General features: G+C 40.9%; 126 protein-coding genes, 1 tRNA gene, 1 pseudogene, 2 riboswitches and 1 other annotated feature (1 of these 131 running past the window's edge). Of the genes and pseudogenes, 36 read left to right on the top strand and 92 right to left on the bottom strand.

Features of this window, described 5'->3' with window-relative positions:
* Positions 1–921, bottom strand: partial view of a ring-cleaving dioxygenase gene (locus NSQ34_RS06080; protein WP_268456763.1) — the 5' portion only. It extends 36 nt beyond the left edge of the window; 921 of the gene's 957 nt are visible here — the first part of the coding sequence; the start codon lies at positions 919–921; its stop codon lies beyond the left edge, outside the window.
* Positions 922–1,249: 328 nt separating this feature from the next.
* Here NSQ34_RS06080 and NSQ34_RS06075 point away from each other — a divergent pair, with 328 nt between their 5' ends.
* Positions 1,250–2,575 carry an amino acid permease gene (locus NSQ34_RS06075; RefSeq protein ID WP_268456765.1) on the top strand — a complete coding sequence of 442 codons (1,326 nt, stop codon included), beginning with the start codon at positions 1,250–1,252 and terminating at the stop codon, positions 2,573–2,575.
* A 126-nt stretch (positions 2,576–2,701) separates the two neighbouring features.
* Here NSQ34_RS06075 and NSQ34_RS06070 read toward each other — a convergent pair whose 3' ends face one another.
* The 18 genes from NSQ34_RS06070 to ggt form a co-directional block, all read right to left on the bottom strand.
* Positions 2,702–3,031, bottom strand: a complete 330-nt coding sequence (locus NSQ34_RS06070; protein ID WP_034281483.1) for a bh protein — start codon at positions 3,029–3,031, stop codon at positions 2,702–2,704.
* 63 nt (positions 3,032–3,094) lie between these two features.
* Entirely contained in the window at positions 3,095–4,051 is a 957-nt protein-coding gene (locus NSQ34_RS06065; protein WP_024424944.1) for a sugar-binding transcriptional regulator, read from the bottom strand.
* A gap of 93 nt (positions 4,052–4,144) precedes the next feature.
* A complete protein-coding gene (locus NSQ34_RS06060; RefSeq protein ID WP_120207203.1) occupies positions 4,145–4,930 on the bottom strand; it encodes an SDR family oxidoreductase in 786 nt (261 codons plus the stop codon).
* Complete coding sequence (locus NSQ34_RS06055) at positions 4,908–5,609, bottom strand: SDR family NAD(P)-dependent oxidoreductase (protein WP_235362203.1); 702 nt, start codon at positions 5,607–5,609, stop codon at positions 4,908–4,910. The genes NSQ34_RS06060 and NSQ34_RS06055 overlap by 23 nt, the downstream gene beginning before the upstream one ends.
* Positions 5,610–5,634: 25 nt before the next feature.
* Positions 5,635–7,017, bottom strand: coding sequence for a dihydrolipoyl dehydrogenase (lpdA, locus tag NSQ34_RS06050; RefSeq protein WP_176967504.1), 1,383 nt, complete (start codon positions 7,015–7,017; stop codon positions 5,635–5,637).
* A 12-nt stretch (positions 7,018–7,029) separates the two neighbouring features.
* Positions 7,030–8,355, bottom strand: coding sequence for a dihydrolipoamide acetyltransferase family protein (locus NSQ34_RS06045; RefSeq protein WP_268456767.1), 1,326 nt, complete (start codon positions 8,353–8,355; stop codon positions 7,030–7,032).
* 17 nt (positions 8,356–8,372) lie between these two features.
* Positions 8,373–9,353, bottom strand: coding sequence for an alpha-ketoacid dehydrogenase subunit beta (locus NSQ34_RS06040; protein WP_034281944.1), 981 nt, complete (start codon positions 9,351–9,353; stop codon positions 8,373–8,375).
* A 31-nt stretch (positions 9,354–9,384) separates the two neighbouring features.
* Positions 9,385–10,368: a pyruvate dehydrogenase (acetyl-transferring) E1 component subunit alpha gene (gene pdhA, locus NSQ34_RS06035; protein ID WP_024424949.1), complete on the bottom strand. Its 984-nt coding sequence runs from the start codon at positions 10,366–10,368 to the stop codon at positions 9,385–9,387.
* A gap of 180 nt (positions 10,369–10,548) precedes the next feature.
* Positions 10,549–11,580 carry an alcohol dehydrogenase catalytic domain-containing protein gene (locus NSQ34_RS06030; protein WP_120207210.1) on the bottom strand — a complete coding sequence of 344 codons (1,032 nt, stop codon included), beginning with the start codon at positions 11,578–11,580 and terminating at the stop codon, positions 10,549–10,551.
* The gene (locus NSQ34_RS06025; RefSeq protein ID WP_268456769.1) at positions 11,577–12,023 is read right to left on the bottom strand and encodes a hypothetical protein; all 447 of its coding nucleotides are present in this window, start codon (positions 12,021–12,023) and stop codon (positions 11,577–11,579) included. The genes NSQ34_RS06030 and NSQ34_RS06025 overlap by 4 nt, the downstream gene beginning before the upstream one ends.
* 61 nt (positions 12,024–12,084) lie before the next feature.
* Positions 12,085–12,363 carry a PTS sugar transporter subunit IIB gene (locus NSQ34_RS06020; RefSeq protein WP_003212259.1) on the bottom strand — a complete coding sequence of 93 codons (279 nt, stop codon included), beginning with the start codon at positions 12,361–12,363 and terminating at the stop codon, positions 12,085–12,087.
* 19 nt (positions 12,364–12,382) lie between these two features.
* Positions 12,383–13,756: a PTS transporter subunit IIC gene (locus NSQ34_RS06015; protein ID WP_025093457.1), complete on the bottom strand. Its 1,374-nt coding sequence runs from the start codon at positions 13,754–13,756 to the stop codon at positions 12,383–12,385.
* Positions 13,757–13,809: 53 nt separating this feature from the next.
* A complete protein-coding gene (locus NSQ34_RS06010; RefSeq protein ID WP_041105930.1) occupies positions 13,810–14,277 on the bottom strand; it encodes a PTS sugar transporter subunit IIA in 468 nt (155 codons plus the stop codon).
* A gap of 240 nt (positions 14,278–14,517) precedes the next feature.
* On the bottom strand, positions 14,518–15,249 hold the full coding sequence (gene cysA / locus NSQ34_RS06005) for a sulfate ABC transporter ATP-binding protein (protein ID WP_070325740.1): 732 nt from the start codon (positions 15,247–15,249) through the stop codon (positions 14,518–14,520).
* Positions 15,250–15,264: 15 nt separating this feature from the next.
* A complete protein-coding gene (gene cysW / locus NSQ34_RS06000; protein WP_120207218.1) occupies positions 15,265–16,134 on the bottom strand; it encodes a sulfate ABC transporter permease subunit CysW in 870 nt (289 codons plus the stop codon).
* A gap of 5 nt (positions 16,135–16,139) precedes the next feature.
* The gene (gene cysT / locus NSQ34_RS05995; RefSeq protein ID WP_041116359.1) at positions 16,140–16,985 is read right to left on the bottom strand and encodes a sulfate ABC transporter permease subunit CysT; all 846 of its coding nucleotides are present in this window, start codon (positions 16,983–16,985) and stop codon (positions 16,140–16,142) included.
* A gap of 11 nt (positions 16,986–16,996) precedes the next feature.
* On the bottom strand, positions 16,997–18,031 hold the full coding sequence (locus tag NSQ34_RS05990) for a sulfate ABC transporter substrate-binding protein (RefSeq protein WP_254001654.1): 1,035 nt from the start codon (positions 18,029–18,031) through the stop codon (positions 16,997–16,999).
* A 260-nt stretch (positions 18,032–18,291) separates the two neighbouring features.
* Positions 18,292–20,040, bottom strand: coding sequence for a gamma-glutamyltransferase (gene ggt / locus NSQ34_RS05985; protein ID WP_342501052.1), 1,749 nt, complete (start codon positions 20,038–20,040; stop codon positions 18,292–18,294).
* Between the two features lie 227 nt (positions 20,041–20,267).
* Between ggt and NSQ34_RS05980 the strand changes: the two genes are divergently transcribed.
* From NSQ34_RS05980 to NSQ34_RS05955, 6 genes are all read left to right on the top strand, one after another.
* Positions 20,268–20,726: an ASCH domain-containing protein gene (locus NSQ34_RS05980; RefSeq protein ID WP_176967508.1), complete on the top strand. Its 459-nt coding sequence runs from the start codon at positions 20,268–20,270 to the stop codon at positions 20,724–20,726.
* A gap of 206 nt (positions 20,727–20,932) precedes the next feature.
* Positions 20,933–21,550 (top strand): DUF47 domain-containing protein, encoded by a 618-nt coding sequence (locus tag NSQ34_RS05975; RefSeq protein WP_024426775.1) that lies wholly within the window; start codon positions 20,933–20,935, stop codon positions 21,548–21,550.
* A gap of 15 nt (positions 21,551–21,565) precedes the next feature.
* A complete protein-coding gene (locus NSQ34_RS05970) occupies positions 21,566–22,564 on the top strand; it encodes an inorganic phosphate transporter (protein ID WP_017359158.1) in 999 nt (332 codons plus the stop codon).
* Positions 22,565–22,709: 145 nt separating this feature from the next.
* Entirely contained in the window at positions 22,710–23,480 is a 771-nt protein-coding gene (locus NSQ34_RS05965; RefSeq protein ID WP_024424960.1) for a type II toxin-antitoxin system SpoIISA family toxin, read from the top strand.
* Complete coding sequence (locus NSQ34_RS05960; protein WP_080652934.1) at positions 23,449–23,625, top strand: type II toxin-antitoxin system SpoIISB family antitoxin; 177 nt, start codon at positions 23,449–23,451, stop codon at positions 23,623–23,625. The genes NSQ34_RS05965 and NSQ34_RS05960 overlap by 32 nt, the downstream gene beginning before the upstream one ends.
* 59 nt (positions 23,626–23,684) lie before the next feature.
* A complete protein-coding gene (locus NSQ34_RS05955) occupies positions 23,685–23,855 on the top strand; it encodes a type II toxin-antitoxin system SpoIISB family antitoxin (protein ID WP_319025955.1) in 171 nt (56 codons plus the stop codon).
* On the opposite strand, the gene NSQ34_RS05950 is transcribed toward NSQ34_RS05955, so the two are convergent.
* Positions 23,844–24,743 (bottom strand): N-acetylmuramoyl-L-alanine amidase, encoded by a 900-nt coding sequence (locus NSQ34_RS05950; RefSeq protein WP_342501051.1) that lies wholly within the window; start codon positions 24,741–24,743, stop codon positions 23,844–23,846. The two genes, NSQ34_RS05955 and NSQ34_RS05950, sit on opposite strands and share 12 nt — an antisense overlap.
* A 310-nt stretch (positions 24,744–25,053) precedes the next feature.
* Here NSQ34_RS05950 and NSQ34_RS05945 point away from each other — a divergent pair, with 310 nt between their 5' ends.
* Positions 25,054–25,602, top strand: a complete 549-nt coding sequence (locus NSQ34_RS05945; RefSeq protein ID WP_024424963.1) for an ImmA/IrrE family metallo-endopeptidase — start codon at positions 25,054–25,056, stop codon at positions 25,600–25,602.
* 26 nt (positions 25,603–25,628) lie between these two features.
* Here NSQ34_RS05945 and NSQ34_RS05940 read toward each other — a convergent pair whose 3' ends face one another.
* Positions 25,629–26,252: a poly-gamma-glutamate hydrolase family protein gene (locus NSQ34_RS05940; RefSeq protein WP_120207236.1), complete on the bottom strand. Its 624-nt coding sequence runs from the start codon at positions 26,250–26,252 to the stop codon at positions 25,629–25,631.
* A gap of 242 nt (positions 26,253–26,494) precedes the next feature.
* Between NSQ34_RS05940 and NSQ34_RS05935 the strand changes: the two genes are divergently transcribed.
* Complete coding sequence (locus NSQ34_RS05935; RefSeq protein WP_024426772.1) at positions 26,495–26,866, top strand: DUF5412 domain-containing protein; 372 nt, start codon at positions 26,495–26,497, stop codon at positions 26,864–26,866.
* Positions 26,867–26,902: 36 nt separating this feature from the next.
* Here the strand turns inward: NSQ34_RS05935 and NSQ34_RS05930 are convergent, their stop codons facing one another.
* On the bottom strand, positions 26,903–27,727 hold the full coding sequence (locus NSQ34_RS05930) for a methyl-accepting chemotaxis protein (protein WP_034281469.1): 825 nt from the start codon (positions 27,725–27,727) through the stop codon (positions 26,903–26,905).
* A 217-nt stretch (positions 27,728–27,944) separates the two neighbouring features.
* Between NSQ34_RS05930 and NSQ34_RS05925 the strand changes: the two genes are divergently transcribed.
* A complete protein-coding gene (locus NSQ34_RS05925; protein ID WP_176967509.1) occupies positions 27,945–29,417 on the top strand; it encodes an FAD-dependent monooxygenase in 1,473 nt (490 codons plus the stop codon).
* A gap of 34 nt (positions 29,418–29,451) precedes the next feature.
* Here NSQ34_RS05925 and hag (NSQ34_RS05920) read toward each other — a convergent pair whose 3' ends face one another.
* The 6 genes from hag (NSQ34_RS05920) to NSQ34_RS05895 form a co-directional block, all read right to left on the bottom strand.
* Positions 29,452–30,273: a flagellin Hag gene (hag, locus tag NSQ34_RS05920; protein ID WP_025093449.1), complete on the bottom strand. Its 822-nt coding sequence runs from the start codon at positions 30,271–30,273 to the stop codon at positions 29,452–29,454.
* A gap of 286 nt (positions 30,274–30,559) precedes the next feature.
* Positions 30,560–31,471 (bottom strand): flagellin Hag, encoded by a 912-nt coding sequence (gene hag / locus NSQ34_RS05915; protein WP_041116353.1) that lies wholly within the window; start codon positions 31,469–31,471, stop codon positions 30,560–30,562.
* Positions 31,472–31,735: 264 nt separating this feature from the next.
* Complete coding sequence (hag, locus tag NSQ34_RS05910; RefSeq protein ID WP_046310661.1) at positions 31,736–32,641, bottom strand: flagellin Hag; 906 nt, start codon at positions 32,639–32,641, stop codon at positions 31,736–31,738.
* Positions 32,642–32,871: 230 nt separating this feature from the next.
* On the bottom strand, positions 32,872–34,353 hold the full coding sequence (locus NSQ34_RS05905) for a kelch repeat-containing protein (protein WP_024426767.1): 1,482 nt from the start codon (positions 34,351–34,353) through the stop codon (positions 32,872–32,874).
* A 118-nt stretch (positions 34,354–34,471) separates the two neighbouring features.
* Positions 34,472–35,653: an alanine racemase gene (gene alr, locus NSQ34_RS05900; RefSeq protein ID WP_176967510.1), complete on the bottom strand. Its 1,182-nt coding sequence runs from the start codon at positions 35,651–35,653 to the stop codon at positions 34,472–34,474.
* A gap of 172 nt (positions 35,654–35,825) precedes the next feature.
* Positions 35,826–36,437: a GlsB/YeaQ/YmgE family stress response membrane protein gene (locus tag NSQ34_RS05895; RefSeq protein WP_024426765.1), complete on the bottom strand. Its 612-nt coding sequence runs from the start codon at positions 36,435–36,437 to the stop codon at positions 35,826–35,828.
* Between the two features lie 141 nt (positions 36,438–36,578).
* Here NSQ34_RS05895 and NSQ34_RS05890 point away from each other — a divergent pair, with 141 nt between their 5' ends.
* Positions 36,579–36,926: a hypothetical protein gene (locus NSQ34_RS05890; RefSeq protein ID WP_098677366.1), complete on the top strand. Its 348-nt coding sequence runs from the start codon at positions 36,579–36,581 to the stop codon at positions 36,924–36,926.
* Positions 36,927–36,981: 55 nt separating this feature from the next.
* Here NSQ34_RS05890 and NSQ34_RS05885 read toward each other — a convergent pair whose 3' ends face one another.
* From NSQ34_RS05885 to NSQ34_RS05865, 5 genes are all read right to left on the bottom strand, one after another.
* On the bottom strand, positions 36,982–37,437 hold the full coding sequence (locus tag NSQ34_RS05885) for a GyrI-like domain-containing protein (RefSeq protein ID WP_024426763.1): 456 nt from the start codon (positions 37,435–37,437) through the stop codon (positions 36,982–36,984).
* Between the two features lie 556 nt (positions 37,438–37,993).
* A complete protein-coding gene (locus tag NSQ34_RS05880) occupies positions 37,994–38,131 on the bottom strand; it encodes an aspartate phosphatase (RefSeq protein ID WP_095408252.1) in 138 nt (45 codons plus the stop codon).
* Positions 38,121–39,254 carry a Rap family tetratricopeptide repeat protein gene (locus NSQ34_RS05875; RefSeq protein WP_176967511.1) on the bottom strand — a complete coding sequence of 378 codons (1,134 nt, stop codon included), beginning with the start codon at positions 39,252–39,254 and terminating at the stop codon, positions 38,121–38,123. The genes NSQ34_RS05880 and NSQ34_RS05875 overlap by 11 nt, the downstream gene beginning before the upstream one ends.
* 129 nt (positions 39,255–39,383) lie before the next feature.
* Positions 39,384–39,803, bottom strand: coding sequence for a GNAT family N-acetyltransferase (locus tag NSQ34_RS05870; protein ID WP_034284289.1), 420 nt, complete (start codon positions 39,801–39,803; stop codon positions 39,384–39,386).
* Positions 39,804–39,844: 41 nt separating this feature from the next.
* Positions 39,845–40,999 carry an MFS transporter gene (locus tag NSQ34_RS05865; RefSeq protein WP_268456778.1) on the bottom strand — a complete coding sequence of 385 codons (1,155 nt, stop codon included), beginning with the start codon at positions 40,997–40,999 and terminating at the stop codon, positions 39,845–39,847.
* A 112-nt stretch (positions 41,000–41,111) separates the two neighbouring features.
* On the opposite strand from NSQ34_RS05865, the gene NSQ34_RS05860 reads away from it, so the two are divergent.
* Complete coding sequence (locus NSQ34_RS05860) at positions 41,112–42,017, top strand: LysR family transcriptional regulator (protein ID WP_098677325.1); 906 nt, start codon at positions 41,112–41,114, stop codon at positions 42,015–42,017.
* A gap of 16 nt (positions 42,018–42,033) precedes the next feature.
* Complete coding sequence (locus NSQ34_RS05855) at positions 42,034–42,597, top strand: GNAT family protein (protein WP_098677324.1); 564 nt, start codon at positions 42,034–42,036, stop codon at positions 42,595–42,597.
* Positions 42,598–42,601: 4 nt separating this feature from the next.
* Here NSQ34_RS05855 and NSQ34_RS05850 read toward each other — a convergent pair whose 3' ends face one another.
* Complete coding sequence (locus NSQ34_RS05850) at positions 42,602–43,126, bottom strand: DinB family protein (protein WP_176967512.1); 525 nt, start codon at positions 43,124–43,126, stop codon at positions 42,602–42,604.
* 179 nt (positions 43,127–43,305) lie between these two features.
* Here NSQ34_RS05850 and NSQ34_RS05845 point away from each other — a divergent pair, with 179 nt between their 5' ends.
* Both NSQ34_RS05845 and NSQ34_RS05840 read left to right on the top strand, forming a co-directional pair.
* Positions 43,306–44,004, top strand: coding sequence for an amino acid racemase (locus tag NSQ34_RS05845; RefSeq protein WP_070325725.1), 699 nt, complete (start codon positions 43,306–43,308; stop codon positions 44,002–44,004).
* Positions 44,005–44,027: 23 nt separating this feature from the next.
* Entirely contained in the window at positions 44,028–44,903 is an 876-nt protein-coding gene (locus tag NSQ34_RS05840; protein ID WP_034284281.1) for a LysR family transcriptional regulator, read from the top strand.
* A 43-nt stretch (positions 44,904–44,946) separates the two neighbouring features.
* Here the strand turns inward: NSQ34_RS05840 and NSQ34_RS05835 are convergent, their stop codons facing one another.
* From NSQ34_RS05835 to NSQ34_RS05805, 7 genes and pseudogenes are all read right to left on the bottom strand, one after another.
* Positions 44,947–45,843 (bottom strand): macrolide 2'-phosphotransferase, encoded by an 897-nt coding sequence (locus NSQ34_RS05835; RefSeq protein ID WP_176967513.1) that lies wholly within the window; start codon positions 45,841–45,843, stop codon positions 44,947–44,949.
* A gap of 426 nt (positions 45,844–46,269) precedes the next feature.
* Positions 46,270–47,101, bottom strand: a pseudogene (locus NSQ34_RS05830) (SMI1/KNR4 family protein).
* Positions 47,102–47,446: 345 nt separating this feature from the next.
* Positions 47,447–47,746 (bottom strand): contact-dependent growth inhibition system immunity protein, encoded by a 300-nt coding sequence (locus tag NSQ34_RS05825; RefSeq protein ID WP_070325722.1) that lies wholly within the window; start codon positions 47,744–47,746, stop codon positions 47,447–47,449.
* Between the two features lie 16 nt (positions 47,747–47,762).
* Positions 47,763–49,406, bottom strand: coding sequence for a T7SS effector LXG polymorphic toxin (locus tag NSQ34_RS05820; RefSeq protein WP_342501082.1), 1,644 nt, complete (start codon positions 49,404–49,406; stop codon positions 47,763–47,765).
* Positions 49,407–50,020: 614 nt separating this feature from the next.
* Positions 50,021–51,133: a Rap family tetratricopeptide repeat protein gene (locus NSQ34_RS05815; RefSeq protein WP_046310613.1), complete on the bottom strand. Its 1,113-nt coding sequence runs from the start codon at positions 51,131–51,133 to the stop codon at positions 50,021–50,023.
* A 192-nt stretch (positions 51,134–51,325) separates the two neighbouring features.
* Complete coding sequence (gene catA, locus NSQ34_RS05810; RefSeq protein ID WP_098676834.1) at positions 51,326–51,985, bottom strand: type A chloramphenicol O-acetyltransferase; 660 nt, start codon at positions 51,983–51,985, stop codon at positions 51,326–51,328.
* Between the two features lie 422 nt (positions 51,986–52,407).
* Positions 52,408–52,791: a RidA family protein gene (locus NSQ34_RS05805; RefSeq protein ID WP_041117191.1), complete on the bottom strand. Its 384-nt coding sequence runs from the start codon at positions 52,789–52,791 to the stop codon at positions 52,408–52,410.
* Positions 52,792–52,896: 105 nt separating this feature from the next.
* Between NSQ34_RS05805 and NSQ34_RS05800 the strand changes: the two genes are divergently transcribed.
* Positions 52,897–53,235, top strand: a complete 339-nt coding sequence (locus NSQ34_RS05800) for a helix-turn-helix domain-containing protein (protein WP_025093428.1) — start codon at positions 52,897–52,899, stop codon at positions 53,233–53,235.
* A 249-nt stretch (positions 53,236–53,484) separates the two neighbouring features.
* On the opposite strand, the gene NSQ34_RS05795 is transcribed toward NSQ34_RS05800, so the two are convergent.
* On the bottom strand, positions 53,485–54,321 hold the full coding sequence (locus tag NSQ34_RS05795) for an SMI1/KNR4 family protein (protein ID WP_176967514.1): 837 nt from the start codon (positions 54,319–54,321) through the stop codon (positions 53,485–53,487).
* Between the two features lie 80 nt (positions 54,322–54,401).
* Here NSQ34_RS05795 and NSQ34_RS05790 point away from each other — a divergent pair, with 80 nt between their 5' ends.
* Positions 54,402–54,662, top strand: a complete 261-nt coding sequence (locus NSQ34_RS05790; protein ID WP_235183608.1) for a hypothetical protein — start codon at positions 54,402–54,404, stop codon at positions 54,660–54,662.
* Here the strand turns inward: NSQ34_RS05790 and NSQ34_RS05785 are convergent.
* From NSQ34_RS05785 to NSQ34_RS05775, 3 genes are all read right to left on the bottom strand, one after another.
* Positions 54,660–54,732: transfer RNA gene (locus NSQ34_RS05785), tRNA-Val, on the bottom strand. The genes NSQ34_RS05790 and NSQ34_RS05785 overlap by 3 nt on opposite strands.
* A gap of 132 nt (positions 54,733–54,864) precedes the next feature.
* A complete protein-coding gene (metC, locus tag NSQ34_RS05780) occupies positions 54,865–56,043 on the bottom strand; it encodes a cystathionine beta-lyase (protein WP_268436414.1) in 1,179 nt (392 codons plus the stop codon).
* Positions 56,040–57,158, bottom strand: coding sequence for a methionine biosynthesis PLP-dependent protein (locus NSQ34_RS05775; RefSeq protein WP_024426452.1), 1,119 nt, complete (start codon positions 57,156–57,158; stop codon positions 56,040–56,042). The genes metC and NSQ34_RS05775 overlap by 4 nt, the downstream gene beginning before the upstream one ends.
* A 78-nt stretch (positions 57,159–57,236) precedes the next feature.
* Positions 57,237–57,358: riboswitch (SAM riboswitch) on the bottom strand.
* Positions 57,359–57,579: 221 nt separating this feature from the next.
* On the opposite strand from NSQ34_RS05775, the gene NSQ34_RS05770 reads away from it, so the two are divergent.
* Genes NSQ34_RS05770 through NSQ34_RS05760 form a run of 3 tightly spaced genes read left to right on the top strand, consistent with a single transcriptional unit; the run spans position 57,580 to position 59,329 of the window.
* The gene (locus NSQ34_RS05770) at positions 57,580–58,320 is read left to right on the top strand and encodes an esterase family protein (protein WP_268421374.1); all 741 of its coding nucleotides are present in this window, start codon (positions 57,580–57,582) and stop codon (positions 58,318–58,320) included.
* A gap of 52 nt (positions 58,321–58,372) precedes the next feature.
* Positions 58,373–58,888, top strand: a complete 516-nt coding sequence (locus NSQ34_RS05765) for a YjcG family protein (RefSeq protein ID WP_039177859.1) — start codon at positions 58,373–58,375, stop codon at positions 58,886–58,888.
* A gap of 6 nt (positions 58,889–58,894) precedes the next feature.
* Positions 58,895–59,329 (top strand): GNAT family N-acetyltransferase, encoded by a 435-nt coding sequence (locus NSQ34_RS05760; protein ID WP_024426455.1) that lies wholly within the window; start codon positions 58,895–58,897, stop codon positions 59,327–59,329.
* An 82-nt stretch (positions 59,330–59,411) separates the two neighbouring features.
* Here the strand turns inward: NSQ34_RS05760 and NSQ34_RS05755 are convergent, their stop codons facing one another.
* Entirely contained in the window at positions 59,412–59,669 is a 258-nt protein-coding gene (locus NSQ34_RS05755; protein WP_024425007.1) for a hypothetical protein, read from the bottom strand.
* 126 nt (positions 59,670–59,795) lie between these two features.
* Between NSQ34_RS05755 and NSQ34_RS05750 the strand changes: the two genes are divergently transcribed.
* Positions 59,796–62,108, top strand: coding sequence for an ATP-dependent helicase (locus NSQ34_RS05750; RefSeq protein WP_342501050.1), 2,313 nt, complete (start codon positions 59,796–59,798; stop codon positions 62,106–62,108).
* Positions 62,109–62,124: 16 nt separating this feature from the next.
* On the opposite strand, the gene NSQ34_RS05745 is transcribed toward NSQ34_RS05750, so the two are convergent.
* The 5 genes from NSQ34_RS05745 to NSQ34_RS05725 form a co-directional block, all read right to left on the bottom strand.
* Positions 62,125–62,382 (bottom strand): stage VI sporulation protein F, encoded by a 258-nt coding sequence (locus NSQ34_RS05745; RefSeq protein ID WP_034282022.1) that lies wholly within the window; start codon positions 62,380–62,382, stop codon positions 62,125–62,127.
* 138 nt (positions 62,383–62,520) lie between these two features.
* Complete coding sequence (locus tag NSQ34_RS05740; RefSeq protein ID WP_034282023.1) at positions 62,521–62,655, bottom strand: YjcZ family sporulation protein; 135 nt, start codon at positions 62,653–62,655, stop codon at positions 62,521–62,523.
* Positions 62,656–62,739: 84 nt separating this feature from the next.
* On the bottom strand, positions 62,740–62,961 hold the full coding sequence (locus NSQ34_RS05735; protein ID WP_034282024.1) for a hypothetical protein: 222 nt from the start codon (positions 62,959–62,961) through the stop codon (positions 62,740–62,742).
* Positions 62,962–63,048: 87 nt separating this feature from the next.
* Entirely contained in the window at positions 63,049–63,177 is a 129-nt protein-coding gene (locus tag NSQ34_RS05730; RefSeq protein WP_255290946.1) for a hypothetical protein, read from the bottom strand.
* 71 nt (positions 63,178–63,248) lie between these two features.
* A complete protein-coding gene (locus NSQ34_RS05725) occupies positions 63,249–63,632 on the bottom strand; it encodes a DUF1360 domain-containing protein (protein WP_254001648.1) in 384 nt (127 codons plus the stop codon).
* A 134-nt stretch (positions 63,633–63,766) separates the two neighbouring features.
* Here NSQ34_RS05725 and NSQ34_RS05720 point away from each other — a divergent pair, with 134 nt between their 5' ends.
* The 5 genes from NSQ34_RS05720 (at position 63,767) to NSQ34_RS05700 (ending at position 66,419) form a co-directional block, all read left to right on the top strand.
* The gene (locus NSQ34_RS05720; RefSeq protein WP_223250954.1) at positions 63,767–64,162 is read left to right on the top strand and encodes a spore coat protein; all 396 of its coding nucleotides are present in this window, start codon (positions 63,767–63,769) and stop codon (positions 64,160–64,162) included.
* Positions 64,163–64,206: 44 nt separating this feature from the next.
* Positions 64,207–64,542 (top strand): hypothetical protein, encoded by a 336-nt coding sequence (locus NSQ34_RS05715; RefSeq protein ID WP_034282321.1) that lies wholly within the window; start codon positions 64,207–64,209, stop codon positions 64,540–64,542.
* A gap of 88 nt (positions 64,543–64,630) precedes the next feature.
* Positions 64,631–65,134 carry a spore coat protein gene (locus tag NSQ34_RS05710; RefSeq protein ID WP_034282028.1) on the top strand — a complete coding sequence of 168 codons (504 nt, stop codon included), beginning with the start codon at positions 64,631–64,633 and terminating at the stop codon, positions 65,132–65,134.
* Positions 65,135–65,280: 146 nt separating this feature from the next.
* Positions 65,281–65,772, top strand: coding sequence for a CotY/CotZ family spore coat protein (locus NSQ34_RS05705; RefSeq protein WP_003211658.1), 492 nt, complete (start codon positions 65,281–65,283; stop codon positions 65,770–65,772).
* A 203-nt stretch (positions 65,773–65,975) separates the two neighbouring features.
* A complete protein-coding gene (locus NSQ34_RS05700) occupies positions 65,976–66,419 on the top strand; it encodes a CotY/CotZ family spore coat protein (protein ID WP_041110159.1) in 444 nt (147 codons plus the stop codon).
* A 35-nt stretch (positions 66,420–66,454) separates the two neighbouring features.
* Here the strand turns inward: NSQ34_RS05700 and NSQ34_RS05695 are convergent, their stop codons facing one another.
* From NSQ34_RS05695 to NSQ34_RS05650, 10 genes are all read right to left on the bottom strand, one after another.
* Positions 66,455–67,144 (bottom strand): CotO family spore coat protein, encoded by a 690-nt coding sequence (locus tag NSQ34_RS05695; RefSeq protein ID WP_268456267.1) that lies wholly within the window; start codon positions 67,142–67,144, stop codon positions 66,455–66,457.
* A 114-nt stretch (positions 67,145–67,258) separates the two neighbouring features.
* Entirely contained in the window at positions 67,259–68,035 is a 777-nt protein-coding gene (gene fabI / locus NSQ34_RS05690; RefSeq protein ID WP_254001646.1) for an enoyl-ACP reductase FabI, read from the bottom strand.
* A 150-nt stretch (positions 68,036–68,185) separates the two neighbouring features.
* A complete protein-coding gene (thiD, locus tag NSQ34_RS05685) occupies positions 68,186–68,989 on the bottom strand; it encodes a bifunctional hydroxymethylpyrimidine kinase/phosphomethylpyrimidine kinase (protein ID WP_254001645.1) in 804 nt (267 codons plus the stop codon).
* Positions 68,990–69,005: 16 nt separating this feature from the next.
* On the bottom strand, positions 69,006–70,019 hold the full coding sequence (locus NSQ34_RS05680) for a thiazole biosynthesis adenylyltransferase ThiF (RefSeq protein ID WP_176967518.1): 1,014 nt from the start codon (positions 70,017–70,019) through the stop codon (positions 69,006–69,008).
* Positions 70,016–70,783 carry a thiazole synthase gene (locus NSQ34_RS05675; RefSeq protein WP_176967519.1) on the bottom strand — a complete coding sequence of 256 codons (768 nt, stop codon included), beginning with the start codon at positions 70,781–70,783 and terminating at the stop codon, positions 70,016–70,018. Before NSQ34_RS05675 ends, NSQ34_RS05680 begins: the two co-directional genes overlap by 4 nt.
* 4 nt (positions 70,784–70,787) lie before the next feature.
* The gene (thiS, locus tag NSQ34_RS05670) at positions 70,788–70,991 is read right to left on the bottom strand and encodes a sulfur carrier protein ThiS (protein WP_024426466.1); all 204 of its coding nucleotides are present in this window, start codon (positions 70,989–70,991) and stop codon (positions 70,788–70,790) included.
* The gene (gene thiO / locus NSQ34_RS05665; protein WP_041117143.1) at positions 70,988–72,100 is read right to left on the bottom strand and encodes a glycine oxidase ThiO; all 1,113 of its coding nucleotides are present in this window, start codon (positions 72,098–72,100) and stop codon (positions 70,988–70,990) included. Before thiO ends, thiS begins: the two co-directional genes overlap by 4 nt.
* A complete protein-coding gene (tenI, locus tag NSQ34_RS05660; RefSeq protein ID WP_081124264.1) occupies positions 72,084–72,701 on the bottom strand; it encodes a thiazole tautomerase TenI in 618 nt (205 codons plus the stop codon). The genes thiO and tenI overlap by 17 nt, the downstream gene beginning before the upstream one ends.
* The gene (gene tenA, locus NSQ34_RS05655) at positions 72,676–73,386 is read right to left on the bottom strand and encodes a thiaminase II (protein WP_081124263.1); all 711 of its coding nucleotides are present in this window, start codon (positions 73,384–73,386) and stop codon (positions 72,676–72,678) included. The genes tenI and tenA overlap by 26 nt, the downstream gene beginning before the upstream one ends.
* Before the next feature lie 78 nt (positions 73,387–73,464).
* Positions 73,465–73,574, bottom strand: a riboswitch (TPP riboswitch).
* A gap of 59 nt (positions 73,575–73,633) precedes the next feature.
* The gene (locus NSQ34_RS05650; protein ID WP_176967520.1) at positions 73,634–75,475 is read right to left on the bottom strand and encodes a monovalent cation:proton antiporter family protein; all 1,842 of its coding nucleotides are present in this window, start codon (positions 75,473–75,475) and stop codon (positions 73,634–73,636) included.
* A gap of 162 nt (positions 75,476–75,637) precedes the next feature.
* Here NSQ34_RS05650 and prpE point away from each other — a divergent pair, with 162 nt between their 5' ends.
* A complete protein-coding gene (prpE, locus tag NSQ34_RS05645) occupies positions 75,638–76,381 on the top strand; it encodes a bis(5'-nucleosyl)-tetraphosphatase PrpE (protein WP_034282041.1) in 744 nt (247 codons plus the stop codon).
* 41 nt (positions 76,382–76,422) lie between these two features.
* Here the strand turns inward: prpE and NSQ34_RS05640 are convergent, their stop codons facing one another.
* The 4 genes from NSQ34_RS05640 to NSQ34_RS05625 all read right to left on the bottom strand — a co-directional run bounded on the left by NSQ34_RS05640 (position 76,423) and on the right by NSQ34_RS05625 (position 79,226).
* The gene (locus NSQ34_RS05640) at positions 76,423–77,316 is read right to left on the bottom strand and encodes an RluA family pseudouridine synthase (protein ID WP_061109965.1); all 894 of its coding nucleotides are present in this window, start codon (positions 77,314–77,316) and stop codon (positions 76,423–76,425) included.
* Between the two features lie 17 nt (positions 77,317–77,333).
* On the bottom strand, positions 77,334–78,134 hold the full coding sequence (locus NSQ34_RS05635; RefSeq protein ID WP_003211364.1) for an NAD kinase: 801 nt from the start codon (positions 78,132–78,134) through the stop codon (positions 77,334–77,336).
* Between the two features lie 63 nt (positions 78,135–78,197).
* Positions 78,198–78,827: a GTP pyrophosphokinase family protein gene (locus NSQ34_RS05630; protein WP_024425028.1), complete on the bottom strand. Its 630-nt coding sequence runs from the start codon at positions 78,825–78,827 to the stop codon at positions 78,198–78,200.
* A 33-nt stretch (positions 78,828–78,860) separates the two neighbouring features.
* A complete protein-coding gene (locus tag NSQ34_RS05625; protein WP_034282045.1) occupies positions 78,861–79,226 on the bottom strand; it encodes a hypothetical protein in 366 nt (121 codons plus the stop codon).
* A gap of 235 nt (positions 79,227–79,461) precedes the next feature.
* On the opposite strand from NSQ34_RS05625, the gene NSQ34_RS05620 reads away from it, so the two are divergent.
* From NSQ34_RS05620 to NSQ34_RS05600, 5 genes are all read left to right on the top strand, one after another.
* Positions 79,462–80,040 carry a CYTH domain-containing protein gene (locus tag NSQ34_RS05620; RefSeq protein WP_081124259.1) on the top strand — a complete coding sequence of 193 codons (579 nt, stop codon included), beginning with the start codon at positions 79,462–79,464 and terminating at the stop codon, positions 80,038–80,040.
* Positions 80,041–80,061: 21 nt separating this feature from the next.
* Positions 80,062–80,829, top strand: coding sequence for a lytic transglycosylase domain-containing protein (locus NSQ34_RS05615; RefSeq protein ID WP_081124258.1), 768 nt, complete (start codon positions 80,062–80,064; stop codon positions 80,827–80,829).
* A gap of 275 nt (positions 80,830–81,104) precedes the next feature.
* Complete coding sequence (locus NSQ34_RS05610; protein WP_008355333.1) at positions 81,105–81,503, top strand: thiol management oxidoreductase; 399 nt, start codon at positions 81,105–81,107, stop codon at positions 81,501–81,503.
* On the top strand, positions 81,500–82,411 hold the full coding sequence (locus NSQ34_RS05605; RefSeq protein WP_024425033.1) for a ClpXP adapter SpxH family protein: 912 nt from the start codon (positions 81,500–81,502) through the stop codon (positions 82,409–82,411). The genes NSQ34_RS05610 and NSQ34_RS05605 overlap by 4 nt, the downstream gene beginning before the upstream one ends.
* Before the next feature lie 295 nt (positions 82,412–82,706).
* Positions 82,707–82,880 (top strand): hypothetical protein, encoded by a 174-nt coding sequence (locus tag NSQ34_RS05600; protein WP_024425034.1) that lies wholly within the window; start codon positions 82,707–82,709, stop codon positions 82,878–82,880.
* Between the two features lie 107 nt (positions 82,881–82,987).
* Here NSQ34_RS05600 and pepF read toward each other — a convergent pair whose 3' ends face one another.
* From pepF to mecA, 4 genes are all read right to left on the bottom strand, one after another.
* Positions 82,988–84,814: an oligoendopeptidase F gene (pepF, locus tag NSQ34_RS05595; protein WP_282707040.1), complete on the bottom strand. Its 1,827-nt coding sequence runs from the start codon at positions 84,812–84,814 to the stop codon at positions 82,988–82,990.
* Positions 84,815–85,028: 214 nt separating this feature from the next.
* Entirely contained in the window at positions 85,029–86,189 is a 1,161-nt protein-coding gene (locus tag NSQ34_RS05590; RefSeq protein ID WP_070325704.1) for a competence protein CoiA family protein, read from the bottom strand.
* 162 nt (positions 86,190–86,351) lie between these two features.
* The gene (gene cls / locus NSQ34_RS05585; protein ID WP_034282056.1) at positions 86,352–87,872 is read right to left on the bottom strand and encodes a cardiolipin synthase; all 1,521 of its coding nucleotides are present in this window, start codon (positions 87,870–87,872) and stop codon (positions 86,352–86,354) included.
* An 87-nt stretch (positions 87,873–87,959) separates the two neighbouring features.
* Entirely contained in the window at positions 87,960–88,625 is a 666-nt protein-coding gene (gene mecA, locus NSQ34_RS05580) for an adaptor protein MecA (RefSeq protein ID WP_024425038.1), read from the bottom strand.
* A gap of 264 nt (positions 88,626–88,889) precedes the next feature.
* On the opposite strand from mecA, the gene NSQ34_RS05575 reads away from it, so the two are divergent.
* Positions 88,890–89,555 carry a TerC family protein gene (locus NSQ34_RS05575; protein ID WP_034282060.1) on the top strand — a complete coding sequence of 222 codons (666 nt, stop codon included), beginning with the start codon at positions 88,890–88,892 and terminating at the stop codon, positions 89,553–89,555.
* A gap of 39 nt (positions 89,556–89,594) precedes the next feature.
* Here the strand turns inward: NSQ34_RS05575 and spxA are convergent, their stop codons facing one another.
* The 8 genes from spxA to NSQ34_RS05535 all read right to left on the bottom strand — a co-directional run bounded on the left by spxA (position 89,595) and on the right by NSQ34_RS05535 (position 96,925).
* Positions 89,595–89,990 carry a transcriptional regulator SpxA gene (gene spxA, locus NSQ34_RS05570; protein ID WP_003211421.1) on the bottom strand — a complete coding sequence of 132 codons (396 nt, stop codon included), beginning with the start codon at positions 89,988–89,990 and terminating at the stop codon, positions 89,595–89,597.
* 193 nt (positions 89,991–90,183) lie between these two features.
* On the bottom strand, positions 90,184–90,762 hold the full coding sequence (locus tag NSQ34_RS05565; RefSeq protein ID WP_024425040.1) for a GNAT family N-acetyltransferase: 579 nt from the start codon (positions 90,760–90,762) through the stop codon (positions 90,184–90,186).
* A gap of 137 nt (positions 90,763–90,899) precedes the next feature.
* Positions 90,900–91,187, bottom strand: coding sequence for a hypothetical protein (locus NSQ34_RS05560; protein ID WP_176967521.1), 288 nt, complete (start codon positions 91,185–91,187; stop codon positions 90,900–90,902).
* A gap of 104 nt (positions 91,188–91,291) precedes the next feature.
* Positions 91,292–92,212, bottom strand: a complete 921-nt coding sequence (locus tag NSQ34_RS05555; RefSeq protein WP_024425041.1) for an ATP-binding cassette domain-containing protein — start codon at positions 92,210–92,212, stop codon at positions 91,292–91,294.
* Between the two features lies 1 nt (position 92,213).
* Complete coding sequence (locus tag NSQ34_RS05550; RefSeq protein WP_087975602.1) at positions 92,214–93,302, bottom strand: ABC transporter ATP-binding protein; 1,089 nt, start codon at positions 93,300–93,302, stop codon at positions 92,214–92,216.
* 3 nt (positions 93,303–93,305) lie between these two features.
* Positions 93,306–94,223: an ABC transporter permease gene (locus NSQ34_RS05545; RefSeq protein WP_024425043.1), complete on the bottom strand. Its 918-nt coding sequence runs from the start codon at positions 94,221–94,223 to the stop codon at positions 93,306–93,308.
* A gap of 3 nt (positions 94,224–94,226) precedes the next feature.
* The gene (locus tag NSQ34_RS05540; RefSeq protein WP_024425044.1) at positions 94,227–95,171 is read right to left on the bottom strand and encodes an ABC transporter permease; all 945 of its coding nucleotides are present in this window, start codon (positions 95,169–95,171) and stop codon (positions 94,227–94,229) included.
* A gap of 116 nt (positions 95,172–95,287) precedes the next feature.
* Complete coding sequence (locus tag NSQ34_RS05535; RefSeq protein ID WP_034282068.1) at positions 95,288–96,925, bottom strand: peptide ABC transporter substrate-binding protein; 1,638 nt, start codon at positions 96,923–96,925, stop codon at positions 95,288–95,290.
* Between the two features lie 482 nt (positions 96,926–97,407).
* Positions 97,408–97,628, top strand: a binding site (T-box leader).
* Between the two features lie 53 nt (positions 97,629–97,681).
* Here NSQ34_RS05535 and trpS point away from each other — a divergent pair.
* Positions 97,682–98,677, top strand: a complete 996-nt coding sequence (gene trpS, locus NSQ34_RS05530; RefSeq protein WP_065214229.1) for a tryptophan--tRNA ligase — start codon at positions 97,682–97,684, stop codon at positions 98,675–98,677.
* Between the two features lie 34 nt (positions 98,678–98,711).
* Here trpS and NSQ34_RS05525 read toward each other — a convergent pair whose 3' ends face one another.
* The 9 genes from NSQ34_RS05525 to NSQ34_RS05485 all read right to left on the bottom strand — a co-directional run bounded on the left by NSQ34_RS05525 (position 98,712) and on the right by NSQ34_RS05485 (position 108,660).
* Complete coding sequence (locus NSQ34_RS05525; protein ID WP_024426484.1) at positions 98,712–99,464, bottom strand: YjbA family protein; 753 nt, start codon at positions 99,462–99,464, stop codon at positions 98,712–98,714.
* A 145-nt stretch (positions 99,465–99,609) separates the two neighbouring features.
* Positions 99,610–100,509 carry an oligopeptide ABC transporter permease gene (opp4C, locus tag NSQ34_RS05520; RefSeq protein ID WP_111927227.1) on the bottom strand — a complete coding sequence of 300 codons (900 nt, stop codon included), beginning with the start codon at positions 100,507–100,509 and terminating at the stop codon, positions 99,610–99,612.
* 33 nt (positions 100,510–100,542) lie between these two features.
* Positions 100,543–101,493 carry an ABC transporter permease gene (locus NSQ34_RS05515; protein ID WP_111927225.1) on the bottom strand — a complete coding sequence of 317 codons (951 nt, stop codon included), beginning with the start codon at positions 101,491–101,493 and terminating at the stop codon, positions 100,543–100,545.
* A 215-nt stretch (positions 101,494–101,708) separates the two neighbouring features.
* The gene (locus NSQ34_RS05510; RefSeq protein ID WP_176967523.1) at positions 101,709–103,343 is read right to left on the bottom strand and encodes a peptide-binding protein; all 1,635 of its coding nucleotides are present in this window, start codon (positions 103,341–103,343) and stop codon (positions 101,709–101,711) included.
* Positions 103,344–103,428: 85 nt separating this feature from the next.
* Positions 103,429–104,451: a dipeptide ABC transporter ATP-binding protein gene (locus NSQ34_RS05505; RefSeq protein WP_075622802.1), complete on the bottom strand. Its 1,023-nt coding sequence runs from the start codon at positions 104,449–104,451 to the stop codon at positions 103,429–103,431.
* Entirely contained in the window at positions 104,448–105,428 is a 981-nt protein-coding gene (locus tag NSQ34_RS05500; protein ID WP_076840858.1) for an ABC transporter ATP-binding protein, read from the bottom strand. The genes NSQ34_RS05505 and NSQ34_RS05500 overlap by 4 nt, the downstream gene beginning before the upstream one ends.
* A gap of 149 nt (positions 105,429–105,577) precedes the next feature.
* Complete coding sequence (locus NSQ34_RS05495) at positions 105,578–106,381, bottom strand: DUF2268 domain-containing protein (protein WP_176967524.1); 804 nt, start codon at positions 106,379–106,381, stop codon at positions 105,578–105,580.
* Positions 106,382–106,458: 77 nt separating this feature from the next.
* On the bottom strand, positions 106,459–107,700 hold the full coding sequence (gene fabF, locus NSQ34_RS05490) for a beta-ketoacyl-ACP synthase II (RefSeq protein WP_034282078.1): 1,242 nt from the start codon (positions 107,698–107,700) through the stop codon (positions 106,459–106,461).
* Between the two features lie 21 nt (positions 107,701–107,721).
* Positions 107,722–108,660, bottom strand: coding sequence for a beta-ketoacyl-ACP synthase III (locus NSQ34_RS05485; protein ID WP_034282079.1), 939 nt, complete (start codon positions 108,658–108,660; stop codon positions 107,722–107,724).
* Positions 108,661–108,831: 171 nt separating this feature from the next.
* On the opposite strand from NSQ34_RS05485, the gene NSQ34_RS05480 reads away from it, so the two are divergent.
* Entirely contained in the window at positions 108,832–109,065 is a 234-nt protein-coding gene (locus tag NSQ34_RS05480) for a hypothetical protein (RefSeq protein WP_034282082.1), read from the top strand.
* A gap of 8 nt (positions 109,066–109,073) precedes the next feature.
* Here NSQ34_RS05480 and NSQ34_RS05475 read toward each other — a convergent pair whose 3' ends face one another.
* The 4 genes from NSQ34_RS05475 to NSQ34_RS05460 all read right to left on the bottom strand — a co-directional run bounded on the left by NSQ34_RS05475 (position 109,074) and on the right by NSQ34_RS05460 (position 111,727).
* Positions 109,074–109,271 (bottom strand): ComZ family protein, encoded by a 198-nt coding sequence (locus NSQ34_RS05475; RefSeq protein WP_034282083.1) that lies wholly within the window; start codon positions 109,269–109,271, stop codon positions 109,074–109,076.
* A 12-nt stretch (positions 109,272–109,283) separates the two neighbouring features.
* Positions 109,284–110,246, bottom strand: a complete 963-nt coding sequence (locus NSQ34_RS05470; protein WP_176967568.1) for a BMP family ABC transporter substrate-binding protein — start codon at positions 110,244–110,246, stop codon at positions 109,284–109,286.
* Between the two features lie 91 nt (positions 110,247–110,337).
* Positions 110,338–110,913 (bottom strand): nad binding enzyme, encoded by a 576-nt coding sequence (locus NSQ34_RS05465; RefSeq protein ID WP_176967525.1) that lies wholly within the window; start codon positions 110,911–110,913, stop codon positions 110,338–110,340.
* A gap of 73 nt (positions 110,914–110,986) precedes the next feature.
* Positions 110,987–111,727 (bottom strand): hypothetical protein, encoded by a 741-nt coding sequence (locus NSQ34_RS05460; protein WP_176967526.1) that lies wholly within the window; start codon positions 111,725–111,727, stop codon positions 110,987–110,989.
* A gap of 212 nt (positions 111,728–111,939) precedes the next feature.
* On the opposite strand from NSQ34_RS05460, the gene NSQ34_RS05455 reads away from it, so the two are divergent.
* Positions 111,940–112,134 (top strand): YjzD family protein, encoded by a 195-nt coding sequence (locus NSQ34_RS05455; protein WP_003211779.1) that lies wholly within the window; start codon positions 111,940–111,942, stop codon positions 112,132–112,134.
* A 112-nt stretch (positions 112,135–112,246) separates the two neighbouring features.
* Here NSQ34_RS05455 and NSQ34_RS05450 read toward each other — a convergent pair whose 3' ends face one another.
* Together NSQ34_RS05450 and NSQ34_RS05445 are read right to left on the bottom strand one after the other, a co-directional pair.
* The gene (locus NSQ34_RS05450; protein WP_041117120.1) at positions 112,247–113,512 is read right to left on the bottom strand and encodes an MFS transporter; all 1,266 of its coding nucleotides are present in this window, start codon (positions 113,510–113,512) and stop codon (positions 112,247–112,249) included.
* 163 nt (positions 113,513–113,675) lie between these two features.
* Positions 113,676–113,855 carry a YjzC family protein gene (locus NSQ34_RS05445; RefSeq protein WP_008348517.1) on the bottom strand — a complete coding sequence of 60 codons (180 nt, stop codon included), beginning with the start codon at positions 113,853–113,855 and terminating at the stop codon, positions 113,676–113,678.
* Between the last annotated feature and the right edge of the window lie 92 nt (positions 113,856–113,947).

The following is a 113,947-nucleotide window of genomic DNA, read 5'->3' as shown; positions in this document are numbered from 1 at the left end:
TTCTGCTCGTTTATGCTCTAGGAACGGCGGAAGGGCTAATTGATCGCCAAGCTCATCCACCCCTTCATCGACTGTAAATCCAGGGCCATCTGTTGAAATTTCAAATAAAATACCATTTGGCTCTCTAAAGTAAAGAGCTTTAAAGTAAAAACGTTCTACAACACCAGAGTTCGTGAAGCCTGCTTTTGAGATTTTTTCATACCATTTTTCAAGCTCCTCTGCGTCTTTCACACGAAATGCGACGTGATGCACACTTCCTCTGCCGGAACGTTCAGAAGGCCCTTCTGTTTTTTCGATCACATGAATTTCTGTTCCAGCACCTCCATTTCCTGACTCAAAAATGGTCACGATCTCACCATCATTTGATTGTTCACGTGCTCTTTCGGTGAAGCCAAGGATGTCTGTTAAAACACGGATCGTATTGTCAGCTTCTGCAACGGTTAATTCAACTGGACCTAAACCTCTAATCGCAAACTCTGCCGGAATATCGTCATGCACTGGCGGTGAGCCTGCCTCTTGCGTATTCGGTTCTACTGTTAAAAACAACTGCTGCCCTTCTGGGTCTTTAAAACGCAAAGCAGGTCTTCCGCCTCTCAAGGAAGCTGTTTCTTGCTGCACGCCTTTATCTTCAAACCGCTTTTCCCAAAACGTGAGTGCCTCTTCAGAAGAAACGAGAAGGCCAGTGCTTGTGATCGCATTTGTCCCTTCCAAACGGCGGGCAAGCATTGGAATTTCAAAGAATGTTAGCTCCGTTCCTGGTGAAGCGACCTCATCTCCATAAAACAAGTGATACATAGACGGGTCATCCTGATTGACTGTTTTCTTTACAAGTTTCAAGCCAAGGATTTGGCGGTAGAAATCAACATTTTTCTGAGCATTGGCTGTTAACGCAGATACGTGGTGAATCCCATTGATTTTCATTATTTTCACTCCTATTTTAAATTATCTCGAATTCGAGATAATATCCTTATGAATAAAATAGTTCATTTTTCAAGAAAAGTCAACCATTTGGCTGCACGTTTACTGGATGTTCGGTTTCCGGCCATTAAATTAACATTAAATCAAAAATAACTTTCATTGTTCGTTTTTAACGCAACATTCACCCTAATATCTCCAATAAACGAACACTTTCAAATACAAATACGAAAATCAGAAAATTTTTTTAATTCTTGTTTTCCTAAAATCGTATTACAATGAACAAAATACATGTCACAGTAACGTACGAAAGTGATGCAGGAGGTCGTGTGTAATGAACAAAGAACAACCAGCGTTAAAACAAGACATCGGCTTATTTTTCGCCCTATCTCTTGTCATCGGGACCATTATCGGGTCAGGCGTCTTTATGAAGCCAGGCAACGTCCTTTCCTATTCAGGAAGCTCAGACATCGCCTTATTCGCTTGGCTGCTAGGTGGCATCTTAACCCTTGCAGGCGGACTGACTGTCGCTGAAATTGGTACACAAATCCCGAGAACCGGCGGGTTGTACGCCTATCTTGAAGAAGTGTATGGTGAATTTTGGGGCTACTTATGCGGCTGGGTGCAGATTATTATTTACGGACCCGCCATCATTGGTGCACTTGGTCTTTATTTTGGTTCATTATTAGCCAATCTATTTTCTCTTTCGACTTTATGGTCTACAACGATCGGCATTATCACCGTTTTATTTTTATGTATCATCAACATCATGGGAACAAAATACGGCGGATTTGTTCAGGGGCTGACCACTATCGGAAAGCTTGTCCCAATTGCTGCGATTATTGTGTTTGGCATATGGAAAGGTAACGAAAACATCTTGATGGCCGTCAACGATAGTATCGTTCAAATGAACTTCGGAGCAGCGATTTTGGCTACGCTGTTTGCTTATGATGGCTGGATTTTACTTGCGGCGCTTGGGGGTGAAATGAAAAACCCTGAGAAACTGCTGCCTCGCGCGATGGCAGGCGGAATTTTAATCGTGACGGCTTGTTATCTCTTTATTAATGTCGCACTTTTGCACGTGCTGCCAGCTGATCAAATCGTCCAGTTAGGTGAAAATGCGACAAGCACAGCTGCTACCATGCTCTTTGGGCCAATTGGCGGGAAAATCATTAGTATTGGGATCATCATCAGCATCTTTGGCTGTTTGAACGGAAAGGTTCTTTCATTCCCACGTGTGATTTTTGCGATGGCAGAACGAAAGCAGATTCCTTTCGCCAACGCGATTTCGCGGATTCACCCAACATTTAAAACACCTTGGATCGCTGTATTTGTGCAAATTTTGATCGCCATTGTGTTTATGATCGTCAGTAATCCGGAGAAGCTGTCTGAGGTCTCGATTTTCATGATCTACATCTTTTATGTGATGGCCTTTTTCGCCGTCTTTAAGCTGAGAAAACAAAACAGCGGAATGAAGCGTGCGTACAGTGTACCACTTTACCCGCTGACACCGATCATTGCGATTATCGGTTCATTATTCGTTTTAATCAGCACCATGATCACCGATTGGAAAAGCTGCCTGATCTCCATGCTGATCGGGATGGCTGGACTGCCTATTTATTATTATATGAAAAAAACACAAAATAAAGCAGAGCACTAAACAGTGCTCTGCTTTTTTTCCTTCTTCTCAGCGTAATAGAAACCTTTGCAGTCTAGGAAAGACGAGTATCGGAGCGGAGGACTGACATGTCTACAGGCTGAAGCAGAGTGCTAAACGGTCTCTGCTTCATTTTTTATATTGTTTGATCACTTTGTATGATTCGTTTAAATATCTCATGAGCCGGTATGGCTTACTAAGCACACGGATTGGGAGTCTTGAGATAAATCCATTCAGGTTCGACTTATATTCCTGCGTGATCCGCTTTGGCTTTGTCGCTATTTTCTCGTATACTTCCTTGTAAAATTCCTTCATGATGTCGACTTGCACACTGATCTTTTGATGACACTCTGTACACTCAACGCTTTTCATCTGATCATTCACATAAACGATGCTGTGGAGGGTCTCTTCTTGGCACCGAGTACAGTGTAGGTTTGCTTCCATTTCGGTTTGCTTCAAGATACACAGCTCCTTTCTCGTTTGATGTTGCTCTTGTTATACCATTCGAACGCTGCCAGCCTTTTATTGGACGGATGCTTCCTTTAAAATGGCTGCCGCCGTTAGTTCGTCTGTCACCAGTACTTGAATGAAGCCGCCATTTAAAGCCCCTAAAATGCTCTCAGCTTTATGGGTTCCTTCTACAACAGCGATGACCGTTTTGACGCTCTTTAATTGTTCCAGCGATAAGCCAATGACCTTTTGATTCAGTTCATCTTGGACAGGTTTTCCTTCTCCATCAAAGAAACGAAAGCCAATATCACCGACAGCCCCTGATTGCCTTAAACCAGATAAGTCCTCTTCTTTTAAATAACCGACTGTTTTTAAAGTTGACCCTTTATGCGGGTTGCCAATACCGATGAGAGCAATATCCACATTTCTGCCTTCTTCAAGCACTGCTTCTATGTCCTGCATCGCCATAAGCCGTTCTTTTAATTCTTCTGTTTCTAAAATCGCAGGGGCATATAAATAGGAACACGTGCCGTTCATTTTCTTTGCCAGCTCATATGCCAGCTGATTGGCATGAATGTCGACCGCCTGCCTGCCCATTCCGCCCTCTAAAGGAATGACCTTCACATCGTTTCTTCGTTCAAACGGATATTCTTTTACAAGCTCCGCAAGCGTCGTCCCCCATGAAATGCCGATTTTCTCCGCATTTTTCATGTTTTTAGACAAATAATAGGCGCCTGCTTGACCGACTGCCCGCTTCACCATCTCAGACATTGTCCCGACACTTGGGACAACGACCGCATCTGTTAATTGAAAGGTTGTTTCTAGCTGCTTTTCAAGTTCCACCGTATGAATGCTTTCGTCTTTAATGTACACTTCAACAATTCCCACATCTTTTGCTTTTTGTAAGAGCTTTGAGATGACTGGTCTTGAGACATTGAGCTTTTTTGCAATTTCCTGCTGCGTCCACCCGTCTGTATAATAAAGATGAGCAACTTTGACGAGCTGTCGTCTTTCTTCCCAATTCAGCATGTGACATCATCCTTTTAATATACTATGATTACCAGTATACCAAACATTCGTTTCCAATTGGAACAATTGTTATGAAAATGACAAAAAGAGCGATTAACTCTCCGCTCTTTTTCCCTCAGTATATTTGGGCTGATACGTTCTCCCTCCGTCTAACAGGATCATTTGTCCGTGCAAATAGCTCCCCTCGCGACGTGTGAGAAATAAAGTGAGCCCTGCGATATCCTCAGGCTTTCCTAATCTTCCGATGGGAATGAGTGATTGCAGCTGCCGTTTCTCCTCTACAGTAGGATAGAGCGTATCAAGCATTTGAGATTCAATGACGCGGGGGGCAATCACATTGATGCGTATTTGATGCGAGCCTAGTTCCTTTACGAGCGAACGCATCAATCCAAAAGCACCTGCTTTTGATGCATAATATTGAATACCGCCGCCTGAGCCGGTGATTGCAGATCCCGATCCAATAATGACAACACTGCCTTCCTGCCGCTCACACATATAGGGTGCCAACGCTTTGATGCAATAGTAAAGACCATATAAGTTCACAGCCAGTGTCTTTTTCCAAAGTGAAAAATCGACTTCTAAAAAAGGCAGTGATTTTGTCATTCCTGCTGAATACACAAGGTGAGCAATACCGCCCAGCTCCCTTTCAGCTGCTGATATCATTTGCTGAACACTTTCCCACGATGAAACGTCAGCTTGAAATGTCAGCAGCTGAGGATACTGTGTCTTTAAGAGCGAAAGTCCCTTTTCATCTATATCTGACACGGCGACTTGGTGCCCTTCTTTTAAAAATCGTTCAGCAATTTCTTTTCCGATCCCTTGGGCTCCGCCAACGATGAGAACTGGTTTTTGAACATTAGCCAGCACTCTCACCCCCATCAAGCATAATCGCCACGCCATCTGTAAATGCACCATAGGATGTACTGAGAAACACCGTCATATGGGCCACAGTCTCCTTGATTTGCTCTGTATCAGGAACCAAATGGAGAGGAGGCGGCAGCAGCGCAAGCACCCGGATGCCTTTGTCTTTAAATTCTCTCGCTAACCCTTTTGTCATGGCATTCAGCATAGAATTCGAAGTAGCATGCGAGATCCCGCCATCACCTGTAATACTGCCTGATGACGATATATTAATGATGCAGCCTTGTCTCTGATCAACCATATGCCATACAGCAGCCTGACTGGAAAGAAAGACGGTATTCACAGCCGATTCCACTTCATCCACCCACTCATCAGGGTCCACGTCATCAAGCTTCGCGTCCGCTCCTTGCTCTGCTTGATTGACCAAAATATCCAGTTTACCGCATGTATCAATCACTTGCCTCAGCATTCGCGCGGCATCACGCGGTGTTTCCAGCGGGTTCTGAATGATACTCGCTTGACCGCCCATTTTTTGAATGTCTTCACGAATGGTTTTAGCCTTCGATTCATCATGAAACGTGTGTAAAAAAACATGTGCACCTGCCCGGGCTAAAGCCAGGCAGATGGCTTCTCCAAATCCATCTGTGCTACCTGTCACAAGTGCCGCTTTCTGATGAAGCTGGACGTGCACATGCATCTCCTCCCTATCCCTTGTTTGGCCATTATTTTCTCAGCTTACTCACGATATCAAGTGCTGCTTCATAAAAACCTTCTGAGATGGTCGGATGCGGATGAATCATTTTCGCCATCTCTTCTGCTGTTCCTTCTAAATACATAAAGGAGGAAGCTTCTGAAATCATCTCTGTGACGTGCGGGCCAACCATCGTCGCGCCAATCACTTCACCATAGGCTGTATCGTATACCAATTTAATAAAGCCTGTTTGATCACCTGCCGCTAGTGCTTTACCGCTTGCCGCTAAATCAAATCGTTCTGCCCGCACGTTAAGTCCTTTGGCTTTTGCCTCTTTCTCAGTCAGACCAACACTCGCTACCTCTGGTAATGTATAAATACATCTAGGCATGATATCAGCATTCATTTTTTCAGACACACCGCAAATATTACTGACCGCAACAGCGGCCTCCGCCATCGCTGCGTGAGCAAGCTGATAGCCGCCAGCGACATCCCCAACTGCATAGACACCTTCCACGCTTGTCTGCATCTTGTCGTTCACCTTGATAAAAGGACCATCCAGCTGAAGGTCAAGCTGGCTGACAGCAGAAACGCTAGGTCTTCTTCCTACACAAACAAGCAGTCTTTCAGCCGTAAAGATATGCGTCTCTCCTTTATCGTCTGATGCATGAACCGCTTTGACTCCTTCGCTTTCCGTCACCTCTGTCACAGTGGTTTTTTTCGCGATATGGATGCCTTTTTTCTTTAATTCTCTTTCTAGCAGCTTAGATGCTTCCTCATCCTCTTGTGGAATAATAGACGGAGCCGCTTCAATAAGCGTGACTTTTGATTGAAGACTCTGGAAGATACAAGCCAGCTCAAGTCCAATGACACCGCCGCCAATGATGACGACAGAAGCCGGAATATCTGGGATGTCAAAGATCGTATCACTTGTGTCAAATTGAATGTCTTTAAGGCCCGGTATTGGCGGAATGGCAGGTGAAGATCCAGTGGCAATGATGAGCTCTTTCGTTTCAATCGATTCTGAACCATCTTGCTTTTCAATCTCAATCCGGTGCTTTGTAACAGCTGTACCTCTGCCGTTATATACATCAATCTTTCCTTGCTTTAATAAAAAGGCAATTCCGCCTCTGAGCTTTTCAATGACGTCATCTTTGCGCTTTCTCATTTTATCGAAGGAAAGGACCAAATCACCTGTTTCAATTCCCCAGCTTTTCGCCTTCTCAATTGATTCAATGACTTCTGCATGTTTGAGCAGTGTCTTGGAAGGAATACAGCCCCGATTTAAACAAGTACCGCCTAGAAAATCCTCTTCAATCAATGCGACCTTCCGTCCACGCTCAGCTGCTTGAAGGGCGGCAGTATACCCGCCAGGCCCTCCGCCAATGACTGTCAGATCATACGTTTTCGTCATCCGATTCATCTCCTACATTAGCAATTCAAATGGTTGTTCAAGCACTTTTTTAAGGTCTGTTAAAAAGGCAGCCGCTGGTGCGCCATCTACCACTCGGTGATCAAACGATAAACTAACACCCATCATCGGCCGCACCTGAATTTCTCCATCTACTACAACAGGTTTTTCTTGAATGCGCCCAACCCCTAAGATCGCCACTTCCGGCTGATTAATAATCGGGGTAAAGGTATCAATGGCATACATCCCTAAGTTACTAATGGTAAAAGTGGACCCTTTCAGCTGGTCTGGCAGCAGTTTTTGGTCACGTGCGTTTCGGCCGATTTCTTTCGCCTCTTTTGTCAGCTGTTTTAATCCTTTTTGGTTTGCATGAGAAATGACTGGAACCATTAAGCCATCTTTTACAGCGACAGCGAGACCAATGTGCACATCATCATGGAAATGGAGCTCATTTTGTTCAAATGTCATATTGATCTGCGGGTGGCGCGTGAGTACGTTGCTGACCGCATGAATCATAATTTCTGTGAACGACAGTCTGTAGCCTGTCTCTTTTTCAATCGCTGGCAATAGCTGTTTGCGTATTTCTTTCGCTTTTGTCATATCGATTTCACTTGTTAATGTCACGTGCGGTGCTGTAAAGGCACTTTGTGACATGCGGTCAGCGATCACTTTTCTCATACCAGCTAGTTTTTGTGTTTTCGCTGGAGAAGACTCTACTGTTTTTGCAGCTGCTGCCGTTACATCACTCTTCATAATTTTACCGTGTGCACCAAATCCAGCAACATTCGCTAAATTGATTCCTTCACGAGCAGCCACTTTTTCTGCAAGCGGTGACACGCGCTGATCTTTCTCACTAGGGTGGACGGCCGCCTCGACGTCACGCTTTTGAACTCTGCCTTTAGGTCCTGTGCCAGATACCTCATGAATCGCTACATGATGATCCTTTGCCGTTTTTCTCGCCGCAGGTGTGGCACGTACTTTTTCATTAAGTGTTTTTGGGGCTTCAGCAGAACTGGATGAAGCCGCTTCGGATGAAGACGATTCGCTGCTGTCTGGTGAATCTTCATCTGATTGTGCTGGCGGTTCGCTTGGCACCTGTTCATTTGCCTCTCCGATGTATCCAATGACAGCATTGACTGGAATTTGATCATCGGCTTCATAATATTTCTTTAGAAAAATACCATCATCATAGGCTTCCACCTCAATATTGATCTTGTCTGTCATAATTTCAAAAAGAGGCTCACCGATTTCAACCGAATCTCCTTCTTCTTTAAACCATTGAAGCAAGGTGCCGACTTCCATCGTACTGCTCAGCTTCGGCATAAATATCTCTTTTGGCATGATCTTCTCCCCTTTACTTAAGAGCGCACAAGCTCTTTTGCTGCTTCAATAATATCTGGCACTTGTGGAATGACCGCTTTTTCCAGCGTCGGGTTGTATGGTATTGGGACCGCAAGACCGCCAAGTCGTTTAATTGGCGCATCTAAGTAGTCAAAGGCTTCACTTTCCGCTATCATACTTGCAATCTCTCCGCCATAGCCGCCTCGTTTTACTGCTTCATGAACCACGATACATTTACCTGTTTTCTTCACAGATTCGATAATCGTTTCTTCATCTAATGGGACAAGTGTTCTTGGGTCAATGATTTCAACATCAATTCCCTCTGCTTCTAGTTCCTTCGCCGCTTCTAACGCTTTGTGTACCATAATCGCTGTTGCTACAATCGTGACGTCTTTCCCGCTTCTTTTCACATCTGCTTTCCCTAGAGGAATGGAATATTGCTCTTCAGGCACTTCACCGATTGTTTTATATAAAAGCTTGTGCTCGTAGAAAATGACAGGGTTGTCATCATCCATCGCCGCTTTTAAAAGTCCTTTTGCATCATAGGCTGTTGAAGGCTGAACCACTTTAAGTCCTGGAATATGCGCCATCCACGCTTCTAAGCTTTGTGAGTGCTGCGCCGCTGCACCCGTTCCTGATCCTGCTGGTGTTCTTACGACAAGCGGCACCTTTCCTTTTCCGCCAAACATGTATCGTGTTTTGGCTGCTTGGTTCACAAGCTGATCCATTGCGATTGTTATAAAGTCAGAGAATTGAAGTTCTAAAATCGGCCGCATACCAGTTAAAGCCGCTCCGACTGCCCCACCTGCGATGGCAGCCTCTGAGATAGGTGTATTGCGAACGCGCTCTGGACCGAATTCTTCAATCATGCCGCGCGTGACTCCAAAAGCACCTCCATATACGCCGATATCTTCACCTAAAATGAAGACATCTTGGTTTTCTCTCATTTCCTGACTCATAGCCTCTCGAACGGCTTCTAAATATGAAATCTCTCTCACTGTTGTTTTTGTCACGTGATTTCCCTCCTAATTAGGCGTATACATCCTCTAATAGTGTGTCAATTGACGGTTCTTTACTGTTTTTGGCGAATTCGACAGACGCTTCAATTTCCTGCTTCGCTTCTTCCTGTAAGCTTGCTGCCTGCTCTTCTGTTAAAACATTCAGTTCAATCAAGAGAGACTTAAAGCGTTTGATTCCGTCTTTTTGTCTCCACTCTGTCTCTTCTTCACGTGTACGGTATTTTTTCGCATCACTCTTAGAGTGACCCTTCCAGCGGTACGTTTTCATTTCAATGAGTGATGGGCCTTCTCCCGCTCTCGCACGGCTGACTGCTTCATCTACTGTGTTCATAATTTCGACCATGTCATTTCCATCAACCGTTTTTCCTGGCATTCCGTAGCTTTCTGCTCTTGTTGAAATGTCTTCAATGTTGATCATTTCTTTCACAGGGCCAGACATGCCGTACTGGTTGTTTTCACAAATAAACACAACCGGTAAATCCCAAATAGACGCAAGGTTTAATGCTTCATGGAAGCTGCCTTCATTTGTGGCACCATCTCCGAAGAAACAAAGAACAACAAAGCCTTCCTGCTTCATTTTAGATGTGAGCGCTGCACCTGTTGCCAGCGGGATACCGCCGCCAACGATTCCATTTGCCCCAAGATTTCCTTTTTCTAAATCCGCAATATGCATCGAGCCGCCTTTTCCTTTACAATAGCCGGTTTCACGCCCAAACAATTCAGCCATCATTTTATTAACCTCGGCCCCTTTTGCAATACAGTGACCGTGTCCCCTGTGTGTGCTGACGATCTTATCTTTATCTTCTAATACGGCAATCGATCCAACAGCTGACGCTTCCTGTCCAACACATAAATGAGTGGTGCCATGGATAAGTCCTTTTGCAAAAAATTGGTCGACCTTTTCATCAAAATATCTCACTAACCACATTTGTTTATATAAATCTGCTAATTTCTCATGGCTAATCTGTTCAGGCAAAGTGATTTGTTTTTGCATTTCTTCTCTCCCCTTTACATTTGTTCTTATATGTTACATTTGTAATCATCATACGTTTAAGTGTCATCGAAGTCAAGCATTTCTCTCTCATTTTTAAGCGTTTTCATCTTTTATCAGAAAAAAAGAGAAAGGGAAAGCCCTTTTCCAAAGAACTTCTCTTTCTCTTTTAATCTCATACACTCATTCATCTGGATACATCATGATTTTGACGCTCTCACCCTCAGGATGCCTCGCACATTCTATCGCCTGAAGCAGCTGGCTTAACGGATAACGATGCGTCACCATCTTTTCAGTGTTGACCACTTTTGCTTTCAAAAGCTCAAGGGCTTCACGATAATGATATGGATGCGAGGAATAGGCTCCTACTACCTTCACTTCATCATTAAAAAATCGTTCAGCAGGAATGGCCACATCTCCCTTTGGAAAATGAGCAAACACCAAAATCGTCCCACCTCGCGCTACAGCCTGAAACGCCTCTTTTAAAAGCGCACTGCTCCCAACAGAAATAATGACGAGGTCTGCTCCCTTTCCATCTGTTTCTTTCATCACCCGGTTTTCCACCGGCTCGGCTGCTGGATGAAAGGAGACGTCTGCACCTAAACTCCTCGCTTGCAGCAGTCTGTTCTCATTCACGTCTGTTATCATCACTTTCCCAGCCAAATAATATTTGGCGAGCTGCAATTGAATACAGCCAATTTGCCCCGCTCCAAGGATCAAAACGGAATCTCCTGGGTGAACAGGAGCTCGTTCAAACCCGTGCAGGCAGCAGGCAACCGGTTCTACCATCGCCCCTTGCTCATACGATACGTCTTTTGGAAGCTTGCCCATCGTGTGCTTGACATGCAAAGCAGGTACACGGATATATTCTGAAAACCCGCCCGGCTCTACATTTGTGGCTGTAAACTGCGGACACATCGTATAAAAACCCTTTTGACAAAAGTCACAGGTGAAACAAGGCACATGATGTGCCACATAAACCCTGTCTCCCGTTTGGACATCTGTCACGTGCTTGCCGGTCTCGACAATATCACCAGCGATTTCATGCCCCAGCACTGTCCCAGGAGGTACTGTCTCATGTGTTGCTTTGTAAATATCCGTTCCACATAAGCCGCAGGCTCGCAGCTTTAACAAAACTTCATCATCACCGATGACTGGCCGGTTCCGCTCCTCATACCGAATGTCCTCTGAAGAATAAAAGACAGCTGATTTCATGTAGCGGCACCCTCCTTTTCATCACCCTTCGCAAAATCCTGCAACGTTTGAACAAGCTGCTTGTACTCACTCATCTCACTGGATATCCAGTAACGCCCTCCGAATATACGAGATGGACCCACCCTGACATAGACTTTCCCGATATGAGGATAAGGCTTTAAAAAAAGCTTTCCTTTAATATCAGAAACTGCATATGTGTGCCATCTGCCAAAAGCGCCTATCTTCAGTTGATCTTCACTAATGATGACGCTTGTCGGCTGGTTCAGTCCTGTAATACTAGAGAGCATGAGAATAGGCAGCGTATAAACGCCTAACACAGCTAACGGGTCAGGTCCTGCTGACCATAACGTATAAAGAGACCAGAGAAAAAACAGACAGATGAGCACAGCCGGAAGAAAAATAGACAACACTGCAGACGTTCGGCTATAAGCATGATGCTGCATAAGACTTCCTCCTTTCAAATCACTAGAAGGAGCCGGAAAAGCTCCTTCAGAAAATAGCCCTCTACTTGATATGATCAATGATTTTCTCGATATCATCTTCAATACCAAATCCAGTTAAAAAGGATAATGTTTGAATCACAGGTGTCCCTTTTGTATCACTTACAGGCGTTGTTGTCACAATTAAATCGGCGCCTTCCGCTTTTTGCGGGACTTCAGATGCCTTACACTGTTCCACCACGACATCATATCCTTTTTCCTTTAACGTCTCTTCTACCTTTTTAGCGACAACCGTTGATGTTGCAACTGCCGTTCCGCATGATACTAATATTTTCTTCGCCATTAGAATCCCTCCAGCTCATTTATTGTTCTTTCTGATCTAAGCCCATTTCTTTTGCATACTGCTTTTTAATATCATTTCGCACCCAGTACCATAGAAGCGCATAAGCCAGAGCACAGATGATGGCTGCAATAAAGTAAGGGTTGCTCGGATCAAGAAGTCTCACCATGATCCAAGGAATGACGTGAGAACCAAGATCAATACCTGAAATCATGTTTGCCCCTTCTGGGAAATCAAAGCCGACTGCTTTCCCCATGGTTGTCGCAAGCGGAGCAAGGTTCGTTGCGATAAAGAAGACAATCATTAATGTAAAAATACTGTTAATAAGGCCGCGAATAATATTTCCACGAGCGGCTGCTACTGCCCAGACAACTGTAAATGGCAGAACCGATAAGTCAGCAAACGGGAGCATGCCATTGTAAGGCAGAACAACTGCGAGCAAAATCGTAATCGGCACCATTAAAAGGGCTACCGCCATATTCGCTGGATGACCAATCACAATCGCTGTATCTAAACCAATATAGACATTTTTCCCTGGGAAACGCTTTTGAATATAAGAACGAGCGCCCTCAGAGATTGGAATGAGCCCTTCCATTAATAAAGCAACCATTCTTGGCATTAAGACAAGAACTGCCGCCATTTGAATACCGAGCGTCATCACGCCTTTTGCATCATAGCCGCCGAGAAGACCAATAATGATACCAAGTATGAGACCCATCACAAGCGGTTCGCCAAAAATGCCAAAGCGTTTCTTCAATGTTTCTGGATCAGCATGAATTTTGTTTAAACCAGGAATCTTATCAATGACGCGGTTGGACGCATACATGAGCGGGGCGAAGTTGACCGTTTCCGCATGAGCCATCGATACGCCTTTTAATCCGAAATGATGTTCGATTGTCGGCGCCGTCCAATCGGCTAACTTTAGCGTGATCGCAGAGACGATCAAGCCAACAGCAAGAGCCAAGAACATATTATGATAAGCGTAGTAAGTAACAGAGGCTGCGAAAATCAAATGCCAGAAGTTCCAAATATCCACATTCAGCGTTTTCGTAAAGTTTACAGACAATAAGATGACATTTAATAAAAGCACAAGAGGAATCATGAGCGGGGCAACGGGTGTACCAAAGGATATGGCAGCTCCAATCGGCCATCCAACATCCAAAATATCGAGCTTTAGCCCAAGGGAATTAACCATGGCTTTTGCTGCTGGCCCAAGTCCGCTCACGAGCAAATTAATGACAAGATTGACACCGACAAATCCAATTCCGATCGTAATACCGGCCCTGAAGGATTTCTTAAAGCCCTGCCTTAAAATCATACCGAAAAGCGTCATAATAATCGGGAGCATAATAGTTGGTCCAAGGTCTAATATAAAATCGACGGCTTGCTTGATCATACATCCACCTCCTGAATTTTTCAGATAAAGCGCTTACATAATTTCGTGAGTGACTATTGGTTTAGTTCTTGCTGAAGCACGTCAACCGCTTCTTCATAAGATGTCATATAAGAGAGCTTCGTCATCACTTCTTCTTTTCTAAAAAGTGTCATCAGCTTCTCCAGCATCACAAGCTGTTTGCTAGGCTCAGAGATTGCTAGGACAAATACAATTTTGGCTTGCACTGTTTCATCAGGGCTTCCCATCTTATGAAAAATGACAGGTTCCTTTAAAGTAGCTACACTAATCGCTGGTTTGTTCACATGCTCAGGATCTGTATGCGGAATCGCTACCCCAAAGGCTGCAAGTGGAAGGCCTGTAGGATATGTTTTTTCTCTTTCAAGCACTGCTGGTAAAAAGCTCGATTTAATGTACCCTCCAGCTTCTAACCGCCCTGCTAAATATGTGGTCACCTCCTCTCTCGAAGATGCTTCGAACTGCAGCTTAATCAGTTGTTCATCTAACTCAAACAAGCTGTTCAAACAACCACCCCTTTCATTTGGTATAAATATGAACACATGTAACAAAAGAAAGAACATTTTTTAGAATAGAACCTTTTATAAAGCGCTTACAATTATACCTTCTAAAAAATGTTCAATACTGTTACCTTTGTAAAGATATTATAATATTCAAAATTATAAGTCAATGTCCCTAGGGAAATTTAAATAAAAAAAGACGCAGTCATCACCGCGTCTCTTCCTTCTAATCTTCTATACTGCTTGTTAAATGTGGCTTCCTATATCTAAAAATTCAGATACAAATAGATTGTCTGTCTGCACTGCCATTTCTTCCTTTGTGCCAATTTTTTCGATTCTTCCTTCATTCATCACCACAACACGATCAGCAATATCAAATGCTTCTTCTTGATCATGTGTCACAAAAATGGTGGTCATTTGAAAGTCACGATGAACTTTTTTCAGCCAATGCCTTAATTCTTTCCTCACCTTTGTATCAAGTGCGCCAAAGGGTTCATCTAAGAGGAGTGCCTTCGGCTGAACGGCAAGTGCGCGCGCCAGTGCTACACGCTGCTTTTGCCCGCCTGACAGCTGCTCTGGATACCGCTGCTCAAACTGCTTAAGCTGAACAACCTCTAAAAGCTCATGTACCCGCTCTTTGATGTCTTTTTTAGGCAGTCTTTCTCCTCTAGGTTTCATTTTCAGTCCATATGCCACATTATCAAAAACCGTCATATTTCGAAAAAGCGCATATTGCTGAAACACAAAACCGATCTGCCGTTTTCGTACTGGAATGTGTGTGTAATCCTGATCTCCGAATAAAATCTGCCCGTTATTGGCGTAATCAAGACCTGCAATGATTCTTAATAACGTCGTCTTCCCAGAGCCAGACGGTCCTAATAAAGAGATCAATTCACCATTTCTTATCGATAAATCCACGTTTTGCAAAACCTTTGTCTGGCCAAATTGTTTTGATATTTGTTTTGCTGTAATCCCCAAGGCACATCCCTCCATTTATGTTGACCGCTTGCCAAGCCGGTGATCCCTCTGCTGAATGATTTGCTTAATGATTAAAGTAATGACTGCCACAAACGCCATGAGAGACGCCACAGCAAAAGCGGCTTGAAATTGGTACTCATTGTATAAAATTTCGATATGAAGCGGCATCGTATTGGTCATGCCTCGAATATGACCTGATACAACCGACACGGCACCAAATTCACCAATCGCTCTTGCCCCGGCCAAGATGACACCGTAAAAAAGAGCCCATTTGATATTCGGCAGTGTCACAAAGAAAAAAGTCTTCCATCCGTTTGCACCCAGTGTGAGCGATGCTTCCTCCTCCTGAATGCCTTCATGCTGCATAAACGGGATTAATTCTCTAGCGATAAATGGAAATGTAACGAATATGGTTGCTAGGATCATGCCTGGTACAGAATAAATGACTTTCCATCCATTCGCCATAAGCCAAGGTCCTAAAAGCCCGTTTGAACCAAATAAAAGCACAAATACAAGTCCAGCAATCACAGGCGAAACGGCAAACGGGAGGTCCATCACAGTCGTTAACAAACGTTTTCCGCGGAAGTTAAATTTTGTGATAAGCCATGCAGCACTCACCCCAAAGATCATTTGAAGCGGCAAGGTGACGACGACAATGAAAACGGTCAATTTGATCGCCGCTAGTGTATCTGGATGTGAGATGGCCAGAAGGTATGAACTCCACCCTTTCTCAAATGCCTTTGAAAAAACGGTGATCAGCGGTATAAGTAAAAATAAAATCAAAAAAGCATACACGACCGTAATCAATAGGATTTTCACTGCTTTAGATTCGGTTACAGGACTTTTATACCGAACATGGTGCTGATGACTAAACTCTCTCTCCAATGGTTTCACCTCACGTATACTTGTTTTTTCCGCTCAACATACCACTGAATGCCGTGAATCAATAACAGAATGAAAAATGAAAGAAGCAGCATCAAGCATGCAATTGCTGCTGCACCATGATAATCATATTGTTCAAGCTTGGACATGATCATCAGCGGTGTAATTTCTGTTTTAAACGGAATATTTCCAGCAATAAACACAACAGAGCCATATTCACCTAGCGCTCTTGCAAACGCAAGTGAAAATCCAGTCATCACCGCAGGAAACAAGGCCGGCAGCAGTATGTGAAAAAAGGTCTGTCTCCTTGTCGCACCAAGAATCGCCGCAGCCTCTTCCACTTCCTGCTGCAGCCCCTCTATCACAGGCTGAACGGTTCGGATAACGAATGGAATGCCAATAAAAATCAGTGCCAAAATAATCCCAATCGGTGTGTACGCCACCTTTATATGCAGAAATTGACCAATCCATCCATTAGGAGAATAAAGGGTGGTGAGGGCAATACCCGCAACAGCGGTTGGGAGAGCAAAAGGCAAATCAATGAGAGCATCTAAGATTTTCTTTCCAGGAAATGTGTACCTGGCGAGAACCCAGGCAATCAGTACACCAAACCCTGCATTGATGAGAGCTGCTGCAAAGGAAGTCGTCACGGTCAGCTGAAGCGACTTCAATACTCTTGCATCGGTAAAAACCTTCCAAATCCCCTCTGCTCCTAATGAAGCCGTCCAAATAAATACCATGGATAAAGGAATGACGACAATCGCACTCACATAAACGAGCGTCACCCCAAGGCTCAGACCAAATCCAGGCAATATACGTTTTCTTTTATTGGCGGCTGCATGTGCTTTCTTCATCACATCGCCTCCTATTTTTGTCCGCTGTATATTTGATCAAATAAGCCGCCATCATCAAAAAATCTTTTCTGCGCTTTTCTCCACCCGCCAAACGCTTGATCAATCGTCACCATATCAATCTCTTTAAACTGGTCTTTATATTTATTTAAGACTTCTTGATTTCTAGGGCGATAATAGTTTTCCGCCGCAATTTCCTGCCCTTTTTTAGAATATAAATAATCTAAATAAGCCTTCGCCACTTTCTCTGTTCCTTTACGTTTCACATTTTGATCAACAACCGCAACAGGCGGCTCCGCTAGAATACTAATTGATGGGGTGACAATCTCAAATTTGTCTTTGCCTAGTTCGTGCTGCGTTAAATAGGCTTCATTTTCCCATGCAATTAACACATCCCCAAGCCCGCGTTCAACAAAGGTCGTTGTGGCTCCGCGTGCACCTGAATCAAGGACTTCGACATGTTCATATAGCTTTTTGACAAAATCCTTTGTTTTTTCTTCATTCCCATGAAATGTTTTATCGGCGTAGGCCCATGCAGCTAAGTAATTCCATCTCGCACCGCCGGACGTTTTCGGATTTGGCGTAATGATGGACACACCTGGCCGAGTCAAATCGTCCCAATCTTTAATGTTTTTGGGATTCCCTTTCTTCACAAGAAACACAATGGTCGATGTATACGGTGTGGACTGATTTGGAAATTCTTTTTGCCAATCTTTTGAAAGCAGTCCGCGATCTGCAATTGCATCAATGTCATACCCTAAAGCCAGTGTTGCCACATCTGCCTCGAGTCCATCAATAATCGATCTTCCCTGCTTTCCTGATCCACCGTGAGACTGCTTGATCGTGACATCCTCACCAGTTTTGTCTTTCCAATACGTCTGAAAGGCTTGATTGTATTCCTGATACAATTCACGTGTAGGATCATACGAAACATTTAACAGCTCAACCTTTCCCTTTTGCTTTGAAGCTTCGTTTGCGTTTGAGCATGCAGTACTCGTCACAGCCAAGACTAATATGGTCACGATAGAGACCCATTTCCACTTTTTCATGTTATCCCGCTCCCCGTTATCAAATAATAGTGACACCAACCTTGCCGTTTCACACGCAAAAAAGACCCTTAGCCACCTGAAATACATCACAGTTCTGTACTTCAAATTGCCAAGAGCCTTCGGTTGTCCGATCAGCTATGTATGATTGATGTTAGTCTATATATTATTCAAACTATTCACAGGTGTCAACTCTGTTTTTTCATTTAAACAAAAAAAGAAACGCCATCTTGAAGAGGCGCTTCTTTTCCCGGGAAATGGTCTTAATCGGCAGATAGCTTTAAATTGACACCAACAGCGGTTCCATTTCTTGAGGAGTCAGCTACTCCTGTAAATGTCCCTGCTTTCCGATCAATGAGTAAGGCTTGCACATTTCCTATATCAATAGGTGAACTGCCAAAACGGTGACCCATGTCATTTAGCTTCGTTCTCACATCAAGGGGAACACCTACTTCGTAACGGTAAGAAGTTGGACTGTTTGTATAAATCCGCGGCTCTTCCACCGCATCTTGCAGCTCCATGTCGTATTCAAGCAAGTTTAGGATCGTTTGTGAAACAGAAGCAATAATGGTCGTTCCTCCAGGTGAGCCCACAGTCATGACCGGCTCGTTATCTTTGAATATGATGGTCGGGGTCATACTGGATAATGGACGTTTGTTTGGCTGGACTTCATTTGCTCCGCCTGGTCTTGCGTCAAAATCTGTTAGTTCGTTATTTAAGAAAAAGCCATATTCCGGAACAAGAATTCCTGTACCAAATAACTGTTCAATGGTTGTTGTGAATGACACGACATTTCCCCACTGATCGGCAACAGTAAAATGAGTGGTCTCGCCAATGGTTTTATCTTCTGGCTGCGGGACAATTGGGGATGGATTTTTTTCATCCTCATACGCCCATGGATCTCCTTCTTTCGGGTTTTTGTTCATTTGATCTAATTGAATGAGAGAAGCTCTTTTTGAAATGTAATCATCGTCTAGTAGTCCTTTTAGTGGAACATCTACGAATTCGGGGTCGCCTGCATATGCAGCACGGTCAGCATAGGAGAGATGCATTGTTTCAGCTAGCAGCTGATATTTTTCGAATGATTTGGGGTCATATTGTGATAGATTGAAGTGATCTAGTATTTTGAGTATTTGCAGCATAAACACACCGCCTGAGCTTGGTGGAGGCATACTTGCAAGCTGGTATCCTTTATAGCCCCCCCAGATAGGCTTGTCAGTCTTGACCTCATAACGACCAAGGTCATCAGTTGTCATCGTTCCGCCAAAATCTTGGACTGTCTTTGCAAGTGCTTTTGCTACTTTTCCTTCATAAAATGCTTTGCTTCCTTTTGCAATGAGCTTAAATGTTTTCGCAAGACCTGGCTGTACAAGCAGATCGCCTTCTTTGAGCGGCTGATCATCTGGAAGAAAGATTGGCGCTGCGGCCGTTTTTTTCAGCTTTTCTTGATGATCTTCAATGGCTTTTGCCAGAACAGAATCGATTTCAAATCCATCCTCTGCAAGCTGAATGGAAGGCTCAATCAATTCCTTCATCGAACGGGTTCCCCACTTATCTAATGCTGCCTCGAGACCTTTTACTGTCCCTGGGACACCAACCGCATTACCGTGTGTGGACCGCTCAGCAAATGGGATGACTTTTCCCTCATCCGTTAAAAACATGTCAGGTGTTGCGCCCTGTGGTGCTCGTTCTCTACTATTGATGATGGATGTTTCTTTTGTCTTTCCATCATAAACCATCATAAAACCACCGCCGCCAATTCCAGACATCATTGGCTCTGTCACATTCAGTGCGTACTGGATGGCAACAGCAGCATCCACTGCGTTTCCACCTTTCTTCAATACATCAGCACCTACTTCTGATGCCAGCGGGTGAGCAGTAGCCACCATGCCATCTTTACCAACAGCTACTTTACTCCCATGAGATTCGTTCGCATTGACTTGGCTGACAGGCAGAAAAAACGAGAAAACAAACAGACATATGGACAAAACAGTTAGAGAAATGCGTTTCATGAACAACACCCCTTCCATATTCTTACTTTGACCTTACCGACTTCTTGACCAGAATACAATAGATTATTCTAAAATTTCAAAAATTTTCATCCTATCATCCTACATTTCCCAAATCAAACATTGTTTTTCAAAACATATGACGCACTCACTCATTAGGAATAAAGACACATCATTTCCAACGATTCAGCTTCAAGGTATAATAAACACAACAAAGAGGGGGAAAAGCATTGAACAACAAATGCAGATTATTTTGGGAAGACTATTGGAAAGAGAAATCAGAAAAAGCACCTGCTGACGCGTTTGTTTCGGCGTGGGCATTCGGCTCAGATCCTGATCATTTGCTTGATCTTGTAAAGCAAGGAAAAAAAACAGCCACTTGTTCTGGACACCTTTTTTATGAAAAGGAACAGGAGCCGCTTCCACAACCCGGACAATATGCGGTCATTTTGGATAGCCAAGAAGAGCCAAAAGCCATCATTGAAATTACACATGTAGATGTCATGCCAATGAATGAAGTTCCCGTATCATTTGCACAAGCAGAGGGTGAAGGCGACTTATCTTATGACTATTGGTACAGAGAACATAAAGAATTTTTCACAGAAGCACTCCAATCATACGGTTTAGAATTCAAAGAGGATATGCTTCTTGTTTGTGAACGGTTTAAGCTGATTTATTCAGCTTCTTAGCCTTTAAGCGGCGCCAAATATGGCCCGCTTTTTTCGTGGCTTTTCCCCTTTTAGAAAAAGGTGTGTTGAGATCACATCTTTAGGTCAGAATAAGATCAAATAGAAAAAGTGAAGAAATTTTCGACTACACCTGTTTTTTTTCGACAAAAGAATATATAATTATTTGATGTGTGCATTGTCTCATTTATACAATGGAGGGTTTTTACATGTTAAAAAGGAAAAAAGACAAGTTTTCCGTCTTGTTAACGGAAATTGCTAAAAATTTAGATGAAACTGCTGAGTATTTTGTTAGCTATAAAGTAACAAATCAAACCACTCTGAAAGAATTTTCTGACACATTGAAGGAATATGAGACAAAAGGTGATAATCATGTTCATACCATGATTAAAGAGCTGAACAAAGCCTTTATTACACCGATTGAACGTGAAGACATTCTTCAATTGACGAATAGCCTCGATGATGTTTTAGATGGAATTGAGCATTTTTCCGCAACATTAGAAATTTACTCAATCACAAGCTCTGACGAACATATCGACAAATTCAGCCACTACATCAGAGAGTGTGCGAAAGAAATTTTAATCACAATTGATTTACTAGCTGAAAATCGCTTGAAAGATATTCATCCGCACGCAATCAAGATCAAAGAGATTGAGCATAATTGTGACAATCTTCATCGTAAATCATTAAAGAACTTGTTTGGAAAAGAAACAGATCCAATTAAGGTGATTCAATACAAAGAAATTTACGAAACACTTGAAGAAATCGCTGATTCCTGTCAAAGTGTTGCCAACAATCTAGAAACAATCATTATGAAGAATGCGTAACGGGGTTAGTTAAACATGGACACATTACTCATCCTTACCATACTTATTGTCATTTGTGCACTTGCTTTTGATTTCATTAACGGGTTCCACGATACAGCAAATGCCATTGCAACTTCAGTTTCAACGAAGGCATTAAAGCCTAGACATGCGATCATCATGGCAGCGTTCATGAACTTCTTAGGAGCAATGACATTTACAGGTGTGGCAAAATCCATTACAAAAGACATCGCAGATCCATTTACACTTCAAAACGGCTCTGTTGTGATCTTGGCTGCTTTAATTGCCGCCATCACATGGAACTTGCTTACTTGGTATTACGGGATTCCGAGTAGTTCTTCACATGCATTAATCGGATCAATTGCAGGTGCGGTTATTGCTTCTGCCGGTTTTGGCGCTTTAAACTATTCGGGATTCATTAAAATCATTCAAGCACTTTTGCTTTCACCTATCCTAGCTTTCGTATTGGGATATATCGTGTATACCATTATCAAAATTATATTTAGAAACAACAATCTCGCAAAAACAAATAAACAATTCCGACGTGTTCAAATTTTAACGGCTGCACTGCAATCGTATACCCATGGGACAAACGATGCGCAAAAAGCGATGGGAATTATTACGATGGCTTTAATTGCAGGTAATTTGCATACAACAGACGACATTCCTTTCTGGGTACAATTCTCTTGTGCGCTTGCAATGGGACTCGGTACTTCTATCGGCGGCTGGAAGATTATCAAAACAGTCGGCGGTAAAATTATGAAAATTCGTCCAGTAAACGGAGTATCTGCAGACTTAACGGGTGCAGCTATTATCTTCGGTGCGACGTTTATTCACTTACCTGTTAGTACGACTCACGTTATCTCATCTTCTATTCTAGGTGTAGGTTCTGCACACAGAGTCAAAGGGGTTAACTGGGGTACAGCAAAACGTATGCTTGTCACTTGGGTGATTACATTACCGATTTCAGGAACTCTAGGAGCTCTTATATACTTTGTGTTAAATGCGATTCTCTAATATCAAAGACCTGTCTGACAGGTCTTTTTTTATTTGCCCGCACACTTAAAACCTTCCTTCTGCAGGACATTTTTTCATGAAGCAGGTTTTCCAATCATATCCATAGAAATAAACAAGTATTCATCTGTCTATGGGAGAGAAGAACATGCTATTATTTTTTCAATTGACTGTATGGTTATTGCTAGGTGCTCTTGCTGTGTATGTATTTGCGGTTTGGCGCTTTGAACAAAAAGTAAAAGAAAAGATGTTTGCCATTCGTAAAACGTGGTATTGGATTTATGTAGCTGGTGCTGTTGTATACTGGACAAATGACCCTTCTTCGATTTTCACCGATTGGATGCACTACTTGATCATTGCCGTTTTTTTCGCATTAACCGATGCTTTCATCTTTCTTAGCTCCTATATAAAGAAACTCGGAAATCATGAGCTGGAAACCGACACCCATCAACTCCTTGAACAAAATAACGATTTGCTTCATTCCTACCTCAATAAACTAAAAACGTACCAATACCTATTGAAAAATGAACCGATCCATGTATATTATGGAAGTGTAGAGGCATATATAGAGGGAATTGAGCGGCTGATTTATTCTTTTGCCGACAAGATGAATATTCAAGCGGTGCTTTGTCCATACGATATGCAGGAACAAAAAGACGACCTGCTTCGGACACTTGACCAGCGGGCTCTTATTCAGGCGAAGCTTGACAGGCAGGAAGTATATTACGATGATTTCGGTCATTTGGTGCTCATCCCATTTTCTGTAGCAGATGCTCATTTTGTCATTAAGCTCACCTCCGATGAGATTGTCACGGAGTTCGACTATTTATTAATGACATCACTTACAACAATTTATGACCTAATCTTGCCTGACGAAGAGGAAGGTGATGAAGATGGACCACGCACTTCAAGGGGATAACAACAATCCTAAGAAAAACCCTTTTAAGATTTTAAAGAAAAAACGCCATATCAGTATGGCCGATTATAAGGTAAGCCCCCATACTGAGAGAATTTTTAAAAAGAATGAACAGCTTCTGGATGAGTATAAAAATAAAAAGGCTTGATTACACTAAAGGACGCGGAACGAAATCCGCGTCCTGCTTCCATTTTCACATAGACTTGCATACAATACACTATACGCTGCAACGATCGAGGTGCCAAAATGAAAAAGAAAATCAAACAACTGAGATATGTTCAGTTTGCCGAATATCAGCCGTCCCCATATACTAAGCGATTAATTGAAAAGAGTGAAACAGCCATCCAATCATACAAACAGAAACACTCACTGATTTAACAGTTTAAGCAGCTTCTCCTTCGTTTTAGGACCGTATATTCCATCACTTGTCAAACCGTTCACCAGCTGAAAGCGCGCTACGGCATTCGCCGTTTTTTCTCCGTAAACACCATCGATGCCTTTATCTGCAGCCGATTTATCAGGATAAAAATAAACAGCAGCAAGCGCTTTTTGGACGAGGCGTACGTGCTCTCCCTTCGTTAGAGGCGAAGTCACCTTTAAAATCCCATCTGGCAGCTCATACATCATTTTTCCATCGTTTCGATAAATTTTGAGAACCTGTCCAATTTGAATCTTGTTCGGGTCGCTAATGTTATTCCACTTTTGAAGATCTTGAACTGTGACGTCATGAGCTTTGGCAATACTCGTTAACGTATCCCCGCTTTTGACGACATACGTGATGACCGTCTCAGGGTCTCCTGCCGTTTCAATTCCTTTTTTAAATTCATCCCATGTAGAGAGAAGCAGACGCGGACATGTTTTTCCAGACCAGTGCTGATGTGTGACCACATTCGCTAGTGGAATATGATGCTCTTTCAGCAGCTTTTGGATGAGCCATTGCGCATGTTTAACCGCTTGCTGGAAATTCCCATCTTCATTTTCACAAATTTCAATGCCGATCGACTTTCTGTTCCCATTTCCATGTCCGTCCCCTGCATGCCAGCCATTTTCATTTAACGGCAGATGCTGAAAGATTTCATGATCATCCACTGTAAAGTGCCAGCTTTCCGCTGTCGTTGGGCGTTTCACATATGCCGCATGACTTTTCGCATCCGCCCCTTTTGACGTGTTTGCTGTGTTATGAACCGTCACATACATCGGTGTCATGGCGTATCCTGGGCGGTTCCCGTTTCCAACTGGAATAAAATCTTGATAAATTTCCACCATGTTCTGCACTCCCTTTTGCTAAATTGAATTGATCTTTCTCATCAATTGGTGGCGTTCGTAAGACAACTTGGGTTTGTTTTAGTGATAAGACTATGGTAAAATTTGAATTCAAACCACTCTTTTTAGTAATGGAAAACGCAAAAATGAAGAAAAAAACAGGAATTAATTCCATTTTTCCTTGATTTTATGTTAAAATTGTTAAAAATAAGCCGATATTAAAAGTAAGTAATAGCTTCATTAGCTATTTAGTCCTATATGGACTTTTCTTTTACGCCAAAAATAGAACATACGTTTGCATGGAGGTTTTTAAATGACTGGTTTTTTAACCCATTTAGAAGAAGAGATTAAGCGGTTATATGCCAAATTACAAATAAGCGGTCCTGCTTATAGAGACATGCAAAGGATCGCTTCTGAATTTCATGTATGGGTCCACTATGAGGATACTGGCAGCATGATGATCAAACATCAAGGTCTTTACAGTATTATATTAAACAGATCTCTATCGTCAGAGGAACAATGGCAGGATTTTGCCCACGAGCTTTGTCATGTGCTGAAGCATGCAGGCAATCATTTCAAGATGCACAAACTCTTTCGAGAACTGCAAGAGTTTCAGGCTAAACAATTCATGTATCACTTTTGTGTGCCGACCTTTATGCTGATGCAAATGAAGCTTCCAAACCTTCGGCAGCAAGCCATTTTGCACATTGCGCAAACATTTCACGTCACCTGGGCTTTCGCTGAAAAGCGGCTCGCCTTGTTCGAACAGCGGAAAGCAGGTATTCGCTTCCAACAGGAGTTTACATCTTATCTAATGAAAGCCGAGAAGGTCGCGGAAAAAGAAGCTGTTTATCAAACGTAAGCCTCTTCTGCATAGGGCGACAGGGTTTATCCATAAAGATTTAATACTTGCTTGAGTACATTTGTGTACCGATAAAATTGCTCATTTTGCGTTTCACGGCGATAGCGCCGTCTGAAGTCTTGAAAGAATGCTCTTCTTTGCGCCTGACTGATTTCAAGTTGTACACTTTTTCCGGTCAGACATTGATTATTAATATTGTGAGGATGAGTTCCAGAATAACGATCAGATTCAGATAGTAGCACTGCAGGGAATCCATTAAGCGTTAAACGTTTCACTGTTTCTGCCGCTTTTTCTCTGTCTGTCCCGCCCACTAATGTTTGAAGCACCTCTGTTTCCCCGTAGCCATGGAGCGCAAACGTGTAATGATGGGCATGCACTAGAGAAAGGCAGACCGGCTCATTGAAACGTGTGCTTGTAATATGAAGCACATGATTGCCTTTCACTTTAAGGCCTTCAAATAAATACATAGAAATATCACTTGCGATTTCATGAATGAGCTCACTCACGCCAGATTCAATTCCCCCAGCATGAGGGGACAAAACCAAAAGCTGGTCACCTTTCCGCTCGTGAAGAATTTGATAGTCGATTCCCTCTCTTTCATGAGCGGAAAGCTCTTCATAACTTTGATATGTATCAATGATTTGCGTCATTCCATCTTCCCCATTTCTCTATATGAGCATAAGTCTACTGATCTTAAATTCTTTTGTAAAGGGATTTCACATGACCTATCGACTTAATACATCCTTAAATTTTCCTTATCTTTTCGGCTATCTGTTGAATTTTGAGAAAAAATGACCGATAATTGAAATGAATAGAACTTTTGGACTATATGAATCTTTTTGCATTCTCTCTCATAAATTAGAAATATTGTGATCTACATCTGGAGGAATTCATGTTAAAAAAGAAAACCACCATCACCTTTGTCATCTTAATCCTCAGCTTCGCTGGCATCATTTACTGGAAATGCTTTTCTCTTCAAGGCGTATCTCACGGAACCTTTATCCGCTCGATGACATCACCTGACGGAACATATATCATCAACACCTATCGACATAGCGGAGGGAAACTAAAGGAGAACGCAGTTAGAGCAGAAATTGAAAACAAACTCACCCACCGAAAGAAAACGATTTACTGGAAATACCCTGATAAAGACCCTCTCATCAAATGGAAAAATGGACAGCTTGTTCAAATTGGGCATGAATTTTTAAATGTGGTAAAGGGAGAAACATACGATTATCGCTTTGACCGGAACAAAAGAAAATAGCGTATCAAAAAAACGAATCCCTCTTGGATTCGTTTTTTACGTTGACATCACATGCTGCATGAATTCTTTCATTTCTTTACTTACGCTCGTCAGCCGTTCCACAATTTCACTAAACTCTGTCACAAGTAAAGCCTGCTCTGATGATGAACCTTTCATATGGTCCATACTCTCAAGTAATGTATGTATATTAGAGGAAATCCCTTGCAGTGAACTTTCAATATTTTCTGTTGCACGTGAAGTTTCACTTGAAAGCTTTTGAACCTCACTGGCTACAACACTAAATCCAGCTCCCTCTTTTCCTGCCCTGGCTGCTTCGATTGACGCATTCAATCCCAGCAAACTTGTTTGTTTCGAAATGCCCTTAATCATTTTTGTAATATCAGATGTTTTTTTCGAGCTTTCAAGTGTTTGCTGCGTTTGTAAGGTCATTTCCTCACTTGTCGCAGAAAGCTCTTCTGAATGTGCCGCCACCACATGCACCTTTTCTTGAATACTTTGAATGATGTCATTTAATGACTCCATATATGCTTCAAGCTCTAATTGATTTTTAAGTGGAAAACCTAAAGCGAGTGCGCCGATAACTTGTTGATTTTCATCAAAAATTGGCAGACCCATTGCATTTAACGGTATTCCGTAAACCGATTCAGGCACAAACATACTTGATGTCTCACCTCTGAGCGCTTTTTTCATATTTAAATCATCTGGCTTAATGAGTTCTCCTGCTCGAATTTGAAAATCAACATCTTTCGATGGCAAATACAGCAAGAATTTCTCTCGATCAATGACACCCATCGTCACTTCGTTTTTTAAAATCTGCATCATATAAGGTGCTGCTGTCACAATACTCTGTAGTATATCCAATTTCTCTACCCCCTTATATAGTTTATCGGTCGTTCCTCTTAAATTAATAGTTACTTTTTAAAATAATGATAATGATTAGAAGAAATTCTTCATATTTACGAGTAAAAAGAAGTACTTTTCCTTTCTATATTCAAACGTAAATTTGCTATAATTAATGAATCGACATATGATGAAATGGTCATGTAACCATTTTGTATATTCATTGGAGGCGCATGTTGTGACACAACCCATGAAATATGAGAGGGCAATCGTCATTGGCGGAGGTATCACCGGGATGCTCGCTGCAAAAGTTTTATCAACGTTTTATCATCAAGTATTGATGATTGAAAAGGATGAACTGCCGGACTCTCCTGAGAATCGTCTTGGCACTCCTCAAGCCTTTCATCCACATAGAATGCTGCCACTTGGCAAGCAAATCGTTGAACGTCTATTCCCTGGTTATACAAAAGAGTTACTGGCAATGGACGGATTTAATACCATGCATCAAACCTCTCGATTTATCACAAAAGATGGCGAGTTAACGCTCACTGATACAGAAGAAACCGCTGTCACAAGACGTGCAATGCTAGAGTGGGTGCTGATGCAAAGAATAGTAAAAGAGGAACGTGTGCAGTTTTTAGAAAAACATGAAGCCATCTCTCTTCATTTTAAAGAGGGAACAAATCAGGTCATGGGGCTCATCGTGAAGAACCGGCAAGTAAAACCTGGAAGCATTCATGAAATGAAAGCAGACTTAGTGATCGATACGTCTGGAAGAATGTCCAAATTGCCAAAATGGCTGAAAGACGCTGGATGGACCTTACCAAAGACTGATGAGTTACATGTGTTTCTAGGCTACAGCACAAGATATTATCACATACCATCAGGGGCCCCACCCCTGCAATCAATGGTCGTAGTTGGCCAGCCAGACAAGCAAATTCCAACAGGACTGTTTGAACGGGTAGAACATGATTTAGTGGCTGTTCTTCTTTCTGCAGCTGGCGGTTCACATTATCCAACAACGGATGCTGATCAATTTGATTCAGAAACCGCTGCACTGACCCACCCCGCGATAGCAGAAGCCATCACCCATTTAACGCCCTTTACAAAACCAAAAGGATTTAGAGTTCCTTCCTGCGTGAGACATCACTATGAACACATGCAGGATTGGCCAAGTGGATTATTGGTGATGGGCGATGCCTTGTGTACGTTAGATCCCATTCATGGACAGGGCATGACAAAGGCAGCCCTCGAAGCACAAACACTTGACCGTATGCTCAAACTAGCACAAAAAAATGAGCGGCTGTCTTTTGAAAAGGACACATTACAACAAATGCAGCAAGCGAGTGAACTTGGCTGGTGGCTTTGTGCGATTGCTGATATGGCGTGGGACGGCGTCGAGTTAAAAGGAGAAGCAACCATCCCCCACTTGACGTTCGTACAGGAATTTTTAAATCGCTACGTACAATTCGCCATTGTGACAAAACAGCCTGAATGTCTTGAGTCGTATCACCGGATGCATTCTTTTTTATTAGAACCAAGAGAAATCATCAACTTAGAACAGCTGCACAACATGATTCAAGCTGACACCTCTGGAGAAACCGCTGAATGGTGGAAGCAATGGGATCAAAAGAACGATGAAGGCAACCTAGCTTTTTTCCATGAAGCGGTTCCTGACTTTCGTCTAGAGCACTTGCTGTCATTTGAATGAAATAAAAAAAGCCCCTCTCAAAGGGACTTTTTCATTAACGTAATAATTGAAGTACGTTTTGTGGCTGCTGGTTTGCTTGCGCTAACATTGCTTGAGATGCTTGAGAAAGAATGTTGTTCTTTGTGAACTCACTCATTTCTTTTGCCATGTCAACGTCACGAATACGAGACTCAGCTGCTGTTAAGTTTTCAGCAGAAGCACCAAGGTTGTTGATTGTGTGCTCTAGACGGTTTTGGACTGCACCAAGAGCTGAACGCTGTTTAGAAACAGCGCCGATTGCTGCGTCGATTTTTGCTACTTCGGTGTCAAAGTTAAAGCCTTCTTCATTAACTACAATATCTTTTACAGTTAAAGTTTCTGCATCCATTTTGCCAATCTGTACGTTGATATTTTGCTCAATGTTTGCGCCAATTTGAAATTGGAATCCTTCTTCAACGCTACCATCCAACAGATTCTTTCCGTTAAATGCTGTACGCTGAGAAATACCATCAATTTCATCAACCAAAGCAGTAAGTTCTTCTTGAATAGCTGTTAAATCTTCTGTTTGTTGAGTCCCAACGTTACCTGCTTGAACTGTTAATTCACGCATACGTTGAAGAATCGCATGTGTTTCAGTTAATGCACCTTCAGCTGTTTGAATAAGCGAAATGCCATCTTGTGCGTTTTTAGACGCCATTTCTAATCCGCGGATTTGTCCACGCATTTTTTCAGAGATCGCAAGACCTGCTGCGTCATCTCCTGCACGGTTGATACGAAGTCCAGAAGAAAGCTTCTCCATGTTCTTTTGCCCTGCACCATTGTTGGCAGACAAACGGTTCAGTGTGTTAAGTGCTGCGATATTGTGGTTAATTCTCATGTTAAATGACCTCCATGTGTTTGAACCAATTGGACGTCCTTATCCAAAAGTTCTAAATTAGAATTTTTTTGTAAGCCTTACAATCCATTTATCGAACATTTATGGAATATGTTTAACAAAAAAGGAATAAATAAGGATAAAGTCTCATTCACTATGGTCGTTTCGCTAGAGTATTCCAAATTTAAAGGTCATTTTTCATGATTTATAACAGGGGTTTAAGAATCATAAGACTGGAGAAAACGCGAAGAAAAAAACATAAAAAAAAGCCCCATAAAGGGGCCTGTCATTAACGTAGTAATTGAAGTACGTTTTGTGGCTGTTGGTTCGCTTGTGCAAGCATTGCTTGAGACGCTTGAGAAAGAATGTTGTTCTTCGTGAACTCACTCATTTCTTTCGCCATGTCAACGTCACGGATACGAGACTCAGCAGCTGTTAAGTTTTCAGAAGAAGCACCAAGGTTGTTGATTGTGTGCTCTAGACGGTTTTGAACTGCACCAAGTTTAGCACGCTGAGATGAAACTTGGTTGATAGCTGAATCAACAATTTTTAGTTGTGTGTCAAAACCAACATCTGTAGCATCTGCTGCATTAGTTGCAAAGGCTGTTACATCTAAATCTTTAATGGATTGGTTTGCAACGATACCACCAGTTCCATTATCGACACCTAAAGCATCTGCACCCATATCTTGGATGTTCACTTTGATTTGTTGAGTTGCATTAGCTCCGATTTGGAAAACTAAAGATGGGTCAGTATTTACTGGTGGGGTAGAAGCTTTAAAATCACCATTTAAAAGTTTTTTACCATTGAATTCTGTACGATCAGAAATACCATCAATCTCTTCAATTAAAGCATCCATTTCGTCTTTAATTGCAGTTAAATCCTCACCTTGCTGTGTACCAGTATTTCCAGCTTGTACGACTAGTTCACGTACACGTTGAAGGATTGAATGAGTTTCAGTTAAAGCACCTTCAGCTGTTTGGATAAGAGAGATACCGTCTTGTGCGTTTTTAGAAGCCATTTCTAATCCGCGGATTTGCCCACGCATTTTTTCAGAGATTGCAAGACCTGCTGCGTCATCTCCTGCACGGTTGATTTTAAGACCAGAAGAAAGTTTCTCCATGTTCTTTTGGCTCGCACCGTTGTTTGCAGATAAACGGTTTAATGTGTTAAGTGCTGCGATATTGTGGTTAATTCTCATTTCCTATTACCTCCATGTATATGGGACCTGACAGACGTCCTTGTCTGAAAAAAGTCCTTTATTCTAGGGCTTAACAACCCTAACAATTAAAATATCGGTTTATTTTAAAGGATGTTTAGCTTGATTCAAGATTAATTTATGAATTTATCTGTCTAAATTCACAATTACGCTTAATACCCCACTCCTAAATTTTATTAAAAAATTAAATATCATCCATATTTTTTAATTAATAAATACAAAAAAGCCCCATAAAGGGGCCCGTTATTAACGTAGTAATTGAAGTACGTTTTGTGGCTGTTGGTTCGCTTGTGCAAGCATTGCTTGAGAAGCTTGAGAAAGAATGTTGTTCTTCGTGAACTCACTCATTTCTTTCGCCATGTCAACGTCACGGATACGAGACTCAGCAGCTGTTAAGTTTTCACCAGAAGCACCAAGGTTGTTGATTGTGTGCTCTAGACGGTTTTGAACTGCTCCAAGCTTAGCACGTTGAGCAGATACTTGGTTGATTGCAGAATCAACAATATTTAATTGCTCATCAAAACCGCCTGCAGCAGCAGCAGCTACATCTGCAAATTTAGTCACATCAATGTCTTTAACACTTTGACCAGCAACAATTACTCCAGCATTTTTTGCACCAATTGCATCCGCACCCATATCTTCGATATTAACATCAATTTGTTGAGTTGCATTAGCACCAATTTGGAAAGTCAAACTTTTTGTAGTTGCAGGATCACCAGTATCTTTAAACGTACCATCTAACAATTTTTTACCGTTAAACTCTGTACGGTTTGAGATACCGTCTACTTCTTCTTGTAGAGCTTTAATCTCATCTTGGATAGATTGAAGGTCAGTACCTTTATCTTGTGTACCAGTGTTTCCAGCTTGTACAACTAGTTCACGAACACGTTGAAGGATTGAATGAGTTTCAGTCAATGCACCTTCAGCTGTTTGGATAAGAGAGATACCGTCTTGTGCGTTTTTAGACGCCATTTCTAATCCGCGGATTTGCCCACGCATTTTTTCAGAGATTGCTAGACCTGCAGCGTCATCTCCTGCACGGTTGATTTTAAGACCAGAAGAAAGTTTCTCCATGTTCTTTTGGCTCGCACCGTTGTTTGCAGACAAACGGTTTAATGTGTTAAGTGCTGCGATATTGTGGTTAATTCTCATTTCCTATTACCTCCATGTATGTGGGACCTGACAGACGTCCTTGTCTGAAAAAAGTCCTTTATTCTAGGGCTTATCAACCCTGACAATTCTATTATCGGATGTGGTTATAGGATGTTTAGCAGATTTTTTAAAAGATATCACATTTTTTCATGACGTTAATCCTAATTTTAACAAATTTATCAAAATAAAAGCTGCTGATCTCTTATCAGCAGCTTTATCATTTATGAATTTCAGTATTGCTTGATATCAAACATTAAGATATTTTGGTATACGACATAATCCTTCTTACTTGTGAAAGGACCTTTATTGTGTTCATCATTGATTTCATAGAAGTTCATACCAATACCAAAGCTTCTTTCTTTGTACCAGTTAAGAAAATCGTTGATTTCTTTCATTGAAAGCAGATAATCCTTTTGCAGCCCGTTTATCATCGTAATTGAAAGTATGCCTTTTGCTGCTTCTTCACCAGGTTTTGTTCCGTCTTGATCCTTTGGTTCTTCAGTTGAACCATCACCAGGTTTTGTTCCGTCCTGATCTTTCGGTTCTTCGGTTGTGCCATCATCTGGCTTTGTTCCGTCTTGATCTTTCGGTTCTTCGGTTGTGCCATCATCTGGCTTTGTTCCGTCCTGATCTTTTGGTTCTTCGCTTGTTCCATCACCTGGTTTTGTTTCATCCTGATCCTTTGACACTTTTTGCAGATCTTTTAATGGAATAGAAATAACAGATTTAAAATTGTTTTTGACAGAATGACTACCAATTGATTCAGCATAATCTCTTCCACCAATAACATATAATTGATCATCAGCAATAACTGCTACAGATCCAACTCTACCTTCAGGAATTTCATATAAAGAATCTTGAACTTGACTAGTTTGTGGATCAAATATCTGAACTTGTTTTAATAATTTACTCGATCTATCTCCAATTTGCTGACCGCCAATCATAAATAATTTATGATTGGCGGTCGCATATGCAGCTTCATATGCAAAAGAATTTAATTGAATATCCTTTAAGCGTTGCCACTTACCAAACGTCATATCATATTCTAAAATGTCTTTATCTTTCGCTCGGCTAACATTAGCCTCACCACCAGCAATATATAACTTTCCATTTATCTCTGAAATGCTTCTACCCTGACGAGGAGCTAATTGAGAATTATCTAAGCTTTCCCACTCTCCACTTACCGTATCATAGGAATAAAAATTTACTTGAGAGCTTGATAAAGATGCTACTATATAAATTTTTTCTCCAACTGTAACTGCTCTTAAGGAACCAGTTATATAAGATGTATATATAAATTTCTCAGGCATCTTAATTGGTTCTTCTGTCCATTGATCTAGTTCCGTATCATAAACATCGATGGTTTTGTGAACTGTTTTAGTTGTATCAGTAAGACCGCCAATAACATAGATTTTTTTACCTACTGTCGCGTAAGCAGCGCCCGTTCTTTCTCTAGGCATACTTGCTTTTTCTGTCCACAAATCAGTTTTAGGATCATACATATATGTTGCATCGTTGAATTTTGATTGCTGACTTGCTCCACCAAATACATATATTTTTCCATCAACTACTCCTACACTTGCTCCGATACGCTCTTCCGGTAAGTCCGCCCGCTTCGTCCACCCATTTGTCTCAGCTGCATGAGCTTTTAACGGATGAATTGTGACCATCATAAAAATAGTCAAAAGCACTAAAAATAAACCTTTTTTCATCGTTTCTTTCCTCCATATCTTAAATATCCCTCCTTTTATCGACATATTTGTAATAAAATTTAATTTTTATCATTGTACACCAGAACAAATATCCTCAAATCGCACCTGTTATTTACCCTCACACATACATCACCGGCGTTGATATTTTAATAATCTTTCCGCCGCGACGATAAAATCTTGGGACGCGCCGGCTTAAGGTGGCGATGACTTCGTAGTTGATCGTATTGAGCATTTCGGCGATTTCATCGACAGAAATTTCTCCGCCCTTTTGACGACCATATATGACGACTTCTTCGCCTTGCTTTGCTTTCATTTCTCCTAAACTGATCATCGTCATATCCATGGTGACGCGGCCAGCAATCGGCATTCGTTTTCCACGGAAAAGCATAAATCCTCGATTGGATAATGCTCGTGAGTACCCATCTGCATAACCGATTGGTATGGTTGCTATAACTTCATCAGGTTTTGCTACATAGGTTGCCCCATAGCTGACGGTCCTTGGCTTTGTCACCATTTCCTTCACGAATGCAATCCTTGCTTTTAAACTGAGAGCGGGCTCTAGCTTAACAGCATCTAAACTCTCAATGTATTGCGAAGGATACAGTCCATAAAGTCCGATGCCTAGCCGTATCATATCTGCGCTAAATTCAGGAAATGCGATGGCAGCCGCTGTATTGTTCATATGTACAGTGGGCAAAGTAATGCCTTCTTTTTTTAAGAAACGAAGAAAATCAATAAAAATGCTGTGCTGCATTAGTGTGAAATCAGGGTCAGGCTCATCCGCAGTGGAGAAATGCGTAAATATTCCATCCCACCTCAGGTTTTCACCCTTTTCAAGCGCCTCCACCACCTCTAACAGCTCTTCCTTTGTCCGTACACCTAATCGTCCCATCCCTGTGTCAACATTGACATGAATCCCAAGGCGATGCTGACTTTCTTCTTCCGCTAAGATCTCATTTGCTTGAACAATCCAGTCTTCTCGAAGGCCGGAGAGATCAATTCTCCAGGCTGCAGCCCTTTTCACACAGTCGAGCGGGGTAAATCCAAGGACCAGAATCGGTGCTTCAATTTTTGCTCTCCGCAATACAATACCTTCTTCCAAGCTGGCAACCGCAAGCTCTGTCGCACCGCTTTCTAGTGCCTGCCGCGCTACTTCAACTGAGCCGTGTCCATAAGCATTTGCCTTTACGACAGCCATGATCTTGCTTTTCCTTGGAATATGCGCTTGAATGGCTTCGATATTTCTTTTAATCGCGTCAAGATTGACCTCGATCCAGACTTCCCTGCAAAGCTTTTGCATGTATGTTTCCTCCAGTCATTTCGATATCAATGATCGTTTTCGTGTCTAGTCTATCTTTATTCATTTTTGAGAAAAACATTCAACCGCAATGATTGAACCAGCTTTTGTCTTGATGGACATAAAAAAAGAAACCACCTCAAACTGTGATTTCTTCTTTATGAACAGTCATTTATTAAACCGCAGATTTCATCATTGAATCAATTTCATGATAAATCTCCTTCAGATTTTCTCGTTCAGTCAAATATTCGGCAGTGCTCTTACGAACAGGCACATCAAATGTCAGAAAGGTGAGCGTAATCGTTGATGATTCCTGATCATTCATAGTTAATCTCAATTCAAGTGTCGAGATCTCTTCATTATTATCACTCTCAACAGATTGTTCAATCGGTACACCATCTTCTAACATGTCAACTTGCTTCAACTCTTTCAAGGAAAGCTCAGTGACTTCAAACCTGAATTTTCGAGATGAGCGGCCAGGTTGATGTGTAATAAAGCGTATTACCTTTCGCTCATCATCAATCGCAAAGCCTTTATCAACATTTTGTGAAAAGATGTATGTGGAAGCCTGAAACCCGTCTTCTTGAAAAAGCATCATCATTTTATCTAATAATATATTTGGATCATTCTTTTCTTTTTGCCTTTGCAGCCTACCCGCTATCCATAAAATGACCATTGCACCGATGATGCTAAAAACCGTTCCCAGCCCATTACCTACATCTACGAAAATAGTAAAGCCTAAAATAGCAACAATAAAAGCGATTACAATGCCTATGATGAATATCACTCCATGCTCCTCCTGTCATGACCCTCATTGTTATATTGGTTTAATCAAGTATAGCATCTGGATTTTGATCGAAAAAAAAATCTATTATAGACTAAACAGACACTATATTCATTTCGCTTTTAAATAGAAAGGATTTTTATGATGAACCTCTACACGACAGACGAAATCATTGATGCTCTTTATAAAGCCTGGTCCTCTCAATCTAGTTCAAAATGGAGTAAAGAAAACCCGGCCAATGGACAATGCGGTGTCACTTCTTTAGTCGTCCATGATCTTTTAGGCGGAAAAATAAACAAGACCGCATTACCTAGCGGATGGCACTTTTACAACGTAGTGAATGGAAAAAGAATCGACTTTACTTCTTCACAATTCTCGGAGGAAATCGTTTATATGGATGTCCCTTCAAATCGAGAAGAAGCATTTCAAGATACGAATGAGGATCAATACCGATATTTAAAGGAACGAGTCCTAAAATATTTAAACATTTAATACTCATGAAAACAGACCATATGAGGTCTGTTTTCATTGCAGTTTGATAAAGTGTTTAAAAGATAGGCAGTAAGAATTCACACACCTTATCTTCGCCTTCTTCTCTATACCTTTCCATTATAGGTGCCTGACGCATGTTTAATCGATTGTTTTGGATCATTTGAGGCAATTGTCTCCAAAACAAATTCACTTTTTCGGTTGTATGTGTCACCGTGAACACAGCATACTTTCCTCCCTCAAAATGACCAGTCTGAACCATTTGATCTTTTGAGAAATCTCTATTTGTCATAAGCATGAGGTCGTATCTGCATTTTTCTGATGGAATTTTTGCAGGATCATCTTGAGGAACACCATATATACCATATTCCTTTAATTCATCATTTAAATGATGTTGCTTAATCCATTTTTTAAATCTCTTCATCATCTCAAAATTCTCTTTGCTGCCATATGATCCGATATTTCTCATATACACCATTTTCATATTCGTTAACATTTCAATTTTGTAATTCATGATTTCCCTCCAATTTTTATTGGAAGACTGGCCAATCATTCCTTACAAACAACGGTAACATCCTTTAAAATATAATGCAGTAGGATATTAAAAATAATGTAATGCATGATGGAAAATACATATGTAGGATTTGCGATCTAGATCGTACATGAAGTAACTCATTTTCTCTTCATTAGATATCAAATTTTTTCAAATAAAAAAGAGCAGACTATAGCCGCTCACTTTTTATTGATTTTCCTTTGAAGATTTAGCACCGAGAAAGACGCCAATCAAATAGATGATTGTTCCAAAAAACAAACCATTTAACAAACTGATAAACAACATCTTACAAACTAGGCCAACATAATAAGACGCTGGCGTCTCTGGAAACACAGCCATATTGAACAGGCTAATCATAAAGGTTAAAGCAAAAGATATAATGAAAATCCTTCGAAATAATGTTGATTTTAACATTGTCACTTTACTTCCTCCTCAATATCTTTTCTATGGAAAAAATATTCTTTATTCATAGCATATATTCAATCTTAAAATAAAAAGCCCTTTAAGGGCTTTTTATTTAAGCAGTATAACCGATACTTGCAGTATGACCTCTCCTAGCTTCATCATGACTTGCTGTCACTTCAGATGTAAAATAACCAACAATACTGATGACACTGATCATCACGAATACTACTGATAATGTTTTAAATTTCATACTGACAGTCCCCCCGCTTCACTTGAGTTTGGAAATAAAGAATCTTTTCATAGAAATGCATCGCATTGTCTTTATCTCCCATTTCATTATAATATTTTGCAGCATCTTTTGCTAAATCTTCAAGATCAGGATACATTGACTTTATTTCTAGCGATTCCATTATTTTTTCCAACTGCTCAAAATTGTTGTCAACATATAGTGATCTTAAAAATTTGAATATCAATAACAGCACATGGTCTTTCAGCTTTTCAGATAGTTCTATGCCGTTATTTAAAGCATACTTACCTAAATCCTTTTCTTTCTTTTTGAAATAGGCTTTGGACAACATAATGAGCGGGTCTAAGATTCTATTTAAATGTTCGTATCCCTGCTCTCTAAATGCTCGAATTGAGTCATTAAAATGTATAATTGCTTGGGCTATTTCATTATGATGAAAATAACTCAACCCTAAATTATAGAGTGCTGATCCTTTTAATCGTTTTGTTGAGTTGTCGGCGGCTTTTTCTAGTGCGTGTTGAAAATGGGGTATTGCTTTTTCGGGGCAGCCCATATCTATATAGTTTAATCCGATCACAAAAGAACATTGTATTTCTCTTACTGTGTATGTCTCTTTTTCTCGATAGCATTCTATCGCCTGAGCGATATGGTGCATGGACATGTGGGTTTGTTTCATGTGGTAATAGATTTCAGCCATCTTGTAATTGAACTCGGCCCGTTCGATATCGTCACTGACAAGAGACAGCTTTTTTTCTGCCCGTTTATAGAAGGTAATTGCATTTAGGTATTCATAGTTTTCAAATTCATACATGCCGTAGAAAAAATTGAAGTAATACTCGAGCAGTCCTGTTAATTTCTCTTGGTCTCTTTTGATCTTCATTGCGAGCTCCTTGAAGTTGGCCCGCTCTTTCCCATTTTCTAAAGGATTCAAGTAATCAAGCATTAATTTATGTCTGAACTCCATGAGTGAGAAATACAATAATAAATCTTGATTTTCTTCCATATGATCAAGCATTGATTTGATTTCCTCTTTATATGCTTCGGCGTCCGGTACGTTAAATCTTTGAATATGATAATACCATTCATTGATTTTTAAACCGACGTGAGAAAAAAGCACTTTCTCCATCAGCTCTTACCCCTTCCTCTATTTTCCCTATAATGACATATATTATCATTTTATGTACCATTCGACACCGAAAAGAAACCGCAAAAAGGCCCAATAAAGGGCCGTGAAATTGATAAAATAAAATGACTTCTATTCATAAATAAGCACCCAGTATTCCGCCCCAGGTTCTCCTTCTTCCACAACAGCCTTCCACCCTCTTTTTTGATAAAAAGATAAAGCTTTGTGATTGTCGGAGACACATTTGAGGGTGACCGGTGTTCCTAAAACTTTTATAGCCTGTTTGAGCAGCAGATCGCCAGCCCCTTGACCAGCAGCTTCTGGATGTACAAACAAAAGGTGAATAAAACGATCTGGTACATATAGAGAAATGAATCCAAGGATTTTATTGTTCTCCTCAGCTAAGAAAATTTGCTCTTCCTGCGTATCTTGATCAAAATCTTGCAGATGGAGTTCTTCTGGATTGAGCCAGTGAAAGCTCTGGCGCCGGGATTCTAAATAGATTTGTCTTAATTGTGGATAATCGATCGTTTTTGCTTCTCGAATGAGCAATAGAATTCCCCCGTTTATATTGAAATGTGAAGCTGCATTATTTAACTCGACACTTCTTCTTTTCTACCAAGTTTCATTGATAACTGAACGCCAATCATTAACGAGACGATGACAAGCATTGCCACAATGGAAGCATAAAAATGTCCGCTTAAATCGAAAACCAAGCCAATGAAAAACGGACCGAATCCACCCACGATGTACCCGCCCATCTGCGACATCGCGGACCAGGTTCCGGCTTCCTCCGGAGTACTCGTCTCCATAATCGGGAGCATAAGCGCTAAAGGAAATAACCCCCCGGCACCCATACCTAGGAAAATGACGGCTGGCAAGATCGGCATTGGCAGAAGAAGAAAGATAAGGCCAATGAGTTCAGACAGACTGCATAAGATGAGAAATAATTTCGGTTTTCCTAACCGAGTAACGACCGCTGGAACGAGTAGTGCCAACGGAATCTGAATGAGTGTAAATATGGTCAAGAGCATGGCAGCATATTGCGGACTGTTTCCAAAACTAAGAGCAATCGGTGAAATCCATGCCGTCAAAGAATAAAACATACTGGACATAAAGCCAAAGAACAAGGTGAATTGAATGGCCTTTTTGTTTAGTAGCGGCAATTTTAACGGCAACGTTACAAGATCACTCTGCTCATTTTTGCGAGCTAAACCTATCCATAGAATAAGGGCGATCACCCCTAGAATAGCCCAGCAGGACAATGCAAATGGAAGATGATGCTGACTGCGTAGATAAATCGGAATCGTGAAACCGGAAGCGAGCGCTGCACCTATTGTCATCGAAATTGAATACACACTGACAATACCAGGATTTCTCGGGAAATATTTTTTAATAAAACTAGACAATAAAGGACCTGCGAAGCTAATCCCTACCCCTCCAGCAAACGCAGTCATGAGCAGGATAGCAACCGATTGGCTAGTACCACGCAGTGCAGTGGCAATCGTGATAAGAAGAATCGAGAAAAACAGCGTTCTCTCTAAACCAAAACGCCGGCTGAGTATCGTTGCAACGGGAGCAAATATTCCCATACAAAGGACAGGCAAAGTGGTCAAAAGACTTGCTGTCAGTGCGTTTACTCCAAGCTCTGATTGGATCATGCTCATCATGGAAGCCACGGAAGTAATGATCGGACGTAAGTTTAAAGCGGCTAAAAATAAAGCGGCTAAATAATATATTTTTTTCATCAATACCCTTCTTTCTCTCTCATCTTGTTAAGGTTACTTTGAGTATAAATCTGCCGCATTCATTGATCAATACAATAAATCGTATTATGATGATAGGAAAAGACTATCATTTATGGAAGGTGGACATATGGATACCCGGCATATTACCTATTTTATGGCTGTATTCAACCATTTGCATTTTACAAAAGCCGCTGAGCAGCTAGGTATATCACAGCCTACACTTAGCCAGCAAATTCGACTGCTTGAAGCAGAAGTTGGGATGCCACTCTTTGATCGAATCGGCAAAAAGGTCGTTGCTACCGAAGCTGGTTCGCTGCTTTATCAATATGGCGTGAAAATGCTTCAAGCTGAAAGAGATGCAAAGAATGCGATGAAAGAACTATTATCGGAAAAACGAGGAACCGTTCGTCTCGCAGTACTCCCCTCAGATCTTGATTTTCAGCTGGTGCCACTATTTGTAGAATTTAAAACTCTTTATCCAGAAACCAATCTAAAGGCATATTCAAATATCTTCGTTCGTGAAGAAGTCCTTTCGCATAAAGTGGATCTCGGCATCGGACTGCGAGGGCCTGCGGATAAGCGTCTCGTTCAAATTCCACTTGGAAGTGAGCCTTACGAATTATTTGTTCATTCAGAAAGTGATTTGGCCCAAAAGAGCGAAGTGTCATTAAAAGAGCTGACTCACCGTGCGTTGGTCATGTATCCGAAGGGATATCTAGGGAGGGATTTAGTAGATGACGTATGTAAAGAACAGGGTGTTGAACTGGACACTGCCATGGAGGTTGGGTCCGCGTTTTCGCTATTGCAGCTGGTTGAAGCAGGAATCGGTGCAACCATTCAGCCAAGAGGATTACTAAAACAACATTCAACGTGGCCCAATATTGTTTCGATTCCTATTGCTGAGCCAGCACCTGTCCGTCACTTGGAATTAATTTATTATGCAGATCGATTTGTCAGCAAAGCACAACAGCAGCTATCTGAATGGCTGATAGACTTTTTCAAATCAAGAACTAACTAAAAAGTGAGGTTAACACATGAAGAATGCAAACAGCATATTTACAAGAACAAACCGGGTTGTTATTCGCCAATTTGATAAACAGGATATTGAAGCATTTTATCAGTACCGAGCAAATCCCTCTATTGCAAAATTTCAATCTTGGGAAAACTACACGTACGAAGATGCTGAATCATTTGTTCAACATCAAATGACGCAAAAACCTAATCAACCGGGGACGTGGTTTCAATACGCTATTGCCTTATCTGAGTCCAATCAGCTGATAGGAGATTGCGCCATCCATACACTAGATAGTGAACCTAGAATCGTTGAAATAGGTTTTACCCTCGCGCCTGAATACCAAGGAATGGGCTATATTCACGAAGCTCTCAGTTCAATCTTCGAATATATTTTTGTGACATTGAACAAACATAAAATCATTGCCTTTACAGATGTGCGCAACGAAAAATCCATTCGAGTGCTGGAACGTTTAGAAATGAGACGCGAAGGACATTTGCTGCAAAATTATATGTCGAAGGGACATTGGGTCGATGAATATCAATATGCCATTCTTCAATCTGAGTGGGCCGCTAAGCGTCATTAAACATTTATTTCCTATTCAAAATTCCTAAATAAGCGCTCCATGGACCCACATCGGTTCGATATCGTTCCGCCATGACCCGAACAACCTGGGACATATGTGTGAAGTCATGGACAACCCACGCAGAAAGTAATTCGCTCACTTGCACGACCCCAAACTTCGGATGGACGCCCTTTTTCTCTAAATCAAGGCCTGAATGTGTCATGCGCTGAATGTATGCCACATTCTCCATCCGTACATGATGAAACTCAGATAGTGCTTGTTCTATCTGTCTTTCAGATTGATTCAAATGAGAGTAGCGGTCAAACGCAGGAAATGGTGTATTCTCTCCATCAGCAAGAATCACATTTAATCGAGGAATCCAATTGAATTTCTCTGCTTCAATCAAATGTTCAATGACTTCAATCGGATTCCACGTTCCCTCCCCTTCACGGCTGTGAAGCCAATCCTTCGATAAACCGGACAAAAGACTTTCTAACGTGTGAGGAGTTCGACTCAACATATCTAAAGCTTCATTCAAATTGAAATTCATACGGTTGCTCCTTTTTCAATTTTTCTTTATTCTAATGTTTTTTGAATAGATTGCAACTCATACTTCAAGACAGATAAAGGCGCTTTTGATCAACTTTCTATATACAAATAGAACTTTTCTATAACGATTACCATGCTTTCTTTTTTTATAATAGAAAAAAATGAAATGTGGTGATATCTATGTCTATAACGATTGGTATTATGGGCGGGATGGGTCCTTTAGCAACGATTGATCTGATGAAAAAAATCATTTCACATACACCAGCTATTAAAGATCAGGATCATTTACATGTGATTGCTGATAATTTCCCTCAAATTCCTGATAGAACCACTGCAATTTTTGGGAAAGGCGACGATCCTACAGAATATATGATTGAATCAGTAAAGAGATTAGAACGTGCCGGAGCGGACTTTATTCTTATTGCATGCAATACCGCACACTTCTTTTTAGAAAACGTACGACATTCCACTCATATCCCTATTATGAACATGCCATTAGAAACCGCAAATTACCTAAACAAACATCACTATACATCTGTGGGCTTACTATGTACTGATGGAACATTAAAAACCCAGCTCTATCAAAAGGCTTGTGCTCATCACAAGATTGACGTCATGACTCCTAGTGAAAATCTTCAGAAAAACGTGATGAATGGGATATATGCAGTGAAAGCAGGAAAATTAAGTAAAGGCGAAAGTGAATTGGCGTTAGCTGCAGAAATTTTAATCAATCAAGGAGCAGAAGCCATCATTGCCGGCTGTACAGAAATCCCCTTAGTCTTAAGGTCAACTAAAGATGTGAAAGTGATTGACCCTACTGTCATTTTGGCGAAAGAGGCTGTAAAATTAGTGTATGAGCTTGAAAAACTAAACATTTAAAGAACGTCATATAAGGGGATAACATGAATATTGAGAATATAGAAGCGTTTATTTATGTATGCCAGCTAGGCAGTATCAATAAAGCTGCGGAAGCACTGTATTTAACCCAGCCTTCTGTTTCGGCACGTATTCAATCATTAGAAAAGGAATTAGACCTGAAATTATTTGATAGACAGAGAAATAAACTATCTCTGACGGAAAAAGGTGAACAGTTTTACCCGCATGCCAAAAAGATTCTCCATTCTTATCAAGAAGCAAAGCATAGTCTCAAACAAACGATGATTCCTTATGAATTGACGATTGGATGCGCATCCTCCATTTCCAATAATCTATTGCCTAACATATTGCCCGCCCTAAAAGAAAAATACGAAAACCTGAAAGTGAAAATCGTAACAGGACATTCAAAGGATGTTGTCCAAAAAGTGATTAACAACCAAGTAGACTTTGGGATTGTGAGGACTGAAACACATCCTCAAATTGAATCGATCCCAATTTTCAGCGATCCAATCGGGCTGTTCGTCCCAACTCATCACCCGCTTGCCAGCCTTGACAACATCAATATGAAAGAGCTAGAAGAACAGCCTTTTATTTTCTTTGACTATGGATCATTTGATTGGTTGATGCTCCACCGATTATTTCAAAAAAACAACATCACACCGAACATTTCCATTGAGGTTGATCATATGGAAACTGCAAAAAATTTAGTGCTGCAAGGAATGGGACTATCATTTCTACCTCATCATTGTGTTAGAAATGAGCTAGAACAAGGAACATTAAAACAAATTTCAATAGACCCATCCATTGATTTCAACATCAATATCGAGTTCATTTATAAAAAAGGAAAATCCAAATCCGTTTTCATTGATCAACTCAAACAGTTTTTTCATGAATTAGATTAAAAAAAGCCCTTTTTAGGGCTTTTTTTGGATTCGTTCTGATTGATTAGCTTTCGTTTGCCAACATGTATGCTGCAGTTTCATGCATATCTTTCAATCCTGATCTCTGTGCGTACTCGGCCACAGTGATCGCACTTGTCGTCAGAAGTTCTATTATATGTTCATCCATTCCTGGCCAAGTTCTCCCGCCTGCTTTTTCATACGCATGGATAAGTTTTGTTAACCCTTCTTTCCCAAAGAGAAGTTGATGCGACAAAAAGTCTGCAGATACATCACCAACCCCCACTTCAGACCAATCAATCACACCCGTCACACATTGATTTTCATCAATCAGAATGTGGCCGGGATGCAAATCCCCATGCTTCACTCCCACGAAAGGCGGCCATAAAGAATCTTTAGCTAGCCATTCTTGCCAGCGCTCCCATAAACCGCTGTTAATGGTGTATTGCGATTTGACACGTTCCATTCGCTGTTTCATTGATCCTCTTAATTCATGAGCACTGAGCATCTCCACACCGATCGTTTTAAAAGGCTGTTGATCTAAGGAATGTACATTCGCTAGAACTCTTCCTAATGATTCATAATAAGCTTGCGGTACTTTCGTTTGATCAAAACTCCACACATAAGATTGCTTCTCCATATCAATACTAGCCGCCGGTACCCCCACTAATTGTTTATAAGCAATCAGACTTTCTGTAAAGATAGACCACTGAGGGACCTGAAAGTGAACCTGCTTACTCATATGATCTAATGTCTTTTTTTCTTGTAAGGTATGTTTCATTGATTCAGGTCTACGAGGCATTCTTAATATCCATTGATCACCATGTAAATCTTCGACATGTGCGACACGGAAATCCACACCTGATTCATTTATTTTGATGGTATTCTCTAAAATTTCTAATCCGTGATGTTTGGCTAATTGCTTTAATTCTAGTCTATTCATATTCTTTTCCTCCAATTGCTCATTTAGTCATGATCAATAGGCGTTAAGAAAATCATCAAAAAAACCACAAATAGGCTGCTATCTGTGGCTAGAGTAAACACGGCTAGACTCATCTCTCTCTTTATATTAATAAAAATTACAAAAAAAGACAGAAACGATATCTGTCTGTCTTCAAGTAAAGTTACATACTTGACCGCTGAAAATGATTAAAAATGTGCAGACTCCTCCGTTTACTCTGTTTGATGAAAACAGAGCCTTTGAACATATGAAATTATTGATTGTTCAAAGTTTGCTGGCGTAATCTTCCTGCATGCATCATTTTTAACCATCCTCCTCTTCATAATATAAAACTACTATACTTCATTTAAATATGACTTTCAATAAGATTACAAAAAGAAGCCCTTTTCAGGGGCTTTTATTCTTTCACTATCGTTTTTTCACAGGATGAATGTCCTCTCCCAAAAAAGCGGTATCAGGCTCACCACTATTTTCTAGAAACTCCGCTATTTCTTTCAGCTCTTGATTGATAAGGTCATTTCTTTGCATATCCGGGTTTAACAGAAGGATGGAGTGAATCGTTGTCGCTGCTTCATACAAAATATGTTGATCTTTTATCTGTTTGATGCATTTTTTCATACGATCGAAAAACCATTCAATCTCTTCAATTTCTTCCATCGGATAATGTGCCATTTTAAAGAGATTCTGCTGACAAAGGTCTTGTCTCTCAAAAATTTGTTCAAGCTCTTCTTTACTGATATACAAATCCGAGCATTCCTCATCAATTTCTACTACCTCGATCATGGCGTCTTCAGCTGTATATAACTGCTCAATAAAATCATCAAAAGTATCTGCCAGCTTAAAATCCACTCCCATCTCTAAATCAAAATAGTGAATAAGCGGGTGTTCTTTCGTTTGTCGATAATCCATTGCGATCCATGTATTTTCCTCTCCGCTGATGATCACAAGTCCCTCCGGCAGCTCCAATTCATCACTTAACTGGGAACTATTCATGATGCCATCATCTTTGGCGATTCCTCTTAGATGATCAAATTTGAACATGACCCTCAGCCCATGAATTCGGTTGTTCCGTTGGAAAAGCATTACGAACTGTAAAGCCACCATTCCATTCTAAGATGAGCTTTTTATATGTATCAGGTAAAGCGACACCAAGTCTCACCTCTGCTTCACGAATTTTTTCCTCATCTATCTTTTCTAACGTGAAAGGACTCTCTTCTTCTTTCTCCCAAAAAGGTTTCAAAGTGGGGACCTCCTAGTTTCTAATGAGATCAGTATATCATTGACCAACTACTCATTTACCATTTTAAAACCTCAAATTACAAACTCGTTCAATTCCTTCATCCAATAAAGAATTTATCAGTAGATATAAAAAAGATCTGGCTGGAGTGCCAGCCAGGTACCAGGCACTTAAAATGCTCAATGCCAGCATCCGCATGTTATTCCTTCTGGACAAAATATTCACGTTCGTTTTGTTTATCTATATCATACGATGATCCGCATAGAAAAAAGATCCCCTTTTTCTTGATTTGATGACCAATTGACACAAAAAACCTTGAAAGGCATTAGCCAATCAAGGTTCATTTTGTTACTTCATTTTCACTGCTTCTTTCATTTCCTCTATTATTTTATTAAACCACTGTAAAGGGTTTAATGAGATCGCCGGAAAATAGATTTCTGCATTATTTTCGATAAAGTTTTCTTTTTCCTGTATTGTTAAAGTACTATTCAAAAAATCCTGACAATCCTTTATAGTAGACAGCAGACATTCTTTACTAGCTTCATGAATAAACTCCTCTAACGCTTCTTCTGGTGAATCGATATCCTGATGAAATGTCCCACCTAAAAAATCTTCTAACTCCTCTAAATAACTGTAACTCTCATTCATTTTATCATCCTTCTTTCTATTTAACAGGGTATCCTGTTAAAATAAAACCGCCATTCTCATCTTTTTTCAGTATAATTTTTGCATTTGTAACATTCTCAACTACTTCTGAATTTCTCGAAACACTTCTTCCAATTACCTCTCCATCACCCTTATATTTTAATGGTAATGTAGGTCTACTGTTGGGGTCGGATAACCACTTTTGTATTTTATCAACACTCTTCGGATCACCCAAAACTGAATCAGCAACTCTTTCTGCAGTCATTCTATCGTTAAAAGTAGAAGAACCCGTGATTTTAGGATTACTTTTCAGCCTTTCTAATAGTTCTTCATCTGTTTTCCCAACATGTCTCTCTATTAAGTGCCCACCTCTGGATTCATGTGTAGCTAACCCATTACCTGGAGATAAAGGATTTTTCTCACCTTTCTTGATTCCCATCTTACCATGAAACCCTTTTGCACCAAACGGTAAAAGCATCCCCAGCGCCGCATTCATACTCGCTTCCTGCTGTTCTTTTGAGATCTTATTTCCAAACATGTCTCGGCCTGTGATCGCTTCGCTGAAGCCGTTGGTGGCGGTGAGACCATATAAACCTTTTTGAGATGTTTTCAGAGCGTCAAAGGATTTTTGTGATGTCTTGTAAATATCGACTGCCCTGACTGCAGCTGATGTGGCTTGGGTGGTTTTATAGACAGCTTTTCCGCCTTTGAAAATGCGGCCTGCCCAGCCAACGATAGGGATGTAGCCGGCCGCTGCCATGCCGCCTGCGGCGACACGCTGGCCTGCGGTGAGTTCCTCGCCCGTGATTGGATCAACGCCTGTTGCGGCACGTTTTGCATCGTTCACACCTTTCAATTCATTGACGATATTTCCGCCATAATCAAGTGCTTTTTCATACCAAGGACGGTTGGCGAGCGCTTCTTGTTCCTTTGCGATCTCTCGGGCTTCTTCTTGTTCTTTTTTGATTTTCAGATATTCAGCAGTTTGCTTCTCAATATCGCTCTTTGCCTTGTAGATTTCGCTATTTTGATACGCTTTCTTGTCAAAATTCATAGGCGAAATCGCTTTTCCGTCATTTGTCGCATTCATCATTTCAGCGTACAATGCCATTGTAGCTTGTTGCTCCGTCTCTGACAAAGCATATTCATCTTTTAAATTTTGATCAAGCTCTCTTAGTTCTTTGACCGTCTTTTTTCGTTCATCTTCCGCATCTTCTATTTTTTCATCAAAGGTTTGGCTATCAAATACTTCTAGGGAAATGAGGTCATCAATGTCTTGAAAAATCGTTTTGAGTGCCTTTTTTTGATCCTTCACAATGCTTTTAGCATTCTTGATGCCCATATGTACTGCGTTGTCTAAAAAGTGTTCTTCTACAAAGGTATCGCCGCCAAAGCTCGTATCATCCAGTGTCCCAGAAACACCTTCATGAAAGGCTTTTTGTTTATCAATGAAGCTGATAAACATGTCTACATTTCCAGCGAGCTCTTTATAGAAACTTTTAATGTTATCGGCACCTTTCCCAGTGAAATCATCACCGAGATTGGCCACACCTTGTAATGACTTTTTTAAATCTACCATTTGTTCGCGGAGTTCCTGATAGTGTTTTGCCCTTGTGTCCATGGCACTGGTTAGTGCTTTTGCATCAAGTATCTTGCCCAGCAGAATTCACTCCTTCCTATTCATTGACAAGGTCAATTTTACCAACACAGGGTTTGTCATGAAATAGGATTAAAGACACAAAAACAAGACCTAGAGTACTTTCTAGTGTTTATGGTTACTTGTTTTTTAATAAATGATATCTATCTCTTCCTAAAAACACTCAAAACAATTTTAGTAGATAAAAGTTTGTCGACAATAAAAAGAAACAGAACATTCGTTGACAGAAAAACAAAAAAATCCTGCTACGCAAGAGTTTCAAAGATGATTCCAACCAGCGACCTCTACCCTATCAAGGTGAATGACCTCATCCGAAGCAAACGGACGTTTTCTGAAAAAGACTGATTTAATAAGGTTCTATAATGTGCAAGTGCATTTCTGATAAAAAACTGAAAGGGTTCGTCCCCAATCTGTCCCCATTTAAAAAAACAGACCCTCAAGGTCTGTTTAGTTTTGCCTATGAGTTTTCAAATGTTGAATTTGGATCGATCATCGTCGTGTTTCGATCGGTTTTTTGAGGAAATACAGTGGTATTTCGATCAGTTGATTCTTGTGAGTAATTAAAAGAACCTAGGCAAGCAGCACCTACCAATAAAGTGGCGCTAATCAATATCTTCATTTTAATATTCATATAAACACTCCCCTTTTTGGATTTCGGTTTGAGCTTCTATGGCAGTTCTATAATAATCTGCTACCCTCTCCGAATCATTCCTTTTTTCATAAAGATTTGCAAGGCTTAAAGCAAACTCTTCAATATAAGGATACAACTTCTTTTCCTCTAACCCTTTAAACATTTTTCGTATATTTTCAATACCTTCATCTACATAAATTGTCTTTAATGAATTGAGCAATGTTTTATAAAACAGATTGTTTTCTGCTGTTGCACTTTTTATTCCTTTAGCGATATATTCAAGTGCTTCTTTTGTTTTATCACTTTTAAACAAAGTCCAACTTAAACTAAAAAATAATCTTGGTTTAATATCTTCATTGTTTTCAGTCATCTTATCCAACCCTTTTTTATAGAAGGAAGCAGCTTTAATATAATCCTGTTGCCTGTCATACGTATTTCCAAGATTCAAATAAGTTTTAGCGATTAATCTTTGATCATTTATTTCTTCAGCAAGATCTAGTGCTTTATGTAAGTGGGGGAGCGACTTCTCATATCGTTTAAAATCATCATAATTTCCTGCGATCACAAATAGACTTTGAATTTTTCTCACCTTATAAAGATCATAACGATCATAAATCTCTAGGGCTTTTATAATATGGTGCATAGAAACATGGGTTTGTTTCATAATGTAATATGCTTCAGCAACTTTAAAATGGAATTCTGCTTGTTCAATTTCATCTACAACAAGCGCCAGCTGCCTCTCAGCAATCTTATAATATTGAATGGCTTGTACATACTCTTTCTTACTGAATTCATGCATACCTCTAAAAAAGGCATTATAGTATTGCAACATTCCAGACAGTTGATGGTTAGAATTCTCTATTTTATCGACTAGCGCGGAAATTGATTGATCGAATGAAGGTTTTATATAATCGAGCATAAGCTGATGTCGAAAACACATCAATTGATAGTAAATGAGCAGGTCTTGGTCCTCTACCATCCGTTCAATTTCTCGTTCTACCTCAGCTTTCAAAATCTCTGCATCGGGTACACTGAATTGCCGAATCATTTTATACCATTCATTTATTTTCACACCAACATGTGAAGAAAGAACTTTCTCCATCCCTTATTCCCCTTCCACTAATTTCCCTTATATTACATTTATTATCACATGTTTAAGTTTACAAGGCACCGAAAAGAAACCGCAAAAAGAACAGTTGAGTAACAGATTTTACGCATTTTCTTCACATAACAAAAAAGCAGACTCCATCAAGTCTGCCTTTCCTAAAAATCAAATGACTACACCTTTTGAAAATTAAGTATATAATGAATCGCTTAACCACTCTTCACAATGTTCTATAAGCCACCTCAAATATTCCACATATTGACCGACGTGATAGCCATCACAAACAGCATGATGTACTTGAATCGCAACGGGTAGGATGATTTTTTCTCCTTTCATCTTAAATTGACCAAACGTAAATATTGGCAGCAAATAAGTTTCATCTGTGGATACATTAAGGTTAAAAGAAGTAAAATCAATCCAAGGTAGACTTGAAATATTGAACATGTTCTCTGGCATATTAGGTTTCGGAAATAGTTTGTTACTTTCACTATAAGTTTCAATGTCCGCTACACAGCTTTTATAAAACCGAGCAAAGTTTTCGTCATAAGGTGTCCAAATACTTGAAAATGTCTTTGTTTCTTTATTTAGAATCGTATAACTAGGATGGAGAAGATCCCAGTGACCAAGTTCATCGTTCACTAGATCCATCCGAAACTCCGGTATTTTTTGCACAGCCCTTGCTAACAAATAAATTTGCACAGGATATACTTTTAGCTTTTTTTCTTTTAATATTGAATGCAATGTCGTGATGTCTAGATCAACCACCAGACTATATGAGCATCGAGTTAACGTCATATAATGATGAAAGTGCTCTTTTCTCGGATAATTTTCATCTATTTGTTTAAACATTTTTTATCTCCTCCTGAATGTGTGATTTACTGTATTCAGGAGGAGACTTTATCTGTTTTCACCACCACAATCATCCTTTCAAGAGATATGTGTTTCTGTCCATTCAAAGTCTACCATGAGCTTTACCTACGATAAAGCCTGCAGCAACTCTTTGTAAGTCATCTTCCCTAACGTGAACTGTTCTAGTGCTATATATTTTTTCTCCGCTGAGGTATTCATTCTATTATGACATTCATTCACTAACTCATGTTCATTTGTTATTGGTTCATGTATATGTTCTTTTTTTCGAAATGCTTCATAATATCTTATACCAAAAATTCTCTGGGACAACGCATTGATGTGAATTCCGTCTGGGTTAGGTATAAGACCTTTCGCAGTAACATAATAACAATTTTCATGATGATGTGCATACGATAACATATTTAATCAGTGTGTGCGATAGCCTTGACTTCAATCAATTGCTCTGGGAAAGCCAGATATGTCACACCAATGAGACTGCCAGCTGGTCTGTGTTGACCTAAGTATTCCTTGAATAGATCTATGACCGTTTCGGAGTGTTCTTGTGGATTTGTTAGAAAAATTTCAACATATGCAATGTTGTTTTTCGTAGCTCCCAATTCCACCAATACCCGATCAAGGTTCTCAAATGTTTGCAGAGTCTGAGCTTCAATATTCTCCTTACCAACGAACATACCATTTTTATCGTATGAAAATTGACCTGAAATGTAGATTGTTCCTTTAACGCTATATCCTTGGGTAATACCGTGATCCCATAGATTGTGATTGTAGGTTTTAATATTAGTCATCGTTTTCTCTCCTTTATTTCAAAGTAAAGTAAGTATAAAATGAATATAGAGAGAAAAAAAGTACGCACTATTTAGATAGTTACTACCAGAAAGGATAGTGTCAATATGAGTATGGCCGATTATAGAAAAACGGGTAATATCCAAGAGACACCTTTTGGATATACTTTATCAGTTATAGGAGGCAAATGGAAAATGCTAATTCTGTATCTCCTTTCGGAAAATCAACCCGTTCGCTTTAATGATATGAAAAGGAGACTTGGAACGATTACCTTTAAAACATTGAGTGCACAACTTAAAGATTTAGAGGCAGATGGGATGATTATACGAAAGGAATATCCACAAGTCCCCCCCAAAGTGGAATACAGTCTTACAAATAAGGCAGAAACACTTTTACCAATTTTAGAACAGTTATGTGATTGGGGAGAGAAAAATCGAAGTAATTAAATTCTTTTTGTATAGATAATTCAAGTATTGACTATGAAGGTTTTGATAAAGCAATGGAGCGTATAGATAACTTCTAATCTAATGAATAGTCCCTATCTATCTTGTCTATACGTTTTGAGGTGTTGTATATCCAGTTAACTGTTTCTATTGAAAAAAGCCGTCCATTTGGACGGCATAATGATATTCATTTTATTTTACCCCAGATAGATCTTCCACCAGTATGGCCTGTCTTTGCATGCTCAAAGCTTATTAAAGGAAACTTGTTCGCATAGCAATTTGTTCTCCTTGATTTACTATAAGTGGATCTTTATTTTTCTCTAAAAATTTAGCAATTTGATTTAGATTTTTATTAATTTTATCGTTGATTGGCATATTTGGATTCAATAAAAGAACGTTGTTAATCGTAGAAGCTACTTCATAAAGATCATCTTCATCTTTTGTTTTTTCAATGTGATATTGCATCTTTTCAAAAAACCATTCAATTTCGTTCAAATCAACCATCGGGTAATATTGAATTTTATACAGATTATCTTCATCAAGGACGTCCAATTCAAATATGGCTTCAAGTTCTTCTTTACTTAAATGAGCTTCAGGAAGGTCATATTCACCCTCTGCTGCTTCCTCATCAACAGTGTACTCAGCTGTATAAAGCCCCTGAATGAATTCATCAAAGGAATCTGCTAATTTAAAGTCTTCTTCCATCTCAACATCAAAATAATGAATTGCAGGATTCTCTTTCGTTTTTCTATAATCCATAGCTACCCAAGTATGGCCATCCCCGTTAATCAAAACAAGCCCTTCTGGCAGCTCCCACTCTTTTATTAAGTAGGCACTATCCATAATCCCTTCATCTTCAGCAATTCCCAGCAGGTGATTAAATTGAATGTGATCCTCAGCCCATGAATTAGAGTGAGTGGTTGGAAAAGCATTATGTACTATATAACCGCCATTCTGTTTCAATATGAGCTTTTTATATGTATCTGGCAAAGTGACACCAAGTTTTTTTTCAGCTTTAGCTATTTCTTCTGCATTGATCTTTTTTAACGTATGGTAACCTTCTTCGTCTATTTCCCAAAAAGATTTCAAAGTTTATTTCCTCCTAATTTCATTTAACTAAACTTCAACACGAACTTATATTCTGACAAACTATTTTTGGTGGTGATTGTCTGTCTGATCTCGAGAGAAAGATTTATCGAATTATTTATAATATGAGCCGCTTCCGTAAGAATCCAACAATTGATGATCTGAAAAGAAAAACAGGTAAAGACGAGAAGACTGTTAGGCAAGCAATCGAAAACCTCCTGCCAACTGGAAACAATCTGGCGGATAAAGTTCGTCCCCAATTCGTCCCCAATCAAAAGAAACAGAACAAATATTCGTTGTCAAAAAAACAAAAAACCCTTGCTAGGCAAGGGTTTCAACGATGATTCCGACTGGGCTCGAACCAGCGACCTCTACCCTGTCAAGGTAGCGCTCTCCCAGCTGAGCTACGGAATCGGGTTATGTATCAGTTCTGGGCTTTCTGTTACTGACAGTCTCTATTATATAACCATCATATTAAGCCGTCAATGGTTTTGTTCAAAAAAGGTCAAAAAGCCGGCGGCTGTGCCGGCTTTTTTCTCTCCTTCTTTATGATTGGTTCACAAGGACGGGCTTTAGTTGATCGAGTGCTTGTTTGAAGTCGCGTTTGAGGTCTTCTCCGTTTTCAACTCCGACACTTAAACGAAGCAGCCCATCTGTAATCCCTCTTTTTTCTCTTTCTTCTTTTGGCATAGCCGCATGTGACATTTTAGCTGGATACGACAGAATGGATTCAACGGCGCCGAGGCTGACGGCGAATACAGGTAATGTGACGGCATCCACCAATTCTTTGACAGCCGCTTGGTTTTCTAGTTCAAATGAGAGAACGGCTCCAGCTCCGCTTGCTTGCTTGCGCTGAATGTGTGCCCCAGGATGATCGTCTAAGCCTGGGTAGTATACTTTTTTCACCGCAGGATGTTCTTTTAGAAATGAAGCTAGTTCGAAGGCCGTTTGGCTTGCTTTTTCTAATCTCACCTGAAGGGTTTTTAACCCTCTTAACACAAGCCAGCAGTCCTGCACGCCAAGGACCGCACCGAAGGAGTTTTGCAGCGAATAAAGTTCCTCTCCCAGCTTCTCATCTTTCACCACGGCTAAGCCTGACAGCACATCACTGTGGCCGCTTAAAAATTTCGTTGCGCTGTGCAGAACAACGTCAACACCAAGGTCAAGCGGACGCTGAAACGCAGGGGTTAAAAACGTATTATCTAAGAAAGTCAGACAGTTATGCTCTTTCGCAAGCTGGACAACACCTTCAATATCTGTAATCCCTAGTGTTGGATTTGACGGTGTTTCCATGTAAATGACCTTTGTATTTGATTGAATGCCTCTTTTGACTTCATTCAAATCGGTCATGTCCACGAAGGTATGCTCAATTCCAAATCTTGAAAGAACTTGGGTGATCATTCGGAAAGTCCCGCCGTACACATCTCTTGTGACAAGGACGTGATCTCCCTTTGATAATAGAAGAAAAGCGGTTGAAATGGCTGCCATGCCTGATGCAAAGGCAAGCCCTCTCGTTCCTCCTTCCAGCGCTGCAATCGTATCCTCTAATGCTTGACGTGTCGGAGTTCCCGATCTGGAGTAGTCATATTGGCCAAATTCATCGAAGCTGCTTTGATGAAATGTGGATGCATGCTGAATCGGTACACTGACTGCACCTGTTGAACGGTCTGTTTTAAACGCATTATGAACGAGTTGTGTTTCGAGTGTCCAATCGTGTGTGGTCATTTGGCGTGTACCTCCTCTTTTACTTGTGATAGTGCCTGTTTCAAGTCTGCTTTCAGATCATCTACATGCTCGATGCCAACAGAGAAACGGAGCAGCTTGTTACATACACCGTTTGCAATGCGAATCTCTTCTGGAATATCCATGTGCGTTTGTGTTGCAGGATACGTAATGAAGCTTTCGACTCCGCCAAGGCTTTCAGCAAAACAAATCGTTTTTAGCTGCTTTAAAAATGGATTGACCCAGTCCTCTTTAGCTACTCGAAATGACAGCATGCCTCCCTTTCCTGGATAAAGGACATCTTGAATTTCTGGCTGTTTCTTTAAAAACTCAGCCAGCTCCTTCGCATTTGCCTCGTGCTGGCGCATTCTAAGAGCCAGTGTTTTCATTCCTCTCATTAAAAGCCATGAGTCAAATGGTGATAGAACCGCTCCTATCGCGTTTTGATGCTGGAACATGTCTTCAGACAGCTGCTCTCCTTTTGTGACCACAAGCCCGGCAAGAACGTCATTATGTCCGCCTAAATATTTGGTTGCGCTATGAATGACAATGTCCGCTCCAAGCGTAATCGGCTTTTGCAAGACTGGTGTGTAAAAGGTGTTATCGACAATCACCAAAGCGCCATGCTCTTTTGCAATCTTCGCTATTTTTTGAATATCTGCTTCCTGCATCAGTGGATTTGTCGGTGTCTCAATAAAGACCGCTTTTGTGTTTGGCGTGATTTTAGAGCGTAAACAGTCTTCATCTGAAAAATCGTCATAAAGAAAACGCAGGCCGTACTTTTTCCATTCGTTTTCAAACAAACGGTATGTACCGCCATATAGGTCTGATGAGACGATGAGTTCATCTCCGCTTTCAAATAGAGCCATGATCGTTTGGATTGCCGCCATTCCCGAACTGAAGGCAAAACCGGCCGTCCCTTCTTCGAGTGAAGCAATTGCATCCTCTACAAGCTGTCTTGTTGGGTTTTTCGTTCGAATGTAATCAAATCCTGTAGATTCCCCTATACCTCTATGTCTATATGCTGTCGAAAGATAAACGGGAGGACTGACAGTGCCAGTCACCTCTTCGCTACGGTTTCCAATCTGCGCTAATTTCGTTTCCACATGTTCTGTCATTTGACACCATCCTAAGTAAAAATCTGATTTCAAAACAGAAAACCCCTTCTTCATAAGAAGAAGGGGTTTAATCGCTTCCTCTTATCTTCCAAGCAAAAAAGCTGCTTGCTGGATTTAGCACCTTGGTACATCACATGAAGTGATGCATACCGGTTGCTGAGGTTTCAAAGGGCCAGTCCCTCCACCTCTCACGATAAGAATGTGTTGTCTGTCTGTTCTAATTCTTAATACTGTAACCCATTAAATCTCATTTTTCAAGGGGAAATGTCATGATTAATTAAAATTTTCTGTATTTTATAACAGAATCGATGTTATACGGTTTGATTGCATGTTAGCATATAGGAACAACGCTGTTTTTCGTGTTACAATGAATGGAAACGTTTCACTTTATGATGAATTTGGTTAGCTGGAGGATTGGATTATGGTGAAGAAAACAGGAATCATTCAAGAAGAAACCTTACAGTCAAAAGAACTTGGGGCGGACATGACCATTTTGATCTATTTGCCAGTCAATTACTCCCCCCTTTATACATATCATGTCATCATTGCCCAGGATGGTCATGATTATTTCCGCCTAGGCAAAATAGGCAGACAGGCAGAAGAATTGATGCAAAACAAAGAAATGGAACGCTCGATTATCATTGGTGTTCCTTATGAAAATGTCACGGAAAGACGAAACACGTATCATCCAGAAGGTACAAAGTTTGAAGCGTATAAACGCTTTTTAGCAAATGAACTGGTTCCTTATATTGATCAACACTTTCCAACCTATCAAATTGGATCAGGACGAACGTTTATTGGTGATTCACTTGGTGCGACGATTTCCCTTATGACAGCCATTGATTATCCTTCTTTATTCGGCGGGCTGATTTTGCAGTCCCCTTACGTTGACGAGTCGGTTCTAGAAGCCGTCAAACAGTCGACAGCCCTTTCTCATTATGCCATTATCCATCAAATTGGGCTTGAGGAAACGGCTGTGAAAACAACAGATGGCCAGGTGCTTGATTTTGTTCAGCCGAATGAAGATTTAAAGGCCCTTCTTGAACAATCTGGTGCGGATTATTTATTTGAGACATTCGAAGGGGATCATAAATGGACGTTTTGGCAGCCGCTCATTGCGCCTTCGTTAAAAAGAATGCTCCCATATTCGTTAATCAACTGAATTTTGTTATAATAAACAATAATAAATACTTTCTTATTCAGGAGGGAACATGATGAAATACGGAGTTGTTATATTTCCATCAAAAAAATTGCAAGATATTGCGAACTCTTACCGGAAGCGTTATGATCCGAACTATGCACTCATACCGCCTCATTTAACATTAAGAACACCTTTTGAATTAACGGATCTAGAAGCGGCTGAGGTCGTCTCAACGTTAAGAGATTATGCAAAAAATGCTTCTCCTATTACGTTACGTATTAAAAAATTCAGTTCATTCGCTCCTGTAAACAACGTCATTTATATGAAAGTAGAACCGAACGAGGACATCATGGCGCTCAATGAAAGATTGTACGCAGAGCCACTTGCTGGTACACCTGAATATGCCTTTGTTCCGCATGTGACAGTCGCTCAAAAACTATCCGATGATGAGCATTCAGACGTACTTGGCACATTAAAGCTGAGAAAAATTGACCATGAAGAAACAGTGGATCGCTTCCACCTTTTATATCAATTAGAGAACGGATCTTGGACCGTCTATGAAACATTTATTTTAGGAGAAGAGGGTTAAAGACATTTGAAAACAGTCATCGCAACAGAACAAACACAACGAGAAGATGCATACTATGTTCGAAAAGAAGTATTCGTAAAAGAACAAGAAGTTCCAGTAGAGATCGAAATAGATGAACTAGAGGACAAAGCCACCCATTTTGTCATTTACAATGATGACAAAAAACCTCAGGCGGCTGCTAGACTGCGGATCATTGAGGGATCAAAGGCAAAGCTTGAACGCATTTGTGTGTTAAAAGAGGCGCGCTCCTTCGGCCTTGGCCACAAACTATTAGAGGCGCTAGAAACAGAAGCGATTGCAAATGGAGCAAAAGAAGCGGTGATGCATGCCCAAGTCCAAGCTCTTCCTTTCTACGAAAAGAAAGGCTACAAAGCGGTTTCTGAACCGTTTGAAGAAGCAGGGATCACACATGTCAAAATGACAAAAACGCTGTCTGTTTGACCAAAAGAAAAGCCAGAGCATTCAAGATGCTCTGGCTTTTTCTTTTTCATTATCGTTCGCCACAGGAAGAAAGCGCAATCATTTATATATACGTATTGATATGAATGCCCTTGCCTTCCTCCATAAACATATCTCGTACAAAGCGTTCCCGCTTTTTTTGCTGTACTTTCGTTTCCGCTTCTGTCACTAAGTCCTCTTTTTTCTCCAGCTCTCTGTATATCTTGTCATGAAAGGTGCGAGTAACCTTTGTTACTTTCGCATAGTCTTCTTTATCTTGAGGAGCTGGACGATTGATATATTGAAAATACAGATCCGGCTGAATCGGGGCTATATATCCCATCAAGAACGCCTCCTTTGCTTCTCTTCTATTCTACTATTCCCTAATTATGACTGTTTGAAACACGCCTCATTTGATATGATTAGATGTGTTTCATTTTAAGATTGATTGACTATTGGAGGACTAGCTTTGAAATGCGCACGACGACATGATCGAACGATCTCATTACATACGTATTCGAGAGAACACTATCAATTCCTCCATGACGAGGGAAAAAAAGGACAATTATTCTGCCCATATTGCGGACAACCGGTCTTTTTTAGATTAAATATACATGATGAACCTGCCTTTATTCATAAGCACATGTCTCAGCAAGAGATTTGTGAAAAAGCTGAAGAACAAGCAGATCATCATCAAACGGCTGAACAAGAGGAAAAGGCTTCCTATAAAGAACTTGGCGGCTTCCGTTTTCCAACCGGCAAACAGATCATCTCGCAAACGAGCGAATCATATGACTGGCAGGAACCAAGGTCGATTCAATTTAGCGACGCCTTACATTTAGAAGAGAATGAAGAAGTTCATACGATCGACCTCTTCCCGCATATCACCTTTAGCACACCGCAGCTTCAAGCTGTCACACATTTAGATGGTCCGATGCTTGTGCTGGCTGGTGCCGGCAGCGGGAAAACAAGAGTCCTGACGGCTAGAGCGGCTTATCTCATGTCCCATCATCATATTCCTGCTCACCATATTTTACTCGTAACTTTCACCACAAAAGCGAGCAATGAGATGAAAGAAAGACTGCGCAAGCAATACCAGCTTCATCCTTCACAAGCCAGCCAAGTAGTGACAGGCACCTTCCACAGTCTTTTTTATAAAATGCTGCTTCACGATGACGCAAACAAATGGAACGGCCAGCATCTGATCAAGTTTGACTGGCAAAAGGAGCAATACATTCGAAAAGCCATGATGAATGAAGGACTTGATGAGAAAGACTACCCTACCGATCAAGTACTGCAATCGATCGGCTATTGGAAAAATGCTTTTTTACCAGGTGAACTTCCTGATTTGAAAGATGAAAAGGAAAAACACATGTGGACGATCTATCAATCATATGAACAGCAAAAACGAGATCATCAGCAATTTGACTTTGATGATATGGCGATTGCCTGCTTACATATGCTGAAAGAACAGCCAGAACTGCTAAAACGGTATCAAGAACGATTCCAATATATTTTAGTGGATGAATTTCAGGATATTAATCCAGTGCAATATCAATTAATTCAGCTTTTAGCCGGAGAATCAGAGCAGTTATTTTGTGTAGGCGATGATGATCAAGCCATTTACGCCTTTAGGGGTAGCAATCCTGCTTTCATTCTTGAATTCAAACAGGACTATCCTTCGGCTCAGATCGTCCATTTACATGCGAATTACCGGTCTCACCATACGATTGTCGCAAGTGCTGATGCGATTATTAAGAAAAATCAGCATCGTTATGAGAAGACGTTAAAAGCCGTGCGCGCGGAGAAAATTCCTCCGACGCTCTTCTATCCATATGACGAAGAAGAGGAAGCGACCATGATTGTCGCAGATATTCAGGAGAAAATTAAAAATGGTGCAAAGCCGAATGACTTCTGCGTGCTGTTTCGAACGAATACAGGCGGCCGTGCGATTTATGAACGGCTGCATCAATCGGCGATTCCATATGAGACGGATGCTGGCGTCAAAGCCTTCTACAGCAGACGAATGGTTCGGGTTCTTCTCGCCTTTCTTTCCTTAAGTCAGGATGCAGATGATGTGGCCGCCATAAAACAGCTGCTGCCGGTTTTCTTTTTAAAGCAGCAAACCCTGAATACACTAAAGGCACTGACCATCACAGAAGATTGCTCAATGGTAGAAGCGCTCGGAAAACTGACAGATATACAGCCGTTTCAACAGAAAAAGCTGCAATCAATCGTTCCTTTGTTCCGAACGTTACGTACATTAAAGCCATCGGACGCGGTGGCATTTATTGAACAAAAGATGGGACTCGGGGATTATTTAAAAAAACGGGTGAACGATACGAATGTACTTGAAAAAGGAGCGGATGATGTACGTGATGTGAAAACAGCCGCCAAACGCTTTGAAACGATTGAAGCCTTTCTCGCACATGCCGAACATATGAAGTCTGCCGAAAAGGAAAAAACAGATGAACCCGGTGTTCAGCTCATGACGATCCACCGCGCAAAGGGACTTGAGTTCCAGACAGTATACATCACTTGTGTGGTCGACGGGGCACTGCCCCATGATTTCTCACTGGATGAACTCAGAAACGGTGATGAAGAAGCGCTGGAAGAAGAGCGCCGTTTATTATACGTGGCCATGACAAGAGCTGAACAATCTCTTTATCTGTCTGTTCCATCATTTAGACGAGGAAAAACGGCTCATCGTTCTCGCTTTTTATATCCTCTTCTAAAGAAAAACCGTGAATTATTTACGCAAAAACAACAGGCCCCCCTTTAAACGGAGAGCCTGTTGTTTATTTTTTGTTGTTCATCATTTTAGAGATTGTATTGAAATCAAGCTTTTCTTTTCCACTTGTAATCGATTGAACGATTTTGTCTTCCATTTCTTTAGGTACACGTTTGTTCGCAAGCTGCGCTACTTTTTTAATGACACCTCGAACGGTATTCTCATCTTTAAAGTTGGCATTTTGCAAAGAACCTGCAAGTTTAAACACATCATTCATATTCACACCGGTTTTGTTTTCTACGCTTTTAAAGAATTTATTATCCATTCATTTGCCTCCTCTTTGTGGAGTAATCACCTTACTATATGAAAATAGGCGAGATATGTGCCTATCCTAAAGCCTTGTTTGATCAAAGAGAAAGGAAAGCAAAAGGCTTCCCCCTTGCTTCCCTCACCTTCTTACTTTTTAGTAGTTAAAGAAAGAAGCACCAACGATAATTAGAAGGATGAAAAGCACAACGACAAGAACAAATGTTGATCCATATCCGCCGCCGTAGCCACCTCCGTAGCCGCCGCAAGAACCGCCACCGTAACAACTCATATATAAGCACCTCCTCTTCTCCCTTACAAAGTATGAAAAATGAAAGAAATGGTTTGGACGATCACATAAAAAAGTGCGGAATTTTTATTTCTGCTGTTTAAATACGTAATCTGCCTCTCTATGACGCATCATGAATGCTTCTGTTTCTTTCGCAAAAGCCTCCATCTTCACGCCAAATTCTTTTAAGTGCTCCTCAAGATCATTCGCTTTATCCGTTAGATCCATTTCAGCCTTCTCGTGCGCTTGTTCTTTCCCATCATGGGGTTTAGTGAACAAGGAACCAATTAATTGTTCGAATGCATCCATTCTGGTCACCCCTTCCCTCTTACATATGCATCACTCAAAAAAAGGGCAACAAAAAAACCGGATAAATCCGGCTTTTGTTTTTCTCTTCTATTGAGGTTTCTTTTTGTTTCCACAGCCGCAGCCTGTTTTCTTGATTTTCTTCGTATATACAGATTGTTGATTTGACTGCGCTGGATAACCTTGAAGCGTATGTGACGGCGTTTCGTTTGGTTTCATCGCAACCCTTCCTTTCCTATTCCATGATAGTATATGCATTTGTTGAAAGCGTGTCTGATCAGAATGCCTGTTTATTTCACAAGCTTTGAGACGACCGCTTCAATGATGCCTGCTGCTGCGGCAATCGCTAATAGTAAATTAAGCCACATGCTGATGACAGGAAAAAATATGTATATCAGAAGTAAGGCAGCAGTGCACCATATGCCAGTACACCAATAACAGCTTAACAGTTCTCCAACCCAAGACCGCAGTCCTTCCCCTTTAATGATGATATATGTTTCGACCTCACCTTGTTCGTTTACCTCTTCCTGTTCTTCATGAAATAGACGGCGGAAAGGGGCCGTAATGGTATCAAACACAATCAGTCTCGTCAGTCTAAAGGATGCGAGGGCAAACACGACAAATGACAAAGCACCGCTCAGAAGCCTCCACCTCCTTCTTTCTTCTTTTTCCATCCTTTCTTTATATATGCAAGAAAAAAGATCGTCATGATGAATCGAGCGGAAATAAAATTGGGTTGTACTTTTTCACACTTTCCGATTCCACCTTGCGTCCTTGCTGCATTAAATAATGTATAGATAAGAAAGGAGTGAAAGTATTGTCTATTGAAGAAAGTGCTGAAATATTATATACACAACTGTTAAACGAATTAATCAGCAATTATGATGATTTCATTGAGATCAAAGATTCCGAAAATGTCACAATTCATAAAACAGATGTAACAGCTGCACTCTCCCTTCAAGCGACCGTAACGACAATCATTACTCTTTTAATCCAAATTCTTGTACCAGACGATGAAGTGGCTGCCGACATCACAGATCAGCTTTTATCCACACAACAAGTGACAGTCCAAAAGAAAACTGTGATTCAAATCATCAACTGCCATAACATTACGATTACATTATCAGATGCATCCATTATGAACTCCGTCCAAATTCTCACTCAAACATTGAATGTACTCTTAGTTGAAGCCGGCATTCTTTGACCCTTTCTTTTTCTAACATGACGTATGAAAGAGGTGAAATCATCGTGGCTGAAGAGAACGAAAAAAAGGAGTTTCAAATCAATACTGATATTGATCCATTAACAAGTCTTCTTGTCAGTGATGTGTTAAACAAAAACAATATTACTGATGATCAGAAAGCAAATATCTCAGATGATCAAAGAAGAATGATTTTGAAATTAGTGGAGGACTTGCAAAAGAAAGCAAATGATTTCGTAGAACAGCAGCAGGAGAAAAAAAGGCAGGCTGAGGCAGCAAAACAGCCGGAACAAGTAGAGCCTGAACCAAAAGTACGTCCAAAACGAAATTCACTTCGAAATCGTATTCAGCAACGCCGTGATGCGCAGCGTAATAACGATTAAATAAAAATGGGTTGCCTGCTAGGGTAAATGCCCGAGACAAAACCACGCATTCCAGCATTTAATAAAGTAAACGGAAGGAGGAATAGAAATGGATTCTAAACCATATTCTTGGGTCGCTCTAGATCGTAACTGTACACACCATGGACACCACGGACACCACAGACACCACGACGATTGCAACTATGAAAGAAAAGCACTTTGTGACGACTATTATGATGATGAAGATGTCTTACAAGACTTGGATCAAGTAAGTTTCACAAAGCAGACATCTGAAGAAGTCATTATCGTCAGAGACTCTTGTGACATTAACGTCTCTTCTGTTGATGCACAGGTTGCAGCATCTATCCAAGTAGCGATTCAAACAGCGATCATCACTATTACAAATATCTCAATCGCTGACGGTGATTTGGCAGACCGCGTTACGCAGGATCTTTTACAAGCCGCTACTCACAAACAAACAAACCGCCAAAAACTTGTCATCGAAAATTCAAGAAACGTTACAGTATCTACAATCGATGCGGACATCTCTATCGCAATCCAAACACTTACTCAAACACTTGTTGCAACAATCGTTGCAATCGGTATCCTCTAATGTACAAAAGCAGAGCGAAAAGCTCTGCTTTTCCTTTTATCAAAATACATCAAATATAAATGGTCATTTACCCACACCAACTAGAGGGCGCATACATATGTTGTTAAGGACTAAAGTCAAATACCTTGTTAAAGGAGCTGAAATCCATGAGCTGCGGAAAACACCATGGCCGACATGATGAAAACTGTGTATGCGATGCGGTTGATAAGATTTTAGCAGAGCAGGAAGCTGTAGAAGATAAATGTCCTACGAGCTGCTACAGTAATTTATTAAGCCCAACAGTTTCTGGAAAAGATACGATTCCGTTTTTACTTTTTGATAAAAAGGGCGGGTTGTTCTCTACTTTCGGAAACATCGGAGGATTCGTTGACGATTGCCAATGCTTCGAATCTATTTTCTTCCGGGTTGAAAAATTACACGACTGCTGTGCTACGTTATCTGTATTAAGACCTGTTGATGTACACGGACATACGCTAAGCGTATGTCACCCTTGTGACCCTGACTTCTTTGGTCTAGAAAAAACGGACTTTTGTATTGAGGTTGATCTAAACTGCTTCTGCGCAATCCAATGCTTAAACCCAGAGCTTGTCGACAGAGTCATGCCATCAAAAGATAAAAAGCATCATCACCACGGCTAAATCAACAGGCCGCTCATCTAACTTGTCATGAGTCAAAGCATCCCCTTCCTCACGAATGACAGCCAATCATGCGGAGCAGTCAGCATAAGAAGCGGCTGCTTCCGCATTGGTTAAAAGTAGATGCATGAGCCGGCAAAGATAGCTTGAAGATGATGACAGTGCTCAAACACTCAAACAAATTTCCTAGTATAGGAGGGTTGAATATGAGCCGCAATCATTCATGGAGCTGTGTAACAGAGGCTGTTGAAAACATTAGCGACTTGCAAAATGCTGTCAAAGAAGATTGCCCGACCAGCTGTTACAGCAATCTCCTTTCTCCATCACATTCATTAGGTGACACTGTCCCGTTTGTTCTCTTTACATCCAAATCAAAACCATTCGTCGCATTCGGAAACGTCGGAGAAGTAGATGCAGGCCCCTGCTTCAGTACTGCATTTTTCAGAGTCGAACATATCTGTGATCACTGTGCAACACTCAGCTTGCTTATCGCATTTGACAAAGACCGTCATATTTTAGATTTTACAGATAAAGATTCCCTATGTGATGTGTTCCGATTAGAAAAATCGAAGTATTGTGTTGAAGTAGACCTTAACTGCTTCTGCGCAATTGAGTGCCTAAACCCAAGACTCATCAATCGTAACTGCTAACAAAAAAAGTCCCTAAATGGGACTTTTTTTATTAGTTAAAAACCTAGCGGGTGGATGGAAGAAATCTCAGCAATCGCTAATTCGACTGGATTTCCCCCGCCTGCTGTACGAATGATCACAGTATCATCTTTTCGATCCATGATGATCCCTCGATATGTTTTACCATCAGCTTCAATCAGACAAAGAGCCCTTGGCATATTATGAGGCAGTCTTGTGAGAAAATCGACTTTTTCATCAATACTCATCTGACTTAAAGGCTTTTTCACTCGTTTTCTTCTTGGTTCTTCTTTTGTTTCATGAAAGACACCTTCTGGCTGGTTTCCCTCTTCTTCTTGAGGCTCTCGCTTTTGTATGAGCTCTGGTTCTTGTGTGATCTCTTGTTCCTGCGCAGGCTCGGCTTCTTGTGTATCCTCTTGTTCCTGTGCAGGCCCTGCTTCTTGTGGGATCTCTTGTTCTTCTGTAAACTCAGCTTCTTGTGTTATTTCTCGTTCATCATGTTGAAGTTTAGGCGGCTCGGCTTCTTTTTTATGCTCTATTTCTTGAGCTGCAGGTTCCTCCTGCTTGCTTTCTTTGATCACATCTTTTGCATTGGACTCACTTTCTGGCTGTTTTTCTGATTTCTTTCGCTTTCTCACAATATTTTGCATGGCCGGCTTTGATTCTTGATAGCTCGGCTGAACAATATACATCAGCGGCTTTTGATTCTCATCACCTTTATTTGACATACTAATCCCTCCCGAATGATTCATTCCTTATATATATGAACGGAGGCCTCAAATCAGAAGAAAAATAAAAAAACAGCATACCCTTCATCGGTATGCTGCAAGTCTTGTATTCGTTTAGCGGGCAATGATATGGAAGCCAGAATCAACATGCAGATTCTCACCTGTCATGCCGCGAGATAGATCACTGAATAAGAATAGAGCTGTATCGCCAACTTCTTCAGGAGTTGTTGTACGGCGGAGCGGTGCACGCTCTTCAATATCCTTCAGAATGGTATTAAAGCCGCTGATGCCTTTTGCAGATAACGTACGAATTGGACCAGCAGAAATACTGTTCACGCGGATGCCTTCTGCGCCTAAATCAGCTGCTAAATATTTCACACTTGCTTCAAGTGATGCTTTCGCTACACCCATTACGTTGTAGTTTGATACAACACGCTCTCCGCCTAGGTATGTAAGCGTCACAATGCTTCCACCCTCTGTCATTAATGGACGTGCTGCTTTTGCTACAGCAGTTAATGAGTATGCACTAATATTGTGCGCCAAAAGGAAACCTTCACGGTTCGTGTTCAAGTATTCGCCAACAAGCTCTTCCTTGTTTGCAAATGCAATGGCATGCGCAACGCCATGAATGACTTGTACTTTTTCTTTAATTGCAGCGAAACATTTTTCGATTTCTTCGTCACTTGTCACGTCACATGGAAGAATAATTGAATCATCACGCTCAAGTGTGCTTGCCAGATCTTTTACCGATTCAGCAAGACGATCTCCAACATAAGTAAAAATCAAACGAGCTCCAGCTTCATGAAGTGAGCGGGCAATTCCCCAAGCGATGCTTCGTTTATTGGCAACACCCATCACCACGATATTACGGCCTTCTAAAGAAAAGTTCATATGTAATAAAGCCTCCTATTTTTTCAAGACATAGTATTAGTACCTGATCATAATATTATCATAGATCATAAGAGAATGACAATTTCCGCTGAAAGAAAGTTTCATTTTCGCGAAAAAACCGCCCTCACAAGTGAAGACGGTTCGATTCCGTTATCGTTTGATTCTGTTTTGCTGATAAGCAAAATGGTTCGTAGGTCCATGTCCAGATCCAATACGTAAAGGGAATTTAATGGCTTCATGGACAAAGGTTTCTGCTGTTTCAAAGGCTTCCTTCATCGAATATCCTTTCGCAATTTCAGCTGTTAATGCTGCTGCAAACGTGCAGCCTGTACCATGTGTATGCGGTGTATCAATATGTTCATTTGTGACTTCAATAAAGCCTTTTCCATCATACAGCAGGTCTGAAATCATCCCATCAGATGGACCATGGCCGCCTTTGATCACGACATGTTTCGTGCCAAGCTCATAAAGACGCTCCGCTGCCACATAGCGGTCCTCTTTCGTCTGAATACGTATGCCTGTTAGTACTTCTGCCTCAGGAAGATTCGGTGTTACAGCATAGCTGACAGGCAGCAAGTGTGTTTTCATCGCAGAGACCGCATCTTCATTTAATAAAGAGGCTCCTCCTTTTGCGATCATGACTGGATCTACAATCAGCTTCATTTCATATTGAACCGTTTTTTCAGCTACGATTTTGATCATGTCTGCACTCCACAGCATCCCTGTTTTGACGGCATCTGGCAGTAAGTCTTTTGCCACTGCATCTATTTGACGCTCTAACGCCTCAATTGAAAGCGGGTATATCCCGTGAACACCTAGTGTGTTTTGCGCAGTAATCGCTGTGATCGCAGACATTCCGTACACACCGAGCTCCTGAAAGGTTTTCAAATCTGCCTGAATGCCTGCTCCGCCGCCAGAATCAGAACCCGCGATTGTGAATGCTTTTTTGATCATTTCTTCACACCTCTCATTAGCCAATCCATTGATGATAAATGGTTCTTGCTTTGGCAATATCATTCGTACCATGAACAAGTGCTCTGCCATCTTTAAATAAGACAAGTTTAAATTCATCCTTTTGACACGAAAGCAAATATGGATTCTCAAGCACATCCAATCCTGCTTTCTTTAACCGAAGAGCAACTTCATGTAAAGGCGGCGGTGTTTCTGCTGCACTGCGGATTTGTACCGTATTGCGGCCGCATAGTACATCTGCCTTCGCTCTCTTGTCATATGAAAGAAATGGATAGGTCTTCAGTCCACAGCTTGGACATTGCTTCTTCTTTAAAGACGCGGCCGATCGAATATCAGACCGTTCATTTTTCCATAAATCGAAGGATTTTAAAATTGGCGTCACTTGATGTCCTGTTAAATATTTAAGTGCATCTGCCCCTTGATATGCGGCCACCTGCTGCACAACTGGACTGATGATACCTGCTGTATCACATGTCATGCCTTGTGCGGGTAAATGTTCAAGCAGACAGTGTAAACACGGCGTCTCACCAGGAATCACAGTGAATTGAATGCCGTAACTTGCTACACAGGCCCCATAAAGGAACGGAATTTGATGTTTGACAGCGGCATCATTTGCGATCATTCTCACCTCAAAATTATCCGCTGCATCGACAATGATTGAAGCCCCGCTGACAAGTTCGTCAATATTGTGAGCAGTCACATCGATTACGATTCCTTTGATGTGCACATCACTGTTTACTTGCTTGAGTCTTTTTTCAGCCGCCACAGCTTTTGGCAGCCGATCCTTCACGTCTTGCTCCGTGTAAAGCTGCTGACGCTGAAGGTTGCTCCATTCAATATAATCTCGGTCCAAAATGGTGACAGAACCAACGCCGGCACGAACGAGCATTTCAGCACTTGCGGTTCCAAGTGCCCCCGCTCCAACAATAACTGCCTTTGAGTCATTTAGCCGCTTTTGACCCTCTGTTCCGATTGGCTGAAAAAGCTCCTGGCGTGAATAACGAGTGCTCAAAATGACGGCATTCCTTCCTGTGGACTGCTCGCTGTCCCATAGTTTTTTAGCGGAATACGTCCTGCCTCAAAGCCTAGTCTTCCTGATTCAATCGCCAGTTTCATTGCTTTTGCCATTTTCACAGGATCCTTTGCACCGGACACAGCGGTGTTTAGTAATACAGCGTCAGCTCCAAGCTCCATCGCATAAGCTGCATCCTTCGGAGAACCTACGCCAGCATCAACAATGACCGGCACCTTCGCCTGCTCGATAATAAATGAGAGATTCAGAGGATTTAGTAAGCCTTGGCCTGAACCAATCGGTGAAGCACCAGGCATGATGGCATGGACACCGAGTTCTTCTAATTTTCTTGCCAGCACCACATCATCAGATGTATATGGCAGCACGATAAATCCTTCTTCGAGCAGCATTTCAGATGCTTTTAATGTTTCAACTGGATCTGGCAGAAGAGACCTTGAACAGCCAATGACTTCTACCTTGATCATGTCACAAAGCCCAGAAGCCTTTGCTAAACGGGCAATACGCACTGCCTCTTCTGCTGTACTTGCTCCAGCTGTATTCGGAAGCAGCGTATATTTTGATAAATCAAGCTGCTCCAAAAAATTAGGCTGAGATGCTTCGAATATGTTCATTCTTCTGACAGCAAAGGTTAAAATTTCGGCTTCTGATACGTTCACCGCTTCTTTTTGAATTTCAAATGATGGGTACTTCCCTGTTCCGAGTAATAGTCTTGATGTGAATGTTTTTCCGCCAATGTGCAGCATTGGGTCATCCTCCTCCTACAAAGTGAACGATTTCAATCGTGTCATTTGGTTGAATTTCTACTTGTTGAAACGCTTCTTTATCAATGATTTCATGGTTCTTTTCAACGATCACCACACGGTTTTCAAGCTGATAGGCTGATAGCAGATCATAGATCGTTCCATTCTCTTGATCGAAATCAACGATTCTGCCATTCAATTGAATCTTCATACGAATAGTGCCTCCTTTCGTCCAATACGAAACGCATGAAGCCATTCCTCTTTGACCGGTTCGTCTAATATCAGGTCACGAATGATTTCTCCAGTAATCGGCGCTAGTAAAATACCGTTCCTGTAATGCCCTGCAGCAAAAAGAATACGCTTGTCTTCTGGATGTCTTCCGATATAAGGATGCCGGTCGTTTGTCGCCGGACGAAGGCCTGCCCAGCACTCTTCAATCGGCATCTCCTTAATAGAAGGCATAAGCTGAGACGCCTTTTGAATCACAGCTTCCATGCCGCCAAGCGTTGGAACAGCCTGCCACTCGTTTGGCTTCATCGTTGCGCCGATGACAAGCTTTCCGCTGTCTCGCTGAACGATATAACAATGATCATGATAAATGGTGTGTGCGAGCGCCGGACCATTATTCCATACAGACACACATTCCCCTTTTACTGGATAAAGAGAATGAGATAATCCGAGTTCTTCAAAAAAACGGCCAGACCATACACCACTTGCGACTGTCAGGTCATCACATGTGAATGTGCCCTTCGTTGTTCTGACAGTTAACGCTTCTTTGTCCCGCTTCACTTCGATCACAGGTGTACACTCTTTCACATCTGCCCCGTACCGGACAGCCGCCTGCCATAAAGCCCTGCATACAGCGTAAGGTTCCACATGCACATCCTCTTCAATCAAACCTGCTCCCAGCATGTGATCTGTAACTTGAGGCATGCATTTTTTTACGCTGCTTGCGTCAAGCCATTTAAATGTAGACAAATGCTGCATCCGGCAAAGGGCTTGTTTCTCTTCTTCTGTAAAGGCGACCTTCATGATACCGCCCGCTGAAGTTCGAATATCAATGCCTGATTCATGAAGAAGATCGACTTTTAATTTTTCGTACAATGCCTGGCTTGCTCTGCCTGCCTGAAAGAAAACATCCTCATGACCCTCTCCTTCAGCATGTGCACCGAGCATCCCGGCAGCCGCACTTGTCGTTTGCTTCCCTATCTCATTCGCTTCAAATAAGACCACCTGTTTTCCTGCTTTTGCAAGGTGATAGGCGATGGAGACCCCTATGATTCCACCACCAATGATTGCAACGTCATAATGCTTTTTCATAAGGATTCTCCTTTACCTTTTCAGAAAATGCTTGTGCCATCATACGCGGCTGATGATGAGCAAAAATCCCAGACATGACAGCAATTCCTTTCACATTTGCTTGTTTCAATTCTGGAACTCGTTCTGGGGTCACCCCGCCGATGGCCACCACTGGAATCGTTAGTGCAGAAGTCAGTTTCTTCACAAGCTGTACACCTCTTGCCTGAAGTCCTGGTTTACAAGAGGTGGCATATACGTGCCCAAACATGACATACTCTGCTCCATTTTTCTCTGCTGCTTTCGCTTCTTCTATCGAATGGACAGATACTCCCGCATGAAGGTGAGGAAATTTTTTTCGCAGTTCTTTTGGCGAAAAGCTGTGGCCCGGTAGATGCACCCTGTGAATATTGGTAAGCAGCGCAACGTCTACTCGGTCATTGATGACGAGCTTTTCTTTCGGCACACCTTCTAAAAGGAGATTCTTCACGAGATCAACAAGCTCACTTGCTGTTTTAGACCGTTCCCGAATATGAATAAAATCCACTTCAGACGCTATGGCTTTTATTTGTTTGATCAGTTCACCCGCAGGAAGGGAATCATTTGTCACTGCGTGGAGTTCCATTTGCACCAACCCCATCTAAGCATGCTGTTTGCCACATTTCTTTTTGATACGCCATCTCCCAGAAGTGATATTCATAATAGCTTGAAATCACAAAATTTTCTTTCATATTTGCCCGTACATGTTCTGGTGCTTTTTCCGCGAGTTCATCAAAGCGGTTCACCTGTTCGAAGACAAGTTCCTTAAACCAATCGCCTCCATATGTCAAAATCCATTCTTGATAAATCGGATGGTCAGGTGTTGTTTGTTTCAGCTTTTCACCTACCTCATAATAGAGCCAGTAACACGGTAATAACGCGGCTAAAATCTCTTCAAACCGACCGCTTTTTACAGATCGGTACATATGAGAGGTATACGCATAAGCAGTGGGAGAAGGCTTAAAGTTCTCAATGGCTTCATCAGAAATCTGCAGAAGCTCTGTAAATTTCCTATGCAGCGACAGCTCTGCTTCATACGTGCCCTGGGCATGATACGCCATTCTGCCCGTCGTATGTAAGTCCTCACTAATCGCCGCTCCATATGCCTGCACCTTTGCAAAATGAGTTAAATAATACGAATCCTGCATCACGTAATAGGTGAAACGATCGAGTGAAAGTGTGCCATCTCCAATCCCTTTGACAAAAGGATGTGTAAAGCTTCCATTCCACCATGCTGCTGCAGCCTCTTTACATTCTGTTGAAAACGTCATGTTCCTCTCCTCCTGTTTTTCCATATAAAAAAGCCACTTTCCGCGTGGAAAGTGGCTTGGAATTTGTAAAAAGCATAGTCAAAAACCGCACCACTTCCCTACGCAGGTATGAACCTGTTCAGGTAATGAGGGTCTAAAAGTCGACACTTTTATCTCAGCCCTTTTAAAGGACTCCCCTAGTGGATCAAATATATGATGTTGTACCTCTATCTTAATCAGGAATTGTTCATTGGTCAAGGGTTCATTGTCATTCTAATTGGGCTCTTAGTCCTGCCACATACTCACGAGAGCCCGATACAAGCACACGGTCGCCGCTTCTGAGTGTCGTATCTCCATGCGGTACTAAGCTGTCTATCCCTCTAAAAATGCGGACAAATACCAAATCACCGGTGAAAGGAAATTCTCTCAGCATGACATTATGATAACGATGATTGTTCATTTGAATTTGATACAAAGAAGAATCCTCATTTGTTAGCAATCGAATTGCATCAGGTGCTTCAATCAAAGCTCTTAGCACCGTTTTAGACGAAAGGAAAGTAGAAAACGTATCAATGCCCGCTTCCTTCAATGTCAGCTCTGCCTCTGCTTTGTTGACACTTGCAATGACTTGTTTTGAACCTTCTTCTTTTGCAAATAAAGCAATTTCCTTATTTTTCGTCTCACTGCCTGTTGCGACGACTAGGACATCCTCTTGGCCGACGCCTGCCTTTCTCAGCGTCTCATCATCGTATTGTTCAATTGATTCGACTTCAAAGATAGAGTCTGCCAGCAGCGCTTCCTTATTTTCTTGAAAAACATGCAAAATCCGAATGTCATATTCATCCTGATGTAAATCAAGTGTGACAGGTAAGGTCAGCTGATTAGCTCCAATAAAGGTCACACGCTTCTTATGGGCTGCCGCTTGTTCATTTTTAAACAGCGCTTTAAACCAAACAGGTGTTAAAATACTCGTTAACACAGCAACTAAAATCAGCGCTCCTGACATTTTATGATCAATGACCCCGAGCCGCTCACCAATCGTCGCAGCTGCAATGACGAGAGATAAAGTTGAAGTTAATAAAAAGCCGGAGCCAATGACCTTTTTCATGTCATACCATTTTTTCAAATAAAGAATCGGAATGAGCTTACTCATAAGCAGCGCAATAAACAGCAGCGGAATCATGATTATGATGTTTGGGTCCTTAAACAGTGCCCATATATTCAGATCTACTCCGACCATCACAAAAAAGATCGGGATTAAAAATCCATAGCCAAATGAGTCCAGCTGCTGAACGAGCTCTTTATTTGGCGAAAGAAGGGACACAAGCACGCCAGCTAAAAACGCCCCTAGAATATTTTCAGCCCCGAGTGATTCAGATAAGGCAACTAAGACTATAATGAGAGTAAAGATTGCCCTTGTCCCAATTTGCACGGTCCCTTTAGACATCGACTGAAAAATTGACTTTGTCTTAAATACGCGGCCAAATAAATAAAGAAGAATGCCTGCAGCAAATAATAAGAGCAGGAGCCACATGTTCCCTGTTCCATCTCCATAAATGGAGGAAAACACAGCAAGTAAAATCATCGTGACCAAATCGGCAATGACAGCTACAAGCAGAATGATTTGACCGATATTCGTCTGCATCAACTTTTCCTCTTTTAAAGTTGGAACCACTACGCCTAATGAGATGGTAGAGATAATGAGCGTCATTAAAAAGGCATTTTCGATAAACCCTGCGAGTACAAACGCATAGGACAGAATAAAAGAAATACAAAATACCCCAAGAAAAATAATGGTGGCAGCTTTAAATGTATTTGGTTCTTTTAAACCATTTGGAAGTTCTCGTGCTTTCTTCTTTGACTCAAAAGAAGAAAAATCTATTTCAAGTCCACTTAAAAACATCAGAAAAATAAAACCGAGCATGGATAATGTATCTAACCACGCATCATGTTCGACAACCAGTTGAAGACCGCTTTTCCCAATGATGAGCCCCATGATGATTTCAGCTACAACGACCGGAATGGTCAGCTTAAATCGGTGCAATAAAATAGGGGTGAAAAAGGCGACAATGATAACGACAACGAGTGATGAAACAGATGTATGCTCCATTGGCTAAAGCCTCCTAACATTCATGTTTAATTTTTTAAGTCTTACGTTAAAGCATTGATTCTAACAATTGCCCAAATGAAATGAAAGCCATTCGTTATATTTTCTAAAATTCAAACTTCTTTATATCCGACGAATGGATGAAAAAAATCAGGAGGAAACCTTATGAAATTCGATATTATTGGCGATATCCACGGCTGCTACGAAGAGCTGCTTACCCTCATACACAAACTAGGATATGAACTCAAACATGGATTACCCGTCCATCCTGATAAGAGAACGCTGGCCCTTGTTGGTGATCTAACAGATCGTGGACCTCAGTCAGTAGACGTCATGCGATTTGTCATTCATGCCTATTCACACGGCGCAATCCGCTATGTACCTGGCAACCATTGCTTTAAGCTTTACCGCTATTTAAAAGGAAATCCCGTCAAATTGCTTCATGGCATCGAAACCACAGTGAACGAAATAAAAAAACTGCCAATTCATGAACAAAACAAATTGTCACATGAATTTAAGCAGTTATTCGAGAAGGCTCCGCTTTATGATGTACTCATTCCTGATGAGCTGATCATTGCACACGCAGCGATGAAGGAAAAGGATATTGGAAAAAAGCCGAATAAACAAATGCGGTCCTATTTATTATTTGGTGCCGTCACAGGAGAAACATGGCCAGATGGACGACCTGTTCGCAAGGACTGGGCAAAGGAGTATCACGGAAAACCGTGGATTGTGTATGGCCATACACCAGTGAAAGAACCTCGATTCGTTGGCAGAACCGTCAATATTGACACAGGCTGCGTATTTGGCAACCAGCTGTCTGCCCTCACATACCCTGAGCTTAAAACAGTCTCTGTTCCTTCATCTATGCCTTATGACGATTCAAGGTTTCAGCATTTCACATCATAAAAAAACCCGGCCCTGCGCTGCAGGTGACCGGGTTTCTCTATTTAAAAAAGCAATGATTTCATATCATCAGGAAGCGGGGCTGAAAATGTCATTTGCTCATCTGTCATCGGATGAGGAAATACAAGGGTTTCACTATGCAGTGCCTGCCGGTCTATCCGCTCGGTCGTTCCGCCATACAGCGTATCTCCGATGAGCGGATGCCCAAGAAATTGCATATGAACACGAATTTGATGTGTTCTCCCAGTTTCAAGTGAGAGAGACACATCCGACATGTTCAACTCAGCGATTACCGCTCGCACGAAATAATGCGTCACTGCGTCCTGCCCAGTATCATCAACCATCCGCTCGATGATACTATCCCCTTTTCGGGCAATTTTTGCAGCGATCGTTCCATGTTTTTCTGTGATCATGCCATGTGTAAACGCTCTGTATGTTCGCTTAACCGCTCCACTTTTTTGCGCCTTTGATAAAAGGCTATGGGCAAAGCGATGCTTCGCCACAAGCATGACGCCAGATGTATCACGATCAAGGCGGTTCACCAAATGAACCGTATGCCGAACAGACTGCTCTGCATAATGATGCAGCAATCCATTCGCAATACTGTGCTCAGGGTGCTCCCGAGAAGGGATTGAAGGAATATACGGCCTTTTATTCAGCACAAGGACATGCTCGTCCTCAAATATAATATCAAGCGGAATCGGTGCAGGCTTTAGTCCTTCACTCACTTTTTCCTCGGGAAATAAAATGGTGAGCCTGTCCCCTTCATGCAGTTCGCACTTCACGGTAACATGCTCTCCATTAATGAGGAGGTCACCGCCAGCAAACTTAATATCTGTCAGCATTCTTTTCGAAATGCCAAGATCAATTAAATATTCCTTTAAAAGCAGCCCTTCTTCTTTGGCTGTTATGGTTTTGTTTAACGTAAAGTATTCCAGCGGGAACAACCTCTTTCTTATTCTCCTTTTCCGATAAAGGAATCTTGCACCCTTTTCCAAAACGGAAACGGTCTAAATCTGGCAAAACGGACATTCTCGTCTGCCACCCGGCATTGAATGGATTTGACGTCTTTATGAAGCAGTGTTAAATGATCAATGGTCACCTGAAAATCGACATCATTCCTCGGCTTAATCACACAAGTATGGTGGTCAGGCAAAATAAGCGGTGAACCGACCGTCCGAAACACTCGGTTGTTGATTGAAGCCATTTCTGCCAGCTGAATGGCTCTAATGGAAGGGTGAATAATGGCGCCACCCAGTGCCTTATTATAGGCCGTACTGCCAGATGGTGTAGACAGACAAAGACCGTCACCTCTAAATGTTTCAAACAGCTGGCCTCTGATTTCAACATCTGCCACAAGTGTCCCTTCCATGCTTTTAATTGTACATTCATTCATTGCTAAATATTTCTCTTCTCTTCCGCCGTCATTGTATCTGACAATGACTTCTAAGATCGGATATTCCACAATATGATAAGGCGTTTTCGCAATGGCTAAGACGAGTTTTTCAATTTCACTCGGCACCCAGTCAGCATAAAAGCCAAGATGACCTGTATGAACACCGACAAAAGCTGTTTCATTTAGACGGTCGCTATAACGGTGAAACGCATAAAGAAGGGTGCCGTCTCCACCAACCGTAATGACAAGATCCGGTTCCTCTTCATTTAGTTCCATACCAAAATCCAATAAGTAAGTCTGAATTTTACTTTTGAGCGTGTCAGATACAGAATTCCCTTTTGAAGAAACTGCAAATTTCATGAATTCTTCTCCTTTTTCACCTTGCTGCTATGAGAGGGCAGCATCATATTTGATCAAACTGGCTCAGCTGTCGTTTTTCTTTTTCCGGGAAAATGCCACTTGTGCTTCTTGAATTTCCCCTCTAATTTCGGACATTTCTTCATCGAGACGAGAAGCTGCCTCAGATGCTCTTTGAAGGCGCAGCTTGACCTTCTCCGGGATGTTCCCGCTATATTTATAATTCAGAGAATGCTCAATGGTCGCCCAAAAGTTCATCGCAAGCGTACGAATTTGGATTTCGACGAGGAGCTGTTTCTCTCCGCTTACGGTTTGCAGCGGATATAACACAACAAGGTGGTAAGAGCGGTATCCGCTTTCTTTATGTTCTGCAATATAGTCGCGTTTATCTACAACCACAAAATCTTTACGTGACTGGAGCATTTTTTTCACGACTTGTATATCTTCTACAAACTGGCACATAATGCGAAGCCCAGCAATATCCTGCATCGTTTCAATCTCATGCATCGGGATGTTTTTACGCTTTGCCTTTTCTAATATGCTGGCAACGGGTTTCACTCGGCCTGTGACAAATTCTACTGGTGAATGGTCATCCTCGAATTCATACAGCTTTCGAATGCCTTTTAGTTTCACTTTTAGTTCTTCGACTGCTTGTTTATACGGTGCGAGGAATTGATCCCATTGTTTTTTGTCCATGAAACTTCCCCCAATTCCATATACCTAATTATTTCAGAGGAATGTGCTTTTCACTTTCTCTTCCATATCTCCGTAATTGGCATTGTCTTTAATATTGTCGATTAAATAATGTAATTCCTGTTGAAGCTGAATGAGTTCCAGTGAATGTTCATCTGATGCCAAATAGACAGGGATGTCACGATTCATTGCTTCTTTTAATGGAGCCCATGTATGTTCCCCTAAAATAAGATACGAAAAGGACTCCTCGGTTTCAAGTATGTAAACGAACGCAAAGTGATCAGAATCAACAAGCATTTGTCCTGATGCTTTTGCTTTTTGGATTTGCTCTTCTGACTGGATTGTCAAAATCAGCCTGTCTTCTTTTAAAGTTGCTTCTGTGATTTCAATTCTGTTTTGCATCATGATCTCCTTTACAACAAAGTACAGCTTTATTTTATCATATCAAGTTCAATATTGATAAACCGAACTTTTTGAGAAAATCCTGTTTTTCTCTTTTAAATGATCCTTTCCCAAGATTCTTCATTCATTTTGTCCATACCTAAATTGAAAATAGAGAGAAAAAAACAGTCTTTTACATGTTGAACACACTTCATGTACAATAATCATATTTCCTCTAATGAAAGGTTGATGTCAAATGGCACAGGAAATTGAAATCGAACTAAAGCAATTATTAATGAAAGAAGAATTTAAACAGCTGAAACAGCATTTTCAATTGAAGGATGCGGATTTCCATACGCAAACCAACTATTATTTTGATACACCTCAATTTGATATAAAATCTCAATTGGCTGCATTAAGAATGAGAGAAAAAAACGGTCAATGGGTGCTCACATTAAAGGAACCACATGAAATAGGCTTGCTCGAAACCCACCAAACGATTGCTCCCCCTTCTCAACTTGACGATTTTAAGCTGCCAGAAGGTGAAGTTGCAGACAGATTAGACCACCTGAACATTCTAAAGGATCAAATTGTGTACTTTGGTTCACTTGAAACGTCAAGAGCAGAAAAAATGATCCAAGAAGGCTTAATTGTTTTGGATCACAGCCGATATTTAACAGTAGAGGACTATGAACTTGAATTTGAAGTGAGCGACCTGGAAATCGGACAAGCCGCTTTCTCCGCATTGCTCCGCAAATTTCATATTCCAGTACGAAACACGAAAAACAAAGTCGTTCGTTTTTATGAAGAAAAAATGAAAACACAGAATAGATGAATTCCTTGAAGGAGGAACATGATGAACGTCAATCAACTTCAATCCTTTATGCAGCTTCAAGCGCTTAAAACGTTACAGACAGATCCAGCACAAACGCAAATGTCTGGGGGTCAAGAATCGAATGCCCAAGCTTCATTTCAGTCGCTGCTGCAAGATTTTTTAGGCGGATCGGAATTATCACGTCTCCCGCTTTCCATCTCAGCTTTTTTGGGCACGGATCCATCAACGGCTCCAAACACGCAATATGCGCGTACAAACCCATATTTATCTGCCACTTCCGGCAGTGATCAGCTTGAGGCCCAATCTTTATATGCAAATGACAATCAATTAAATACAGCGAATGGCATTGGAAATGTCTTAAACAACAGCTACACGCCGCCGCTTCAAAAGGCTGTCTCAAGTAGCTCATCATCAAAAGAGATTAATCAAATCGTGTCACAAATGGCTCAAAAGCATGGCGTTCCCGAAAAGCTGATTCACGCGGTCATCAAGCAGGAATCCGGCTACCGCTCAAATGCTGTCAGCCATGCAGGTGCGCTTGGACTCATGCAGCTCATGCCATCTACTGCTAAATCACTTGGCGTCAACAATGCCTTTGATGCGTCCCAAAACATTGAAGGCGGAACGAAGTATTTAAAACAAATGCTCAATAAATATAACGGAAATATCTCACTCGCCTTAGCTGCCTATAATGCAGGCTCAGGAAATGTAGATAAATACGGGGGCATTCCTCCATTTAAAGAAACACAAAATTATGTCAAGAAAATCACAGCTCAATATTTCGCTTAAACCGAAGAGAATAACCTCTTCGGTTTTTTGTATGTCGCTTTTCCCCCTTTTTTGACTGAATGTGTTATGATATGGTCAATTGATCACAGAATCCGATTCTCTCTTTATTTTGAGCAGACCAAAGCGGTTTGTTTGTGGAATTGAGATGAGGTTGTTAAAATAAGTACAAGAATAGAAACAATAAAATAGAACAAACTGAATATCACTTTTGAAATAAATGAAATGCGCAATAGGGTGAGTCATCCTATTAACTACGAGTAAAAGGAGTAGTCAACATGGTACAATCGTTTAACGCACCTTACGAAGCGGTTGGAGAGGAACTTCTATCGCAACTTGTTGATACTTTTTATGAAAATGTAAAGTGTCATCCTTTGCTTCATCCTATTTTCCCGGATGACTTAAAAGAAACAGCAAGAAAACAAAAACAGTTTTTAACGCAATATTTAGGCGGACCACCGCTTTATACAGAAGAGCATGGCCACCCAATGCTGCGAGCGAGACATCTCCCTTTTCCGATTACTGAGGAGCGGGCTGACGCATGGCTTGAATGCATGGAGGATGCAATGGATCAAGTAGGATTAACCGGCGATATTCGTGACTTTTTATTTGAACGGCTTTCTCTGACGGCTCGTCATATGGTCAACCAAACACCTGAAAAGGATGGACGATCTTGAGCTGCAATACGCACGATCAATATTTCTCACACTGTCACGGACATCCTCAAAAGCCGATTGAAATCTATGTATTCATTGATCCTCTAAGCCCAGACTGCTGGTTATTAGAGCCATCCATCAAAAAGTTGAAAATGAAATATGGCCGTTTTTTCACTTTACGAACGGTAACAAGTTCTAGTATTAATGCTTTGAATCGGAAAAGAAAGAAACATTTACTGACTGAAGCATGGGGGAAATTTGCCACTAAAACGCAGACCAAAAAAGAACAAATGCTGTCTGAACAAATTGTGACATCACCCTACCTCGCCTCACTGGCACTAAAAGCAGCGGAGCTTCAAGGCAGAAAATGCGGAATGAAATTTTTGCGTCTTATTCAAGAATCACTTTTTTGCCATCAGCAAGATGTCACAAGTGAGCAGGTACTGATAGAAAATGCAAAAAGTGCTGGTCTGGACATCGAGGAATTCCAGCGCGACATTCATTCTCAAAGTGCTGTGAAAGCACTGCAATGTGATATGAAAATTGCAGCTGAAATGGACGTATCTGAGCTTCCGACCTTCGCCTTTTTTAATACCGTAAATGGAGATGAAGGATTAAAAATTTCAGGTGCCTACTCTTATGATATATACGAGGAAATCCTTTTTGAAATGATTGGTGAAAAACCAACACCATCAGAACGTCCTCCAATTGAATGGTTTATTGCTTACTTTCAATTTGCTTCCGCAAAAGAGATAGCCGTTGTCTATGACCTGACGCTTGAAGAAGTTGAACGAGAAATGAAGAAGCTGGCTTTCGCTCAGAAGGTAGAACGTGTCCAAGTGCAGCAAGAAATGTTTTGGCGCTATAAAGAGAATGACCACCATACAGATCTTGATGTCTATCGCTGTGAAAATGAACATGGGTGCTGACCCATGTTTTTCTTTACTCCAAAAAGGAACATTCGTTCCATTTATAAACACGAAGAAACCGCGCCGGGATAAGCGCGGTTTCACTATGTCTTAACGACAACAAAGGGGATGGGAGAAATTTTTCACGGTCAAACAAAGGGGTAATGTTTGTATGTGATTAATTTCACATCTGTAGTATATCAAATTTTGTCGACTTATGACAACAGATATACTATATGTTCATATTTTTGTCACAAAACATAAGAGGGTTGTCACTTTCATATAGTAAAAGTAACAAAAAAATGGGGGGATCTGCATGCGCAGCACAACTATTGGACTTGTTGCCATTGGCTTATGTTTCTTTTTAAATATATTAGGCTTAATGAAGATGCTTCCTCTTTATTTGACGTCTCCACTCTTATTTGCTTCGATTCTTTTTACGCTTTATCGAATGAATCACCGTAAGACCTTTAGAGGTTTTAAAGGTTGATGATTGACATGGAACGGCCTCGATATCTGAAGAGGTCTTTTTTTATGAGAAAAAAACTCCTGTCAAAAGATGAGATAGCACTCACACGTCTGACAGAAGTCTTTTCATTACTCACCTGTTTTGGAGATGAGCTCTTCCATTTCTTTTAGTTTTTCTTCGAACAATTGACATGCTGCTTCGATTGGTTCTTTAGAAGCCATATCAACCCCTGCTTTTTTCAGCACATTGATTGGATAATCAGAGCTTCCTGCTTTAAGGAAATCGGTGTAGCGCTCTACCGCTGGTTTTCCTTCTTGTAAGATTTGCTTGCTTAATGCCTGCGCCGCACTATAGCCTGTCGCGTATTGATACACATAATAGTTGTAATAAAAATGAGGGATTCTCGTCCACTCTAATCCAATTTCCTTATCAACCACCATGCCGTCACCAAAGTACTTCTTGTTCAGGTCGTAATAAAGGTTTGTCATAAATTCTGGCGTTAAAGCCTCTCCTTCTTGTGCTTTCACATGAATAAGATGCTCAAACTCAGCAAACATCGTTTGTCTAAATACCGTTCCTCTAAATCCTTCTAACAAGTGGTTTAACACATACAAACGCTGCTTTTTATCGTCTAAATGATTGAGCAGGTATTCGCCTAGTAACGCTTCATTTGTAGTGGAAGCCACTTCAGCTACAAAGATACTATAGTTTCCATACGGATATGGCTGGTGCTTTCTTGTATAGTAACTGTGTACAGAATGCCCAAATTCGTGAGCGAGTGTAAACAAATTATCAATATTATTTTGCCAGTTCATGAGGATATATGGATTTGTACCATAGCTCCCAGATGAATAAGCACCGCTTCGTTTCCCTTTATTCTCATAAACGTCTACCCAGCGATTGTCGAGTCCTTCTTTTAACACGGACACATATTCTTCTCCTAATGGCGCTAACCCTTTCAGCATATAATCCTTTGCTTCATCATAGGTGAGCTTCATGCCAGCATCTTTCACAAGTGGTGTATACAAGTCGTAATTGTGCACTTCATCAAGCTTTAATACCTTTTTACGTAATTCAATATAGCGGTGTAATAACGGTAAATATTGATGAACTGTATCAATTAGATTGTCATAAACTTCTTCCGGGATGCTGTTTCGTGATAATGCTGCTTCTCTTGCGGATTTGTAATTTCGCACTTTTGCATAAAAATTATCCTTTTTAATCGAACCGCTCAGTGTAGAAGCAAGTGTATTCTTATACTGATCATACGTTTTATACACAGCTTTAAAGGCATTCTTTCTCACTTCACGATCATCACTATTTAGAAATGTGATGAAGTTGCCGTGGGTAATTTTCTTTTCCTCTCCATTCTCATCCTTTACAGAAGGGAACGAAATATCGGCGTTGTTAAACATACTAAAGGTAGTAGATGAAGATGAAAGTGGTTCAGATGCCTCAGCTAATAAAGCTTCTTGCTCCTCACTTAAAATATGTGGACGCTCTTTATTAATTTCTTCGAGAGCATGTGAATACAGTTTTAATTCTTCTTTTTCTAGTATGAATTGCTGCAATTTATCTTCTTGGATCGATAAAATCTCTGGAACAATATAAGCAGATGTACTAGAAAGCTGTGTAAATAGATTCGATGCCTTATCATTTAACGCCTGAAATGATGAGTTCGTTGTATCTTCATCATATTTCATGTGCGCATATGTATAAAGCTTGCCAAGCTTTTCAGAAAGTTGATCCTGAAAGGTGAGGGCTTCATACAGAACATCAGCAGAATGGGCCAGCTTTCCTTTAAACTGGGCCAGCTTCGGAATTTCTTTTTTGACCGCTTCGAATTCCTTGTTCCATGCATCGACGCTTTCAAAAATATCTTCAAGACGCCATTTGTTTTCTTCTTTTACTTCGCTTCTGTCTGGTAAATGATTGTTTTTGTTTTGTGAAGTCATATGAATCCCCCTTGCATGAGTTGTGTTAAACCAACCTTTCGGAAAGTGAAAGAAATTGGTGTTGTATTTATCTTCTTTGTTTTGAACTATATTTGTCAAATCATATGCAGAAATAAATACCAAACAGACTAAAAAAATTAGGAAAAAGCGTTTCTTTTGATTCAATAGCAGCACCACCTTTTTCTTATCATGATCAAAGTGGTCATGAAACATGCTAATGAAATAAGAAAGCATCTCGTTTTAACACTTCATCTAGTGTTCGTATAGGCATTTGATTCGACGATACTTCATAATTACCCTCTTTCGTCATATGTAAAAACCCTTGTCTTACAAGCGCATTTACATATGCAGTGACCACCTCTTTTATTTCTTCTCTTGAAACATCGCCATATCGAAGTTTCACTTCTTTCATTTGCACACATCGATTGATTTCCATCATCAGCTGTTGAATCGTCACTCTTCCGCTTCCTTTTTTCCGCATCATCCAATCATAGAGACACCCTTGCCAAACATACACGGGACTTGTAAAGATATACGCTTCTTGCACCGGAATAAATAATTCAGTTGGCAAAAAAGGGAATGCTGTTTGATGATGCTCATAAAAAATATTTCTCAAACGTTTGCTTTCATTTGATAAACTGCGAGGAGGACGCTGCCTAAATTGCTGTATACATTTAATCCATTGTTGGTTTACTTGACGCTTGCTGGAAGGCAGAGATAGAAGTGCCGGAATATCACGGTATGCTGAAGGTGGTCTGACAGTCATGGCCGCACATATTTTCGTTGGTTGAAACACGAGGAATTGATCAAGATGGATGAACCTTTTCTGGATCGGGCAGAAAAAAATCAAGCGCCTTTCCTCTGATTCCCTTAAAATTCCCCAATGAATGGAGGAGAAAGAAAAAAGCTGGGCAGATTTTCGGTTTAAACGATTTGCCCCTATCATCCATATGGGAAAGAGCCCTGCCTCGCGGAGACCTGCTGTTCTTCTGCGAAGCTCTTGCCGGGAAATATTTGCACATTGAAATTCAATTGCATAGTTTTCATTTCCTATAGAGACGGTCACATCAGGACGCTGATGAATATTTGACATATACTTTTCCAGCGCCGGTTTATGTCCAAGCCCCTTCAGCCAATTCATAATGGCTTCCTTTCCCGCCTGATGATAAGCCGTTTCGCCTGAAGCTAGCGGACATGCTGTCAGCTGTTTATGCGCAAAATGATAGACACGATGCTCCCCTAGCTTTAATTGCACCTCCTCCCTGCACTCAGGACAATAAAATTTGCACGTCGTTCTTACATGCTCCAGACGGCTTTTCGATAGATGATGTGTCATTCGGATAAGCTTACCGTTATCCATAATTGCTGCATTCATTCAGTTCGCCCCTCGCTCTTTGATGAGCGTATTATAGCTTGTTCGTCTTTAAGGAAGCGAATAGACAAAATGAATTTTTATCGTGTCAAAAGATGATTTTACTGATCATTTCCTTAGTAAAATCAAAAATCCCCCTTATAGAAAAGGGGGAAAATACAATCTTTATAAAAGTGGTGATAATAATCTTGCTGTTGATTCAAACAGTCTGACCCCCAAGGGTCTCTTTGCAAACTCTTCTGGAACAATTTCATGTGACTGCTCTAAATCACCTAAGAAATCATTGACGAGCTTCTCGGTGCTTTTTGTTTTATAGAGGAAGGCATTCACTTCAAAGTTCAAATGAAAGCTTCTCATATCCATGTTTGCCGTTCCTATCGAAGCCAGCTCGCTATCCACAATAATAAATTTACTATGCATAAAGCCTTGATCATACTCGTATACCTTTGCTCCTGCGTCAAGAAGCTCCGGGAAGTATGAACGAGATGCATGGAAAACAATCCGTTTATCTGGATTCTTTGGAGCAATAATCCGTACATCTACTCCGCTCAATGCGGCAATTTTCAATGCGGACAAAATATCATCATCCGGCACAAAATACGGTGAAGCGATCCAGATGGACTTTTTGGCGGAGATGATCATGGAGAAAAAGAGATTTTTAATGACCTCCCACTGCTTGTCAGGCCCGCCAGCAATCATTTGTACGCCTTCTGTTGTACTCTCAAGGTGGCTGAAATCTTTGAAATAGTCCACACCAGAGCATCTTTCATTCGTCATATAGTACCAATCCTGCATGAAAATCTGCTGGAGGTCACGAACAGCTTCGCCCTTAATCATCAAATGAGTATCACGCCAGAATCCATATTGTCTGCTTCTGCCCATGTATTCGTCTCCAATGTTAAGCCCGCCGACAAATCCTACTTCCCCATCAATTACGACAATTTTTCTATGATTTCGGAAGTTGATTTTATTATTTAAAAGGGGGAGCCTTACTGGTAAAAACGGAACGATCTGAACGCCAGCCTTTTCTAGGTCTGCAATATATTGACGGGAGAGCTTTAAGCTTCCTACATCGTCATATAAAAAGCGGACAATCACGCCATTTTTCGCTTTTTCAATAAGAATGTCCTTTAATTCTTGGCCAAGGTCGTCGTGGCGGAGAATGTAATATTCTAAATGAATGTGATGAGTTGCTTTTTTAATCTCTTCAAAAATATGAGAGAATGTTTCTTCACCATTGGTTAAGACTTTAGAGGACGTGCGATATGTAATAGGAGTATGTCCGAGTCTGTGGGCCAGCTTAAATAAGAGCTGCTGATGATCACCCATATGCGTCATTTTTTCAATCGCTTCTCTATGGATACGTTCATCTTCCTGAATTAACTTCTCGTCCAATACCGCCTTCTTTTCAAACAGCCGGCGCTTTTTGATATTGCGTCCAAAGAAAATGTAGAACAAAAAGCCGAATAACGGAAAGCTGCCAAGCAGGACAAGCCATGTAATCGTTTGAGACGGATTCCGGTTCTCCAAGAAAATAACAAATCCGATGAAAATAATCGATAAAGTAAATAGAACACTCACAGAACTTAATACACTTACCGCTAAATCACCGACAATCAATTGGATGATTAAATAAGCACCTACCGTAATGATTAGAAAAAATAGAACTTTGACTACATTTCTCATTTCATTTTTCTCCTTGCCGATCTCTTTATTTACCTATTCATTCAGATAAAAAAGCCGATTCCTCTATAGAAATCGACTTTTTGTTAGTTACGAGAAGTGCTGTTGAATCGTTTCAAGGGCATTCCCTTCGATAATCAGCTGACCGTATTCTTTCAGTCTGTAGATGCTGACCACTGATTCGTGAGCATATTCAAGCAAAATGCTGAGCTTATTCTCCACTTGCTCATCTGACAAATCCTCGTGGAAGTCAACATATAGATAATAACGGTTTTCAAACGAATATAAACTTGTGGTAAAATCCTGCATATTTAATTGAGAAAGTGCAATCAAATCTTCAAAGTCATCCATTTTCAATACGAATTGAAGTTGAAGTTTTTTGTCCTTCTCATTATGGTCTTCTTGATCTTGCTCTTCTTTATGAAAATCATCAAGCAGTGCGTCTAAGCTTTCTTCATCTGTTTGATCTTTTTTATCTTCTGGAATCGGCAATTCGAGCTTTTGTCCATCTTTAGAAAGTTGGGCTTTTGTCACGACAATTTCAAGACCTTTGTCAAGTGCCTGTACTTGAATCCAAAGCGGTCCCTCTACTGCAAATTCTTCTTCTTCGTGCACTTCGTCCATTACTTCCCAAAACAGCTCTTCACTGCGCTCACGATTGTACCAGATCTCTTCACGGTCAAATCCGCGATCTTCAATATCACCGTAGGAAATATAAAATTTGACTGTATGTTCATTTATTCTTTCGATTTCCATTTTGCCAACCTTCCCTTCTATATAAGATGTTGAAGGGACATACAAGCTCCCAATTAATAGTACTTTACTACACTTTACCCGTTCCGTCTACATGTTAACCGTTTAAAGAATTGAGGTATTGCTTCGTACTGTCTATTTTATGATAAAACATGAATAAAAGAAATAAAAACGCATTTTTTGCAGAGAAAACTTGCAGAAACATATATTTGAATTGTCCTCATATATTGGTTGTACGAGCTCTATTTGGGACATGAGGTGAAATAGATGGAAACAGAGTGGATCGTATCCTTACTGATGATTATTGGCATAGACCTAATTTTAGGCGGAGATAATGCGCTCATTATTGCGATGGCGAGTCGCAGTTTATCACATGACAAACGCAATAAAGCCATTTGGATCGGCACACTTTTGGCCGTGCTGATGAGAATTACAATGACTGGTGCCGCCGTTTATTTATTGACTATCCCTTATTTGCAGTTTATTGGCGGTCTTTTTCTCCTTTATATAGGATACAATCTGTTAATTGAACAAAAGAAGGAATCCATTCGGATTAAGAGCAGCGGCTCCCTTTGGCGTGCGGTTCAAACCATTGTGATTGCTGACCTCTTTATGTCACTTGATAATGTCATCGCAGTTGCAGGTGCAGCAAAAGGCAACATGCTTCTGACCGCTTTTGGCCTCATGATTTCTGTACCGATTATTATTTGGGGAAGCAAGCTGATTCATGCAGCTTTAACTAAATTTCCGTTTCTTTTATACGGAGGAAGTGCTCTCTTGGCCTTTACAGGGGGTGAAATGATTGTGCGTGATGTGAAATTGGCTGAATTTATGGCACAGCATGCCACGCTTGAATTGATGCTTCCGTTTTTAACCGTCATAGTGGTCATATTAGCGAGCCTCTTTTACGAACAAACGGCTGAAAATAAATAAAAAAAGCTGCCAAATGATCGGCAGCTTTTTATGTTTTTATTAGTTAGCAAGTCGCTGAGCTTCTCTTAATTGGAATGTACGAACCGTTCTTGGTAAGAAACGTCTAATTTCATCTTCATTGTACCCAACTTGTAATCTTTTTTCATCCAAGATAATTGGACGACGCAAAAGACCTGGATGCTCATTGATTAGTTTATACAATTGTTGAAGCGGCATTGTCTCAACATTGACATTTAGTTTTTGGAATACTTTTGAACGTGTTGAGATAATTTCGTCTGTACCGTCTTCTGTCATTCGAAGAATTTCTTTGATTTCATCGATTGAAAGAGGCTCAGAAAAAATGTTTCTCTCTTGATATGGGATATTGTGCTCTTCTAACCACGCTCTTGCTTTTCTACATGATGTACAGCTTGGTGATGTGTATAATGTTACCATAAATCTTCACTCCTCAATTTGTAGAATGAATATTGATCTGTATTCTTAAATTAAAATTGTTCTAAATAAGTAATCTTTATAGTGATTATACTATAAAAAAGTAAGTGTGAACAGATTTTCTTGCAATTTTTGTGACAAAAACTAGACAATTTCATTCATTTTGTGGTGCTGCTGGATGTCAGAACATTCTCATTTAGTCGAGATGATCGAAAATATTTTTTTGCTTTCTATTTTCAATGATCTTCAATACATCATCAACATCCTCATACGATTGTCCATACCATTCTTCATCTTTATACGTATGGATTCGTTCATAGGTCTTCCTCATGGCTTCCATGATCTCTTCCTCATGATTTGTAAGAGGCGACCAATAAAGAATTTCCATGCGGTTCACTTCATTTGTTGCAAGTGACCTGCGTTTATAACCGATTGATTCTGCATGCTTGAAGTGCTCTCTTTGGTAAAACTTTAGGCGTTTTGCAGTATCTGCATCATCTTCATCTACAGGCTCAACCTCAAGCAAGATCGGTTTCTTTTTTTCCTTCAGCTTATGAATAAGCTTTGACCCGAGGCCTTCACCTCTTGCATCTTTGGAAACAAATAAATAATCAATAAAGATGAAAGAATCAAATTCGGCGTACATCATCACATGATGAGGTCCTTCCTCCTTATGATAAATATCACTTCTTTCCTTTAATAAAGCTTCCATATGCTCTTTTGACTTCATTTCTTCTATCGGGAAGTATTCACTGAGCTTTTCATACCAATTCATGGATCTGCTCCTTATGCTATAGTTAAGAACCACTTCCTTAGATATTCCCGATTTCCTGCTATTTAAACGCCTGTACTAGTAAGACGCAGCAAAGTCTTAAGTAGTTTCACTTTTTTTCAATTAACGCAAAAAAAGTTTTATAACGAACGATTCATGACGAATTGAATACAGACAAACAGGATAATTGTCATCGCAATTTGAAGCATAATGAAATAAAGATATTTTACGCGCCATGCTTCATGCTTCTGACCGCTTGTCTTTCGGTTAAGCATATATTCCATTGAAAAAGACACAATCCCAATGAGTACCATAAACGCGAGCATCCACTTTCCTCCGTTTGGTTTCCTGAAAAAAGACGTTGAAAAAAGCATGAATACAATGAGAACATGAAGCAATGAATAACGAAAGGTTTTCCAATTTAACATTTGATTTCCTCCGGTATCTGCTTGTACTTAACTAAAAGTTACCATCATCTTCTTTTTTTGTAAAATAAAAAAAGAAGCACTGACTTAGCAGTGCTTCTTCCTTCTTATGATTGTTTCGCCTGTAGCTCTTTGAATTCTTCCTCTGTGCAGCTCACAAAGTGACCTGGCTTCACTTCACGGAACTCGGTGTTTGTTCCTTTGTGAACAGATGGATCATACTTGATTCGTTTGCGGTTACGCTCATAATCAGGATCTGGAAGCGGAATCGCAGACAGCAATGATTTTGTATATGGATGAAGCGGGTTTTCGTATAATTCATTCGCTGGTGCCAGCTCAACCAATTTTCCAAAATACATCACACCGATACGATCGCTGATGTATTTTACCATGGACAAGTCATGAGCAATGAATAAGTACGTTAAACCTTTTTCCTCTTGAAGCTCTTTCAATAAATTGACGACCTGCGCTTGGATCGACACGTCTAATGCAGAGATTGGTTCATCGGCGATGATGAAATCCGGCTCTACTGCTAATGCACGTGCAATTCCGATACGCTGTCTTTGACCGCCTGAGAATTCATGCGGGTATCTGTTCGCGTGCTCTTTGTTCAAGCCAACAGTTTCAAGTAATTGGTACACACGCTCTTTACGCGCCTGTTTTGTTTTTGCAAGACCATGAATGTCGATGCCCTCTGCAATGATATCAAGCACTGTCATTCTAGGGTTGAGTGAAGCATATGGATCTTGGAAGATCATCTGCATTTGACGGTTGAACTCAAGCATTTTTTGTCTTGATTTCTTCCCGTGTACATTTTCTCCCTTATAAAGAACTTCACCATCTGTCGCATCATAAAGTCTAATGATCGAACGGCCCGTAGTGGATTTACCACAACCAGACTCACCTACAAGACCAAGCGTTTCACCTTTGTAAATATCAAATGAAACCCCATCAACTGCTTTCACAGTTCCTCTTGCTGTATGGAAATGCTGCTTCAAATTTTTGATTTCTAACAGTTTTTCTGCCATGCTATTCACCCTCTTTTACTAATACAGGTTTTTCGTAGCTACCTTCTAGTTCACGCATTCTCGCCTTTACAGAAGCAGGCGGTTCAACTTTAGGTGCATTCGGATGAAGTAGCCATGATTTCACATAATGCGTATCTGATACTTTGAACATTGGCGGTTCTTGTTCAAAGTCAATTTTCATTGCATAATCGCTGCGGAGTGCAAATGCATCTCCTTTCGGCGGGTTTGTCAGATCTGGCGGTGTTCCTGGAATGGCAGTCAGCTTTCCTTCATCTCCGCCATCTGTGTCAAGACTCGGCATGGATGCTAAAAGTCCCCATGTATACGGATGCTTTGGATTGTAGAAAATTTCATCGACAGTCCCTGTCTCCACAATCTGTCCTGCATACATAACAGCTACACGATCAGCGACGTTGGCAACAACACCTAGATCATGCGTAATAAAGATAATCGAAGTGTCAACCTTTTGCTGAATTTCTTTCATTAATTCTAAAATTTGTGCCTGAATTGTTACATCAAGTGCAGTCGTCGGCTCATCGGCAATCAGCAGCTTTGGATCTGCAGCAAGCGCCATGGCGATGACAACCCTTTGTCTCATCCCGCCACTAAATTCGTGCGGATATTGTTTAATTCTTTTTTCGGGCATTGGAATTCCAACGAGCTCCAATAGTTCAATGGCTCTTTTTTCAGCCGCTTCTTTTGAAATTTGCTCATGCTTGAACAGTACTTCTGTAATTTGTTTCCCGACTTTCATCGTTGGATTCAAAGACGTCATCGGATCTTGGAAGATCATTGAGATATCTTTTCCTCGAATGGTTTGCATTTGTTTTTCAGTTTTCTTGACAATATCTTGGCCATCAAACAGGATCTGTCCGCGCTTGAAATAACCTGGCGGCATCGGAATTAATCTCATGATCGCTTGTGATGTCACACTTTTACCAGAGCCAGATTCACCTACAATAGCAAGTGTCTCGCCTTTATTTAAGTGGAAGTTCACACCACGAATGGCTTGAACCTCTCCACCATATGTTTTAAATGAGATTGCAAGGTCTTTCACCTCTAGAATACGTTCACGTTCCATCCTAATCACTCCTTATTTACGCAACTTCGGATCTAAAGCGTCTCTTAGTCCGTCTCCAACCACGTTAAAACCAAACATTGTAATACAGATAAATGCGGCTGGGAACCATAATCTCCAAGGGTAATACGTCATGGCTGGAATTCCGTCAGACGCCATTGTTCCCCAGCTCGCTAACGGAGCCGGTACACCAAGCCCTAGGTAGCTTAGGAATGCCTCTGTGAAGATAGCAGAAGGAATCGTTAATGTCATCGTCACAAGGATTGGTCCCATTGAGTTTGGAATTAAGTGTTTAAATAAAAGTCTAGATGTTTTCGCACCTAATGTTTGTGCTGCAAGAACGTATTCTTGACTCTTTAATTGTAAAACCTGTCCCCGAACAATACGTGCCATGTTAATCCAGCCTACGACTGTCATAGCGAGGATAATCGTTAATAATCCTTTTGGCAGAACAACCATCATTAAGATAACCATTAATAGTGTTGGAATTGCCCATAAAACGTCTGCGATACGCATCATCACTTCATCTGTACGGCCGCCTTTGAATGCAGCAATACTTCCCCAGATAATACCGATAATCACGTCAAGCACCGCTGCAGCAAGCCCGATAAAGATCGAAATTCTTGCCCCGACCCATGTACGGACAAACATGTCACGTCCTAAATCATCTGTACCAAACCAGTGTTCTTTTGAAGGCGGCTGGTCAGCATTCAGCAAATCAGTCGTAGAGTAATCGTATTTAGAAAACATCGGAACAAAGATGGCCAGCATCACGATAATAAAAATGATTGTAAGTCCAACCATTGCAAGTTTATTGGCACGGAAGCGAAGCATGGCATCCTTCCATAAAGATAGACTAGGTTTAGAAATTTTTTCAGATTCTGCTGCGTCAGCTGTCGCAGGCACAAATAAATCTTTTCTCATCTCTTCCATGTGTTAGACCCCTTTCTTCGCCTTCGTCAGTTTAATTCTAGGATCGATAATACCGTAGAGGACGTCAACGACTAGAATACTGATTAATAGAATAATACTGTAGAAGACTGTGACACCCATGATGACGGTGTAATCACGGTTTGTAATGCTTGTGACAAAGTGAGAGCCTAAGCCAGGAATACCAAAAATCTTCTCAACGACAAAACTACCTGTTAAAACTGAAGCAGCCATTGGTCCCATGTATGTGATAACAGGTAACAATGCGTTTCGGATGGCGTGTTTGATCGTCACAGCAGATTTTGTTAATCCTTTCGCTCTAGCCGTTCTAATGTAGTCACTATTTAGTACTTCAAGCATACTTGACCGTGCAAGTCTAGCGATAAATGCCATTGGCATGAAGGAAAGTGCAATAGAAGGTAGTACGGTGCTTGCCCAAGACTCCCATCCTGCAACTGGGAAGATCGCTATAATACTTGCCTCAGATGCAAATACATATTGTAGTAGCGCCGCTAAAATGAAACTTGGAACTGAAATTCCAAAGATCGTTAAAATGGCAATCGTATAGTCTTGCCACTTGTTATGATAGAGCGCTGCAAGGACCCCAAACAATACACCAAATGCTAATGCGAGGAGAATTGCCTCAATTCCGAGGGTAAAGGAAACGGGGAATCCAGAACTGATTAAGTCATTTACGGTTTGTCCTTTATATTTAAATGAGGGACCAAAATCTAATGTTGCAACTGAACCTAGGTAGTTTACATATTGAACAAATAAGGGCTTGTCCAATCCGTAGTGCTCGTTTAGGTTTGCTTCAATTTCAGCAGGAAGTTTCTTCTCACCAGAGAATGGACCACCAGGTGCTGCCTGCATGAGAAAGAAAGTTGCAGTTACAATAACAAACAGTGTGATTAAAATATATATTAATCGCTTACCGATATATTTAAGCAACGGAATTGCACCTCCATGATTTTACAACAATTTCTCTAATCAGCAAGAAAGGTATATGGAGAGACATCCTCCATATACCTTAAGATCCTTGCCGTAGATCTCTTACACTATGACTCTTACTTTTCGAAATGTGCCCATTTGTACTGAACATCACCTAGTCCAGATACAACTACACCTTTAAGTTTTGGATCTTGTACCCAAAGCTGAGTGTAGAAGTAAATTGGTGCTATAGGCATATCGTTGATGATGATTTCTTCTGCTTTTTTCAGCATTTCTTCACGCTTCGTTTTATCTGTTTCTTTTGCAGAATCATTCAACAATTGTTTGTACTCTTTGCTTTCCCATCCAGTGTCGTTGTTTCCGCCGTCTTTATCTTTGTAAAGCTCAAGGAAGTTCACTGGATCGTTGAAGTCACCTAACCAGCCCATACGTCCGATTTGGTAATCTCCGCTGTGGATTTTGTCGATGTATACGTTCCACTCAGAGTTATCAAGTTCAACTTTCACACCTAAATCTTTTTTCCACATTTCTTGAATTGCTTGTGCAATCTTTTGGTGGCCTTCATCTGTGTTGTAAGAAAGTTTCAATGTTGGAAGATCAGAAACAGACTTATAACCTAATTCTTTCGCACCTTTTTCAAGAAGCTTTTTAGCTGTATCTACATCGTGATCTTTGAAGTAGCCAGTTTTGTTATCTGTGAATCCTTCCATTGTTGGTGGAACGATTGCCATTGCTGGAACTTGTTCACCTTGCGTAATTTTGTCAACGATCGCTTGACGGTTGATTGAGTATGCAAGGGCCTTACGGATGTTTGCATTGTTTAAAGGTTTTACTTCTGTGTTGAATTTGTAGTTATAGATACCAGCGATCGTCTGGATTTTCAGACCGCCTTCTTTTTTCAATGTTTTTAAAGACTCAGTTGGAAGGCTTCCAGTTGGAGAACCAGCCCAGTCAAGCTCGCCTTTTTTGAACATGCTAAGCTCAGTGTTTGTATCTTTGATCATAGACATGTTGATTTTTTTCAATTTCACAGTATCTTTATCCCAGTATTCATTGTTCTTTTCAAGCGTGATAGAACCGCCATGTTTCCATTTAGAAAGAACGAATGGTCCGTTAGATACGTAGTTTTCACCAGCATTTGTGTACCAGTTTTTATTCTTTTCAGCCACTTTTTTGTTGACTGGCATATAAGTATAGAATGCAGTTAGTTCAGTAAAAAACGGTGTTGGGTTTTCTAGCTCAACTACAAGCGTTTTGTCGTCTTTAGCTTTAATGCCAACATCAGCAACTTTCGCTTTCCCTTTGTTTGCTGCTTCAGCACCTTTAATATAGTAAAGCTGGTAAGCATATTGAGATTCATTTTTAGGATCTAATGCCCATTTCCAAGCATATTCAAAATCTTCTGCTTTTACAGGGTCACCATTAGACCATTTTGCATCACGAAGTGTGAATGTATAAGTTTTACCATCAGCACTTGTTTTGATATCAGAAGCCATTGCATTTTCTGGCTTTCCTTCAGCGTTAATTCTTGTTAACCCTTCAAAAGTCTGACGGATGACACTACCTGAAGTTGAATCATTTGCCAATCCCGGATGTAGAGAAAAAGGCTCAGTGGAGATATTCACATTTAATGTTGTTTTAGCCTCTCCAGAACTGCTCGTGCTGTCGCCTGATTTGTTTCCGCTGAAACCACAAGCGCTTAATACAAGTGTGAAAATAAGCATTAAAGTAACAACAGACCAACGCTTTTTCAACTGTATTCCCCCTTATAATATGTTTTTAGTTCAAAGGTCTCGATAGAAGATGAGATTCAGATTTAAGAAATAGCGTAAAAAAGTCCCTGAATAGCTTACTTTCTATTTCTTTTGTTTTTTCTGAATTTTCACTATGTAAAGAGCCTAGCACAAACGTGTGAACAAATTCATTATAATGAATAGAATAATTTATTGCAATATCAATTTCATATATTTTTTAAAAACGTAAATGGGGATAAAGAGGGATTTTTATAAACTAAAGTCTCAATCACTTCAACAAATTAAAGCGTAAATTGATTAAAATAATTTAACAAATTCAGCAGGAATAATGTTTTATACATATAATTAATCATCCTTTTTTAAAAAATTCTGACAGATATTTGTTATTTTATCTAAAATTTTAAGTGTCAATAGGCATGATGAGAAGGTCACATAAGGGCTTCGTGACTTTTTCATGGTCATCCTTTATAATAGATAGACATATTGTTGCGATGAAAAAGAAGAGTACATATATTCACCATTTACAGAGAATCTGCGGCCGGTGTGAGCAGATAATGGCATGTATGGAATGGGCTTTGGAGCAGCTAACCGAACACTTCTAAAAAAGTGAGTAGGCTTAGACGGAGCAGTCTCCGTTATCAACGTCTTGAGTGATTTCTATGTGAAATAACAAGGGTGGTACCACGGTTCATTCGTCCCTTTTCTGTTGAAAAGTGATGGGTGGGCCTTTTTATATTGAAGAAAAGAGGTTTTAGTATGACAAAGAAGACAATTTTTTCAGGCATTCAGCCGAGCGGTTCTGTCACGTTAGGGAACTATATTGGAGCAATGAAGCAATTTGTTGATTTGCAGCATGACTATAATGGCTATTTTTGTGTCGTGGATCAACATGCGATTACAGTGAGTCAGGACCGATTAGCTCTCCGCCAAAATATTAGAAGCTTAGCAGCTCTTTATTTAGCTGTTGGTCTTGATCCAGAGAAAGCGACATTGTTTATCCAATCAGAGGTACCTGCTCACGCCCAGGCAGGATGGATGCTTCAATGTGTTGCTTATATTGGGGAATTAGAAAGAATGACCCAATTTAAGGACAAATCCGCTGGTAAAGAAGCAGTTGTTTCAGGCCTATTAACGTATCCCCCATTAATGGCTGGCGATATCTTATTATATGGTACTGATTTAGTCCCTGTTGGAGAAGACCAAAAGCAGCATCTTGAATTGACTAGAACGCTCGCTGAACGCTTTAACCGAAAGTACAATGACATCTTCACTGTGCCTGAAGTGAAAATTCCAAAAGAAGGCGCACGGATTATGTCTTTAACAGATCCAACGAAAAAAATGAGCAAATCCGATCCGAACCAAAAATCTTTCATTACCTTATTAGATGAACCAAAGCAGCTTGAAAAGAAAATTAAAAGTGCTGTGACGGATTCAGAAGGCATCGTGAGGTATGACAAAGAGAACAAGCCTGGTATTGCCAACTTGCTGACGATTTATTCTGTATTAGGCAACATATCGATTGCTGAGCTGGAGCAAAAGTACGAAGGCAAAGGATATGGTGAGTTTAAAGGAGATCTTGCGAACGTTGTCATTGAGGCTTTAAAACCAATTCAAGATCGATACTACGAACTCATTGAATCAGACGAGCTTGACCGCATTCTAGACGAAGGTGCTGAAAAAGCAAACCGCGCAGCAAACAAAATGCTGAAAAAAATGGAGAATGCGATGGGTCTTGGCAGAAAACGCAAATAAAAAAAGCTTGCAGCACTGCCGCTGCAAGCTTTTTCTAATTTACTTTTGATTCGTTTTCCATTTCCCAAAGCTTTTCGAAAAAAGGCTGCCCTTTAATCATTTTTTCACAGAAGGCTAAATGATTCTCTGACCACCCATCAATCGTTTCATTGTAAAGCATGTTCCAAATCTCTTCGAAAGACATTCGTTTGATTTGGTTGTACATGCGCGGGTTCCATTCCGTATACCAATACGCAATCTCCGCCCTGTTTTTGAGCCCTTTTAATTGATCGAGCGCCATAAACATCAGCTGTTTCAGCTGTCTTTCTTTTCTCGTTAATCCGCTGATATGCTGCGGCGGCAGTGATAGAATGTGATATTCTTTCGTCGATTCAAGGCTGTCCTTAGAAAATTCATATTCCTCTGCCTTCACATCTTTCACCATTTCATACACCAATTGCTCCTGCCTTGGAATCAAGCGGCTTTTTCTCACAGGTATGGAATACCCTATCGTATCTACAGCAATGATTCGAATTCCGTCGGTGACTACAAAGCAATACTCTAATTTACGGCGTTCATGATTTTTTCGAATATATGATTTCTCAAATACAGACTCTAGCAGCGTCTTCGGCAGCTCTGAAAGATCATTCTCTATGTAATCAAACAAAGGGCTCTGCACCTTAAGTAAAGGCACTTGATCTAACAGTTCAACACTGTCCTCCTTACGCCACTCATGAAAATGACACACATTGTAGCCATTCTCTTCCCCTTCAAACCAATTCACCCATACGTCATGAAGAAATAACATAACCAATCCCTCACTTTATAAAAACTGTTGTCCACAGTATGGGCAAGGGATAGAGAAATTATTCCAACTTTATCAAAACTTCAAGCTGAGAATGATGAGCTTCATGTCTTTCTTTCGTTCAGGAAACGCAGAGCCCTTTTAAACTTTACTTCAGCTTTTTAGGATCAAGCGCATCTCTCAGCCCATCTCCTAAAAAATTAAAGCATAAAACAGTCAGCAAAATGAATAAACCTGGGAAAAGCGGGTACCACCAAGCTTGCACCATAATGGAGAAATTTTGTGCGTCTTGCAGCATGTTGCCCCAGCTTGCCGTTGGCGGCTGAATACCAAAGCCAAGGTAGCTGAGCGTTGATTCAGCTAAAATGACGGAGCCTACTTTTAATGTAGCTGACACAATAATAGGACCGATACAGTTCGGTAAAATATGCGAAAAGATGATGACATGATTTTTCGTTCCAATGGTTCTCGCCGCGAGGACGAATTCTCTTGTTCGAAGTGATAAGAATTCACTGCGGATGAGTCTGGCCGTTGTTGTCCAGCCTGTCAAAGCAAAGATTAAAATCAATTTATCAATGCCCGGTTTGAAAATGGTGACGAGCGTAATCAATAGAAAAATGTCTGGAATCGACAACACGACATCTACAAACCTCATTAACAAAGAATCAACAAACCCTTTGAAATACCCCGCAACCGCACCAACGACAGTACCAATGGTGATTGCACCGAGCACTGAGACAAAACCGACCAATAAAGAGACCCGCGCGCCATATAGCACCCTTGAGAAAATATCGCGGCCAAACTTGTCAGTGCCCATAAAATGCTCGGCACTTGGCGGCTGGAGCCGCTTCAATAAATCTTGCTGTTCTGGTGTATATGGAGCGATCACTGGAGCGAAAATGGCTGAAAAGATAATGATCAATAAGATCACAGAGCCGGCAACCGCCAATTTATTTTTGAAAAATTTCTCGCAAAACAAACGCAGCATCGTCTCTGGCTTTGGCGGAAGGCCCTCCTTTAATTTGATATCAACAGGAGGTGTTCCCATATTAGGCTGTGCCAATTGTGCTTCAGCTCCCTTCTAATATTCAATACGCGGATCAACGATCGCATATAAAATATCCGCTATTAAATTTCCAACCACCACAAGCACTGCGGAAATAACGGTCATTGCCATAATGACCGGATAATCTCTCGAAAAGGCAGAATCAATGAACAGCTTTCCAAGTCCAGGCCAGGTGAAGATTTGTTCCACCACGACTGCGCCGCCAATAAAAGATGGTATCATTAATCCGAAAATCGTTATGACAGGCATAAGACCGTTTCTTAAACCATGCTTAAAAATGACTTTGTTTTCTCTAAAGCCTTTCGCTCTTGCTGTGCGAATGTAATCCTGCCTCATGACATCAAGCATGCTCGACCTTGTGTACCGGGTCAGCCCTGCCATATCAGCAGTTGCTAAAACAAAGGCTGGTAAAATGATGTGATGGAGCCGGTCAAACACATTAAAATCGGCATTCAAGGTAGAGACTCCGCCAGTTGGAAACCACCCTAAGTTCACGGATAAAACCATAATGAGGATAAGACCAAACCAAAAGTTTGGAATAGCCAGTCCGATAAAAGATGTAACCGTAATGCCATAGTCAAGCTTTGTATATGGACGTTTTGCTGAAAGAACACCAAATGGGATGGCGATCAGCAGGGCAACTATTGTAGAAAAGATCATGAGGATGAGGGTATTTGGCAGCCGGGCAAAAATCAAATCAGCCACGGGTGTTCCCTTTTTGACAATGGATGTGCCAAAGTCACCTTGTAGCATATTGCCAAGCCATTTCATATATTGCACATATTCAGGATCGTTCAAGCCGTACTTATCAATAAAGGCTTCGCGGTCTGCCGCACTAATAGTAGGATCCATCATGAGTGACATCGGATCGCCTGGTGCTGCTTTCATAATGGCAAAGGACAAGATGGTAATCCCTAATAAAATGGGAATGGAGAGCAATGTCCTTCTAATGATATATGTAACCATATGCACAACTCCTTTTTCATCGGATCGCCATTCTGTGAAAAAAAGGCCAAAATGATGTTATTTTAGCCTTTTGTCTTCTTTTCAGCGTGATCTGAAAACCCTTGAATCCTGTGCCGAAGTGATCCTTTTAGCACCCGTGCAGAGAACTGGCACCGAATGCAAGGGATTGTTCTCACGGTGAAAGGGGAGAATCCCCCCCCTTCTTCACTATCAGTCTACTGTTCAAGCCACCATTTTTCGATTTTGTAATACTCATCTTTCGGGTGGTAAGAGTAGCCTTGGAGATTAGATGGCATAGCGCGATGTGAATTGGCATAGTAAAGGAACGTATACGGCTGATCCTCTGCGATCAGTTTATAAATTTTTTCATATGCCTTTGAATAATCTTTTCGATCGCTTAAGTTTTTAGCATCGACTAACAGCTTATCGACCTCTTTATTTTTATACCAGATGTTATTTAAGCCTTTTTCAGACTGGCTTGAGTGGAATATGCTGAATTGATCAGGGAATGTCGCAAGGCTCCAGCCGAGCAGCAGCGCATCATAATCCCACTTAGGCGGTGTCGTCTGCTCAATGAGTGCACTGAATTCCACAATTTGCGGCTTCGCTTCCACACCGATTTCTTTGAGCTGCTGCTGGACAACGACAGCGATATCTTCACGAACTTTATTTCCTTGGTTGGTCTTTATGACAAAGGAGAATTTCTTGCCATCCTTATCAAGATAGCCGTCTCCATCTGTATCCTCCCAGCCCTCTTCTTTCAGCATCTTTTTCGCTTTTTCTTGATCAAATTCAAACACTGGCACACTTTCATCCTTTGGATAGTTCCAGGACAGCGGACTTTCTGGAATATTGGCTACTTTGCCGTCTCCATCTAGCACTTGGTCAACAATCGTTTGACGATCAATAGCATGTGTCAGCGCTTGGCGGACCTTTTTACTTTTAAAGAGTTCATTTTTCTGGTTCCAGCCAATGTATGAATAATTGAGTCCTAGATCAGATTCAATTTTAATGTTGCTCACTTTTTCAGCTGTTTGCAGCTCGGAGCCTGGTACAGCAAAGAAATCAATATCTCCTGCTGACAGCTGGGCAATCGCTGCATTCTGATCAGGAATGGTTTTAATTGTGACAGTATCAAGGTAAGGACGTCCATCCCAATAATCGTCAAAGGCTTCTAGTTTGACGTAGTCTCCTTCTTTCCATTCTGCAAATTTAAATGGACCAGAACCGATTGGTTTTTTTCGGTTAAATTCGTTTTCACCGAGATCTTTTATAGGCACATCACCTAAAATATGCTTAGGTAAAATACCGTAGCTTCCTAGTGTGACATTATAAAAATACGGATCTTTTTTATTGAGCTTGAATTCGATCGAGTAGTCCCCTGTCTTTTTAACAGACTCTAAAACTTCAAAGCCTGATCCGCGCTCCCCGTTGTAGTCCTTATTGATTGGAATGCTGTATGTAAACACAACATCGTCAGCAGTCAGTTCTTCACCATCATGAAACTTCACACCTTTTTTAATGGTGACATCAAACTGCTTGCCGTCATCAGATTCTTTAATATCCTCTGCCAGCGATAGCTGAGGGTTGAGCTTTCCGTCTGTTTGAAGTAAGAAGCTGTAGATTCTTTCCTCAATATCAGAGCTTGCCACATCTGTAGAATACAGCGAGTTAAATAATGTTGGCTCTGCAATTGAACCGATGACAAGATCGCCGCCTTGTACCGGTTTACCTGTGGATTTCTTTCCACTTTCTCCAGACGTTTTATTTCCACCAGAACAAGCAGCAAGGATTAATGTAAAAATCAGCAGTAAACTGACCAAAATGAACTTTCTATTTCTACCTTTCATAGACAATTCCCCCTATTCTTTTTTAAAAATAATGACCGAATCCTGTTTCATCCCCCCTCTCAAAGATGAGATCATACAAGCTTGATCAAGCGTTGTAGAGGTGGCAGGCAACAAAGTGGTTCGTTTTTAATTCCTGAAATGCTGGTACTTTTTCTTTACAGATTTCTTTCGCGTGCGGGCATCTTGTGTGAAATACGCAGCCTTTTGGCGGATTTGCAGGACTCGGCAGATCGCCTTGGAGCATAATGCGTTCTCTTTTCGTCTGCCCTTTTTTACGGGTGACAGGAACGGAAGAAAGCAGAGCCTGTGTATACGGATGGAGCGGGTCATCGTACAGACTATGCTTATCGGCAAGCTCCATCATTTTGCCGAGATACATGACGCCGACTCTATCGCTAATATGCCTGACCACACTTAAATCGTGAGAGATAAATAGATAGGTAAGGTCAAATTCCTCCTGAAGCTCCTCCATCAGATTAATAACCTGCGCCTGAATGGATACATCAAGTGCTGATACAGGCTCATCTGCGATGATCATGTCGGGATTCATGGCAAGCGCACGAGCGATGCCGATCCGCTGCCTCTGCCCGCCTGAAAATTCATGGGGATAGCGATTCGCAAAGCTTGGATGAAGACCTACCTTTGATAAAAGCTGTTCTACTTTTTCATTTCTTTCTTTTAAGGAATATAAGTGATGTGTTTTGTAGGGTTCTTTGATGATGCTTCGAAGTGTTTTTCTAGGGTTGAGTGATGCAAAGGGATCTTGAAAAACCATTTGGATGTTTTTTCGTGTAGATTGTCTTAGCTTTGATTCTGATACGCGCGTGATGTCTTGCCCTTTAAAAAAGATTTGACCGTCAGTTGGTTCGTATAGGCGAATCATTGTCCGGCCTAGTGTGGATTTCCCGCATCCTGACTCCCCGACAATACCTAACGTTTCACCTTTATAAATCTTCAAGTCTATGCCGTCAACAGCTTTCACTGCACCGACTTTCTTTTGAAAGACGCCCGCTTTAATCGGAAAATGTTTTCGAATCTGTTTCAGTTCAAGGATCGTTTCTTTCTCTGGTAAGTCTGTTATTTGTGTTTGATTTTGAGCAAGTGTCATGTGTTGTCTGCCTCCTCATATAAGAAACATCTGACGCTTCTGCCATTTTCAAATGTTCTCAGCTTAGGCAGTTCTCCCAGGCAGCGTTCCTTCACTTGCGGACATCTAGGAGCAAAGCGGCAGCCGGCTGGAAGCTGATCTGGCGCAGGAACATTCCCTTTGATGGCTGTTAACGGCTGTATGTCTCCGTCAATGACAGGAATCGATTCAAGCAACCCTTCTGTGTAAGGATGAAGCGGCTGTTCAAACAACTCTTCAACAGTCCCATTTTCAACAACCTGTCCGCAGTACATGACAATCACTCGATCTGCTACTTCAGACACGACACCTAAATCATGTGTGATAAGAAGAATAGATGTACCAAAGGTAGAGCATAAATCTTTCATTAATGTGAGTACCTGTGCTTGAATGGTCACATCCAGGGCAGTTGTCGGTTCATCTGCAATGAGAAGCTTCGGATCACAGCTTAACGCTATGGCAATCATCACTCTTTGCCGCATGCCGCCTGATAAACGATGCGGATAATCTTTCATGATTTGCTCCGGGCGGGAAAAACCAACAAGCTTCAGCAGATCAACCGCTTTTTTGACCGCTTCTTTTTTTGAAAGTTTTTTGTGATAGATGAGGATTTCTGTTATTTGTTCTCCGATGGTTAAGACGGGATTAAGTGAGGTCATGGGTTCCTGAAAGATCATAGATACATCATTACCGCGGATGCTGCATAATTCCTTTTCACTATATGTAACAAGGTCCTTTCCATCAAGTTTGATGGAACCGTCCATAATTTTCCCACCCGTTCCATGAATCAGACCCATAATGGATAAGGACGTAATACTTTTGCCAGAACCAGACTCACCGACTAATGCGACAGTTTCTCCTCTGTTGATGCTGAAATCAACGCCATCCACAGCAGGTATCGGTTCCTTTTTTCGAAAAAAATATGTCTTTAAGTTTTGCACTTCAAGCAGCGTGCTCATTCATTCGCCCCTTTCTCCATAGATCAATAGAATTGAACCTGAATATTCCGTCTTTTTAAAATAAAAAGAATTATTTGTATATTATTACATCGCTATGACGAAATCAAGAAGTATTTAGTAAATTTGTAATATGTCTCTTTTTATGTGAATTATTCACTTTTTGATTCTATCGCCTTTAAAAAGGTTTCTGCTGGCTCTGCAATCATCGACTCCTCGCTGATTCGGTGCTCATTGAAATATTTTTTCACAATATAAAACCCGGTAGCGTAACCAAGCATTTTAGGGTAGTTCCCTTTTCCATAAAGAAGATTCTGTATCAGCCTTTCGTCGTCCTGGACTCTTTGATCAAGATGACTGGATACCCATTTCTTGTACATACGCTGAAGCTGTTCTTCGCTATAGAAGGTGGTCCATTTCGCTGTATAGTTTTCTCCATATCTATGATACACAGCATATTCAGCGAGCCCCTCCATCATGATTGTATCGAGGAATGTAAAGTCTTTTTCTTCTTTTGAGAGAAAATGCAGCCTGCATACATGGTGATATTCGTGAGTCAGCAATGTACCGATTCGCTCCTTCGGGGTATTTGGAGACAAAAAAAGAAAGACCTTGTCATCAAATGCCATGCCGGATTGATAATAAAATTGCTCTCTGATTTCTCTGCTGCTCTCGTTGACAGGTAAAATAAACACAGGAATGTCTGGACCTTCCCACTGCTTTTGAAGCGTTTGATATTCTTTCATGACAAGCTTGAAATACCCTTTTTCCTTGAGCTTGTCGATCATGTTTTTGCACGAGCTCCAAGACCGAACCATCCCGTGATGCTGCAGGTGAGCGAGGATAGACGACCATTCTTTTTCCTCAGCCCCTTTAAAATAAGGAACAAAGCGCGCTGCAAGCTCCTGAAATGATGATGATTGATGAATGAGATATTGTGTATTGATCAGACCCATACCGCTGAACACCTCCATTTTCATCATATGCAAAAAAGCGGCGATCTGTTTATCGACCGCCGCTTTCTCAGAAAGTATTACGCTTCGTATTTTTTGAAAATAATTGTCGCATTATGCCCGCCAAAACCAAGTGAGTTACTTAAAGCCACTTGTACTTCTTTTGAACGTGCTTCATTTGCTACATAATCAAGATCACATTCTTCATCCGGTGTTTCAAGGTTAATGGTTGGAGGAAGGACGCTGTCTTTAATCGCAAGAACAGAGAAAATGGCTTCTACTCCGCCTGCTGCGCCAAGTAAGTGACCTGTCATTGATTTTGTCGAACTGATCGCAAGCTGGTTCGCATGCTCTCCGAACACTTCTTTAATCGCCATTGTTTCAAATTTATCATTGTAAGGTGTGCTTGTACCGTGGGCATTGATATAATCAATATCTTCCACAGACAACCCTGCATCTCGAATCGCTTCTTTCATTGCACGGACGCCGCCTTCTCCATTTGGAGCTGGTGCTGTAATATGGTAGGCATCTCCAGTTGAACCATAACCAACGATTTCTGCATAAATGGTCGCACCACGTTTTAAGGCATGCTCAAGCTCTTCAAGAACAATAATCCCTGCACCCTCACCCATGACAAATCCGTCACGGTTTTTGTCGAACGGACGGCTTGCTGTCTTTGGATCAGGATTTGTCGAAAGGGCTTTGTTCGCACAGAAACCTGCAAACGACATTTTTGTTAATGGCGCTTCTGTTCCGCCTGTGATCATTGCATCTGCATCTCCGCGCTGAATAACTTTAAATGCATCACCAATCGAGTTTGTTCCTGTTGCACATGCTGTCACCGTACAAGAGTTAACCCCTTTTGCGCCAAGTGCAATAGAGATTTGGCCTGTCGCCATATCAGGAATCATCATTGGGACGAAGAATGGACTGACGCGTCTTGCCCCTTTATTTGAATACACTTCGAACTGCTCTTCAAATGTTTCAAGCCCGCCAATACCAGACCCAACCCATACACCAACACGCGGTGCGATTTCATCTGTGATTTCAAGACGTGAATCTTCCAGCGCTTTTTGAGCTGCAACGACTGCATATTGTGTGAAGCGTGCCATTTTCCGCGCTTCTTTTTTCTCCATGTAATCTTCAATGTTAAAATCTTTTAGTTCTGCCGCTACTTTTGCGGTATATTCACTTGAATCGACACGTGTAATCGGTCCAACCCCTGATACACCCGCTAAAGCATTTTTCCATGTTGACTCTACATCGTTGCCAAGAGGTGTCAAAGCACCTAATCCTGTAACAACTACTCGTTTCTTATCCATTAATTTGTGCACCCCACTCTTTTATCGGCCCCATCGCATAGCGATTGCGCCCCAAGTTAATCCGCCACCAAAACCAACCATTACAATCACATCGCCGTCATGAATTTTTCCGGCTTCGATTTCTTCACATAGTGAAATTGGAATGGATGCTGCTGATGTGTTTCCGTATTTATGAACCGTCTTCGACATTTTTTCAACTGGAAGCTCTAAGCGTTCGCGTGCTGCTTCCATAATGCGAATATTTGCTTGATGCGGGATCAAGAAATCAACGTCTTCTTTTGATAGTCCAGCTTTTTCAATGACATTTACACTTGACTCTCCCATTTGTCTTACAGCAAATTTAAATACTTCTCGTCCATTCATGATTGTATGATCTTTTTCATCTAAGTACAAGTGCTTCCCGCCGCTTCCATCTGCTCCAAGTTCAAATGATAGAATTCCTTTGCCTTCGCTGACTTCTCCCAGCACAGCAGCTCCAGCTCCATCTCCAAACAAAACAGCAGTATTACGGTCATCCCAGTCTGTAATGCGAGAAAGCTTTTCTACACCGACAACAAGCACGTGTTTGTAAGTTCCTGATTCGATAAATTGTTTTCCAGTAACAAGCCCATACATAAAGCCAGCACACGCAGCGCTAATATCCATTGCACATGCTTTATGTGCACCGAGCTGCTCTTGAATCATGCAAGCAACTGTCGGAAATGCTTGATCTGGCGTGACTGTCGCCACAAGAATCATATCGATATCTTCTGCAGCCACATCTGCGGCAGCTAATGCTTTTTTTGCAGCAGCAAGCGCCATATGAGATGTATTGACATCATCAGATGCAATTCTTCTTTCTTCTATACCTGTTCTAGTACGAATCCACTCGTCAGAAGTTTCAACCATTTTTTCTAAATCATGATTTGTTAATACTTTTTCAGGTATATAGCGGCCAAGGCCAATAATTCCAGCATTCATTGAATAAGACTCCTTTTACTCATACGAGCATGTGATATTGTGATCTTATATTAGTATCTGGTACTAATTTTACCTTATTTTTTTCTTCTTGGCAATACAAACGTCTAACCTTTCCTCTCACTTTTTTCATAGATTAATGATATATACCAATAGTAGAAAGGAACATGTGATATGGCACAAAAAGATATTTTCTCAGCAATGATGTTTGGACAGCCGATTGAGAAGGAGAAAAGCAAGACAGAGGCAAAGGAGGAACGTGCGGAGACATCTTCAAGTGAGGATTCAATTGACTACATGCATGTCATGAATCAAATTGGGAACATTATGAACTCCATTGATGAGCTGAAGCCTGTGTTTAAAGATGTTGGCCCTATGATTAGTGCCTTCAAGAAAAAATTATCATAAAAAAGCCACTATTCTGTGGCTTTTTCTGATTCTGCATCTGCTTTTCCAAGCTCGTATGCTTCCTGCATGACAGATGTAAATAATGTTAGAAGCGGCTGAAGTGCTTCAGGGTCAAGCTGAATCCCTGCTTTATCTAACTCTTCCTTCGCCTGCGGAAAATACTTCATGGCAATTTGTAAAAATTCCATCGATTTTTCGTGCTGCATGTCGTCGTCTCCTCACTTTTCATTTGGCAGTTTACCTGTTTTTTTGTAAGACGCAATATCACTTTCAATGTCTTTCACAAAAGCGTCGTCAATGGTGGAACTAAATTTCCCCATCTCGACCACTCCTTCTTTAAAATCAAAGGAGTACTCATCTTGTTCATTTAGCTTGCCTTCATTAAACTTCTTTGCAATGATACTGTACGCTTTATCAACATGCTGTACAGTGCTCGTTAAAACTGTATGGCTGCCGAGGTTGGATTGATCGGTGACGTATCCGATCGCTGATAAATTATCGGCTTTGATTTGTTCAATGACAGGGATATTATAACCATCACCTGCTGGATACACAACATCAACGCCCTGCTTTTTTAATTTTTGATAGAGCTCCACCGCTTTGTCAGCATCATCCCAGTTTTCGACAAACTCTGCTAATACTTGTACATGTTCATCTTGATATTTTGCTCCTTTGATAAAGCCGTCTACTTCACTTTGCCAATCATATGTAGCAAGAATACCAATCTTTTTTGTTTTTGACATATGTGCAGCTGTCATGCCTCCGAAAAAGCCCATCGCTTCACCTTTAAACGTCACGTTTGTGACATTGCCCGCCTGAGGCTTGTTTCCATTGACAGTAATAAATTGTATGTTTGGATAATCTTCACTGATCAAGTTAAAAATTTCACTGTATTCATTGCCATGGCCAATAATTAAATTGACTCCTTTTTTATGGAATTCTTCAATGGCATCAACGATTTTCTCCTTGTCGACCATTCCTTCCTTATAATAAACATCTACACCAAATGTTGATTGGATACTTAATAAGCCTTTATAACCTTTCGTTCCCCAAACTTGATCATTGATCGTATCGGGGACGAGTAAACCCACCTTCTCAATTTTTCCTTTTAAAGGCGCCTGCGAGCAGGAAGATAATAGAAGAAGGAACGAAAAGATCATGACAAGCCGCTGGTACTTCATGCCATGTTCAACTCCCTTTTGCAACATGCAGTGATGAACCTGTATGTTAAATATAGGTTTATTTTATACTGAAAAAAGATAAGATGGAAGATCATTCTTGCTTTTTGTCGAAAAATGTTGAGTTTTGTCTTTTCCATTCTGCAATCATGTCTTCTGCTTGTTTGTCATCTGTTTGGCTTTCTACCTTCAATTCATACGTCATGTCCTGTCTTTGACCTGTGTCCGAAGCCCATTGTAACAATTCCTTTGCCACATCTTCTACAAAAAGTGAATCTGCACGCTTTGTTTGATCTTCATTGAGTGTCCATGGTCCGAACATGCGAGGAAGAATAACTGCCGGCACATTCTGTTTCACTGATTCGTTTTCAGGTTTTTCATAAAGAATCTGGTACATGCCACGCTCTGCTTTGATGTCTTTCTGCCTGTTATGCGGTTCCTCTGATTGAATAAAAATGAGGTCATACGTGTCTTTGCTATCCTGAAGGTCAATGACACGAACGAGATCATTTCTGCCCAGCCACATCATCCGCTCTTCTAACAGTGCCTTTTGTTCTTCTTTAAGATCATGAGGACGCGTGATATCCACTTGAATGCCCTCTTTCATCATATATTCACAAAGTGTCAGGCCAAAAAACTCATCTGCCCCTATGATCAGTCCTGTTTCCATGTTCACGTCCCCTTTTTTAATATCGAATAAAAAGAAGAGCCCTTTCTATGAAGGGCTGTTATCATCCTATTCATCACAATTCTCTTTCATGCGATTTATAAAACTTGTGAATGGATTGAAAGATTCTTCTCGGATGATCAAACATATGCAGCGTGAGATCGACCTGACAATGTTCTGGATTTTTCATATGCTGATCAATAAAAGGCTTTGCGTGAAGTTCATATGCATAAGGTGCGCCGTTTAGCCTTTGCCATATATGAATCGGTACATGAGCAGAATGAACAGAACAAGAAGGCAGTGGATACGTTTCAGCTTCCTTTTCAGAACAGCCATAGCTCTCTGCTAACTCTTTGAGCAGCTGCTTATAAAAGAATTTGTGTTCCTTTTCTCTTTCTCGTTGTGCATCCAGATTCAGACATGGATTCACCATCGCAATGGACCTTAGTACTTCAGGCATCTCCTCAGCAAGGCTCATAGCAACAAGTGCACCCATTCCCTCTGCGAGCACATGAATTTCCCGGTTTAATATTTCTTGTTTTAGTGTGTGATGCACGAGCTGCTTGGCACTAAAAACAGCATCTTCGCATCCCCAGTGATTCCCATGAAGATGACTATTAAACAATGTATATCCTTCATCCTTTAAGGCAGTTAAAAGCTGGTTTCTTCCATAATGCTGAAGCCAGAATGATGTATTTTCCTGCACAAAGTGATTTCGGTCACCGAGGATTAGAATGCCAAAGCCATTTGGTTTTTGAGGAAGGTGAATGATGTTCCACTGGGAACCAAGCTGGAAAAAACGTTCGCTTACACCCATATGGCCAGCCTCCTTTCAGTGATTCTGCTTTCTATGATATGAACAACAACTCTTGTAGGAATAAGGAAATCCCCTAAAGACAGAAGAATTCTTTTTATTTTTATAGCAGAAGGTCTTAAAATGGTCACATAAAGGCGGAAAACAGTCTTTTCCCTTCACTTGCATCTATGGTATGATAATCAATAGATTGTTACATAAAGGACGGTGGGATTATGCATTATATTATCACCCTCATTTGGACTTTTCTGCTGACACATATGGCTGGTTACATCGTTGCCTCTATGAATGGAGCTGCTTATGATTTTACGCTCACTTCCATTCTTGCAGTTGTGTTTACGGTTATTTTATTCATCTTTGCTGAAGTAAGTCCAATGAAAGAAACGGAAAGTTCAACAAAACATTCTTAATATGACTTGTGAAAAAGAGCTAAATTGATGTTTAGCTCTTTTTTCTTTCTTTTCAGAGTGATTGCGGCACGCTAAAACCCCCTGCCTTCAACATACAGGGGGTTTTTATTGTTTATACCTCGACGGTTTCGGACTTCTGTTTGTCTTGAGTCAAATGGCTTTTCGCAAGCCCTGTAAACAGGAAGATCGCGATACCTGATAAAATTTCAAGGATTCCTCCGCCAGCAATGACAGGTCCCGCTCCAAATCTTTCTGCCAGGACGCCTGATACGACAGCTGCAAGCGGGAGAAAGACATTTGATGAGGCATTGATCACAGCATATACTTGCGGCTGATCCTCTTGGTCAACAGATGTTTGAATAATGACCATTTCCGGCACATTGATCGCACTGACAGCAGCTCCGAAAATAAAGGAAGCAAGCAGAACAACCGGCAGCCATGTACTCATCCCTGTCATAAAGAATGCAGCCCCTTCAATCATGCCAGCGACAATAAAGAACAAACCAAATCTCTTAATTTTCACCTTTGCCAGAGCAAAGCCCATCATAAACGCGCCAACTGCGGCAACACCTCTTAAAATGGAATACACCATGGAGTCGCTTTGCAGCGCTTCTGCTACGTATACCGCTGACAGTGCCTGCCACGGAGCTGCTGCGACATTCATTAAGATACAATACAGCGTGAGCGCAAATAAAATGTGATGGTTTTTGACAACGAGAAACCCTCTTTTTAAGTTATACAAATATGTATTCTTCGCTTGTTTAATGCCCGCTGCTTTTTCTTCATCGGTTTTCTTTAGTTTGACCCCGATAATAAACAGACCAGAAATCACAAATAAAGCAGTGGTGATCAGCAGAGTATCTGCAGGTCCAATTAATTTAACCAAAAGACCAGCTACCATGACTGCTGCAAGTGCAACAATCTCAAAAGAAGATTGCAGGATTGCATTTGCTTTTTGAATGAGATGCTTTGGAACAATCTGCGGTAAGATCGCCACCGAAGCTGGATTATATGCTGCACCTGTTGCCGATTGAATAACCATTAATGAAATCAATAACCATAGAGGCAATAGATGCGAAAAGTGCAGAAGTGGAATAATGAGTACAATTGTTGCTCGAACAACATCTGAAGCGAACATCCATTTAGACAAATGGTGCTTTTTCATAAGAGGTCCTAAAATTGGGGCTAACAAAGATGAAGGGAGAACCGTTACTGCTAGAAGAAGTCCTGTACCGAGCGCTCCATCCCCTCTTAAAATCAATAGCCAAAGGACGGATGTAAAAGCAAAACTTTCCCCTGTGTTTTTAATGAGTCTTGATATGAATAATGAGGTGAAGCGTTTATTCCAAACACTTTCACTGAGATTCATCTTTTCCATCACACAAATCCTTTCAACAATATATTACATATTTTACCTTAAGTTCTCTTTTTTTCATACTATTTATTTGAAAATTTGAACTTAATTGTTTTTTATTATAAAGAAAAAAGAGGCATGACACATGCCTCTAAAGTCTTATTCCTGCTGACTCTTAGTCAATTGCTTACGGCTTTCTTTGGTAGGTCCAAACACGATTATGGTTCGAGTTATCAGGAAAGACGTCGCCTGCTTTAAGCTTAATCTTTAAAGGATCTTTCACCATACTGCCAGTTTCACCGATCTCGATATACACACCATTATTCGGTGCTTTATTCCCTGATTTAAACTGATGCTGCTGACCCATTTTCATCCTCCTTTCTCGATTGATGTTATTATGTCCCGTCCCTTGCCTCTCCAATCCTTTATGCAAAAAGTCCCTGCTCATACGAGTCAGGG

Source organism: Bacillus sp. FSL P2-0069 (assembly GCF_038593315.1).
Lineage (GTDB): Bacteria > Bacillota > Bacilli > Bacillales > Bacillaceae > Bacillus > Bacillus safensis.
This window is presented reverse-complemented; position numbering and strand designations above follow the sequence as displayed.

Excerpts from the sequence above, each read along its gene's own strand:
- thiO (WP_041117143.1), bottom strand. The coding sequence starts at position 72,100 with ATGAAAAAGCATTATGACGTTGCAATCATTGGTGGTGGAATCATAGGG.
- NSQ34_RS05805 (WP_041117191.1), bottom strand. The coding sequence starts at position 52,791 with ATGACTAATATTAAAACCTACAATCACAATCTATGGGATCACGGTATT.
- NSQ34_RS05965 (WP_024424960.1), top strand. The coding sequence starts at position 22,710 with ATGCTATTATTTTTTCAATTGACTGTATGGTTATTGCTAGGTGCTCTT.
- NSQ34_RS05510 (WP_176967523.1), bottom strand. The coding sequence starts at position 103,343 with ATGAAAGGTAGAAATAGAAAGTTCATTTTGGTCAGTTTACTGCTGATT.
- NSQ34_RS05480 (WP_034282082.1), top strand. The coding sequence starts at position 108,832 with ATGGCACAAAAAGATATTTTCTCAGCAATGATGTTTGGACAGCCGATT.
- thiD (WP_254001645.1), bottom strand. The coding sequence starts at position 68,989 with ATGATCAAAAAAGCATTCACAATCGCGGGTTCTGATTCTGGCGGCGGA.
- spxA (WP_003211421.1), bottom strand. The coding sequence starts at position 89,990 with ATGGTAACATTATACACATCACCAAGCTGTACATCATGTAGAAAAGCA.
- NSQ34_RS05615 (WP_081124258.1), top strand. The coding sequence starts at position 80,062 with ATGAACGTCAATCAACTTCAATCCTTTATGCAGCTTCAAGCGCTTAAA.
- NSQ34_RS05960 (WP_080652934.1), top strand. The coding sequence starts at position 23,449 with ATGAAGATGGACCACGCACTTCAAGGGGATAACAACAATCCTAAGAAA.
- NSQ34_RS05635 (WP_003211364.1), bottom strand. The coding sequence starts at position 78,134 with ATGAAATTTGCAGTTTCTTCAAAAGGGAATTCTGTATCTGACACGCTC.
- NSQ34_RS05555 (WP_024425041.1), bottom strand. The coding sequence starts at position 92,212 with ATGGCAGAAAAACTGTTAGAAATCAAAAATTTGAAGCAGCATTTCCAT.
- catA (WP_098676834.1), bottom strand. The coding sequence starts at position 51,985 with ATGTTTAAACAAATAGATGAAAATTATCCGAGAAAAGAGCACTTTCAT.
- NSQ34_RS05505 (WP_075622802.1), bottom strand. The coding sequence starts at position 104,451 with ATGACACTTGCTCAAAATCAAACACAAATAACAGACTTACCAGAGAAA.
- NSQ34_RS06020 (WP_003212259.1), bottom strand. The coding sequence starts at position 12,363 with ATGGCGAAGAAAATATTAGTATCATGCGGAACGGCAGTTGCAACATCA.
- NSQ34_RS05845 (WP_070325725.1), top strand. The coding sequence starts at position 43,306 with ATGTCTATAACGATTGGTATTATGGGCGGGATGGGTCCTTTAGCAACG.
- NSQ34_RS05630 (WP_024425028.1), bottom strand. The coding sequence starts at position 78,827 with ATGGACAAAAAACAATGGGATCAATTCCTCGCACCGTATAAACAAGCA.
- NSQ34_RS05945 (WP_024424963.1), top strand. The coding sequence starts at position 25,054 with ATGACTGGTTTTTTAACCCATTTAGAAGAAGAGATTAAGCGGTTATAT.
- NSQ34_RS05970 (WP_017359158.1), top strand. The coding sequence starts at position 21,566 with ATGGACACATTACTCATCCTTACCATACTTATTGTCATTTGTGCACTT.
- NSQ34_RS05475 (WP_034282083.1), bottom strand. The coding sequence starts at position 109,271 with ATGCAGCACGAAAAATCGATGGAATTTTTACAAATTGCCATGAAGTAT.
- NSQ34_RS05765 (WP_039177859.1), top strand. The coding sequence starts at position 58,373 with ATGAAATACGGAGTTGTTATATTTCCATCAAAAAAATTGCAAGATATT.
- alr (WP_176967510.1), bottom strand. The coding sequence starts at position 35,653 with ATGCAAAAGCTTTGCAGGGAAGTCTGGATCGAGGTCAATCTTGACGCG.
- NSQ34_RS05700 (WP_041110159.1), top strand. The coding sequence starts at position 65,976 with ATGAGCCGCAATCATTCATGGAGCTGTGTAACAGAGGCTGTTGAAAAC.
- NSQ34_RS06055 (WP_235362203.1), bottom strand. The coding sequence starts at position 5,609 with ATGCATGTGCACGTCCAGCTTCATCAGAAAGCGGCACTTGTGACAGGT.
- NSQ34_RS05860 (WP_098677325.1), top strand. The coding sequence starts at position 41,112 with ATGGAAGGTGGACATATGGATACCCGGCATATTACCTATTTTATGGCT.
- NSQ34_RS05600 (WP_024425034.1), top strand. The coding sequence starts at position 82,707 with ATGCGCAGCACAACTATTGGACTTGTTGCCATTGGCTTATGTTTCTTT.
- NSQ34_RS05730 (WP_255290946.1), bottom strand. The coding sequence starts at position 63,177 with ATGAAACCAAACGAAACGCCGTCACATACGCTTCAAGGTTATCCAGCG.
- NSQ34_RS05735 (WP_034282024.1), bottom strand. The coding sequence starts at position 62,961 with ATGGATGCATTCGAACAATTAATTGGTTCCTTGTTCACTAAACCCCAT.
- NSQ34_RS05575 (WP_034282060.1), top strand. The coding sequence starts at position 88,890 with ATGGAAACAGAGTGGATCGTATCCTTACTGATGATTATTGGCATAGAC.
- NSQ34_RS05675 (WP_176967519.1), bottom strand. The coding sequence starts at position 70,783 with ATGCTGCACATTGGCGGAAAAACATTCACATCAAGACTATTACTCGGA.
- NSQ34_RS05800 (WP_025093428.1), top strand. The coding sequence starts at position 52,897 with ATGAGTATGGCCGATTATAGAAAAACGGGTAATATCCAAGAGACACCT.
- NSQ34_RS05445 (WP_008348517.1), bottom strand. The coding sequence starts at position 113,855 with ATGGGTCAGCAGCATCAGTTTAAATCAGGGAATAAAGCACCGAATAAT.
- trpS (WP_065214229.1), top strand. The coding sequence starts at position 97,682 with ATGACAAAGAAGACAATTTTTTCAGGCATTCAGCCGAGCGGTTCTGTC.
- NSQ34_RS05880 (WP_095408252.1), bottom strand. The coding sequence starts at position 38,131 with ATGAAATTTAAAACATTATCAGTAGTATTCGTGATGATCAGTGTCATC.
- NSQ34_RS06030 (WP_120207210.1), bottom strand. The coding sequence starts at position 11,580 with ATGAAATCAGCTGTCTTTTATTCTTCAGAGGACATTCGGTATGAGGAG.
- NSQ34_RS05745 (WP_034282022.1), bottom strand. The coding sequence starts at position 62,382 with ATGGATAATAAATTCTTTAAAAGCGTAGAAAACAAAACCGGTGTGAAT.
- fabI (WP_254001646.1), bottom strand. The coding sequence starts at position 68,035 with ATGAACTTTTCTTTAGAAGGCCGTAATATCGTGGTGATGGGTGTTGCC.
- NSQ34_RS05865 (WP_268456778.1), bottom strand. The coding sequence starts at position 40,999 with ATGAAAAAAATATATTATTTAGCCGCTTTATTTTTAGCCGCTTTAAAC.
- NSQ34_RS05740 (WP_034282023.1), bottom strand. The coding sequence starts at position 62,655 with ATGAGTTGTTACGGTGGCGGTTCTTGCGGCGGCTACGGAGGTGGCTAC.
- NSQ34_RS05855 (WP_098677324.1), top strand. The coding sequence starts at position 42,034 with ATGAAGAATGCAAACAGCATATTTACAAGAACAAACCGGGTTGTTATT.
- metC (WP_268436414.1), bottom strand. The coding sequence starts at position 56,043 with ATGACCACACACGATTGGACACTCGAAACACAACTCGTTCATAATGCG.
- NSQ34_RS05465 (WP_176967525.1), bottom strand. The coding sequence starts at position 110,913 with ATGGAAACAGGACTGATCATAGGGGCAGATGAGTTTTTTGGCCTGACA.
- NSQ34_RS05840 (WP_034284281.1), top strand. The coding sequence starts at position 44,028 with ATGAATATTGAGAATATAGAAGCGTTTATTTATGTATGCCAGCTAGGC.
- NSQ34_RS05935 (WP_024426772.1), top strand. The coding sequence starts at position 26,495 with ATGTTAAAAAAGAAAACCACCATCACCTTTGTCATCTTAATCCTCAGC.
- NSQ34_RS05975 (WP_024426775.1), top strand. The coding sequence starts at position 20,933 with ATGTTAAAAAGGAAAAAAGACAAGTTTTCCGTCTTGTTAACGGAAATT.
- NSQ34_RS05610 (WP_008355333.1), top strand. The coding sequence starts at position 81,105 with ATGGTACAATCGTTTAACGCACCTTACGAAGCGGTTGGAGAGGAACTT.
- hag (WP_046310661.1), bottom strand. The coding sequence starts at position 32,641 with ATGAGAATTAACCACAATATCGCAGCACTTAACACATTAAACCGTTTG.
- NSQ34_RS05695 (WP_268456267.1), bottom strand. The coding sequence starts at position 67,144 with ATGTCAAATAAAGGTGATGAGAATCAAAAGCCGCTGATGTATATTGTT.
- hag (WP_025093449.1), bottom strand. The coding sequence starts at position 30,273 with ATGAGAATTAACCACAATATCGCAGCACTTAACACACTGAACCGTTTG.
- NSQ34_RS05470 (WP_176967568.1), bottom strand. The coding sequence starts at position 110,246 with ATGAAGTACCAGCGGCTTGTCATGATCTTTTCGTTCCTTCTTCTATTA.
- opp4C (WP_111927227.1), bottom strand. The coding sequence starts at position 100,509 with ATGGGAACACCTCCTGTTGATATCAAATTAAAGGAGGGCCTTCCGCCA.
- NSQ34_RS06075 (WP_268456765.1), top strand. The coding sequence starts at position 1,250 with ATGAACAAAGAACAACCAGCGTTAAAACAAGACATCGGCTTATTTTTC.
- NSQ34_RS05565 (WP_024425040.1), bottom strand. The coding sequence starts at position 90,762 with ATGAATTGGTATGAAAAGCTCAGTGAATACTTCCCGATAGAAGAAATG.
- NSQ34_RS05515 (WP_111927225.1), bottom strand. The coding sequence starts at position 101,493 with ATGGTTACATATATCATTAGAAGGACATTGCTCTCCATTCCCATTTTA.
- NSQ34_RS05710 (WP_034282028.1), top strand. The coding sequence starts at position 64,631 with ATGGATTCTAAACCATATTCTTGGGTCGCTCTAGATCGTAACTGTACA.
- NSQ34_RS05560 (WP_176967521.1), bottom strand. The coding sequence starts at position 91,187 with ATGTTAAATTGGAAAACCTTTCGTTATTCATTGCTTCATGTTCTCATT.
- NSQ34_RS05495 (WP_176967524.1), bottom strand. The coding sequence starts at position 106,381 with ATGGGTCTGATCAATACACAATATCTCATTCATCAATCATCATCATTT.
- ggt (WP_342501052.1), bottom strand. The coding sequence starts at position 20,040 with ATGAAACGCATTTCTCTAACTGTTTTGTCCATATGTCTGTTTGTTTTC.
- NSQ34_RS05755 (WP_024425007.1), bottom strand. The coding sequence starts at position 59,669 with ATGGGATATATAGCCCCGATTCAGCCGGATCTGTATTTTCAATATATC.
- NSQ34_RS05500 (WP_076840858.1), bottom strand. The coding sequence starts at position 105,428 with ATGAGCACGCTGCTTGAAGTGCAAAACTTAAAGACATATTTTTTTCGA.
- NSQ34_RS05775 (WP_024426452.1), bottom strand. The coding sequence starts at position 57,158 with ATGACAGAACATGTGGAAACGAAATTAGCGCAGATTGGAAACCGTAGC.
- NSQ34_RS05885 (WP_024426763.1), bottom strand. The coding sequence starts at position 37,437 with ATGAATTACAAAATTGAAATGTTAACGAATATGAAAATGGTGTATATG.
- NSQ34_RS05850 (WP_176967512.1), bottom strand. The coding sequence starts at position 43,126 with ATGAATTTCAATTTGAATGAAGCTTTAGATATGTTGAGTCGAACTCCT.
- NSQ34_RS06025 (WP_268456769.1), bottom strand. The coding sequence starts at position 12,023 with ATGCAGCATCATGCTTATAGCCGAACGTCTGCAGTGTTGTCTATTTTT.
- thiS (WP_024426466.1), bottom strand. The coding sequence starts at position 70,991 with ATGAAGATTCAATTGAATGGCAGAATCGTTGATTTCGATCAAGAGAAT.
- NSQ34_RS05950 (WP_342501051.1), bottom strand. The coding sequence starts at position 24,743 with ATGGTGGAAATTTATCAAGATTTTATTCCAGTTGGAAACGGGAACCGC.
- NSQ34_RS05825 (WP_070325722.1), bottom strand. The coding sequence starts at position 47,746 with ATGAATGAGAGTTACAGTTATTTAGAGGAGTTAGAAGATTTTTTAGGT.
- mecA (WP_024425038.1), bottom strand. The coding sequence starts at position 88,625 with ATGGAAATCGAAAGAATAAATGAACATACAGTCAAATTTTATATTTCC.
- NSQ34_RS06045 (WP_268456767.1), bottom strand. The coding sequence starts at position 8,355 with ATGCCAAAAGAGATATTTATGCCGAAGCTGAGCAGTACGATGGAAGTC.
- fabF (WP_034282078.1), bottom strand. The coding sequence starts at position 107,700 with ATGGATAAGAAACGAGTAGTTGTTACAGGATTAGGTGCTTTGACACCT.
- hag (WP_041116353.1), bottom strand. The coding sequence starts at position 31,471 with ATGAGAATTAACCACAATATCGCAGCACTTAACACATTAAACCGTTTA.
- NSQ34_RS05525 (WP_024426484.1), bottom strand. The coding sequence starts at position 99,464 with ATGTTATTTCTTCATGACGTATGGGTGAATTGGTTTGAAGGGGAAGAG.
- NSQ34_RS05450 (WP_041117120.1), bottom strand. The coding sequence starts at position 113,512 with ATGGAAAAGATGAATCTCAGTGAAAGTGTTTGGAATAAACGCTTCACC.
- cls (WP_034282056.1), bottom strand. The coding sequence starts at position 87,872 with ATGAGAAATGTAGTCAAAGTTCTATTTTTTCTAATCATTACGGTAGGT.
- NSQ34_RS06065 (WP_024424944.1), bottom strand. The coding sequence starts at position 4,051 with ATGCTGAATTGGGAAGAAAGACGACAGCTCGTCAAAGTTGCTCATCTT.
- NSQ34_RS05545 (WP_024425043.1), bottom strand. The coding sequence starts at position 94,223 with ATGGAAGAGATGAGAAAAGATTTATTTGTGCCTGCGACAGCTGACGCA.
- NSQ34_RS05705 (WP_003211658.1), top strand. The coding sequence starts at position 65,281 with ATGAGCTGCGGAAAACACCATGGCCGACATGATGAAAACTGTGTATGC.
- tenI (WP_081124264.1), bottom strand. The coding sequence starts at position 72,701 with ATGGAACTCCACGCAGTGACAAATGATTCCCTTCCTGCGGGTGAACTG.
- NSQ34_RS05725 (WP_254001648.1), bottom strand. The coding sequence starts at position 63,632 with ATGGAAAAAGAAGAAAGAAGGAGGTGGAGGCTTCTGAGCGGTGCTTTG.
- NSQ34_RS05485 (WP_034282079.1), bottom strand. The coding sequence starts at position 108,660 with ATGAATGCTGGAATTATTGGCCTTGGCCGCTATATACCTGAAAAAGTA.
- NSQ34_RS05770 (WP_268421374.1), top strand. The coding sequence starts at position 57,580 with ATGGTGAAGAAAACAGGAATCATTCAAGAAGAAACCTTACAGTCAAAA.
- NSQ34_RS05890 (WP_098677366.1), top strand. The coding sequence starts at position 36,579 with ATGAACCTCTACACGACAGACGAAATCATTGATGCTCTTTATAAAGCC.
- NSQ34_RS05875 (WP_176967511.1), bottom strand. The coding sequence starts at position 39,254 with ATGGAGAAAGTGCTTTTTTCTCACGTCGGTTTAAAAATCAATGAATGG.
- NSQ34_RS05990 (WP_254001654.1), bottom strand. The coding sequence starts at position 18,031 with ATGAAAAAGTGGAAATGGGTCTCTATCGTGACCATATTAGTCTTGGCT.
- pepF (WP_282707040.1), bottom strand. The coding sequence starts at position 84,814 with ATGACTTCACAAAACAAAAACAATCATTTACCAGACAGAAGCGAAGTA.
- NSQ34_RS05620 (WP_081124259.1), top strand. The coding sequence starts at position 79,462 with ATGGCACAGGAAATTGAAATCGAACTAAAGCAATTATTAATGAAAGAA.
- NSQ34_RS05455 (WP_003211779.1), top strand. The coding sequence starts at position 111,940 with ATGCATTATATTATCACCCTCATTTGGACTTTTCTGCTGACACATATG.
- NSQ34_RS06060 (WP_120207203.1), bottom strand. The coding sequence starts at position 4,930 with ATGGGGGTGAGAGTGCTGGCTAATGTTCAAAAACCAGTTCTCATCGTT.
- NSQ34_RS05650 (WP_176967520.1), bottom strand. The coding sequence starts at position 75,475 with ATGGAGCATACATCTGTTTCATCACTCGTTGTCGTTATCATTGTCGCC.
- pdhA (WP_024424949.1), bottom strand. The coding sequence starts at position 10,368 with ATGCAAAAACAAATCACTTTGCCTGAACAGATTAGCCATGAGAAATTA.
- NSQ34_RS05815 (WP_046310613.1), bottom strand. The coding sequence starts at position 51,133 with ATGGAGAAAGTTCTTTCTTCACATGTTGGTGTGAAAATAAATGAATGG.
- cysT (WP_041116359.1), bottom strand. The coding sequence starts at position 16,985 with ATGAAGAAAGCACATGCAGCCGCCAATAAAAGAAAACGTATATTGCCT.
- NSQ34_RS05940 (WP_120207236.1), bottom strand. The coding sequence starts at position 26,252 with ATGACGCAAATCATTGATACATATCAAAGTTATGAAGAGCTTTCCGCT.
- NSQ34_RS05590 (WP_070325704.1), bottom strand. The coding sequence starts at position 86,189 with ATGAATGCAGCAATTATGGATAACGGTAAGCTTATCCGAATGACACAT.
- prpE (WP_034282041.1), top strand. The coding sequence starts at position 75,638 with ATGAAATTCGATATTATTGGCGATATCCACGGCTGCTACGAAGAGCTG.
- tenA (WP_081124263.1), bottom strand. The coding sequence starts at position 73,386 with ATGACGTTTTCAACAGAATGTAAAGAGGCTGCAGCAGCATGGTGGAAT.
- NSQ34_RS05905 (WP_024426767.1), bottom strand. The coding sequence starts at position 34,353 with ATGAAAAAAGGTTTATTTTTAGTGCTTTTGACTATTTTTATGATGGTC.
- NSQ34_RS05835 (WP_176967513.1), bottom strand. The coding sequence starts at position 45,843 with ATGAATAGACTAGAATTAAAGCAATTAGCCAAACATCACGGATTAGAA.
- lpdA (WP_176967504.1), bottom strand. The coding sequence starts at position 7,017 with ATGACGAAAACGTATGATCTGACAGTCATTGGCGGAGGGCCTGGCGGG.
- NSQ34_RS05460 (WP_176967526.1), bottom strand. The coding sequence starts at position 111,727 with ATGGGTGTAAGCGAACGTTTTTTCCAGCTTGGTTCCCAGTGGAACATC.
- NSQ34_RS06015 (WP_025093457.1), bottom strand. The coding sequence starts at position 13,756 with ATGATCAAGCAAGCCGTCGATTTTATATTAGACCTTGGACCAACTATT.
- NSQ34_RS05625 (WP_034282045.1), bottom strand. The coding sequence starts at position 79,226 with ATGCAAAACAGAATTGAAATCACAGAAGCAACTTTAAAAGAAGACAGG.